The organism is Geomonas terrae (genome assembly GCF_004791675.1).
In the GTDB taxonomy this organism is placed as follows: domain Bacteria; phylum Desulfobacterota; class Desulfuromonadia; order Geobacterales; family Geobacteraceae; genus Geomonas; species Geomonas edaphica.
In genome coordinates, this window is record NZ_SRSC01000001.1 from 1 (window position 1) to 115,343 (window position 115,343).

A 115,343-nucleotide genomic window follows, 5' to 3' on the forward strand; every position below is an offset into this window, starting at 1 on the left:
CCATCGGTGCCAGGTCTTGAAATGTAAGCTTTTACTGCTACTATTCCGACACCATGGCACGTCCTCTTCGCATCGAGTTCCCGTTCGCGATTTATCACGTCACCTCACGCGGCAACGCACGTGACGATATTTTTATCGACGATAGCGATCGTCGAACCTTTCTCGGCACCCTTCAATCGGTCCTACTCAGATACAACTGGCTTTGCCACGCCTACTGCCTGATGAGTAACCACTACCACCTCATCATTGAAACTCCAGATGCAAATCTCTCCCATGGAATGCGCCAACTAAACGGCACCGGCCATCGGTGCCCCATCGGTGCCAGGTCTTGAAATGTAAGCTTTTACTGCTACTATTCCGACACCATGGCACGTCCTCTTCGCATCGAGTTCCCGTTCGCGATTTATCACGTCACCTCACGCGGCAACGCACGTGACGATATTTTTATCGACGATAGCGATCGTCGAACCTTTCTCGGCACCCTTCAATCGGTCCTACTCAGATACAACTGGCTTTGCCACGCCTACTGCCTGATGAGTAACCACTACCACCTCATCATTGAAACTCCAGATGCAAATCTCTCCCATGGAATGCGCCAACTAAACGGCACCTACACGCAGTCCTTTAACAAACGACACGGCCGGGTGGGCCACATTTTTCAGGGTCGCTTCAAGGCAATTATAGTAGAGAAGGACTCGCACCTACTGGAACTGTCTCGCTACGTGGTCCTCAACCCCGTTCGGGCTGGCATAGTCGCGAAACCTGAAGAATGGCAATGGAGCAGTTATCGCTCCACCCAAGGCCTAGCCAGTGATCCCGTCCTCAACTACCAGTGGATCCTCAGCCAGTTTGGGACCACAACATCAGAGGCTCGAAGAAAGTACAAAGAGTTCGTTCTGGAAGGTGTCCGGCAGGACGTGTCCCCTTGGGACAGGCTGAAAGGACAGTTGATTTTCGGAACTGAAGCCTTTGCATCAGCCATACATGATTTGATAGGAGGCCGGGAGGAAATCCCGGAGATTCCTAAGGTCCAACGCCATGTCGGACGTCCCAAGCTTGAGGACCTTTTCACGCAGCAGGCAACCACTTCAAAGGACGATAGAAACGCGCTGATCGGGAAGGCACATCTGCAGTATGGCTATGAACTGAAGGAGATTGCGGATCATTTAGGAGTGCACTACACGTCGGTCAGTAAGATCGTAAAGCGATGCCTCGCTAAAGAGTGATTTTTCAAGACCTGGCACCGGTTCTTGCACCGGTTCTTTACAGTCATCCTCCTATCCCCCCCTCACGAGCAAACCAGTCCCTCTTACCCTCGATGCCGTCCTCACAAGACAGCCGGTCATCACTCGCCGCAACATCCAGTTGCCGAAGTTGACGTTCGCGGCTGAATTGGTATTTTCTAACACCCAACAGCAACGCACGCATAAAAATGGAGAATGCAAATGACCCCACTTCGGCTCGCGAGCACCGGTCCAAAGGTAATGCAGTTGCAGAATCTACTCAACAAGCATCTACCCTACCCTTACTCGCTAAAAGTTGACGGTATATTGGGGCCACACACAGAAGCAGCGATAAGAAAATTTCAAGAATCAACCGGGATATCCATAGACGGGACTGTCGGGACGGAAACCTGGAAAGCGCTCAAACAAGGTGTAACCGTCACATCGGACACAACCCTACCTTCTACCAACGCCCATAATGCTCCTTGGCTAAAAATCGCTGCCGCAGAAATCGGACAAAGGGAGATTCCTCGAGTCCCAGCTAACACGAGGATTTTGATGTACCATGCCACCACCTCGCTCCGAGCAACGAGCGATGAAGTCCCTTGGTGTTCAGCATTTGTTAATTGGTGCCTAAAACAAGTGGGTATTACCGGGACCAATTCAGCTGCAGCGACGAGTTGGCTACACTGGGGGCAAATAACAGGCCCATGTCCCGGGGCAATTGCTGTGGTCAGACGAGTTACGGGTGCAAATCATGTCGCCTTCTACATCGCTGAGACCAAAGACTACTATAAGCTATTAGGTGGGAATCAAGGTGATCAAGTGAGGCCATCGAGGTACTATAAATCACACTGGATGGTGCAAAGTTATCGTTGGCCAAACATACGGCAGCAATAGGAGGAGAGATGCTACGACGAGTCGCAGCCATCGGACTGTTGTTCTTGCTTGCCACCACAGGTATTGCCGTAGCAGATAGTGACGTGCAGTCATTTTGGAACACGTTTAGGGAAGCAGCATTAAGGGGTGATAGCGCCAGAGTGGCAGCAATGACAAAGTTGCCTTTATGGGTCCGCGGCCCTGATGATAGCGATCAGGTTGTGCACTATGGTCGGAAAGACTTCGACAAAATCTTAAAAAAGCTACTGAATCAGGAAGTCTTGGTGGTGAAGGACGAAAAGGTCCTGACGACAAACATGCTGAAAATAATCAATGATAAACGCAGTATAACTGCGCGTGATTTGAAAACACCGGATCTGTTTTCCGTGGAGCTGTTTACCTTCGAGAAAAAGAACGGGAATTGGCTCTTCACGCGAGGCTATCTGGAAGATGCTCCACCATAGAGAGATCAAAACAGGTCCTAGCAGTGCGCGTGCTCCTGGCCGGTATGGTCTCCTTAACGGCCGTCGCTGAAGAGCGGTACACTCGCGCCCAGGCCGTGAACAACGCTGGTGAAGGCGTTACGGTTCTCGAGCTTCTCGCTGCCGAAACGATCTTCGAAGAGGCGCCGGATCATGGGTATGCGCGAGGTGCCCCCGGTGAGGAACACGGTGTCGATCTGGTCGTTTCGGACTCCCGACCTGCTGATAACTTCGTCAACGGTGCCGGAGATCCGGCTTAGGTTCTCCCGGTTGATCGCTTCGAACTCTTCCCTGGTTATCCCCTCTTCGATGGTCAGGCCGCGCTCCTTGAAGCTGACCTGCGCGAACTCTTGTTGCGACAGCTCGCACTTCGCCTTCTCGATGCACTGGAACAGGAAAAAACCATAGTTGTCACTGATGAGGTGCTCGAGGTTCTCGATGGCCTGCCGGTCCGTAGCGGCATTTTTGATGAGACGGATCTGCTCCCTGGTCTTTCTCCCCCTCAGGAGCGGAATCCTGTGCCACTGGCACAGCGTGTAGATGATGCTGTGCGGGATATCGAAGAGCTCGTCCTTCCCCATCCCCTTGTATCTGACCCCGCGACCGAAATACTTGGCGATCTTTTCCCACATGATCTGGGAGTCGAATTTGTCGCCCGCCGTATAGACCCCTCCGATGGAGAGGACGTCGGAGCGCCGGTCGGCCCGGTCGAAGGCGCCCCCTTTCACCTTGATGACGGTGAAGTCGGAGGTCCCGCCGCCGAAGTCACCTATGAAGACGAGCTTTTCGGCACCTGCGGGGAGCGTCTCTTCGTACGCGAGGGCGGCGGCTACCGGTTCGAACTGGAAATGGATATGGCGAAACCCCGCTTTGCGCGCCGCCTTCTCGAGTCGGAGCTGCGCCAGGGCATCCTTTTCCGCATCTTCCGAGAAAACGACGGGGCGGCCGAGGACGACGCTGTCCACGGGTGCCCCGACGTACGCTTCCCCCTTCGCCTTGATGTTCCGCAAGATAATGGCAACCAGGTCGTCGATGCCGTACTTCTTGCCGAACACCTCGGTTCCCTCGAAACTCCTGTTGGGGAGGAAGGTTTTTATGGACTGCATGAAACGCCCCGCCGCTCCGTCGCTGACGTACTGGCTGATGGCCTCCTGGCCGGTGAAGATCTCGTTCTCCTCGTTGAAGTAGAGAACCGAGCGCATCAGGGAGCGGTTGGCGCTTGACTCGTCGATGTCGATTATTTCGACCTTGCCGTCTCGGTAGACGGAAAGCGCGGAATTGGTGGTCCCGAAATCCAGACCGAATACTACCTTCATGCAGACTCCCGAAAAAACCAGGGCGGGTTCCAAGGAACCCGCCCTGAGAAATAAACAGGTGGATGTTGTAGCAGAAAGATGAGGATGGTGGCAAGTTGTAAACGTCCTGCTGGCATCAAGCTCAGAAACCGGTATTTTCCCGGAGCGCTGATGCGAAATCTCCCACAGGTGTAAGCTTTACGAACTCATAAACGAACATATAATTGATGCAAATTTGTGCTCAGAAATAAGCATTTCCCTGAAAGGCCGAACCCTTTGCAAGGAGGGGGCGGAAAGCAACGGGTCTTCGTTTGAAGGTAGCCGGGCTGCCACGGATAATCCATTGGCATGCCCGGCTTTTCATTGTCAGAAGGACAAACGAAAGGAGGCAGCAACCATGAAACAGTTGATGTCGAGAAACACTTTCCGGATGCTACTGACAGGTACGCTCACCCTCGCCTCCCTCTCGTTGCCACCGGCATACTGCCAGGGAATTCCCGATGATGCCGGCCATCACAACCGGCAGGGGATGGAGTACTTTAACAAGGGCTTTTATGAGCATACTCCCAGGCACCAGGATGCCGAAGCAGCACGGAGTTATGGATTGGCCGTGAAAGAATTCACGGCTGCAATTAAAAAAGACTCTAACTCAGCCGAAGCACACAGGAACCTGGCTCGTGTGTACTATGTTCAGAAAAACTTTGCCGGCGCAGCAGAAGAGTACCGGCGGGTTACCGAACTTGCACCGGGCGATCTCGACGCCTACGTGAACGCCTCTCTTGCCTGTATCGAACTGAAGAGGTTCGATGAGGCCATTCAACTCCTTCAAGGCGCAAAAAGCCAAACCTCTGACCCGAAAGTTCTGGAGACACTCGATTCGTACATTGTGAAAACAACTGACCAGCAGGCGAAGGGGGTGAAAAAATGATACGCCATTTCATCATTTCCATCATTCTCCTGATCGGGTGCGCTTTTCCCGTTTCAGCCGCTGATCCACATTCGGCATATTACAGTCCCGACACCGACAAGCTGATCTGGTTCATCCATGCTTCCGGCACACATATCGGGACGTCAGGATCCACGGATGCAACGAATCTGCAGTGGCTGACAGGTCAGGCAAAGAGTGTCATCAATCCGAGCTTCATCGTGGTTACGGGTGACCTGACCGATTCGACGAACGGAAACATCTTCGGTTATCCCAACGGCCCCTATCAGGCCGAATGGGACCAGTATAAGAGCATCCTGAGTGCAAACGGCGTGGATGCAAGCAGCTACTTTGACATTCCCGGCAACCACGACGCCTACAGTGATCAATATTTCAGCTATTACCTGAACAACTCAGTACAAGGGCGGGCGACTGGAAGAACACAGGCGTCCTGGACAAGGACCGGGCCGTGGGGAAAATACCAATTTCTGGGCGTCAACACCCCGGACAACACCGGGAAGCCGTTCAGCATAATCTGGCCGTACGGTGACAATGCCGGGCTGGACACCACTGAACTCTCTTTCATCAGTTCCGAGATGAATGCCAACTCTGATGCAAAGTTGACTCTGGTCTTCGGGCACCATCCCCTTGTCGCAACAGACAGCAGCAGCGACACCTACCTGTTCTATGGAAAAGATGATTTCGTCAATCTGATGAACGGCTACGGCGCATCGATGTACGGGTACGGGCATACCCATGCCTCGTCCGAGAAGTTCTTTACCCAGAACATGACCGACGGGCTGTTCTACTTCAACGTGTCGTCCATCGGCAAGGACAGTCCCAACCAGTACACGGTGACGGCGATCGACTGCAACGGCATCTCCTCCGTCACTCAGACCAAAGGTACGTGGCCGGTGGTGCTTATCACCGCGCCTGTTGACCGGCGACTGGGAGGCGTTGTCAACCCCTATGCGTACAACGTAACCAATTCAGCAACGAATCCGGTACGTGCTCTTGTTTTTGATCCGGCAACGGTCACACAGGTCCAGTTCAGGGTGAATGGAGGCTCCTGGCAACCGATGCAGAACGTGTCCGGCAACCCCGCGCTCTGGCAGGGGAACTGGAATGCAGCGACGCTGGCCGCAAGCGAGTATGCGTTGGAGGTTCAAGCGACAACAGGTTCGGGAGTGAGGTCTGATGCCATAACCGCGTACGTCGAATCCCCATTGCCGACCGCCCCGTCGAACCTTACGGCAACGGCTGCCTCCGGCAGCCAGATCAATCTTGCCTGGACGGACAACTCCACAAACGAGCAGGGCTTCAAAATCGAGCGGTGTGCCGGCGCGGGATGCAGCAATTTCAGTCAAATAACAACTCTCGGCGCCAACGTAACAACCTGGTCCGACACCGGGCTGGCTGCCTCCACCAGTTACAGTTACCGCGTACGCGCCTACAACGTGGCGGGCGATTCGGGATATTCTCCTGCTGCCAGTGCAACGACCTTCGCTGCGTCAGCATTGCCTTCCGCACCGACGGGCCTGGCCGCCACAGCCGTCTCCAAAAGCCAGATCAACCTTGCCTGGACGGACAATGCGAATAACGAAACCCAATTTCTGATTGAGCGCTGCAAAGGATCGACCTGCACCAACTTCACCCAGGTAGCCACCGTTGGTGCGAATGTAACGAGCTATTCGAATACCAAGCTCACCGCCAATACCGTTTATCGCTACCGCGTTCGCGCAAGGAACACTGCCGGCTCGTCGGGGTATTCCAACATCGCTTCAGCAACGACACCGAAGCGATGACTACCGCGGCACCGGTTTAAACAGGGGATTCTGGTTTCAACTTGAGGACGCGCAAAGAAAAAGGGTTTAGGTCGAAAGACCTAAACCCTTGATTTATTCTTGGAGCGGGAAACGGGATTCGAACCCGCGACCTTCAGCTTGGGAAGCTGACACTCTACCACTGAGTTATTCCCGCCTAAGTGAGAAGAACCTTTTACCTTATCCGAAACTCGTTGTCAACGATTTTCCCGAAGCGACGATGTTCTTCCGCCAGGCCGGTTCTACTTCCTGGTGCCCGGGGGACGGGCACGTTTGGGGGCCGAAGCCCTCACCCTCCCCTCTCCCGGAGGGAGATGGTGCATGGACACCGGTAGCGGCAGACGCCGGGAATGGATTTTACTTCATGACGAGCTTGGAAAGCATCTTCTGGGCGAGATCCTGGCTGGATACCTCGTAGTTGCCACTCTTGATCTGCGAACGCAACTCTTCTACCTTTTCCACCCGGATGTCTTCCCTCCTCTGCTTCGAGGTGGGAACCACGGGCATGTAGCTCGACAGCTCGACCTTGTCGGTCGCCGCCTGCTGCCTGGTCGCGGTCTCGGCGTGTGCGTCGCCCGTCTCGGGCTTATCGTTACGCACCACGGCAAGATGGGTTGCGGCCGGGTTGGTATTGAGCTCTTCAAGTTTCATCTGATTACGCCCCCAGTAGGTTGGTTGTAGATCTACTTCCGTTTCGACACACGAACGAATAACTTTAGCTAATTTTCAACAGACATCATTTTTTCTTGTCGATGAAGGGAAGCTGCAACAGCGAGGGGAAGTCCCCGACCCGGTAGCTCGCGCCCTCCAGTTCGCTCATCTCGCCGTAGCCGTAGCTGCACCCGACGGTACATACACCTGCCCCGCCTCCCGCGGCTATGTCGTTGATGCTGTCCCCCACCATGACGCACTCGGCGGCGGGGACCCCGAACCCCTTCAGGACGGCCAGAACGGGCTCGGGAGAGGGTTTCCGGTACGGAAAGGAATCGGCGCCGAAGATGTCGGTGAAGTGCCGCTCAAGGCCCAGTTTCCCGAGCACCTCGCGGCAAAGGGCCACGTTCTTGTTGGAGAGGACCACCATCGGGATGCCAAGACCGGAGAGATCGGAGAGCGTCTCGGGAACACCGGGATACGGCCGGGTCTTGTCGGCTATGTGCGCCAGGTTGAATTCGAGGAAGACTTCGGTGGCGCGGTCCAGCTCCTCCGGCCCCACCCCGGGCAGGGCCCGCTCCACTAGGTTGCGCACCCCGCGCCCGACGAGTTTGCGCACGTCGCTGATGCCGATCCGGGGCAGCCCGTATCGCTCGCGGATCAGGTTGGTGGCATCGGCCAGGTCGGGCAGCGAGTCGATGAGCGTGCCGTCCAGGTCGAAGATGAGCAGCCGGATTGGACCCATTTTTCACTCTCCAGATACGAAAGAACCGCGGTGACCGGCCTTGCCGGCGGTCACCGCGGTGTATTTGTGCAAAAAGCGGACCTCAGGGGATGAGGCCGGCCCGGTTTATTCCCACTCGATGGTTGCGGGGGGCTTCTGGCTGATGTCGTAAACCACGCGGTTGACACCCTTCACTTCGTTTATGATACGGGAGGATATGCTCCCCAAAAGCTCGTACGGGAGCTTGACCCAGTCGGCGGTCATGCCGTCCAGGGAGTTCACCGCGCGGAGGGCGACGGTGTACTCGTAGGTGCGGGCGTCACCCATTACGCCGACGGTTTTCACCGGCAGCAGCACGGCAAATGACTGCCAGATGTCGCGATATAACCCAGCCTTGCGGATTTCTTCGATGACGATGGCGTCAGCTTCGCGCAGGATGTCGAGCTTCTCGCCGGAGAGTTCGCCAATGCAGCGGATGGCGAGGCCCGGTCCCGGGAAGGGCTGACGGTACACCACCTCGTCGGGCATGCCAAGTTCCTTGCCGAGAAGCCGCACCTCGTCTTTGAAGAGCTCGCGCACCGGCTCGAGGAGCTTCAGGTTCATCTTCTCGGGGAGCCCACCCACGTTGTGATGGCTCTTGATAACGGCGGAAGGTCCCTTGGTGGAGACGGATTCGATGACATCGGGGTAGAGGGTTCCCTGGGCCAGGTAGTCCACCTGCCCGAGCTTCTTGGCCTCCTCCTCGAAGAGGTAGATGAACTCGTTGCCGATGATCTTTCTCTTCTTCTCGGGGTCGGAAACGCCGGAGAGGACGCCCAAGAAGCGGTCGGCGGCATCGACGTAGTCGAGGTTGATCTTGAAGTGCTTGGTGAAGAGGTTCACCACCTTCTCGGCCTCCCCTTTCCTCAAGAGTCCGTTGTTGACGAAGACGCACTGGAGCTGGTCGCCGATCGCCTTGTGGATGAGGACCGCGACGACGGAGGAGTCGACCCCGCCGGAGAGGGCGCAGAGCACTTTGCCGGTGCCGACCTTCCTGCGGATGTCCTCGATCTCGGTCTCGATGAAGTTGGCCATGGTCCAGGTCGGCTGGGAACCGCAGACGTTGAACAGGAAGTTGCCGATCATCTCGTCGCCGCGCGGGGTGTGCACCACCTCGGGGTGGAACTGCACCCCGTAGAAGCGGCGCTTGTCGTCCTTCATGGCGGCAACCGGGCAGGTCTGGGTGTGGGCCATCTTGACGAAGCCGGCAGGGATCTCCTCGATGCGGTCGCCGTGGGACATCCAGACCTCGGCGCCGCCGTCGAAGCCGGCGAAGATTTCGCTCGCGCCGTCGAGGGAGAGGGTGGCGCGGCCGAACTCGCGTTTGTCGCAGCGCTCGACGCGCCCGCCCAACTGCTGGGTCATGAGCTGCATGCCGTAGCAAATCCCTAGGATCGGGATGCCCAGGTCATAGATGCCGAGGTCGGAGTGCGGCGCATCCTTGTCGTAGACGCTGGAGGGGCCGCCGGAGAGGATGATCCCCTTCGGTGCGAACGCCTTTATCTTCTCGAGCGCCATGTTGTAGGGGTGGATCTCGCAGTAGACGCTCTGCTCCCTCACGCGGCGCGCGATGAGCTGGGTCACCTGGGAGCCGAAGTCGAGGATCAGCACCTTCTCTGAGTGGATATCTACGGTCATTTTGAGGTTCCTTATCTATTGAAAGTCAAAGGCTGTAACGCAAAGACGCAAAGTCGCAAAGCCGCGGGGTAAAAGAGAGGCCAGAAGAAAAGGATTTCTTTGGCGTCTCCGCGCCTCCGCGGCTTTGCGTTAACGGGTTAAAGGTTATTTCTCAACGCGGTAGTTCGGGGCCTCTTTGGTGATCATGACGTCATGGACGTGGGATTCCTTGAGACCTGCGCCGGTGATCCTGACGAAGCGGCCGTTTTCCTGGAGGTCGACGATGCTGCGGCTGCCGGTGTAGCCCATGCCGGCCCTAAGTCCACCCATCAACTGGTGCACGTTGGCAGAGAGCGGTCCCCTGAGCGGCACCATACCCTCGATCCCTTCCGGGACGAGCTTCACGTCGGAATCGACGTCGCTCTGGAAGTAGCGGTCCTTGCTCCCCTCTTTCATGGCGCCGATGGAGCCCATGCCGCGGTAGCTCTTGTAGGCGCGCCCCTGGTACAGGATGGTGTCGCCCGGGGACTCCTCGGTACCGGCGAAGAGGGAGCCGATCATGACGACGTCGGCGCCGGCGGCGATGGCCTTGGTGAGATCGCCCGAGTACTTGATGCCGCCGTCGGCGATGAGCGGGATGTTGTATTTCTTGGCGACGCGGGAGCACTCGGCGATGGCGGTGATCTGCGGTACGCCGATACCGGCGACGACGCGGGTGGTGCAGATGGAGCCCGGTCCGATGCCGACCTTAATGGCGTCGACGCCGACCTTGATGAGCGCCTCGGCGGCGGCCGCGGTGGCGATGTTGCCGGCGATGAGCTCAAGGCCCGGGTAGGTCTTCTTGATGCGCGCGATGGCGTCGATGACCCCCTGGGAGTGGCCGTGGGCGGTGTCGATGACGACGACGTCGACACCGGCCTTCATGAGCGCTTCGATGCGCTGGTCCACGTCCGGGGTGGGGCCAACGGCTGCGCCGACCCGAAGGCGACCGAGGGAGTCCTTGCAGGCGTTCGGGTACTTCTTGATCTTCTCGATGTCCTTGATGGTGATGAGCCCCTTAAGGTTCTTCTCCTCGTCGACGACGAGAAGCTTCTCGACCCTGGTGTGCTTCAGGTGCTCTTTCGCCTGTTCCAGGGTGGTCCCGACCGCCACGGTGACCAGGTTGCGCTTGGTCATCCTGGCGGAGATGGGGAGATCGAGGTCGGTCTCGAAACGGAGGTCCCTGTTGGTTAGAATGCCGACCAGCTTCCCGTTGGCCTTCGTGATCGGCACCCCGGAGATGCGGTACTTGGCCATCATCTCGAGCGCTTCCCGGATGCGCTGGTTCGGGCGCATGGTGATCGGGTCGACGATCATCCCGGACTCACTCTTTTTCACCTTGTCCACCTCCATCGCCTGCTCGGCGACGGTGAGGTTCTTGTGGATGAAACCGATGCCCCCTTCCCGGGCCATGCAGATCGCGGCCCTGGACTCGGTGACGGTGTCCATGGCGGCGCTCACCAGCGGGATGTTCAGCTGGATGTTGTTGGTCAGACGGGTGGAAAGGTCGGTATCGCGGGGGAGGATAAGCGAGTGGGCTGGGAGAAGCAGGACGTCGTCAAACGTGAGACCTTCGGGAAGGCTGCTTTCTAACATTAGGGGGCTCCTTTTGTTGTTTGGGCGCAGGTTTTAACCGGAAAACCTATTACAAGGGGGAAGGCAAGTCAACTAAAATTAGGCTAATGACAAAGGGAAAAGCATAGGATTTCCCAACCTTAGCGTCTACACTACCGCTGCTAATGGGTACGGGGAAATCCCGGTGCGGCGCATCCGCTCCGCGCGGCGGCGTGGCTGCACTGCAGGAGCGCCGCCGTCTGCCGCGCTACGAAAAACCCCCTCGCGTTTTTGCCGCGAGGGGGTTTTTTCTCACATCGGGATGAAGGCGTCCCGCTTACCCATCTTCGAGAGGGAGGCGACGATCAGGTCGACCGCGTGGTCCAGGTCGGAGAGGGACATGGTCTCGACCGGGGTGTGCATGTAACGCAGCGGAAGCTTGACGAGTGCGGTCGCGACGCCGCCGCGCGAGATCTGCATCGGGTTCGCGTCGGTGCCGGTGGCCCGGGCGATGCCGGTGTACTGCACGGCGATGCCGTTATCCCGCGCGGTGTCGGAGAGGAGATCGAAGAGCACCGGGTTTATGTTCGCGCCGCGCGGCAGGATCGGCCCCTTGCCGAGCCCCACCTCGCCGTTGTGCTTTTTGTCCACGTCGGGCTGGTCGGTGGCGAAGTCCACCTCGACGCAGATGCCCACGTCGGGGTTCACCGAGTAAGAGCTCGTGGTGCCGCCCCTGAGACCGACCTCTTCCTGAACCGAGGAGACGCCGTAGAGATCGACCGGGAGCCCGTCCGGCAGTTCGGAGACGCGGCGCAGCACCTCTGCGACCACAAAGCTTCCCGCCTTGTCGTCGAGGCCGCGCGAGCTCACGCGGTCCCCGAAGAGACGCTCGAGGTTGCTTGCAAAGGTGATCGGGTCGCCGACCCGGACCCACTCGAGGGCCTCCTTCTTGCTGGCGGCGCCGATATCGATGTACTGGGCGTCCAGCTTGATCACCTGGTCGCGCTCCTTGGGCTCGATCAGGTGGATGGGACGCTTCCCGATGACGCCGTTTATCGCGCCGCGGGAGGTGTGCACGTGCACGCGCATCCCCGGTGTGATGTGCGGGTCGACGCCGCCGACTGCCGAGAAGTAGATGAAGCCGTTGTCGTCCAGGTAGCGCACCTGCAGGCCGATCTCGTCGGAGTGCCCCACCACCATGACGCGCGGACGGTCCTTCCCCTCGCCCTGGATCATGCCGAACACGTTGCCCATGACGTCGGTGGCGACCTGGCAGAAAGGTTCTATGTAGGAGCGGAAAACGCGCTGGGCCGGCTGCTCATACCCCGAGGGGCTGGGCGCGGCCAGAAGCTGCTGCAGAAATTGGAATGATGCGTCGCGCATGTCTTTCCTCCGGATTGACGCTGTAGTTAATTAAGAAAGGGCAGGGCCCACCCTCACCCTACCCTTTATGACTTCTTTTTTCAATACGGTGCGGGACGCCACCGGCCACGGCATGTCCCTCTTCGTTAGGACGGCGCCCTCACACCGGCACCGTTGCATCTTTCTCAGCGCTAGGCGACGCCCTCACCCCGACCCTCTCCCGGGGGGAGAGGGGGCATGGACGCCGCGACGGCAAAGGACGGTAGGGCTACATGGGGTATTTGCCCATGGCGGAGGGGTCCATGTGGTCCAGGAAGTCGACGAAGCGGCGGGCGTTGTTTTCGCGGGCGAACCCCTCTTCGTTCATGTCGAGCTTCGACGCCTGGGCCAGCACCTCATCGCTCACCCACACAGGAAGACGGTATTTCAGGGAAAAGAGCATCGCTTCGGCCACGTGAACCTCGAGCCGGATCTCTTTGGCCGCGCCGTCCACTACCCGCACCGAGGCAATGAAGACGCCGTCGCGCAGGCTCTCGACATAGATGCCGACAACCGTCATGCCGAGGTGCTCGATCAGCGCAGTGAAAACGTCACGCCGGGCGTTGCGGGCGCTCATCTCCCGCCCCACGAACTGCGCGGCGAAAGAAACCGACTCGGAGGCGTTGATCCAGACCGGCACGGCTAACTTCTCATCGGGATCCTTCAGGATGATGACCGGCATCTGTGCGATGGCGTCCATGGCGAAGCCGAATACCTTCATCTCGACGTACATCGGTTCCTCCTCCCCCTTCTCAGGCATGCACGACCTCCCCTTTGAGCAGGGTCTGCAGCCCTTCGGTGATGCGCACCTCGACGATACGTCCGGCCAGGGCCAGGTCTCCATGCAGGACCGTCCCCCTATTGCCGCCGGTTCTGCCGAAGAGGGAGTCGCCGCTGCTGCTCGCCCCCTCCACCAGCACCCGCTGCACGCTCCCCACCAGGCTCTGGTTCCGCTCCAGGGTGATCCGCTTTTGCGCAGCCTGCAGGAGCTCCAGGCGTCCCTGTTTCTCTTTCCTGGTCACCTCGTCGGGAAAACCTGCGGCCTTCGTGCCCGGACGGGGGGAATAGATGAAGGAGAAGAGGTCGGCGTAGCGCACCTCCTCGATGAGCGCCATGGTCTCCCGGAAGGCCGCTTCGTCCTCGCCGGGAAAGCCGACGATCATGTCGCCGGTGATCTGGATCCCGGGGCAGGCCTCTTCTAGCGCGCGCACCTTGGCGAGGTAGTCGGCGCGGGTGTAGCCGCGGTTCATCCTCTTCAGCACCTCGTCGCTGCCGGACTGGGCCGGGAGGTGGATGTGCGGGGCGAGTTTCGGAATCTGCGCGAAGCAGTCGATGAGCCTTGCCGAGATGTCTTTGGGATGCGAGGTGGTGAAGCGAAGCCTTTCGATGCCGTCCACCTCGGCCACCCGGAAGAGGAGCTCGGCGAAGTCAGGCGCCGCATCCTCCTTGAAACCGTAAGAGTTTACGTTCTGCCCGAGCAGGGTCACCTCGGTGACGCCTGCCGCGGCAAGTGCCGCCACCTCCTCGACCACCTTGTCGGCGCTTCTGCTGATTTCGCGCCCACGCACGTGCGGCACGATGCAGTAGGCGCAGAAGTTGTCGCACCCCTGCATGACGGTGACGAAACGGGTGACGCCCCCCTCGGTCTCGGCGTGGGGAAAGAGGTCGAAGCGCTTTTCGTCGTCGAGAAAGTCGGTGGCGACGCTTTTTTTACCCGCCTCGGCCCCGGCGACCATCTTCTGCAGCAGGTGCAGGTTGTGCGTGCCGAAAACAAGGTCGACGAAGGGGGCCTTTTTCAGGAGCTCCTCCCCTTCCTGCTGGGCGACGCACCCGCCGACGCCGATGATGAGTTCAGGCCGCTTCTTCTTCATCGACTTGAACTTGCCGAGATGTCCGTACATGCGCTGCTCGGCGGTAGCCCGGATGCTGCAGGTGTTGAGAAGAACCAGGTCGGCCTCCCCGGGTTCCTGCGTCTGCCCGTAGCCCATCCCCTTCATCAGGGTCACGATCTTTTCGGAATCGCTCACGTTCATCTGGCAACCGAACGTTTCCAGGTAAAGCTTTTTTGCCTTAATCACGCCCACATCCTGTCAGTTAAATTGGTGAATAGTACGAGAATTCGCGGCTTGCCGTCAACCCCTATTAGCGCCCCCCATCACGTCCGCCGTCCCGTCAACGAATACATTATTAACGTATATAAACCATGGACCTAGCGATATATTCGAGAAAAAATATATTGACATATCACGCGAGCTGGATTTATAAGACTCATTAGGAGTCCCGGCAAGCGCCCCGCTCCAAAATCCCACTTACGCACAACCCTTCCAATCCAGATTCTGTTAATGACTGGATGACTCTGGAACCATTATAAATCTCCAAAATTACACATTTCCCCTAAATCTACCGGTCAATGCGCCGATTAGGGCAGTAGCGTCCAGCGTTTAATGAGTTACCTCGGCACGGCGACGTGCATCTGCAATATTCTCTGAAGAAAGTTGGTTCAACACCAACGAAAAGAAAAAGGAGAAGTACATGAAAAAACTGGAAAAGCTGTTGGTAGGCGCAGCCCTCTGCGCACTGGCTGTTCCGGCGGCCGCGCAGGCGGACGACCAGGAAATGCAGAAGAAGATCGACGACCTCACCAAGAAAGTGCAGAAGCTCGAAGAGCAGCAGAAGGGTTCCGACGAGAAGAAGATCGCCGACCTCACCAAGAAGGTCGACAAGATCGAGGAAAAATCCCTCGGCAAGTGGCTCACCATCGGCGGCGACTACCGCTTCAGGGTCGACAACCTGAACGGCCGCACCGTCGCCTACCGCGACGCAAATACAACCTTCAGCAATGCCGCATCTAAGCTGCAGCAAGATTTCTTCAGCAACCCTTCAACTGCCGCCGGAAGCTCCGCCTACTTCGGTGGTGCTCCTTTCTCCATGTCGACAGCCGGAGCGTTGGGTGCTCTCATGCAGTTCCAAAACGGGATGAACGCCGTAAGGACCTACAACGATGCCCACTCCTTCGTTACCAATCCGATGAACGGAGGCCTTATTGGAGGCTTGGGTATGATCCCGGGTCCCGGTATGATCCCCGCCTATAAGCCGAACAACGACACCCTCTACACCAACCGCCTGGGCCTTAACCTGCACGCCAAGGCGACCAAGGACGTGACCGTTAACGTCCGCCTGCTCGCTTACAAGGTGTTCGGCGCCCAGGACGACAACGCTGTGACCAACTCCGGCGGCACCCCGTTCTTCGCGGACCGCGTCGGCACCTTCGATGGCACCACCGGCCACGTCCCCTCCTCCAGCTTTCTTAACGTAGACCGCGCCTACGCCACCTGGAGCAACATCGCCGACCAGCCGATCTGGTTCTCCGTGGGTCGCCGTCCCTCCACCGAAGGGGCTCCGAGCAACCTGCGCCTGAACAACGAGCGCCCGGGCAACGGCGGCACCCCGGCCCTTCTCGTCGACTACGCCTTTGACGGCATGACCATCGGCTGGGCACCGGACATCGAAGGTCTTCCCGGCGCTTACGCCAAGATCTGTTACGGCCGCGGCTTCGAAGGCGGTTTTGAGACGACCACGAACAACCTGAAAGACACCGACATGCTCGGTCTGGCCATCATCCCGGTCGACACCGATCCGCTGCGCGTCTGGCTGCAGTACAACCGCGGCTTCAACATCTTCGACTTCCCGGCGATGAAGGACACCGCGTTCGGCAACACTTACCCGTCCACCGACCTCGGCGCCATCGACTGGTACGGTGCGGGCGCGATGAGCACCCTCAAGAACATCGGCCCGGGCAACCTGAACTTCTTCGCCGACGCAGGTCTCAGCGTCACCCACCCGAACGAAAACGTCTCCGCTCAGGCCGGCTTCCAGGGCCTCATGACCGGCGGCTTCTTCGATCCCGAAAAACCGACCAGCAAGACCGGCTGGGCCGCATATGCCGGTGCCCGCTACGACTACACCCCGACAAAGACCAAGGTCGGCGTCGAGTACAACCACGGCTCCAAGAACTGGATCACCTTCGCTCCTGCAGCTGACGACATGTGGACCACCAAGCTCGGGACCCGCGGTAACGTCTACGAAGGCTACCTGATCCAGGAGATCAACTCCAAGCCGGTTTCCTCCTACCTCTCCAAGGCCTTCTTCAGGGTCGGCTTCCAGTGGTACGACTTCGACTACACCGGGAGCAACAACTGGGTAGGCGCTCCGGTGAAGATTTCCGAAGTGAACAACAGGATGATGATGCTGACCCCGGTAAAATACGCTCGTGACATCTACGCTACCTTCGAGGTCAAGTTCTAGGACGTAGCAGCACCAGATGAAGCACCATGCACAGGGGCGGCGACTGAGTCGCCGCCCCCATAAAAGGAGAACGAAGATGAAAAAAGCAGTTTCGGTAATGGTCCTGGTAGCAGTTGCAGCGCTCAGCATCCTATGCTTCGGCAGCGTGGCAAGCGCAGGTGAGGAAATCAAGATGGTAGGCGTGATCACCAAGATCGAGATCGCCGGCGCCGACGCAAAAACCGCCACCGCCACCTTGAAGGACAACAAAACCGAGCAGCCCGTGGTCATCACCGTGAACGACGACCTTACCCTGGACAAGTTCAAGGACCACAGGATCGTCGAAGGGGACGAGATCCGCTGCAAGTACGAGGTTATCGACGGCAAGAACGTCTCCAAACTGTTCAGGAAAACAGCCGGCTGTTAGTCCGACCGGGTTCCTCGTAGACGGCGCTGTAGTTTTCGAATTGCAGCGCTTCTTTTTGGCCAAATGTATATAAAATTTAATATATATAAGGCCTTAGATAGTGTTTTTGGCGGCGCCTAGCCGCTTCATCACGGGAGGTTATATGAAAGGTATTCTGGGAATTCTGGCGGGGATCGCGATGCTTGCGGCAGCCGCCCAAGGGATGGCGGCGGTCGACCATTCTGAGTTCGTTAAGGGGCCGTTCAAAAGCGGCATCGAGGTAACCAAGGTCTGCCTTGAGTGCCACGAACAGCAGGCAGCTGACTTCATGAAAACTACCCACTGGACCTGGGCCGGAACCCCGAACATGGTCAAGGGGATGGAGAAGAGCACCAAGAAGTACGGCAAGTCCAACATGATCAACTCCTTCTGCACCTCGATCCAGGGGGGCAAGGAAGGGGTGGTTCACGAGTCCTGCGGCAAGTGCCACGCAGGTTACGGCTGGACCCGTACCAACTTCGACTTCACCGACAAGACCAAGGTCGACTGTCTCATCTGCCACGCGCAGAAAGGTAACTACACCAGGGCCACCGTCGGCTGCGACATCGACAACAAGAGCATCGACAAGAAGAGCATGGACCTGAACGTTGCGGCACAGAGCGTCGGCCTTCCTGGCCGTAAGAACTGCGGCGCCTGCCACTTCTACGGCGGCGGCGGTGACGCGGTGAAAAACGCGGGGCTCGATTCCACCCTCGAAAAACCGAAGAAGTCCCAGGATGTCCACATGGGCACCAAGGAAAGCGGCGGCCAGGACATGGCGTGCCAGGCATGCCACGTCGCCAAGCAGCATAAGATCAGCGGCGCCTCCAGCATGATGGCGCACTACGATGCCCGCGTGAACTGCGAGCAGTGTCACTCCGGCGCTAAGGCACCGCACAAGAAGGCCAAAAACGGCGCGATCATCAACAAGCACCTCGCGACCGTCGCCTGCCAGACCTGCCATATCCCGTTCTTCGCAAAAGGCCAGGCAACCAAAATGGCATGGCACTGGTCCGATGTGGGCAAGAACATCACCGCCGAAGAGCAATTCGACAAGGAAACCTTCGCCAAGCACAAGGGAACCTTCATCTGGGGCATGAACGTGAAGCCGGTCTACGCCTGGAGCAACGGCATGGTTGAGCGCTACATGGTGGGTGACAAGGTCAAGGATCCGAAGAAGCCGGTGATGATGATGCGCCCGGTTGGCGACATCAAGGACCAGAAGGCCAAGATCTACCCCTACAAGCTCTACAAGGGCGACCAGCCGATGGACGCGAAGTACAAGAACCTGATCATCTTCCAGCAGTACAAGTCCCTGTGGGTCGACTACAACTGGGATAAGGCGTGCCGTCTGGGCGCCGAAGGTTCCGGCCTCCCCTACAGTGGGAAGTACCAGTTCGTCAACACCGAGGCATACATCGCGGCACAGCACGAGGTGTCCCCCAAGGAAGAGGCGCTGCAGTGCGGTGAGTGCCACATGGGCGGCAACCGCCTCGACTGGAAGGCGCTCGGATACAAGGCCGACCCGATGCAGACCGGCGGCAGGTTCGCCAAGGCTGCAAAGAAGGTAGCGAAGAAGTAGTCAAAAAGAGCAGATACGATGTAACAGGGGGCGGAGCAATCCGCCCCTTTTTCCGTTGGGACTGCGTATCGCTCCGGTGCTGCCTCTCGCATTGACTGACAGAAGGGGGATCAAAGCCCCTTTGTCACAAAGCAGGCGGGAAATAGTGTCAGCGGAAGTCTCGACATACCTCGGAAGAATACTAAACTATTAGCGCCATCTGCCGATAACATCACTGATTGCGATCAAACACACGAGGAGGGCCTTTATGAGTAAGAAAAGCGTGACGGCGGTCGTGCTATGTCTTGCCTTGGCAGCGACGGCTGCCCTGGCAGCAAGCGAACATCCCGGGAAAGAATCCATCGAGAAGAACGGCTACAAGGGGCCCGAGACCTGCGAGGAGTGCCACCCCGGCACCGCCAAGGCCTTTCTGGACACGGTGCACTGGAAGCATGCATCCAAGGTGACCAACGTGGACAACCTCAACCCGAAGCTTGAGTACGGGATGAAAAACCGCATCTACGTCATGTGCAACGGAAACGACATCGTCAACAACCTGAAAGAGATCCCGAAGAGCCCGACCACCGGCAAGAGCAAGTTCTCCGGGTGCAACACCTGTCATCCCGGCAACCACCTCTCGGACGTCGGCAGCACCGGCCCCGCCGCGGCGGCCGCCGTCGACTGCCTCGTGTGCCACTCCACGGACTACGACTTCCGGCAGAGAAAGCCGTTCAAGAACGAAAAGGGGGAAGTGGTCATGGGGCAGGATCGCAGCGTCAAGGCGGCCCTTGCGATCGGCAAGCCCACCGTCAAGAACTGCATGGTCTGTCATGAGGCGGCAGGGGGCGGGGTCATCGTGAAGCGCGGCTTCACCTTCACCAAGGACACCGATGCCCACGCCGCTAAAGGTATGGTCTGCGTGGACTGCCACAAGGCGAAGAACCACAAGATGCCAAGCGGTCACGATCCCAACAACTGGGCAAACGACGGGGTGTTCGTCTCTTGCGCCGACACCGCATGCCATGGCGTGAAACCGCACAAGGATGCCGACCTTAACCGCCACAGCGCGAAGATCGCCTGCCAGGCCTGCCATATCCCCCGCACCGGCGGAGCCTTCGCCAAGGACTTCACCGTGTGGGAACAGACCCCTGACAAGTTCTACGAGCCGACCACGCTGAAGAAAGAGGCAAACGAGACGACCCCTGTGTACGCCTGGTACAACGGCACGGTGAAAAACACGCCGCATTTCATCGGGCCCAAGGGGAGCAGGAAGGACGGTAAGAGCAAGATCACCCCGTTCAAGATTTTCCAAGGTAGGGCCTACTACAACAAGCAGACCGGCCAGCTTCTTTCCATGGACTTCGCGCAGCCGATGTCGAGCGGCGACACCCGCGCCGGAGTCCTCTCCGCCGCGAAGACCCTCGGCCTCAAGAACCCGGAGAAGATAGCCAAGGAGGCGGTGCCGGGCTGGCAGACCGTCTACTTCGGCAGCAACCACCTGGTCACCAAGACAAAGGCGCTTTACTGTGCGAACTGCCACGCTCCCAACGGCGTGCTCAACTTCAAGGATCTCGGCTACAGCGACAAGGAGGTCGTGAAGCTGACAAGCCCCGAGCTCTACATGGAGAAGGTTGCCAAGAAACAGAAGGAAGAGTGGTAGGCATTCTCTCCGCAGTAACGAATGAAAAAGGCCCTCCTGAAAAGGAGGGTCTTTTTTAGTTCCTGGTTATGAGCGCGCGGGCCCTCAGCGTGTAGATAAGCAGGCTATTTGCGTCCCAGGCAGAGCAGCACCGGATAGGGGACTACCGCTCCGTTTTCACGTTTTTTGTCTACCGTGGTGGCGGTCACCACCCGGACGTCGGTAAGGCCGCATCGAGAGAATGCCTCGGCGAGAAACTCCCTGGAGAAACCGTGGTGCAGCACTCCCTTCGGGTCGTCGTGAAAGGTGCCGTCCTCGCTCTCGAGATCGGCCAGGGCGAGCCACCCGCCAGGGTTTAGGGATTGGGCGAGAGAGTTGATCAGGCTCGCCACGTCCTGCACGTGGTGCAGTGTCATGCTGCTCACGATCAGATCGTAGCTTTCCCCCAGTTCCTGGTGTTCCAGGTCCAGCAGCATGGTGGAAACGTTGGAGAGCCCCCGCTCTTTGATCTTCCGCTGCAGAACCTCCAGCATACCCTTGGAGCTGTCGGCGCCGGTGATCCGGCCTACCGAGGGCTGCAGCCCCAGCGTGACCAGCCCGCTGCCGCAACCGTAGTCAAGGGCTTGCATGGAGGAAGTGAGGGGAAGTTCCCGGCGCATGGCCGCCACCACCTCTTGGGCGAGCTTCAGACGGCGGGGTTCCTCGTCCCATTTTTCAGCTACGGCATCGAAATCCCGCTTGTTGTCGTTTTGCATGGCTTTGCCTCCGGGGTCGTTGGTTCTTTGGCTGACGCAGCATAGTATTCAAGAAGATGAATGTCAAGTGGAGGTGGGCTCGCAGCGAACATGGTGGCGCTGCGGGTTGCGGGCTGCGGGCTGCGGGAATCGGAAGGAATGGGAAGGATGGGGGTGCAACAAAATGTTGCTATCGGTTCTTTTTGCTGGCGTTGCAGCTGAAACAATGGTAGTGTGCCCTGTTCGCGCTGAGGATCTTTTTTCCCACAGCGGGCGGTTTTGTGCTTGACACACTGCGCCCTCGGTGCTATAAAACTCCTCTTTCCAAAAACCAAAAAGCTACATTTTTTAAAATACTGGAGGTGCAGTTTGGCAAATCATAAATCGGCAATCAAGAGGATCAAGCAGACGGCTAAGAGGACCGAGCGCAACAAGCACGAGCGTTCTACTCTCCGTACTTTCATAAAGCGCGTCCGCGAAGCGGTTGCTACCAAGGATCAGGATGCGGCAAAGGCTGCTCTGGCTGCGGCTATCCCGGTCATCGACGGCGCTGCAACCAAGGGGATCATCCACTCCTCCAACGCTTCCAGGAACGTCTCCCGTCTCACCAAACTGGTCAACACCTTGGCCTAACCGGTAACGGATCGATAAAAGCAAAAAGGGAATGCCCACTCGGGTATTCCCTTTTCTAGTTTGTACCACCGGCGGCGACGGGCCCTCCGGCTCTACCTCTACTAGATCACCACACCAAGGGTCCGGTTAGACTTCCCCCTCCCCAGCCCTCCCCCTCCAGGGGAGGGAGTTAAAACGCCTCTGCCTTCATCTGCGCCTGCCTTCTTTACAACAGCCTTCTTAGCGCCTGCCTTCCGGCCGCCGGCATGCTTCCATTACGAAGCGCTCGAAGAGCGGCTCTTCCAGTCCGCCTGACTTGAAGGCTACATCCAGCTCCAACATCTGCTCGAAGATCCGCTTCAGCTCAGCGGCCGTGTAGTTCTTCGCCTGCGCGGTCACCTTGCCGAGAAAATACGGGTTGATCCCGGAGGCCTTGGCCAGCTCGGACTGCGGCACCCTCCGGTCCATGAGCTCGCGTACCTGCCAGAGCTGGCGGTAATGCCGTGCAACGGCACCCAGGACGCGCAACGGCGCCTCGCCATCCTGGAACAGGGAGGTCAGCAGCTTGAGCGCACGGGGAAGCTCCTTGGAGCCCAGCGCGTCGGTGAACTCGAAGACGCTCTCGACCTTGGTGTCCGAGACGATGGTTCTCACATCGGCAATGGTCACCGTCTCGTTCTTGCCGCAGTAGATGCAGAGCTTCTCGATCTGGGAGACAAGTTCCTGCAGGTTGTTTCCTACGAGGTAGGCGAGAAGTTCGGCGGCTGCGGACTCGATCTTCTTGCCGGCGGCACGCACCTCGTCGCGCACGTAGGGGCCCAGCTGGTTCTCGTAGGGGCGCTTGAATTCCACAGCCTCACCGCGCTTCTTGAACTCGGCGTAGAACTTCTTGCGGCCGTCGACCTTCTCAGCCTGCAGGATGAGACAGGTGCCGGGTGACGGGTCCTGCAAATAGGGGAGCAGGACCTCCATGGCGGCGGCGGAGAGATCTCCCCCCTTCTTCACCAGGACGACGCGTCGTTCGGCGAACATCGGGAGGGTCTGTGCCGCGCTGAACACCTCATCCCCCTTGCATTCGTTGCCGTAGAAGACGTTCAGGTTGAAGTCGCGGAACCCAGGATCTACGGCGCGATCCATGAGTTTCTTCACGGCACGCTCGACCAGGTACGGCTCGTCGCCGTACAAAAGGTACAGGGAAGCGAGCTCCCCTTTCTCCACGGCCCTGTTGAACTCTTCCGGTTTCATGAACACCTCATGCGAAAAAAGCCGCCCACCAGCCTTATGCTGAATGGGCGGCGTTGTGGTTTGCGAACCGCGCTGAACGGACTAGAAACGCTGGCTGATCTGCTGCCACACCCGCTCGGAGAGACGACGGCACACCTTTTCTATCGCGGCATCCTCGGCATTTTGCTGCAGTGCGATGTCCGCGTTCACCGGGTAGACCTGCTGTTCGGAGAGATCCCCCTTCCAGAGCACCTTTTGCGAGCGTTGCTCACGCAGCACGACCTGCACGGTAAGGACCGCCCGATACTCCTTTATCGCGTCCGCCGCGGTGTAGGAGACGGGCGTCGTGCCGTAGGAGACTACGGTGCCGCTGAGCTCGAAATCGGCACGGTCGGCGGGGAGGACGCGTCCGCCGGTACGAAGCGCGAATTCATCGATCATTTGACGACCAAGAACCGCTTCCACACCGGCACGGTAGCTCTTGTTGGCGAAGAGGACGACGTTGACGCCGCCCCCCTGCGCCAGCGGGCCGTGTTGGACAACGGGGCGGTAGCCGCAGCCGCTGAGGGCAGCGACCACGAGAAGCGCCGCGCCGATGCGGCAAAGTAGTCTGCGCGATGACATGGTACTTTTCCCCGCGCCCTAGGCGACCACCACGCTGACCAGCTTGCCCGGAACGTAGACGACTTTCTTGATCTCCTTCCCTTCCAGGTACGGTTTGATCTTCTCGTCGGCGAGGGCGGCGGTGCGCACGTCCTCTTCCTTGGCGTCCGGGGCGACGGTCAGCTTGCTTCTTAGCTTGCCGTTCACCTGGACGACGACGGTGATCTCCTCGTCCACCACGGCGTCGGCGTCATAGCTTGGCCAGCCGGACGCTTCGAGCCCGACCTCGTGGCCGAGTTCAGCCCAGAGTTCTTCAGCGAAATGCGGCACAAAGGGGGCGAGCAGACGGATAACCGACTCGGCTGCCTCGCGCACCACGGCGACGTTCTCCGGGGCGTCTTTGGCGGCGAAGCCCTGGATGGAGTTCACCAGCTCCATGACCGCAGCGATGGCGGTGTTGAAGTGGAAACGCTCCTCGATGTCCTCGGAGACCTTCTTGATGGTCTTGTGCACCGCACGGCGCAGCTTCTTCCCTTCCGCGGAAAGTGCGTCTGCCTTGACGGCACCGGCCCCTTTGATCGCCGGCAGGACGTCGAAGACCAGGCGCCAGACGCGGTTCAGGAAGCGGTAGCTGCCGTCGACACCCTGGTCGCTCCAGTCGAGGTCCTTCTCCGGCGGTGCCGCGAAGAGAGAGAAGAGGCGCGCCGTGTCGGCCCCGTAGCGCTCGATGAGGGCGTTAGGGTCGACGACGTTCCCTTTGGATTTGGACATCTTGGCGCCGTCCTTGATCACCATCCCCTGGGTCAAAAGGTTGGAGAACGGCTCGTCCACGTTGCAGTAGCCAAGGTCCCTCAGCACCTTGGTGAAGAAGCGGGCGTAGAGCAGGTGCAAAACGGCGTGCTCGATGCCGCCGATGTACTGGTCCACCGGCATCCAGTGCTCGACCTTCTCGCGGTCCAGCGGACCTGCGGTGAATTTCGGCGAGCAGTAACGCAGGAAGTACCAGGAGGACTGCACGAAGGTGTCCATGGTGTCGGTTTCGCGGCGGGCCGCCTCGCCGCACTGCGGGCAGGTGCAGTTGGTGAAGCTGTCGACGCGCGCGAGCGGGTTCCCCCCCTCGCCGGTGAACTCGGCGTCCATCGGGAGCACGACCGGCAGGTCCGTCTCCGGGACCGGCACCACGCCGCAGAGGTCGCAGTTGATCACCGGGATCGGGTTCCCCCAGTAACGCTGGCGGGAGATGCCCCAGTCGCGCAGGCGGTAGTTGACCGTCTTCTTGCCGATACTTTCCTTTTCGAGGAAGTCGGCGATGGCCTCCTTGGCGTCGCCGTTGCCCATGCCGTCGAAGCGCCCCGAGTTGACCATGGTCCCCTCGTCGGTGTACGCCTCGGTCATGGTCGCGGCGTCCAGGGTCTCCCCTTCCGGCTGGATCACCACCTTGAGCGGCAGGTCGTATTTCTTGGCGAACTCGAAGTCGCGCTGGTCGTGGGTAGGCACCGCCATGACCGCGCCGGTACCGTAGCCCATGAGGACGAAGTTGGCGAGGTAGATCGGCATCTTCACGTTGGTGAGCGGATTCACGCAGTAAGATCCGGTGAAGACGCCTTCCTTCTCCTGGTCCTCGTCGGAGCGCTTGATGCGGTCGATCTTCTTCACCTTGTCGATGAAGGCCTCGACTGCGGAACGCTGCGCGTCGCTTGTGAGCTCAAGCGCCATAGGGTGCTCGGCGGCAAGCGACATGAAGGTGGCACCGAAGAGGGTGTCCGGCCTGGTGGTGAAGACCTTGATCTTGGAGAGCCCGTTCTCCAGCGGGAACTCGATCTCGCAGCCTACCGAGCGGCCGATCCAGTTCCTCTGCATGGTGAGGACGCGCTCGGGCCAGCCGGTCAGCTTGTAGGTATCGTCCAGAAGTTCCTGGGCGTAGTTGGTGATCCTGAAGGACCACTGCTCCAGTTCCTTCTGCTCGACCAGCGAGTCGCAGCGCCAGCAGCAGCCGTCCTCGACCTGCTCGTTGGCGAGCACGGTCTCGCATTTAGGGCACCAGTTGACGGCGGAGGACTTCTTGTAGGCGAGCCCCTTCTTGTACATCGCGAGGAAGATCTTCTGCTCCCACTTGTAGTAGTCGAGGTCGCAGGTCGCGAGCTCGCGCTCCCAGTCGTAGGAGAGCCCCAAGCGCTTCAGCTGCCCGCGCATGTAGGCGATGTTCTCGTAGGTCCACTTGGCGGGATGGCTCTTGTTCTGGATGGCCGCGTTCTCGGCCGGCATGCCGAAGGCATCCCAACCCATCGGGTGCAGCACGTTGTAACCCTGCATGCGCTTGAAGCGCGCGATGACGTCGCCGATGGAGTAGTTCCTCACGTGACCCATGTGGATCTTACCGGAGGGATAAGGGAACATCTCCAGGAGGTAGTACTTCTTGCGGTTCGCGTCTTCGGTCGCCTCGAAGCTGTTGTGCGTTGCCCAGAACTGCTGCCATTTGCCCTCGACCGCCGAGGGGACGTATTTCTCTTCCATTTGAAGCCCACCTTCCAGCGCCCCCCTCAAGGGGACGCGCAATTTATTTGGTATGCAGCGATGATGGCTGCGGGGAATTTTGAAAAAAGGAGCCTTTAAGGCTCATGGGGACCATGGTAGGACTCATGGGAACCATGGGAATAATGGGAGTCCTTGGAATCATGGAACCCGAGGCCTGCGAAACCTATAGGACGACCGGCACGGGGCACGCCTCTCCGGACGCCCCCCGGTTCGAGCACTTCCTAGACGATCCTGAGCAGCCCCTTGGCGACGTCGAGGATCTTCGTCGGCTGGATCGGCTTGGTGATGTAGTCGTTCGCACCGAGGGCCAGGGCGCGCTCGCGGTCTTCCTGGGCCCCTTCGGTGGTGATGACTACGATCGGGATCGCCTTGTAGTTGGCGTCGTTACGCACCAGGCTCACCAGCTTCAGCCCGTCCATGATGGGCATGTTGATGTCGGTGAGAATCAGGTCGAAACGCTCCGAGGAAAGCTTCTTCAGACCGTCGACCCCGTCGTTGGCCTCGACGATGCGCACCCCCCTGATACGCTTCAGCGCAAAAGCGATCAGCTGCCTCATGGTGGGTGAATCTTCGACTATCAATACGTTGTAATCTGACATCTGAACTTTATCCCCCATTACAACATCTGTTATTTCGTCAAGAGATCAATGAACCCCTGAATGGTCGACAACTTCCGCTCCGAGTCGTTGTAAAGACGCGAACTGAAGATCGCGGTCGCGGCATGCCCGGCGAGCAGCGTGAAGAGCTCGTAATCGACCGCGGCGAACTCCGTTTTCTGCATCAACAGCTTGTAGATCGCAAGAACGCCGATGACGTGCTCCTTGATCTTGAGCGGTATGCAGACCATCGGGGCGTTGAAGTCGCGCTCGTAGGCGTCGCAGTCGGCGGCGAAGTGACTCTCACCGGACTGCGCCACCCCCCCGATGATCCCCTTGCCCAGGCGCACCACCGGGATTTCGCTCCGGTCCACCCCCTCGGTGGAGACCGCCTGCAGTTCGTCGCTCTTCTCGTCCAGAAGAAGGATGGCGAACTCCTCGGCACCGATCAGGTTGATGATGATCTCGGTGATGATCTGGAGCACTTCCTTGAAGTCGAGCGTGGAGTGGAGCTGGTAGCTCGCGATGTAGAGGTTGGCGAGGTTGTTGTTCTCGTCCTCTATCTCGATGTAGCGCGCGGCGAAGTCCTGGTTCTCCTCCTCGACCTGCTTGATCCGGTCCAGGATCTCCTGCTTCTCCCTTTCCAGGTCCGCGATCCGCTCGCTCAGCTTGGTGAGCTCGGCAGCCGGCGCGGCTTCGCCCGAAGGCTGGCCATTCTCCAGCTCCAGCAGCCGGAACCTCAGGCGCTCGTTCTCCCGGAGCAGATCCTGGGTGAACTCCGCTCCCTTCTTGAAAACCTGCAGGAACTCTTCGCCCCTGCTATGAACCAAACGTTCATCGTCCTTTTGCATGCGCACCCCGGCTTACATCGTCTTTTGATCAACCAAATCGCGGCACGAGGCCGCAACGAAGCACTATCTCCCGCACCATGGCATCCATGGGCACCACCCTGTCCACGACTCCCGTCGCTATCGCCTCACGCGGCATGCCGAAGACCACGGCGGACTCCTCGGATTCCGCGATGACCTGGGCGCCCGCCTTCTTGGCCTCGCGCACCCCGGCGGCGCCGTCGTTCCCCATCCCGGTCAGCACGACGGCGAGCATCCGGTTGAGGTAGAGTTCGGCACAGGAGCGGAACATCACGTCCACCGACGGTACGTACCTGTCCTTGAGCCCGGGAGGAACGACCCTGGCGACGATCTTGTCCCCAGACCTCTCGAAAATGAGGTTTCTCCCGCCCGGCGCGATGAGCGCACGCCCGGGGAGCACCTCGTCGCCATCCTTCGCCTCGCGCACATCGAAGCCGCTGCTGCGGTTCAGTCTCTCGGCGAAGGCGGTGGTGAAACCGGCCGGCATGTGCTGGGAGACGACCATGGCGAAGGGAGGCGCCTCCCTGAACGAGGCGAAGATGCGCTGCAGCGCCGGCGGACCTCCGGTGGAGGAGCCGATGGCAACGATATCCACGCTGCTGTTCGCCCCGGCGGCTACCGCGGGAACGGTTACCTCGGGAGCGGGAGGGGCCGGTTCGACCCGCTTCTGCACCCGTGCCATGTTCAGCTTGAAGACCGCCTGGACCTTCTGGTGCAGGTCCTGCTGGATCTTCAAAAGTTCGTCCGAGATGACACTGGTCGGCTTGGCGATGAAATCCACGGCGCCAAGCTCGAGCGCCTTGAAGACCTTCTCGTCACCGGAGGTGGAACTGATCACGATCACCGGGACCGGCGTACTCGCCATAAGGATGCGGAGCATGGTGAAACCGTCCATGCGCGGCATCTCGAGGTCCAGCGTCACCAGGTCCGGGGTGAGGTCGATGACCCTGCGAATCCCCTCCTCGCCGTTTGTGGCGTATCCCACCACCTGGACGCCCGGGAGTTCCTCCAGCATCCTGGTGATGGCGCGGCGATTATAGGCCGAATCGTCGACGACTACTACACGTATCTTTTTCACGAGGCCACTCCGACGCTGTTCGTATCCGTCTTCTGATAGACCATGTCATTTTTCAAGTGCTTCAGTGCGAATGCGGTCGATATGTTCATGAGCGACTCCGAGTGCCCCAGCAGGAGGTACCCGCCGCCGCGCAACGTATTGTAGAAAGATTCGATCACCCGTTTCTTGGAACTCTGGTCGAAGTAGATGATCACGTTACGACAGAAGATCACGTCCATCTTCCCCAGAAGCGCCAGACGGTTGGCGTCGAAGAGGTTCATCTGGCTGATGGTGACCAGCTCCCGGACCTCGTCACAGATGCGGTACCCCTCGTCGGTCTCCGTGAAGAAGCGCTTCAGGTAGTGCTCCTCGGTCGCACGGAACGAGGACTTCGTGTAGACTCCCTTGCGGGCCTGCTGCACCACGCGGTGGCTTATGTCCGAGCCGACGATCTCGATGCGCCACCCATGAAGCCCCATCTCGAGGAGGAGCATCGCGATGGTGTAGGGTTCCTCCCCGGTGGAGCAGCCGGCACTCCAGATGCGCAAAGTGCGCTCGCGCTGCTTCAGCTTCAAAAGCTCAGGCACGATCTCGTCGGTGAAGGCGCTTAGCTGGAAGGCCTCACGGAAGAAGTAGGTCTCGTTCGTGGTGAGGAGATCCATGATGTCGGCGATCTCATCTTCCTTCCTGCGATCGTACTTCAGGAACTGGTAGTACTCGCGGAAGCCGGACAGGTTGTGATGGAACACCCTCTGCGACAGACGACGGTCGAGCAGGTACTTGCTGTCGTCGTCGAAAAAGAGGCCGCAGTGGTTGTAGATCAGGTCCCTGATCAGGCGGAATTCCTCTTCCGTCAGTTGCAGTTCCGGTTCGAAATATGGCATTAGCGCAGCCTGTCGATGAGTTCGGCGATCTCGCTCTTCACCAGCGGGTCCGATTCACGGGCAAGCGCCTGATCCAGAACGGCCAGGGACTCAGCCCCCTTAAGCTGCGCCACGGCGCGCACGAAGGAGCGCCGCACCATCCAGTGCGGGTGCCCCAAGAGCTCCTCGCGATGCTCGCCTATCCACTCGGTGCCGAAGCCGGAGAGGATCCCGATGGCGGCCTCGACCACTTCCTCGTCGCTGTGACTGAGCGCCTTTTGCACCGGGGCGAGCGCCTTGGCTCCGCCTAGTACCGCAACCGTGTTGAGCGCCGCGATCAACACCTGCCCCTGGGCCTTATCCAAAAGCGCCATGACGCCGGGAAGCGCCTCGGCGTCCCCAAGCCCGGCAAGCCCCTTGAGCGCCGCGGTCTGCACCCAGGGGTCCGGGTCGTTCAGCGCAAGGCAAAGGGGTGCCAGAACGTCGCGGCCGCCGCGTTCCGCAAGGGCCTGGGCGGCAGCGATGCGCACCTCCGGTTCCTCATCAGAGAGAGAAAGGACAAGCGCCGCAGGCGCCTGTGGCGATTCCACCCGCGCAAGCGAGGCAACCGCGGCGCGGCGCACCGTGGCGTCCTCGTCCTTCACGAGCAGGGCGAGCCGCTCACCATCGGAGAGCGCGCCGAGGATGACCGCGGCGTCCCGCCTTTTGCGCTCGTCGCGGCTGCGCAGAAGCTTGGAGCAGATGGCGCAGACCCCGTCGCGGTCGGCGGCGGCCAGACGCTGTACCGCATCGAGCGCACCCTCCCGCACCTGTGGGTCGTCATCGTCAAGAAGCGCTGCCACGCGCGGTGCCGCGCCCGCAGGCGCGAGACGTCCCACGGCGAGGGCGGCGCAGCGACGGACCTCCGCGCCTTCGTCCTCGAGGGCGGAGAGGAGCAGTTCGTCGCTACCGTGATGCTCCGTTTCCGCGATCAGTTGCACGATCACCGCCCGTTCGTTGGAGCCGGCAACCGGGAAGTGCTCGAGAAGCAGCGGCAGCACCGGTTCCCCTATGCAGCGCAGTGCCTCCAGGCACCCAGCGCGCAGCCTCTCGGCACGGGCGGCCCGCACCAGGGGAAGCGCCGCGCGCTCGTCGCGCATGATGCCGCAAAGCTGCGCCAGCAGGGCGATCAGCACCGGGTCCTCGCCGTGCAGCGAGTCGATGAGCTTTTTCGCCGCCAGGGTGCCGGCAAGCTCCCTGAGTTGCAGGTCGATCAGCGTCTCCCGCTCCTGAACCGGCAGGCGCCCCCTGATCCGCATGAGGGCTACGGCGGCCGCATCGCGGGCGTTCTTCGCCTTCTCGTGCATCCCCTGCAAAAGCAGCGGGACGCATTTCGCGTCGCCGATCACGGCAAGACAGTCGTAGGTCGCCCGCCGCAAGAGACCTTCCTGCAAAAGCGGCTCGAGCTTCGCGAGCGGCACCGGGATACCTATCGAGGAAAGCGCATCGAGAACGGTGAACTTGAACCAGATCTCGCCGCCGTCAAGCACCTTGAGGAGGTGCGGCAGGGCGCTCCGGTCGCCGATCTTGCCGAGGTTCTCGGCGGCGGCAACCCTGACGTTCATGTCCTCGTCGTCCAGCGCCCGCACCAGAAGCGGCACGCAGGCAGCGCAGCGGATGTTGCCGAGGATATCGATGATAAACTTGCGCAGGTCGTGGTCCGGGTCCTCAAGGTGAGCACAGAGCTTTTCAACAGCGGGCTCCCCGATCCGCTCCAGCGACTCCACCGCCGAGTTGCGCAACCCCGCGTTGTCCGAGGCCCGCAAGAGGTCTATGAGAGCCTCGAGCGCCCCGGCGGAAAGAGGTTGTGCCTGCAGCACCACGCTCACCGCCTCCTTGCGCACACGCCAGCTGTCGTCCGCCATGGCGCGGAACAGCAGTTCCATCGCCTCCGGGAAGGGACACCCGCGCAGTGCCATGACGGCAAACCGTCTTTGCTCCTCGTCAGGGGCTGCGAGTCTCTCGTTGATTTCTTGCAGATCGGTAGACAGGGTGATCTCCTAGACGTTCAGTTCGGCTCGTTTTTTCGCGATCAGTTCCTCGAAGGCGTCCTTCAGGAAGCTGGTGGTGTCACGCACCTGTTGGGAAACACGCTGCTGGTACAGGTACTCCCCTTCGCGGATGTCGTCGGCTAAAAGCTCGTAAAAGCTCCCTTCGCGCACCCCCTGCTCCACCTTCGCCTGGTTGTAGAGGACGATATCGGAGACGATGATCCTCGCCAGACGCCGCGCCTTCACCTGCTCCTCCGGCAGTTGCTGCGCCGGGGCCGGGGAAGCTGCGGGTGCCGCGGGAGCAACCGGGGGCGCCGGCACTTCACGGGTAGCTTCGAGCACAGGCGCTTCTACGGGAGCCGGCACCTCGACCGGCACGGGGATCTCGTCCGGTTGAGGTACCTCGACCGGCGTGGGGACCTCAACCGGGGCAGGTACTTCCACCGGAATCGGTGCTGCCTCGGGAGCCGGGACTTCCTCGGGAGCGGGGGCCGGGGCCGCTTCGGAAGCGGGCGGCACGGCCATGGAGGTCGCCTCGACCTCACACTGCCTGATCTCGCTGCGGCTTTGCTCCTGCGCAGCAAGTTCGCTCTCGGTCGGACGCACCACGGGAGGCATCCCGCTGGAGGTGAGCCGGTAGATCATGGAGACCAGCGAGTCCGGGATATGGTGCTTCTCGATGTAGTCGTCGGCGCCGTAAAGGGAGTTCGGCGAACGCTTGTAGCGGGTCTTGTCGTAAATCGAGGCGATGAGCACGATCTTCACGCCGGAAAGTGCGGGGTCCTGGCGCACACGCTCGCAGACCTCGAATCCGAACATGGTGGGAAGCGCCACGTCGAGAAGAAGCACCGCCGGTTTCTCCCGCTGCACCGTCTCCAGCGCCTCCTTGCCGTCAGTGCAGAGAAAGAGCTTGAAAGGCTCGGCGGCCAGGACCTTCTCGACCGCCTTGCAGAAGGCGGCGCTTTCGTTTGCCACCACCACCTTCAGCCCGGCCGTCGGCGGTGCAGCACTCCGCTCACCCTTGCGCACCAGGCGAAACACCGCCTTGCAACTGGAGCAGCGTAGCTTCTTCGCCTCTTCCGGACCGGTAACGGTAACGTCGAATCTCTTCTTGCAGTTTGGGCAGACTATCAGCATGCTTGGCTCTTTTTCGTCGTAGAAGTGGTCCCCGCCTGGGGGGTGAAGCAGCCCAGTTGGGCCTTCTCCTGGAAGGTGAGCAGGGCGTCTATGTTCAAGAGCATCACCGGCACTTCCTGCACCAGGCAAAGCCCCACCATGTACTCGCTCCCCACGATCCTCACGCCGCGCGGCGGCGCCTTCAGCTCCCGCATCGGGATGGTGATCATCTCGGTGACCTCATCCACCATAAGGGCCAGCGGCTGCCCGGAGATGGAGAGGATCAAAAGACGCGCGGTCTCATTGCTTTCCGCGGGGGGAAGTCCGAAGCGCTTCCTCAGATCGACGACCGGGATCACCGAACCGCGCAGGTTGATCACCCCCTCTACGAACGGGAGCGCCCTCGGCAGCGGCGCGAGCTTCGGAACCCTGATGATCTCCCTGATGCGCATGATGTCGACGGCGTAGAGCCCGTCGTCCATGCGCAGGCAGGCGACCTGGATTTCCTGCAGTTCCTCAGTCATCGCCCCTCCTTCTCCTGCTGGTTGCCGAGCAGTTCCTCGATCACCTCGAGCACCTTGATCGATTTGAAAGGCTTGGTGATGTAGGCGTTGGCGCCGACCTGCTTGCCGTGCTCCAGGTCGCGGCTGCTCTTTTTGGCGGTCAGCATCACCACCGGGATGGCGCGCGTCGCCTCGTTTTCCTTTATGTGCCGGCAGACCTCGAAGCCGTCCATGTCCGGGAGCATGAGGTCCAGGACGATGATGTCCGGCGCCTGCTCCGCGATCGAGGCCAGGGCCTCCTTGCCGCCGCGCACGCCGGTCACCTGATATCCCTTGGAGGTGAAGAGGATGCTCTCAAGCTTCAGCAGACTCTCTTCATCCTCGACCACGAGGATCCTGTTCTTCTCCATGCTTCCCCCCTGCCGCCCCGTGGCTCTTACAAAAGCCCTACGTCCAGTACCTTTTCCATGTCGAGCAGGATGAGCATCCTGCCGCTCACCCGGCCAATGCCGAGCACGAACTCGCGGTCGATCCCCTCGAGGACCACCGGCGGAGGTTCGATACCACCTTCGGCGATGCGCACGACCTGCACCACCTCGTCCACGAGGACGCCGGCGTAGCCGTTTTCCCGCTTCACCACCACGATGCGCTCGCGCTCGGAGACCGCACCGTCGGCGAGGCCGAGGCGCGCCTTTATGTCGAAGACGGGTATGATGTTGCCGCGCAGGGAGAGGATGCCACGGACGAAACTCGGTACCCTGGGGACCTCGGTCACCTCGCGCGGTTTGATGATCTCCTTTATGTCCATGATGCTGATGGCGTACTCCTCGCTTGCCACCCTGAAGCAGAGAAGCTCCACGCTGGCCGCGTCCAGTACCTCCTGCTGCGAGACCTCGAGTTCGAAGGAGGCCGACTCCCGCCCCTTAAGGATCACCGCGGCCGGGTCGAAGACCTCGAGCTCTTCCTCGAAGGCGTCGAAAGCCTGCGTCTCCGCCTGCCATGGGCGGGACGCCAGCGGCAGCGGATCGGGGTCGACGGCGGCCGGTTCGAAATCGAGTTCGTCGAACGCGTCCGCCTCGCGCTCCGCCGGAGCATCCTGCGCCGGAGCATCCTGCGCCGGTTGCGGCGCGGGCTCAGCCTGAGGCGCCGCCCATTCCTGAGCCGTCCTCGGCACCTCCCCGCGGGAAGCCTTTTTTCTGATCTCTGCAAGATTCATAGGACCTCGACAACCGTTCTACGTTCTACCTCGACAACCGTTCTACGTTCTAAGTTCTACGTTCTAAGTTACAATGCACGCCCCTCGTCCCGTCCCGCGCCTTACCGCCGTTGCGGTCAACGTAGAACATAGAACGTAGAACTTAGAACCGCCGTTTAAGCAAGCAGCTCCGCCGCGGTCTCTTCGATGATCGCGGCGTCGATCCAGGCGGCATCCCTGCCGTAGCCGATCAAGAGCGCGTTGGTGGCGACGGCGTTGATGCGCCGCGGCACCCCGCCGGAAAGCTCGTAGATCCTCTGCACCGCATCGGGCGAGAAAAGCCCGGGCTCCCCGCCGGCCGCCACGACCCTGAAATCCAGGTACTCGAGCGTCTCCTCGAGCCCAAGCGGCGCCAGGTGGAAAGTGAGCGATATGCGCTGACGAAACGGCTCGTAGACCGGCGAGGCGAGCATCTCGCGCAGCTCGGGCTGCCCCATGATGATCACGCTCAAAAGGTTCCGGTCGTCGAGCTGGAAATTGGTAAGCAGGCGCAGCTCGTCGAAAAGGTCCCGGTCCGGAATCATCTGCGCCTCGTCGATCACCACCACCGGGATGCGCCCTTCCCCGTGCAGACGGTAGAGCGCCGTGGTGATCTCCTTCAGGAGCTGGTCCTTCTGCGAGGATGGCGCATCCACCTGCAGGCCGGAGGCGATCACGCGCAAAAGCTCGTCCGCGGTAAGGCGCGGGTTGAAGACGAACAGGAAGTGGTACCTGTCCCCCATGCGGTCCATGAGCGCCCGCGAGATCGTGGTCTTGCCGCAGCCGATGTCGCCGGTCAGAAGGGCGATCTCGGTCTCCTCCACCGCGTACTCGAGCCGCGCCAGGGCCTCCTGATGGCCGGAACTCATGTAAAGGAACCGGGGATCAGGGGTCTTGCTGAAAGGCTTCTCGATGAGACCGTAAAACTCCTTGTACATCAGGCGCTCCCCCGGGTGGCCTCGCTGATCACGCCCCCGACGTCAAGCACCAGGATGGTGCGCTGATCTCCAAGGTCCGCCGCACCGGAGATGCCGCGGAAGCCGGCAAAGGTCTCGCCGATGGACTTGATGACGATGTCCTGCTGCCCCAAAAGATCGTCGACCACGAGCCCGAGTCTTTTCTCGGCGACCCCCACCACGACCACGTAGCAGCTCTCCGGCGCCGGTGTTCCCCCTTTGAGCTCGAAGAACTCGGAGAGGCGCAAAAGCGGCAGCGTCGTCTCGCGCAGCTGGATCACCTCCTTGCGCTCCACGGTCCTGATCTCCTTCTGTTCAACGATGATGCTTTCGAGAACCGAGGTGATGGGGAGGGCGTAGGTGCGTCCCGCGGTGGAGATGATGAGCGCCTTGATGATGGCGAGGGTGATGGGGAGGGTGATCACGAAACGGGCCCCCTGCCCCGGGAAGTTCTCCACGTCGATCAGCCCGGAGAGGGCGGCGATGTTGGTGCGCACCACGTCCATGCCGACGCCGCGACCGGAGATCTCGCTCACCGTGTCGGTGGTGGAGAAACCGGGGCGGAAGATGAAGTCGAGCGCCTCGCGGTCGTTCACCTCGTCCATGCGGTCGATGATGCCGAGCGCGATTGCCTTCTTCTTCACCCGTGACACATCGATGCCGCCGCCGTCGTCATCGACCTGGATCACGACGTGGTTCCCCTTCTGGTAGGAGGATAGGGTGATGGTTCCCTTTTCGTCCTTCCCCGCGGCGAGCCGTTCTTCGGGGGTCTCGATGCCGTGGTCGATGGAGTTTCTCACGATGTGCATGACCGGGTCGGAGATGTCCTCGATGATGAGCTTGTCGAGCTCGGTGTCCGCGCCGTAGAGCTTCAGGTCGACCTTCTTCCCCTGCTCGCGGGAGATCTTCCTGATGATGCGGGACATCTTGTCGAAGAGCTGCCCCACCGGGATCATCCTGATCTCCATGACCCCCTTCTGCAGCTCGGAGAGCTTCTTCTCGAGCCCCTTGGCGGCCTTGTTGAGATCCTGCGAAGGGACGATGAGTCCGTCGCGGCGCATGCGGGCGGCGACGTCGGCGATCATGGAGTGGGAGAGGACCAGTTCGCCCACGATGTTCATGAGCAGGTCGAGCTTCCCGATGTCGACGCGCACGGTGCGGCTCATGCTCTTCGCGCTGAGCGCCGTCTCCGCCGGCACCGGAGGCTGGAACTCCCCTTCCTCGTGCCCAGGTGCTGCTTCCGTCTCGACCTCGGCCTCGGCTTCCGCAAGGGTCTGCGCGCGGCGCGGGGCCTGGCTTTTGCCCGCGTCACCGAAGACGGTGATGCTCAGGTGCTCGCGGTCGATGAGCGGGGTGAGTGCGTCGGCGGAGAGCTCCGAGCCGAAGAGGATCTCGAAGTCGATGCCTGAGTCGAGCCCGCTGGAGGCGGAGGGGAGCGTACTGATGACCTCGCCCGCCTGCTTCAGCGTCTCGGTGAGCTCCATGAGCTCGGAGTCGAAGGACGCAAGAAGGAGCGACACCCGGATCGAGTAGATGTTGCGTCCCTTCTTCACGTTCTCCAGGAGCCGGTGTTCCTCGTACTCGGTCATCGAGGAGAGGACCCGCTCGGGGATGTTGAGACGGGCAAGCGGCGAATCCTGGTTACCCTTCGGGCCGCGGGTGAGGCAGTCGTTGATGCGCTTCATCGCCCCCGAGAGGTCGGCCCCCTCGCCACCCGACTCGCCGGCGCCGCGCACGAGCTGCGCCAAAAGTTCGGTCGACTCGAAGAGGGTGCTCACCACCGCCTGGTCCAGGTCCACCTTGCCGAGCCTCAGGGCGTCGAGGAGGTTTTCCAGGTGGTGTCCCAGTTCCGCGATGTCCGAGAGGCCGAACATCCCCGCGAGCCCCTTCAGGGAGTGCGCGCCGCGGAACACCGAGTTCACCAGGTCCGGATTGCAGTCGCCGGTATCCGCGCAGTCGCTCAGCGAAACCAGGTCGAGACTCAACTGGTCGAGGATCTCCTCAGCCTCCGCGAGAAAATCCTTCAAAGCCTTCCCTATGTTGTCCTCAACGCTCATAGCATCTCTTTTCTGACAGATGTTCTACGTTCTATGTTCTAAGTTAAACCCCAATCTTGACCCTTTGACCTCTTCCAGGCACCCGTTCCTGTTCGACGTATGCTTCTCAACGTAGAACGTAGAACATAGAACGTAGAACCTGTTTCTGGACCTGTTTCACCCAAGGTACTTCTGCACCAGTTCCTGCAGCTTCACCGGGTCGAACGGCTTCACCAGGTACTCGTTCGCCCCGAGCGCGCGCCCCTTCTCCAGGTCCTTCTCGCCGCTTTCGGTGGAGACGATGAAGAGCGGGATGGACTGGTAGTTCGGGTTGTTGCGCACGTAGCTGATCAGCTCCAGCCCGTTGATGTCGGGCATGTTGATGTCGGTGATGATCAGGTCCACCTGCTCGCGCGGCAAAAGCCGCAACGCCTCGAACCCGCTCGCCGCCTCGACGATGGTGTATTTCTCGAGTTCGTCTATGGTGGAGACCAGCATGGAACGCATGGTATTGGAATCTTCCGCTATGAGTATCCTCTTCACGTCACATTTCTCCTCGTCCCTGTTCCTGCAGCCTGCGCTGCAGGAGGGCCTTCTCCATCGCTATGCCCGCCTGACTCAGGAATATCTCCAGCGAGTCAGTGTCGCCAACGGGCTTGTCCTCCGGCAGATTGTCGCCGTAGAGGACCGCTACGACCTTCCCTTCACTCACGATCGGCCCCACGAAATACTCCGCAGGGCGCCCGCCTCCGAGCTGTTCAAGGAAGTGATGGCTCCAGACGGAGGCGTCCACTCCCCCTTTCACGGGGAAACGGGTCTCGAGCACCTGGGTAAAGAGGGACTGCTCCCCCCTCGGTATGGAAAGTGACCTGACCCTGGCGTCGGCGCTCCCGTCCCTGTCCTGCAGGCCGAACTGCCCGAGCCCCTGGATGGTCTCCTTCTTGACCAGAAGCACCACGGCGCGGTTCACGAACTCCGCCGCGAAACGAAGCACGAGCAGGATGATCCCGCCGCCGAGCTGCGGGTTGTTGAGCTCCTCGAGCATGCCCCGCAACTGCGAGATGCCGGTGCTCTGGCTCACCTGCGGCGCAGAAAGCGCCGGCTCCTCCCCCATCTCGAGCCTCAGCTCGTCGCCGATGTTGACGCTGGTGAAGGCGGCATCCTCCCCGGCGGCCAGACTTTCCAGCGCCTTTTGCAGCCTGGGCGCGAAGATGTCCAGCGCGTCGTCAAGGTCGCCCTTCGACGGCTTCATAAGCAGCGGGATGCCGAGGGTGCGCATCTTGCGCTGCGCCTCGTCGTTGGGGAAGTCGGAGAATCCCAGAAGCGGCAGCTCCGGGAAGTTGTTGCGCACGAGCTCCAAAAGCTCCAGCCCGCCCAGGATGCCGGTGCCGTCCATGCGGGGCATGATCAGGTCCACGAGCACCGTCGGGCGCACGCCGTCACGGTACAGCGAGTCGACACGGATGAGGGCATCCTCGCCCCGGTCCATCCCCTCCACCCGGAACCCCTGTGCGGTGAGCAGGTCGGTGAGCGCGGCGAGAGTCGCAGGGTCGTCGTCCACGAGCACGAGCGGCTTTCCCGCCGTGGTGGCGGTTATTTGCTCGCGGGGTGCCGCGTGAATAGGCGCTGCGGGCGGTTCCTCTTGGAAGGCGGGTACGTCAGGGGGGAATAAAGGGGACGCGGGGGGGCTCGGTTCGGGCTCCTGGAGCAGGTCGAAGGCGAAGTCCACCGACTCGTCGTGCGCCACGGCCTCATCGTGCTCCTCGCCGGACTCGCCGCGGTGGCGCTGCTCGTCGATGATGCGCGACCCTTCCATGGCGAGGTATTGCGGGTTGAGCCCCTGCTGCAGCATGAACTGCACCGGGTCGAGCCGGGCACTGTCCCCCTCGCCGATCTCCTGCAGTTCGAACTCGAAGGTCCCCTCGGCCCACGCGAAGAGCGAATAGACCACGTTCTCGATCTGCTCGCGCACCACCGTCTCGATGGCGTCCGCGCTGACGTTGAAGCGGTCCACCATGATGGCGCCGAGCAGTTGCGTGTATCCCTCGTCGGCCTGGATGCTGAGCGCGCGCTTCAAGGTGCCGAGGTCGATTACCCCCTGCTGGATCAGCACCTCGCCAATGTTCTGCTGAAAGGTCGACGAGATGGCGCGGATAACCTGCCCGCTGCGGAAAAGCACCCGGGCTTCCCGTCCCCTGCTTTGCAGGGTGAGAACGCCGGACCTTCTGCTCAGGCTGACTATCTGCAGGATCTCGCCAAGTCCGAGATCTTCCAAATTGCCGACTAGACTCATTGATGCCGCTCGCTGTGCGTGGGAAGTAGATTAAAAATAGGCATCATACTAAACCATCGTATCGGCCAAGTAAAGAATGATTTAGGTATCTTTCTTGTCTCTGCCACGGAAAATGAGTTTCAATGGAGTCCCGTCGAAACAGAAAGCCTCTCTAAAACGGTTCATGATGTACCGCTCATAGGAAAAATGAATCCCCTCCGGGCGGTTGGTGAAGATGACAAAGGAAGGAGGTTTCACCCCTACCTGGGTCGCATAGTAAAACTTCACCCTTCTGCCGCCGTCGAGCGGTGCGTGATTCTCGTCCACGGCCTGGTTGAAGATCCGGTTCAGCTCGCCGGTCGGGACCCTCTTGCAGTACTGCTCCATGACCCGGTCCACCTCGGTGATGATCTTGCCGGTACGCTGACCGGTTTCCGCCGAGATGAAAAGGATCGGTGCGAAGGGTAGATACTTGAAATGACGGCGGATGTCGTCTGTGAACTTCCCGATGCTGGAGTTGTCCTTTTGCAGGGTGTCCCACTTGTTGACGACGAAGATGCAGCCGCGTCCCGCCTCGTAGGCATAACCGGCGATCTTCGTGTCCTGCTCGGTGACCCCTTCCTCGGCGTTCAGCACGATGAGCACCACGTCCGCCCGCTCGATGGAGCGCAAGGCGTCCATGACCGAGTACTTCTCCACCTTCTCGACCGTCTTCCCCTTGCGGCGGATGCCGGCGGTGTCGATCAAGAGGTACGGCTTCTTGTTCACGGTGAAGCGGGTGTCGACCGCGTCCCTCGTGGTGCCGGCGGTGGGGTTCGCCACCACGCGCTCGTATCCCAGGAGACGATTCACCAGGGTGGACTTCCCGACGTTCGGGCGCCCCACCACGGCGATCCTCGTGATCTCCTCGTCCTCATCCTGCTCCCGGTTGTAGGGGAGAGCGGCCAGCACCTCGTCCATCAGGTCGCCTACGCCGCGGTTGTGTTCGGCGGAGATGGTGTGGACGTGGTCGACGCCGAGGGAGTAGAAGTCGCCTGCGTTCGCCTCCTGCTTCTCGCCGTCCACCTTGTTGATGATGTGGAAGACCGGCTTGTTGATGCGCCGCAGCATGTCCACGACGTCCCGGTCCGCGGGGGTGAGTCCGTCGCGGGCGTCCATAATGAAGAGGATCAGGTCCGCCTCTTCCATGGCGAAGCGGGACTGCTCCCGCATCTGCTGCAAAAGCTTGTCAGAGGTCTCCGGCTCGAAACCGCCGGTGTCGACCAGTATGAAGGGGATGTCGAAGCGGTTCACTTCGGCGTAGTTACGATCCCGGGTAACCCCGGGCATGTCGTCGACCATCGCCTTACGGCGCCCGACCAGCCTGTTGAAGAGGGTGGACTTCCCGACGTTCGGGCGTCCGACGATGGCAATAATAGGTTTCATGTTTTTCCAGCGGAAAGCGGCCAATGCGTAAGGTGCTAAAAAAACGCGCGCTTTCGGTTTTAATGGTATTAAACAGCTAGCCGGTATGTTTAACATTTTGCCGACCAATAAGCAACATATACAATTTAGGCCCAAAAGGCCGTCGGCAACGGGCTTACGCAGCGAACGGCACACCCCACTGCGGGGGCATATCCCTTGACCGCCATATCTCAAAAGGATATCATCGCAATGATCATCTCCTTCAAGGACAAGGAAACGGAAAGGCTCTTCAATGGGAAGTTTTCCACAAGGTTGCCGCAGGACATCCAGCGAACGGCTGCCATGAAACTCGCCATGCTGAACGCGGCAACCATGCTGGAAACTTTGAGGGTCCCCCCGTCCAACAACCTGGAGTCCCTACGCGGCGACCGCCAAGGGCAACACAGTATCAGGATCAACCGGCAATGGCGCATATGCTTTAAATGGGATGACGGCAACGCAGTTGGTGTGGAGATCGTCGACTACCACTGAGGAGGTTTAGCGATGAACACGAGAGATTTCCCCCCGATACACCCCGGCGAGATCCTTCTTGCCGAGTTCTTGCAACCGATGGGGATCACCCAGTACCGGCTTGCCAAGGACATCGGCGTTACCCCTCGCCGCATCAATGAAATAGTTCATGGGCGGCGCGCAGTCACTGCGGACACCGCGCTGCGTCTCGGCCGCTTCTTCGGAATGGAAGCCCAGTTCTGGCTCAACCTGCAGAACAACTACGACATGGAAGTCGCGCTGGAGGCATTGCAGGGGCGACTGGAGACCGAGGTGCGCCCTTTCTCCCGAGCCGCCTGACACAGGGACCCTCATTGTTAGAGTATGGGCCAGCAAGAGACAACTCTAAATGGGTACGACGCCTCCTCCGATACAGTCCGCAAAGGCTCTTTTCCCTCGCGCGAGAATTGACATTGCAAGCGGAATCTGCTAGGTTGGCGATCCGCCTGCAGCAGGACTGAACCCCGTTGTGTCGGTCGTTCACGCCCTACCCCCGCCCTCCCGCCGCACGCTGCCGGCAAGATCTCTAAAACTTCAGGAACGGAGCCCTACATGCACAAGAAGCTGTATATCCCCGGACCGATCGAGGTGAGCCCGGAGATCCTCCAGGCCATGGCAACCCCGATGATCGGCCACCGCATGCCGGAGTACGCCCGCCTGCACAAGGGCGTCACCGATAAGCTGAAGCGGCTCATGTCCACCTCCGACAAAGTGTTCCTCTCCACCTCGAGCGCCTTCGGCGCCATGGAAGGTGCGGTACGCAACCTCGTCGGCAAGCGCTGCGCGAACTTCTGCAACGGCGCCTTCTCCGACAAGTGGCACAAGGTCACCCTTTCCTGCGGCAAGGAGGCGGACGCCTTCAAGGCCGAGTGGGGACAGCCGATCACCCCCGAGATGGTCGACGCAGCACTTGCCACCGGCAAGTACGACGCCATCACCCTCATCCACAACGAAACGTCCACCGGTACCATGAGCCCGCTCTTCGAGATCGGCGAGGTGCTCAAGAAGTACCCGGACGTCGTCTCCATCGTCGACACGGTATCCTCGATGAGCGCACTCAACATCCCCATCGACGAGATCGGGATCGACTGCTGCGTCTTCGGGGTGCAAAAGGCCTTCGCCCTGCCGCCGGGCCTCGCCGTCTTCACCGCAAGCGAGAAGGCGCTGGAGCGCGCGAAGAACGTCCCGGGGCGCGGCTACTACTTCGACTTCCTGGAATTCCTCGCCGCCGACGAGAAGGACAACACCCCGTCCACCCCGTGCATCTCGCTCATTTACGCCATGGACCTGCAGCTGGAGAGGATCTTCGCCGAAGGACTGGAGAAACGCTGGCAGCGTCACCAGGATATGGCCGACTTCATGCGCGCCTGGGTCGGGGAGAAGGGCTTCGGCATCCTTCCAGCCGAAGGGTACCGCTCCGTCACCCTCACCTGCGCGACCAACGACCGCGGCGTGGACCTGGGCCTTGTGAAGAAACAGTTGGGTGAGCGCGGCATTGCGTTCGACGACGGCTACGGGAAACTGAAAGGGAAGACCTTCCGCGTGGCCCACATGGGCGACATGCAGCTGGAAGATCTCAAACAGATTACAACCGAATTGGAGGGGATCCTGCAGGGTCTCTAACAGACGAAGGGGGGGAGCAGTTCAGCTCCCCCCCTTTTTAAATGCTTTACTCAGGCTCGAAGGCCTCCTTACCGACGCCGCAGATGGGACAGACCCAGTCGTCCGGCAGGTCCGCGAAGGGTGTTCCCGGCGGCACGCCGTTGTCGGGGTCGCCGACGTAAGGGTCATAGACATACTGGCATACGGTGCAGATGTAAGGCTCCATTAAACACCCCCTCGGTATCTGTTCTGGGACCGCAAAAGTCTAACAGACCGCCTCAGCCTGTCAATTGGGGCGCCGAGCCGTTTAGAACTTGCTTTCATTGTACGCTGTGTTACAGTGCGATAATTAAAACTACAAAACAAGGAGGTGAGAAGACAGACGTTCGATGCAGCAAAGGCATAAGGTTCCCCGGCAATAACGGGCGACTCGCAGCAGCAAGGCACAGTGAAGAAGACGGAAGAACAAGACACAGGGCGAGGACTCACTGCAACATCCCCCGCACCAGAGGTCCCTGCAATCCCGCAGTTCTCAGTCATCACAGTCCCGAAAATCGAACGCAGTAAAAACATCAAACAGCAGACCGACCGGAAATTCCGGCAGCGGATACGTTTGCACCCCGCCGTCTCCTCTCGGTCTTCCGCCACTTAGGCGAAGGAGGGTGACCCATGGAAACGATGATCAGCAACACCCAAGAGACATTAGCGTCACGTGTTATCGCGTCGAAATACCCAAAGGAGGGAATAGGCATGAGTTACGAAGTAAAGAACAAGCAACTGCTGGCCTGGGTGAAGGAAGTGGCAGAGATGTGCCAGCCGGACCAGATCCACTGGTGTGACGGCAGCGAGGCGGAGTACGACAGCCTCTGCGAGCAGCTCGTCAAGGGGGGCACCTTCAAGAAGCTGAACCCGGAGAAGCGTCCGAACAGCTACCTCGCTTGGTCCGACCCCGGCGACGTCGCACGCGTCGAAGACCGCACCTTCATCTGCTCCATCGCGAAACAGGACGCAGGCCCGACCAACAACTGGACGCCCCCGAAAGAGATGAAGAAGACCCTGACCGGCCTCTTCACCGGCTGCATGAAGGGTCGCACCATGTACGTCATCCCCTTCTCCATGGGTCCCTTGGGCTCCAACATCGCCAAGATCGGCGTTGAGATCTCCGACTCCGCCTACGTCGCGGTCAACATGAAGATCATGACCCGCATGGGCAAGAAGGTCATCGACATCCTGGGTGAGAACGGCGAGTTCGTCCCCTGCCTCCACTCCGTCGGCGCACCGCTCGCCGCGGGGCAGAAAGACGTACCCTGGCCGTGCAACAAGGAGAAGTACATCGTTCACTTCCCGGAGGAGCGCTCCATCTGGTCCTTCGGTTCCGGCTACGGCGGCAACGCCCTTCTCGGCAAGAAATGCCTTGCCCTGAGGATCGCCTCCAAGATCGCCAAGGACGAAGGGTGGCTCGCAGAGCACATGCTGATCCTCGGTATCGAGACCCCGGAAGGGGAGAAGACCTACCTGGGCGCCGCCTTCCCGAGCGCCTGCGGCAAGACCAACCTCTCCATGCTGGTCCCGCCCGACCACTTCAAGCAGAGCGGCTACAAGATCTCCACCGTCGGCGACGACATCGCCTGGATCAAGCCCGGCCCCGACGGCCAGCTCTACGCCATCAACCCGGAAGCGGGCTTCTTCGGTGTGGCCCCGGGCACCTCGTTCAAGTCCAACCCGAACGCGATGCACTCCTGCGCGAAGAACACCATCTTCACCAACGTCGCACTCACCGAAGACGGCGACGTCTGGTGGGAAGGTATGACCGACGAGGCGCCCGCGAAGCTCACCGACTGGCAGGGCAACGCGTGGACCGCAGGGTGCGGCAGAAACGCCGCGCACCCGAACTCCCGCTTCACCTCCCCGGCCTCCCAGTGCCCCTCCATCGACCCCGCCTGGGAAGACCCGAAGGGCGTGCCGATGAAGGCGTTCGTGTTCGGCGGCCGCCGCAACAACGTGATCCCGCTCGTGTACCAGGCCTTCAACTGGAGCTACGGCGTGTACTTGGCCGCCACCATGGGTAGCGAGACCACCGCTGCCGCGGTCGGCGCCATCGGCAACGTGCGCCGCGACCCGTTCGCTATGCTGCCGTTCACCGGCTACCACGTGGCGGACTACTTCAACCACTGGCTGCAGGTCGGCCGCACCACCCCGAACCCGCCGCGCATTTTCTCCGTCAACTGGTTCAGAAAAGACGCCAACGGCAAGTTCCTCTGGCCGGGCTTCGGCGAGAACATGCGCGTTCTGAAGTGGATCGCCGACCGCGCCAACGGCCGCGGCGCCTCCGTTGAGAGCCCGCTCGGCTGGATGCCGCGCTACGAGGACATCGACTGGACCGGCCTGAACGACGTCTCCCGCGAGCAGTACCACGAGCTCATGTCCATCGACCGTGACGTCTGGAAGGAGGAGATCCTCTCCCACGAGGAGCTCTTCGTCAAGATGTACGACCGCCTCCCGAAGGAGTTCCTCCACATCCGCGAGATGATCCTTTCCGGCCTGTGGCGCTCCCCGGAGCACTGGGAGCAGTTCAACCCGCTGACCCCGGAGGAAGGCTTCAACGACTAACGCGTTGAAAAACCGATGCAACAACGGAGGGCCCCGGTCGAAAGACCGGGGCCCTTTCTCATTGCCGCCCAGGTTGCAAACAGACCTGCCCCTGTTATCTTTTAATCTTGTCGCAGATCCAATGAGAAGGAGGGAGCAGTGAGATTAAACGACATAACCAGAGGCAATGGACTGGAAGAACACGGCATCACCAACGCGAACCTCATCTACTGGACCTCCCCCACCTCAGTTCTCTACGAACAGGTGGTCCGGCGCGGCGAGGGACTCATCTCCCACTTGGGAGCCCTCACCGTAAAGACCGGCCACTACACCGGGCGCGCGGCTAACGACAAGTTCATCGTCGAGGAGCCATCGAGCAGCCACCTCGTCAACTGGGGCAAGGTGAACCGCCCCTTTGAAGCGGGACGCTTCGATGCACTCTACAAGAAGATGTGCAACTACATGCAGGGGCGCGACCTCTTCGTGCAGGACTGCTTCGCCGGCGCAAGCCCCGCGCACCGCATCCCGGTGCGCATCATAAGCGAGCGCGCCTGGCACTCGCTGTTCGCACGCAACATGTTCCTGCGCGCCACCCAGGAAGAGCTTCTCACCCACAGATCCGAGTTCACCGTCATCGACCTTCCCGCCTTCCACGCCCAACCAAAGATCGACGGCACGAACTCCGAGGCCTTCATCATCATCAACTTCGCGAGGAAGCTCGTCATCATCGGCGGCACGAGCTACGCAGGGGAGATCAAGAAATCGATCTTCACCGTGCTCAATTACCTGTTGCCGCAAAAGAACGTGATGTCGATGCACTGCTCGGCCAACACCGGCCCGCAGGGGGACGTCGCCGTCTTCTTCGGTCTCTCCGGCACCGGCAAGACGACGCTCTCCGCGGCACCGAACCGGCTCTTGATCGGCGACGACGAACACGGCTGGGACGAGAACGGCGTCTTCAACTTCGAGGGGGGGTGTTACGCCAAGGTGATCAACCTCTCCGCCGAGAGCGAGCCTGAGATCTACCAGTGCACCAGGCGGTTCGGCACCATCCTCGAGAACGTCGCCATCGACACCATCTCGCGCCGTATCGACCTGGACGACGCCTCCTTCACCGAGAACACCCGGGCCTCCTATCCCATCACCCACATCCCCAACATCGTCCCCACCGGGGCGGGAGGGCACCCGAACAACATCATCATGCTCACCTGCGACGCCTTCGGGGTACTTCCGCCGATCGCGAAGCTCACCGCAGAGCAGGCGATGTACCACTTCCTCTCCGGCTACACGGCAAAGGTCGCCGGCACCGAGGCGGGGATCACCGAACCGCAGGCAACCTTCTCCGCCTGCTTCGGCGCTCCCTTCATGGCGCTCAAGCCCTCGCTCTACGCCGACCTCTTGGGCAAGAAGATCGCCTCGAGGAAGGTGGACTGCTGGCTCGTCAACACGGGCTGGAGCGGCGGCGGTCCCGGCGTCGGGGGCAGGATGAAGATCGCCTACTCCCGCGCCCTCGTGAACGCGGCGCTCGACGGCACGCTCGCCAAGGGGAGCTTCGTGAAGGACCCCGTCTTCGGGCTCGACATCCCCGTCTCCTGCCCCGGGTTGCCCAACGAGATCCTGAACCCGAGAAACGCATGGAGCGACAAGGCGGCCTACGACGCGATGGCACAAAAGCTCGTCGAGATGTTCCGTCACAACTTCGAGCAGTTCAAGGAAACCGCAGCACCGGAGGTTGCCGCAGTTCTCTAGTTGCATCGCGCTTCGACGTTGCTATCATTAGAACAACGACTCAGGAGGCTACCATGAAACGGGTACATTCGGAGATTTGTGATACCACGGAAAGAAAGGAGCAGCGGGTGCAGGTGCGTAACAAGAAGACCGGCGAGACCGGTCTGAGCTACGGCTGCACCATCGAGGGGGACACTGTCCAGGTGGAACTTTCCGACGGCAGCCTCGACAGCTGGCCTGAAGACGACTGCGAAATGGTTTCGTAACCCATTGTCACGGGGGCGACCGGCAGCAACGCGAGCTTTCGCGCCTCCGGCCGCCCTCGTGGCAGCAAGCATAGATAGCAAAAAGGCCGTCCTCACGGGGCGGCCTTTTTGCGTAGTCGAAACAACTCGTCGGATGGCCACAGAGAGAAAGTTTGAAGGGAAAGAAAAATGCCGGTATGCTATGCGCATAACCGATGCGCAGGAGGCATTCATGCAAGTAAACCTCTTCGACCCTGACGCCCCCAAAAAGGCGGCCAATCTGAGTATCAACAGCGACCTGTTGCGCCTAGCAAAAGAGCGGCGCATTAATTTGTCGCAGGCCCTGGAAGCACGTCTTACCGAGATGCTGAGGGAAGACTTCTACCTGCACTGGAACGAGGAGAACAAAGAGGCGGTCGATGATTACAATTGTCGTATTGAAGCGGAGGGAACCTTCGGGGACGGGCGGAGGCTGTTCTGATGGCGCAATTCGACGTGTATGAGAACACCGACCAAGTTTCCAGAACATCGGTACCGTATCTCATGGACGTGCAGGCCGACTTGTTAAACAAGCTGACTACTCGTGTCGTAGTCCCGCTTGTTACCGTCGCAGCAATGGGCCATTCAATCCGTCCTCTCAACCCGCAGTTCGAAGTGAAAGGGACCAACGTTATCATGTCAACGGCGGAACTGTCTGGCGTCCACGTCCGTGAGCTTGGCGCAAAGGTAGGCACTCTCAAAGATTCACGTGCTGAGATCGTCGCCGCTTTGGACTTCCTGTTCCTAGGGTTTTGAAGTAAGTTCACCGTGGCTTTGTACAGCATAAAGAAAAAGGGCCGCCTCATAAGGGCGGCCTTTTTCTTTGCAAGCGAAGAGAGCTGCGGCTAGGAGAGGCGGAACCTCCCTATGACGCGGTTCAGGCCGTCGGAGCGATCTTTCATGCCGCGCGCCAGTTGCGAAGAGTCCCTGAGGCTCCTCGCCCCCCCCTGCAGCCCCTCGTTCACCTGCTGCACGTTGGCCGCGATCTCGCCGGTCGCGGCGCTCTGTTCTTCTGCTGCGGTGGCGATCTGGTTCACCTGCCCCGCGACACGGTCCACCTGGTCGAGTATCTCCTTCAGCGCGGTTCCGGAACGGGCGGCCTCTTCGCTGCCGATCTCCACCTCGCGCACCCCCGCCTCCATGACGGCAACGGCCGCCTTTGTCTCGGACTGGATCCCCTTGATCATCTCGCCGATCTCGCGGGTGGCCCGGGCGGTACGCTCGGCCAGGGCACGCACCTCGTCGGCGACGACCGCGAAACCGCGCCCCTGCTCGCCGGCACGTGCCGCCTCGATGGCCGCATTCAGCGCCAAGAGGTTCGTCTGATCGGCGATATCCTCGATGGTGCTGATGATGGCACCGATCTGGTCGGAGCGGGCCCCCAGTCCCTCCACCGTCTGCGCCGATGCGGTCACCTGCTCGGCAAGCCTGCGCATCGAGTCCAGGGTCTTGTCCAAGATGGATGAGCCGGCCGTCGCCTTGTCGCTTGCAAGCTTCGCCCCTTCGGCCGCACTGATGCAGTTGGCGGCGATGTCGTTGGTGGTGGCCGCCATCTGCTCGCTTGCGGTCGCCACCGAGGCGGACTTCGCGGCGAGTTCGTCGATGTCCGCCGCGATGCCGTTCGAGATGCCGGAGAGACGCTCGCTCGAGTTGCCGACCTCGCGGCTTTCCGAGACCACCTCCTGCATGATCATCTGTATTTTCTCGATGAACAGGTTGAACGCCTCGGAGAGTTTTCCCACCTCGTCCTGCGCCTGGACCGGCAGCCTCCTGGTCAGATCCCCCTCCCCCTGGGCCAGTTCCCGGGCCATATCGACGATGCTCCGTAACGGCTTAAGCGCAAGCCCCACGCCGAAGCCGAGCATGGCAACGCTCAGGACGAGCACCAAGGCGGCCGTCCCCAGCATCCAGGAGAACTGCAGGTTCGCGTGTGCGATACCCTGCTCCCTCACCTTTGCCGCCTCCGCTTCGAGATCATCCGTGTACACACCGGTGCCGACCTCCCAGTCCCATGGAGCGAAGTGGCCGATGTAGGTCAGCTTCGGCAACGGCGGGCCGTCCGGTGTCTTCGGGAAGGAGTACTCCACGAAACCGCCGCCGGCGCGCGCTGCCTTGACGAACTCGCGCACGAACATCTTGTCCTTCTTGTCCTTCAGGTCGGTGATGTCCTTACCCTCAAGCTCGGGCTTCACCGGAACCATGATGGCCCGGCTGCGCTCCCCTTCCAACTGGTGCAGCATGAAGTAGCCGCTCCTGTTCTCGAAGAACCTGACCGGACGCAACAGCTCCATGGCGTGCTTCTTGGCGGCCTCCATGTCGCCCCCGGTGGCCTGGGCCTCTTTGTACACCGCATCTATGACACCAAGCGCCACCGCAATCTCACTCTTCAGCTCCTGCTTGCGCGACTCGATGGCTTTAGCCTTGAGTGTCTCGTACCCCGTCTCGTTGGTGCTCAGGATGGCGTGCCGCGCGATGCCGATCAATACCACTGCCAGCAACATGACGACGAGTGACGCCCCGCCCAGAACCTTCACCTTTATGCTGAACCCGCTGCTGTTCATAGCCTGCTCCTCCTGCTATCATTTGGCTGCTGCATTTCACTCACAGACGCAATACTGCCAGGTCAATAACTGGACTTTCGGCACAAGTTGAGATCTACTTGAGGACAATACACAATCAGCAGGTAGGGTAAAAAGAAAGCCCGCTGCTCCAGGAGACTACAATGCCTAAAGCTATATGCTTTGAACAGTTCGGAGGTCCTGAGGTAATGAAGTGGATGGATATCGAGGTGCCGGAGCCGGGACCGGGAGAGGCGCGCATCCGCCACAAGGCCGTTGGGGTGAACTTCGTGGACGTCTACCAGCGCAGCGGGCTTTACAAGGTGCCTCTGCCGTCCATAGCCGGCAACGAAGGCGCCGGCATCGTCGAGGCCGTCGGGGCCGGGGTGACGCTCGTCAAACCCGGTGACCGCGTCGCCTACGCAGGCGTTATGGGGGCGTACTGCGAGGTGCGCAACATCAAGGCTGAGCGGCTTTGCCTCCTTCCCGACGATATCTCCTTCGCGCAGGCGGCAGCCATGATGCTGAAGGGGCTCACCGTCCAGTACCTGATCCGCAGGACCTACCGGGTGGAGGCCGGCGACACGGTGGTATTCCACGCGGCAGCAGGCGGCGTCGGGACCATCGCCTGCCAGTGGCTGAGGATGCTGGGGGCGAAGGTGATCGGTACGGCGGGGTCAGAAGCGAAGTGCAAGCTCGCGCGGCAAAACGGCGCCGATTTCTGCGTCGACTACCGGAGAGAAAACATCCTCGAGCGCGTGCAGGAGATCACGGGCGGCGCAGGCGCCGCGGTCGTGTACGACTCCGTCGGCAAGGACACCTTCGAGACCTCGCTCAAGTCGCTGAGCCCCCGCGGGCTGATGGTCTCTTTCGGCAACGCCTCGGGGCCGGTCCCCCCGCTCGACCTGCTGCTGCTCTCCCAGTTGGGCTCACTCTACGTCACCCGTCCCACCCTCGCCACCTACATCGCGCAGCGCTCGGACCTCGAAGAAGCCGCCGCCGAGCTCTTCGGCGTGGTCGCCTCCGGCGCCGTGAAGATCGAGATCAACCAGCAGTACCCCCTGCAGGACGCACCCAAGGCACACCAGGACCTGGAGGGCCGCAAAACCACAGGCTCCACGATACTGCTCACGGACTGATCCGGCATTCCGAGGACGCCGCGCCCTTGACGCCACGAGCGAGCGGCGCGGCGTCTTTCAGCTCTTCACCCGTCTTCGGAGCGGCCGACGCCCCTCCAGATGACAGTATTGTAATGTTGATGTCATTTTCAGGTAATACACATTTTCCTATATTGGCATGCGCTCGGGATTGCCATGAGGGGTCACCGAGATCGACCGCATCCCTGGAGTTGTGCCCCATGCAGAATCCGATTGACTTCGTGACCCGCCCCGACGCGTCGCGCCGCCGTGACATCCTGATACTTGCCCTTCTCTTTGGTGTACTTTTCCTGCAGTTGCTCGGCCAATACCCGCTCATCGACCCCGACGAAACCCGCTACGCGGAGATTCCGCGCGAGATGCTGGAGCGCGGCGACCTGATCACCCCACTGCTGAACTACGTCCTGTACTTCGAAAAGCCCGTGCTTCTCTACTGGCTGAACGCACTCTCCTTCACCTTGTTCGGCATCAACGAGTTTGCCGCCCGTCTCGCCTGCGCCCTGTGTGGACTCGGCACGGTGCTCTTCAGCTACCATCTGGGGCGCGAACTCTTCGGACGCCGTGTCGGGCTGCTAAGCGCCCTCGTCCTCGGAGGCTGCACCGGTTTCCTGATTCAGAGCAGGATGAACCTGACCGACATCCCCCTCACCTTCACCATGACCGTGGCCCTTGGAAGCTACATCCTTGCCGCCAGGGACGCCGACCGCCCAAGGCCCGGCTACTATTACCTCTTCTACCTTTTCGCCGCTCTCGCGGTCCTCGCCAAGGGGTTGATCGGCATCGTCCTCCCCGGCGCGGTTATCTTCTGGCACATCGCGCTGACCCGGCGCTGGCGCATCCTGAAGGAGATGCGTCTTCCCACCGGGATCATACTTTTTCTCGCGGTCGCCGCCCCATGGTTTGTGATGGTGTGCCAGCGCAACCCGGATTTCTTCAATTTCTTCTTCATCCACGAGCATTTCGAGCGCTTCCTGACCAAAGTGCACCACCGCTATCAGCCGTTTTGGTACTTCGTACCGATCCTTTGCGGCTTCATGATCCCATGGTCCTTCTTCATTCCGGCGGCGCTGCGCGGCTTCTGGCGCGAGCGCTCCGTTCACGGCGGAGAGTCCCGCCTCTACCTTGCACTCTGGGCCATAATCATCTTCCTGTTCTTTTCCAAGTCGAACTCGAAGTTGCCCGCCTACATCCTGCCGGTCTACCCGGCGCTCGCCATACTGATCGCCGTGCTGTTCGACAAGGCGCTGAACGGTGACTTCCGCCCCCTGCGCCGCCCGGCGCTCGCCTTCGGCTGGCTCCTCGTCCTTTTAGGCTGCGGTTCGATGATTTACCCGCTGGTCGCCCACAGGCCGCTCGTCGCCCCGATCGGCGGACTCGTCGTAGGCTCGATACTGCTCGTGCAGGGGGCCTTTTCCGTCGGGTCCGCCATTCGTCAGGACCCGCGCGGACTCTTCACGGGGATGCTGCTCGGCTCGGTCCTGTTATTCCTGGTCGCACCACACTTCATCTATCCGCTCTTCGTGGAGCGTAAATCGTATCGGGAGCCGGGTGAGATCGTGAAAAAGCTGGCCGGCCCCGACGCGGTGCTCGTAAGCCAAGGCCTGCGCCAGGGGCTCTCCTTCTACTCGGGGCGCCGCGTGGCGATCTTCGGCGGCACCGGCGAAATCGAATTCGGCAGCAAGATCGGCGACCAGTCCGCCTGGTTCCTCGACCGGACGCGCTTCCTCGCGCTCTGGGACGGACCGAGGCCCGTGTACGCGATGATACTGCGCAAGTACCTGCCCGAACTTTCCCGCGACGGCAAGGCCTCACCGCGCATCCTCTGGCAAAGTTCCAAGCACTACCTCGTAACCAACAGATAAACCTGCAGGCGGCCTCGCATGCCGCCTAAGCCTCATCTGCAGCAAAGGAGAAAGATATGAAAGTACTGATCCTCGGAGTGAACGGCTTCATCGGCAACGCCCTCACCCACCGTATTCTCACCACCACGGACTGGGAGGTCTACGGCCTCGACATGGCCTGCGACAAACTGGAGCGCTCCATGGGGCATCCGCGTTTTCACTTCCTTGAAGGCGACATCACCATCAACAAGGAGTGGATCGAGTACAACATCAAGAAGTGCGACGTGGTGCTGCCGCTGGTCGCCATCGCCACCCCCGTCACCTACGTGAAGGACCCGCTGCGGGTCTTCGAACTCGACTTCGAGGAGAACCTCAAGGTGATCCGCCAGTGCGCGAAGTACAACAAGCGCATCATCTTCCCCTCCACCTCGGAGGTCTACGGCATGAGCCCGGACCGCGAGTTCGACGAGGAAACTTCCCCGCTCATGCTGGGGCCGATCAACAAGGAACGCTGGATCTACTCCTGCGCGAAACAGATGCTCGACCGCGTCATCTACGCCTACGGCGCCCATGAGGGGTTGCGCTACACCCTGTTCCGTCCCTTCAACTGGATAGGCCCGAAGCTCGACTCGATCAGCACCGCGAAGGAAGGGAGCTCCCGCGTCCTGACCCAGTTCCTCTACAACATCCTGGCCGGCGAGTCGATCCAGCTCGTTGACGGCGGCGAACAGCGCCGCTCCTTCACCTACATCGAGGACGGGATCGACTGCCTCATGCGCATCATCGAAAACCGCGACGGCTGCGCCGAAGCCGGCATCTTCAACATCGGTAACCCTGACAACGACCTCTCCGTCAAGGAGCTGGCCGAAAAGCTGCTCGAACTGGTAAGGCAGTATCCCGGTTACGAGGAGAGGGCGAATGCGTGCCGCATCATCGAGGTGACCTCCGCCGAGTTCTACGGCAAGGGATACCAGGACATGCTGAACAGGGTCCCCTCGGTGAAGAACGCGAAACAGCGCCTTGGATGGGAGCCGTCCACCTCCGTGGAAGACGCCTTGAGGCAGACCCTCGACTTCTACCTGATCGAGCAGCGGGAAACCATCCAGCACCTTTTGTAATTCCGGAGGCCACGTGCGCAGCGAGTTTCTGCCCTTTTCCACTCCGACCATCGACGACGCAGAGATCGCCGAGGTGGTCGACTCTCTAAAATCCGGCTGGATCACCACTGGCCCGAAAGTAAAACGCTTCGAGGAGCAGTTCCGCTCCTATGTCGGCGCGCCGTTCGCGGTCCCCCTCTCGTCTGCCACGGCGGGGCTTCACCTCGCCCTGCTGGCACTCAAGTTCCAGGAGGGGGACGAGGTGATCACGACGCCGATGACCTTCGCCTCCACGGTGAGCATCTGCGTGCTGTGCGGTCTGAAGCCGGTCCTCGTGGACATCGAGCCTGGGACCCTCAACCTGGACGTGACAAAGGTGCGCGAGAAGATCACCTCCCGCACCAGGGCCATCATCCCGGTGCACTTCGCCGGGCAGCCCTGCGACATGGACCCGATCTTCGAGCTCGCCCGCGAGTTCGATCTCACCGTCATCGAGGACGCGGCCCACGCCGCCGGGACCGAGTACAAGGGGCGCAGGATCGGCTCCCTGGACAGCATCTCCATCTTCTCCTTCCACCCGAACAAGAACATCACCACCGGCGAAGGCGGCATGGTCTGCACGCCTGACGAGGCTCTTGCCGAAGAGGTGTCGCTGCTCAAGTTCCACGGCATGAGCCGCGAGGCGTGGAAGCGTTTCGCCGCGAGCGGGACGCCGAACTACGACATCGTGCTCCCGGGCTTCAAGTACAACATGATGGACATCCAGGCCGCCATCGGCATCCACCAGCTTCCCAAGCTCGACGGCTTCATCGACCGGCGCACCGAGATCGCCCATTTCTACAACGCGGCCTTCGCCGACGTGGCCGAGCTTTGCCTTCCGGCGTACGCCCCGTATCATCAGCGCCATGCCTGGCATCTCTACACGCCGCTCGTCAAGATCGAGCACCTGTCCATCGACCGCGACGGCTTCATGGCGAAACTGAAGGAGCTCAACATCGGCAGCGGGCTGCACTACAAGGCGGTACACCAGCATACCTGGTACCAGGCCAACCTGCCCCAGCCGGAAGGTTCACTCCCGAACGCCGACTACGCCTCGGACCGCATCCTGTCGCTGCCGCTCTTCCCGAAGATGACCGACGCGGACGCAAGCGACGTGGTCGAGGCGGTGAAGACCGTGATAGCAAGGAACCGCAAATGATCCCGTACCTCTCCATAGTGGTTCCCGTCTACAACGAGGAAGGGAACCTGGAAAACCTGATGGGGCGCCTCTACCCCGTGCTCAAGGGAATGGGACGTCCTTTCGAGATCATCTTCACCGACGACGGCAGCCGTGACCGTTCCCTTGAGATACTGAAGCGCCTGGCGGGGAACCATCCCGAGGTGCGCGTGGTCGAGTTCAACGGCAACTTCGGTCAGCACATGGCCATCCTCGCGGCCTTCGAGATCAGCCGCGGCGAGATCGTGGTCACCCTGGACGCCGACCTGCAGAACCCGCCGGAAGAGATCCCCAAGCTCGTGGCCGAGATGGAAAAAGGGCACGACGTGGTGGGAACCATCCGGATGAAGCGCCAGGACACCTTCTTCCGCAAAGGCGCTTCGCGCCTGGTCAACATGACCACGCGCAAGATGACCGGCATGAAGATGACCGACTACGGCTGCATGCTGAGGGCCTACCACCGTAACGTGGTGGACAACATCAACCGCTGCGGCGAGGCGAGCACCTTCATCCCCGCCCTCGCCCAGACCTTCGCCTCCAGCCCGAGCGAGATCACCGTGGCGCACGCGGAACGCAGCGAAGGGGAAAGCAAGTACTCGCTCTACAAGCTGGTCCGTCTTAACTTCGACCTCATGACCGGGTTCTCGGTGGTGCCGCTGCAGCTCTTCGCCCTCACCGGGATCATCACCTCGCTCGGCGCCGTCGCCTTTGCCGTCTTCCTCATCGTCAGGCGCTTCGTGGTCGGCGCGGAGGTCGAAGGTGTCTTCACCCTTTTCGCCATCCTCTTCTTCTTCCTGGGCATCACCATCTTCGGCATCGGCATCGTCGGGGAGTACGTGGGGAGGATCTACCAGGAGGTTCGGCGCAGGCCGCGCTACGTCGTGCGCAGGATCCACGGAGGAAGCGATGAAGGATAAGGTCGTCGTCTGCGCCTACCACAACGTGGGCTACCGCTGCCTCGAGGAGCTGATCCGGCAGGGAGCCGACGTCCGTCTCGTCTTCAGCCACGAGGACTCGGCGAACGAAGAGATCTGGTTTGACAGCGTGCGGGAACTCGCGGCGCGCCACGGCATCCCCTGTGTTACCGGCAGCATCAACGCTGCCGAGAACCGCGAGAGGGTCGCGGCACTCGCCCCCGACTTCCTGCTTTCCTTCTACTACCGCAACATGATCGAGCCGGAGGTGCTCGCCCTTGCGCGGCGCGGCGCCCTCAACCTGCACGGCTCCTACCTCCCGAAGTACCGCGGGCGCGTACCGATCAACTGGGCCGTGATAAACGGCGAGAAGCAAACCGGTGCCACCCTGCATTACATGGTGGAGAAGCCCGACGCAGGCGAGATCGTCGACCAGGAAGCGGTGGAGATTGCCTTCGAGGATACCGCCTTCGACGTCTTCAAAAAGGTCACCGAGGCCGCGGTAACCGTGCTGCGCCGGACGTGGCCGCAGCTTGTCGCCGGGACCGCGCCCCGCATCCCCATGGATCTCAAGGCGGGGAACTACTGCGGCGGCCGCCGTCCCGAAGACGGCCGCATAGACTGGCACCTCGGCGCGGAACGCATCTACAACCTGGTACGCGGCGTAACACACCCGTATCCCGGCGCCTTCACCACGTTATCCGGACGCAGGGTCTTCATCTGGCAGGCGCTTCCGGTGGAAGGGGCGGCTGAACCGGGGCGCGTGGTCTCTACAGAGCCGCTGCGTGTCGGCACCGGCGCGGGGCTGCTGGAAATTCAGCGCCTGCAGGTGGAAGGAGAGGCTGAACTTTCCGCCGAAGCGTTCGTCGAAAAGACCCCCTGCTTGGGCGAGCTCCTTGCCTGATCACGCTAACGGAGACGACATGCCTGAAAACAGCAACGAAACTGTTGCCCTGAAAGTCGACGTCGATACCTTTTGCGGCACCCGCGACGGCATTCCGAACCTGCTGCGCATCCTGGACGAGTTCGGGGTGCGCGCCACCTTCTATTTCTCCTTCGGCCCCGACAACTCCGGCAAGGCAGTGCGTCGCCTGCTGCACAAGGGTTTTCTCGCCAAAATGCTGCGGACCAAGGCGCCCGCCACGTACGGGGTGAAGACCATGCTCTACGGCACCCTGCTCCCCGCCCCGATGATCGGCCAAGGACTGCCGGACGTCATCAGGAGCGTAAGGGATGCGGGACACGAGGTGGGAATCCACTGCTGGGACCACGTCGACTGGCACGATCATCTGCACCGCTTCACACCGGAGCAGGTTGAAGCAGCTCTGGAACGCGCCGCGTCCACCTTCGAGACGATCTTTAGCTGCCGCGCCCGGACCTGTGCCGCGCCAGGGTGGACGGTAAGTTCCGCGTCCCTGGAGGTTCAGGATGCCATGGGCTTCGCCTATTGCAGCGATACGAGGGGAGACGCCCCCTTCTATCCAGTGCTCGCCGGAAAGCGGTTTCGGACGCTGCAGATCCCTTCAACCTGGCCCACCATGGACGAACTCATCGGAGAAAACGGCGTCACCGCCGCGACGGTGAACGACGTTTACCTTGCCCGCCTGCGTCCCGGGCTCAACGTTCACACCATCCACGCAGAACTCGAGGGTAACGCCATGATCGACACCTTCCGGGATCTCCTCACGGCGCTTTCGAAGCGACGGGTGCGTTTCATAACGCTGCGGGAGGCTGCCAACGAGTACGGAGCAAGCGCCCCCCCATGCAACGTCGAGATGGGGACCATCGCCGGAAGGGCCATGCCGGTCGCCCTGCAAACGTCCACCCCCCTAACCTGACTCCGGTTGTGATTGCTTTTGCGGGGTGCTTTGATCTAGGATAGGCATCCCATTTCACAACCCTTTAAGCGAGCCTTCCCCATGACAACGCCACACAACGAACCGACCTCCACCGACAAGGCCATGGCAAAGGTATGCGAGCTCTGCCCGGTATGTCTGCATGCACGTTACCACCAGAAGGGCATGGTCTACGACTTCGTGACCAAGGTGGAAGAGGACATCTGCCCCTTCTGCCGCGCCTATGAGCGGGTGCACGGCCAAAAGGCGCACGAGAAGAGAAGGTAGCAAAACGTCCGCCTACATGTAAAAAACGACCTCCGGACACCCCGGAGCAGGTCCTACGACCAGCGCAGCCGACCTCGCCTGCACCACATTTCCGCACCCGCCCCCTGAGCTTCTGAACGCCTCTCAAATCACGCCCGAACTCCATAAGCCGCCCCCATCGGAAACCGAGTTACCAGATGCCGGCGCTGATAGCAGCCGATCGTATTTTCTGCAGGAAAGAGCTTGCATAACCTTCGTCAGCATATATTTTTATGGGGGCGCTCAGGATTATTAGAAAAAACCAACAGCAGTACATCTGTCATTCGCGCACGCGGATGAAGGGAGGTACACATGGTAAGTCACCGAATACAGCGGAACTACAGGAACCTCGGGCCAACGAAGTTTCATGTGACCAACCAGAGGGTGAAGACAGCGATCACAAAACCAGGTTCAGCGACGCGTTCTGGGGGGGGATTCTCGCGATAGTCACGTCGTATGTCGAAGCATCGGACAAGCACGATGCGGTATATCACGAGTCCATGCTCGGCAGCAGGCTGGTGATAGCCGAGCGCGATATGCTCCAGCAGCAACTCGTCGAGTACCTGGACCAGATCGCTTCATTCCTGGAGATGGCCGCGGTGCGTACCCCGGAGATTCTCCTCGCTTCTGGATTCGATTTCACCAGGGACAGAAGGGGTCGTCCCAAGGCAAGCGCAGCAAACTACGCGGCGCCCGCCAAGGACGATGAAGGCGAACCGGCTTGATCTCGAAAAAGCAGAGGGGGTGCCTGCAGACACCCCCTCACTTTTCTCCATCTTCCCTCCCACAGGCTGTTACCCATTCCCATAGCTACGATCCTCCCCGGTATAAAAGTCATCGACCGCGATACACGTGTTATCTATTGCGATAAACGTGTTATCCGGCGCGTTAGATTAATCATCCATCGTGGTACACGACTTTTCCATCGCGTTAGATTGATCATACATCGCGATAGACGACTTTTCCATCGCGCTAGATCAATCATCCATCGCGATACATGACTTTTCCATCGCGTTAGATTAATCATCCATCGCGGTACACGACTTTTCCATCGCGTTAGATTAATCATCGATCGCGGTACACGACTTTTCCATCGCGTTAGATTAATCATCCATCGCGGTACACGACTTTTCCATCGCGTTAGATTAATCATCCATCGCGGTGCACGACTCTTCCATCGCGTTAGATTAATCATCCATCGCAGTACACGACTTATCCAGCGTGTTAGATTAATCATCCATCGCGGTACACGACTTATCCATCGCGTTAGATTAATCATCCGTCGCAGTGCATGACTTTTCCATTGCTGGAGAGAGGCTCCCTCCCTTCTCCCGAAGCGTCCGCGTCTTACATTGACACTTATAACATCCATGATATATCCTGACCATGCGCTACCGTCTCTTCTACTACAACGAGGAAGTTGAGGAGGAATTCGACGCGTGGCCCGTAGGTTTGCGGGCCAGGTTTCGGGCTTTGACCATCCGAATTGAGATCCACGGACCGAACCTGGGCATGCCGCATACCCGCGCGTTAGGCAACGGGCTTTTCGAGATACGTGCTAAGGGTGAAGAAGGAATCGGTCGAGCTTTTTTTTGCACCTTAGTCGGGCGCAAAATCGTCATCTTGCATGGGTTCATCAAGAAGACAGAGAAGACACCAAAGCAGGAAATAGAGAAGGCACGCGTACGACAAAAGGAGGTCCAGGGAAATGAGCTATAAGCCGGTTTCTTATAACCCTGAAAAGACGTTGGCAAAAGAACTTGAGGCTCCCGAGTTCAAAGAGGCTTGGGATGCGTTGGAGGATGAGTTTGCAACTTTGGATGCGCTTTTAGCGGCTCGAAAGCAGGCGGGATTAACTCAGGAAGAAGTGGCGACGAGAATGGGGATTTCGCAGCCATCGCTGGCCAGAGTAGAAGGTTCTCTCGGCTCTCACCGCCATTCCCCCTCTCTGGAGATGCTCCGCAAATATGCTGCCGCCGTGGACTGCAAGCTGGAAATCAGGCTTGTGCCCAATCATTCCTAATGGGCACATCGAGTACGGGGATCCTCTTGGGAAGGTATGGAAAGCGTGGTCCTACCGGTAGGCGCGTCAGGCATCTTCCTGCATTTTAAAAGCCGGTCCACCTCAAGGTGGCCGGCTTTAGGTTTTATATGCGGGGTGCCGCGGCTAGATGATCTTGTTGAGTGAATATTCGACTATCCCTTCCGCGCCGAGCTTGATGAGCTCGGGGACGATGCGGCGCACTTCCTGTTCGGGCATGATGCTCTCGATGGAAACCCAGTCGGAATTGTAGTGATTGGCGACGGTCGGGCTCTTCAGACTCGGGATGACGGCGGTGATGGCGGCTACCTTGTCCTGGGGGGCGTTCATCTTGAGACCGACCATCCCTTCGGCTCTTAGCGCGGACTGCAACAGGGTCGCGATCTGCTGGATCTTCTCACGCTTCCACGGGTCCTCCCAGGAGGCCTTGTTGGCAACCATGACGGGGACGGATTCCATGAGCTCGGTGACGATCCTAAGCCCGTTGGCCTTGATGGTGGAGCCGGTCTCGGTGACTTCGACGATGGCGTCGCACAGCCCCTCGACTACCTTGGCTTCGGTGGCGCCCCAAGAGAACTCGACGTTGACGGAGATGTTACGCTCGGCGAAGTAGCGCTTGGTGAAGCCGACGAGCTCGGTGGAGATGGTGGCGCCGTTCAGGTCTTCGGGTCCCTTGATCTTGGAGTCGCCGTTCACGACGAGCACCCAGCGGGCGGGACGGCGCGAGACCTTGGAGTAGACCATCTCGCAGACTTCCACTACGTCGGAGTCGTTCTCGCGGATCCAGTCACGACCGGCGATGCCGACGTCGATGGTGCCGCGCTCGACGTATTTCCCCATCTCTTGCGGACGGATCAGGGAGCACTTGATCTCCTTGTCGTCGATGCCGGGGAAGTAACTGCGCGATGAAATCGATATCTGCCAACCGGCTTTCTTGAACAGCTCTACGGTGGCATTCTCCAGGCTCCCTTTGGGGACGCCGAGCTTCAGTAGGTTTTCCATTTTCCCACCTCCTTGAATGAAATTGAATTGAATAAAGATCAAATCCCCCCTGTCCCCCCTTCGCCAAGGCTGCGGGGGGCAGGCTCCCCCTTCGCAAAGGGGGGGACGCTGGGGCTCATGCAACGCTTCGTGGAGAGCTGTATTGAATGCTTCCCTGCTCCCCGTGGACATTAAAAAAGCCACCAAGCGGGGACTTGGTGGCTTCAAAATTTCCTATTTCTTGTAAACCGTGTTGGGATCGAAGAGCGGGTTGGAGTGCTCGACCCAGGTACCGTTTTCGTACTTCACGTAGAAGCAGCTCCGGTTCCCGGTGTGGCAGGCGGCGGGACCGTTCTGCTTCACCTTGATCACTACGGTGTCGGCGTCGCAGTCGGTGAGCACCTCGATCACTTCCTGGGTATTGCCGGACTCTTCGCCCTTCATCCAGTACTTGTTCCTGGTACGGCTGAAGAACCAGGTCTTGCCCGTCTCCAGGGTCAGGTTCAGGGTCTTCTCGTCCATGAACGCAACCATCAACACTTCGCCACTTTCGTTGTCCTGAATTACGGCAGGAATCAGGCCGCCCATCTTCTCAAAATCGATCTTTATCATGGCTTCTCTCAGTCCCTCTCCGACGTATTTTGGGTAAAAAAGTATCTTTTAATACACCGCAGGGGCGAGATGTGTCAATCATTATGTAGACGGGACAACACCCCAATACAGAGGCATTAACGCAAAGACGCCAAGGCGCGGAGACGCAAAGGCCCGGCGGAACGATATCCGCCGGGCCTCATTTTTTGCTGCCGTTGCGCTGTCTCTAGTCTTCGGCGAGCAGGGTCCTGTCGTTCTCGAAGGTCTTGTGACGCAGTTCGTGGAACTTCTGGATCAGCTTTTCCACGGTGAGCGCCTTCTTCTCTTCCCCCTCGATGTCGAAGATGATCTCGCCGCCGTCCATCATGAGCAGGCGGTTGCCGAATTCGATGGCGTGGCTCATGTTGTGGGTGATCATCATGGCGGTGAGGTTGTACTCGCTGATGAACTTGTTGGTCAGTTCCAGCACGATCTCGGCGTTCTTCGGGTCGAGCGCCGCGGTGTGCTCGTCTAGAAGAATCAGGCTCGGCTTGGAGAGGACCATCATGAGCAGGGTGAGCGCCTGGCGCTGCCCGCCGGAGAACATAACCAGGTTCTCTTTCATGCGGTGCTCAAGGCCCATCCGCAGTTGCACCAGTTCCTTCCTGAAAAGCTCGCGGGTCTTGTTGTTCAGACTGCGGCGCAGCCACTTCATCCCCTTTTTATGGGTGATGGTCATATTGTCTTCCAGGCTCATGTTCCCGGCGGTGCCGAGAAGCGGATTCTGGAAGATCCTGCCGATGTACTTCGCCCTCTTGTACTCGGGATCCCTGGTCACGTTCCTGCCGTTCGCCAAGATCTGGCCGTCGGTGGGGGTGTAGGTCCCGGCTATGGTGTTGAAAAGGGTCGACTTGCCGGCGCCGTTGGAGCCGATGATGGTGATGAAGTCGCCCTCTTTCACCTTCAGATTGATGTTGTTCAGGGCCTTGTTTTCGTTGACGGTCCCCTGCCCGAATACGATGGAAACGTTTTTGAGCTCTATCATTTTGCCACCTTGAACGGGACCTTCAGTTTCTTCGCCTGGGTCATGATCAGCAGGATGATGATCAGCACGCCCTTGATGAGGTTCAGGTCGCTCGGGGTCATGTGGATCAGGTAACCGTAGAAGCGCCCGACGTACATGACGGCGTAGAAGCAGACGGAACCGGCGAGGGCGCAGAGGGTGAGGACGCCGATCCTGTTGCTCTTCAGCACGAGGAACTCACCGATCATGACCGAGGCGAGGCCGGAGACGATGATCCCCTGGCCGAGGCCGACGTCGGCAAAGCCCAGGTACTGCGCCGCGAAGGCGCCGGAGACCGCGACGAGGCCGTTGGAGAGGCCGACACCGATGGTCTTCAGGGTCTTCGGGTTCACGCCCTGCGAGATGACCATCTGCTCGTTGTTCCCCATGGCGCCGAGCGTCATGCCGAGGTCGGTGCGGAAGAAGAGGTCGAGGAGCACCTTCACCACCAGGGCGACGATCAGGAAGAAGACGAGCAGTATGTACTCGTCCGGGATGATACCGGTGAACTTCTCGGTCACCTGGGTGAGGATGGTCGGCTGGTTCAGCACGGGGACGTTGGCGCGGTTGCCCAGGATCCGGATGTTGACCGAGTAGAGCATGGTCATGGTGAGGATACCGGCCAAGAGGTTCGGCACCCGCAGGTGGTTGTGGATGAGCGCGGTGACGACGCCGGCCAGGACGCCGCCGGCGAAGGCGACGAGAAGTGCAAGCCACCCGTTCATGCCGAGAAGGAGGCACTGCACCATGAGCGCCGCGCCAAGGGGAAAGGACCCGTCAACCGTCAGGTCCGGAAAATCAAGAATCCTGAACGAGATGAACACGCCCAGGACCATGATGCCATAGATCAGCCCTTCGACAAAAATACCTTCGATCATAGTGAACCGTTTACCCTTCTGCTTGATTAAAAACTCCCCCCTCCGTTTATACGAAGGGGGGAGAGGCGTTTGCCGTTACTTCTTGGTCACCTTGCCGTTCTGACGCACGGTCTTCGCGGCCTTCACGATGTCGGCCGGGACGGTCAGGCCGAGCTTCTTCGCAACGTCGAGGTTGATGAGGAGGTCGACGTCGGAGGCCTTGGTCATGAAGCGGGTAGGCATCTGCTCCGGCTTCTTCCCTTTGAGGATCTCGATGATCATCTTGCCGGTGGCGCGCCCCATCTTGTAGTAGTCGAAGCCCCAGGCGGCGAGGACGTCGTAGGTCTCGGAGGAGCTCGGGTCGGCGGACATGACCGGGATCTTCGCCTTGGCGGCGACGTCGGCGACGGCGCTCATGGCGGAGACGACGGTGTTGTCGGTGGAGATGTAGATGGCGTCGACGCGGTTGGCGATGGTCTGGGCGGCCTGCTTAACCTCGGCGGACTTGGTGACGGTGGTCTCTACGAACTCGAGGTGCTTCTCCTTGCAGACCTGCTTGACCATGCCGGCAAGCACCACTGCGTTCTCTTCGGAGCTCGTGTAGATGTGGCCGATGCGCTTGGTCTTCGGCTTGATCTTGAGGAGCATCTCGATCTGCTGCTTCACCGGGGTCATATCGGAAACGCCGGTTACGTTCTTGCCGCCCTTGGTGAGGGAGGGGACGAGACCCGCCTTGACCGGATCGGTGACTGCGGAGTAGACGATCGGGATACCTTTGAGGGTGTTGACCAGCGCCTGGGCGGTCGGGGTGGCGACGCCTACGGCGAGGTTCACCTTCTCGCTCTGGAACTTGTTGGCGATCGAGGCCGCGGTGTTGATGTCGCCGTTGGCGTTTTGCACGTCAAAGGTGACCTTCATCTTCGAGGCGTTCAACTCGTCCTGGATGCCTTTGACAACCGCATCCAGTGCCGGGTGGGAAACGATCTTGGAGATACCGATCGTAACCTGCTTGGCAGGGGCCGCCGCGAAGGCGGTTGCCGCACACATCAGGGATACCGCGAGAACCAACAGAATACTGATCTTCTTGCTCACCAGACACCTCCAGTTACATTGAAATAGATTTCACCTGCGACTGCTTCAGGGGGAAACTGGGACTAATGGAGTTGCATCTACGATCGGAACACCGGAAGGCGGTACCTGCGAAGAGGTCGGACCTTTTTCCGGTCGCCGAGCATACCACTCGGAAAGAGCCATCGTCAACGCCATAGTGGCCTAAACATGCCGACTTCACCGGGAAAATGCTAAAAAAACGTCCCCGTACCGGCTCCGGAGGAGAAAAATTAGATTTATCTATTCAAAAACACCCATCGTTGTTGACACCGCAAACGCAAAAAGGGTAAAGTACGGCAGCTTGTCGGTTTTGTCATAGGTGCCAGGCATCAAAGCCCGCCCGCATACCTCCCCAGCAGCCGCCAGAACCAGACTCCGATGATCACAGCTTCAAAGATCCCACGCCGGCAGGGCCGTTCCATGTCCGGCTGGACCAACATAAAGGAGAAGATTCGACGTATGCACCTCTACCCCACCAACCGCCCCGCCCTTTTGATGATCGCCATGCTGGCGCTGCCGCTGGCACTGGCGGGATGCAAGGACAACAAGCCGACGGCCTCCACGGCTGCGGCCCAGACGGTACCGCAGGGACAGCCTTCCTCGGCTAAGGCCGCACCGGCTACGACACAGACAACCGAAGCGCCCGCTGCCGCCGCGCAGCCCACGTCTCCCGCCTTCGATGCGCACTCGAGCGCCAAGAAAGCCAAGGGAGCAAAGGGAAAGGCCGCGGCCGCTCCGAAGACGTCCTACCGCGCCGGTGAGGACCCGGACTTCGCCGCTGCCAAGGGATGGCCGGTCAAGTATCCGGCGCCGCTTCCCGGCTCGATCCTGCCGCAGAAGAGGATCGTCGCCTACTACGGCAACCCGCTTTCCAAGAGGATGGGGGCGCTGGGGGAATACCAGAAGGACGACATGCTGCAGCGGCTTAAGCGCGAGGTGGGCAAGTGGCAGGCGGCCGACCCGTCGCACCCGGTACAACCGGCGCTGCACCTGATCGCGGTGGTCGCCCAGGGGGACCCGGGCAAGGCGGGGCTTTACCGCATGATCATGCCGGACAAGATCATCAATGACGTCTACAGCTGGGCCAAGTCGATCAACGCCATCATGTTCATCGACATCCAGACCGGCCATGACAACATCCGCAACGTGCTGCCGCGCTTCGAGTGGATCCTGAAGAACCCCGACGTGCACCTGGGCATCGATCCGGAATTCAACCTGATCAAGAGCGGCAAGAAGCCGGGGACCAAGATCGGCACCTACGACGCGGCGGATATAAACTACGCCTCGGGGTACCTGAAGGAGCTGGTGAAGAAGTACAACATCCCCCCGAAGGTGTTCATCGTGCACCGCTTCACCAGAAACGGCGTGACCAACGCGAAGAACATCCAGCTGCGCCCGGAGGTGCAGATCGTGATGAACATGGACGGCTGGGGCGCCCCTTGGCTGAAGCGCGACTCCTACAAGGATTACGTCGTGGCTGAGCCGGTCCAGTTCACCGGGTTCAAGCTCTTCTACCACAACGACACCAAGAAGGGGGACGCCCTGCTCACCCCGAAAGAGGTGCTCTTGCTGCAGCCGAAACCACTCTACATCCAGTACCAGTAGGTCCTGTTACCTGCCTTTGCCCCCTCTTCCCTTTCCGGGAGGGGGGGGCTTTAAGGCAAATCCCCCCTGTCCCCCCTTCGCAAAGGGGGGGACGTCAGGGCTAGTGCAGCGTTTACATGGCAGCTGCGCTCACCCTTCCCCGGTATGCTCTAAAGCACCGTCCTAAAGGGAGAAACGTCGGCATCAAGACAGTTCCCCTCCTAACAACACCCCTCTCACCAACTGAATTCCGCCTGTTTCTCCTGCACCGCGCCACCCTCGAAACTCCGCTCGATGAAGGTCGCCTTCCCCTCGTGATCCACCAGTAAGACGGTCGAACAGCGGGTGCCGTACTCCGCACTCTTGATGAAGACCGGGGAGAGAAGCCGCTCGAGGTCGATCCCCACGCCGGTGTCGGGAAGCTCTGCGTCGGAAGGATGGGTATCGTCGGCAAGCAGCGCGAAAAGGTCCTCGGGGACGACACTCTTCCCGGCGAGGATGCGGGCGAGCCCGTCCTTGCCGCAGCGCACCTTCGGCCACGGGGTGTCCAGGAGATGGTTGGAAAGCCCGTGGATGCCGGGCTCGATACGGATCGTCTGGTCGCTTTTGTTGGAGTAACAGAGGAGGTCTTCGCCGTCACACAAAAGAAGGTTGTAACCGCCGTAGGCGACGCCGGAGGCGCGCAGGCTGGCCACGTAGGCTTCGGCCGCGGCATCCTCCTCGAGAAAGCCGCTCACGAGCCTGCCGCGGGAGGGGCCGTGGCGGTGCAGGTCGCTCGGATCGCGGTAGTTGGTGAGCGCGGCGATGCGTCCGGTGGTGGTGACGCCGAGCCAGGTGCCGCCATGGACCAGGTCGCGGCCGGCATAGATGTGCGGCGCGTCCTTCCAGAACTGCGCCGCCGCAGTGGGACGACGGTAGTATTCGTCACGGTTGGCGGCGATGACGAGCCGGTACTGCGGGTGGGCCTGGTAGGCAAGTAGCAGCGTGCACATGTGGAGTTCCGGTCAGGGGGTGATGATACGGGTGAGTTCGGTTCGCTGCATCTCGGTGAGCGTCTCGAACTGCAGCCCCGCTCCCGGGACGCAGCGCCCCTCTCCCCAGTGCTGGGTCCAGCGCACGGTTGCGGCGATGGGAGTCGGGTCGATATCGAGAAGGCGCAGCCAGACCGTTGCGCCGCACGCAAGCTCTTCCATGGTGTGGAGAAAGAGGCCGCCCATGCTGAGGTTCACCGCAAAGGAGCGGTGCGTCGCAGCGTCGGGGAAGGAGGGATCGCTACTGTACCAGAGGTTCAGATGGATCGGTTTGCGGGTGTGCCGGCGCAGCGAACGGGCCGGGAAGAGCCTGCAGCGGCTTTCGATGAAAAAGCGCAGCGCGGCGTCGCTGTCGGGTGAGAAAGTCTGTTCGAGCGGGCTCAGCTTTATCTTCTTTCCGCGCGGGTCCCACTTCACCCGCAATACCGGGAAGAGGTTGATGCTCTCATAGGCGATGACCTTCGCCTCCTTGCTGCAACGCACCAGGGTGAGGATGTCGATCAGGAAACCGTTGTAAGAGCGCTCCTTGGCCATCTCGGCCATCTGTTCAAAGGAGTGTGCCAGCTCTCCCTGCGCCCCCGCTCTGGCAATGGCATCAAGGTACGCGCTTCCAGCATCAGGATCATTGGCAACTATGAGTATTCTGGGATCGTGCATCCGGCGGTGTTTTCCTTTTAGTAGCAATGAGGACGCATGCGGTCTTTAAGCCACAATGTGACGCGGTGTCGGAAAAGTTAAAACAGGGATGGGTAAATTGCAACTCTTTCCTCTCATGTTTTTCCTGCTTCTCCCGAAATGTCTAACTGTACCGGTCGCTTCCTTAAGAAGCGCAACGGGCGTGCAGAAACCAAGACTGGAGAGGTCCTCATGAAACTTGCAGCTGCATTGGCGCGCCGCGTCCGGCTCATCGTGCTCACGGCCCTGACGGCGGCCCTGTTGCCCTGCGCAGGCGCCGACGCCGCGGTGGTATTCAACAACTGGTCGAGCAACGGGCCGGCCCCTATCCCCAACAAGGGTACGCTCACCGCCCTCGCGGTGGCCCCAACGACTCCGGCCACGGTTTACGTCGGCGCCGACGGCGGCGGCGTGTACGGCATGAGCGACGGGGGGAGCAGCTGGTCGGCGCTGAACGGAGGTCTCTCCAACCGGCGTGTGGCGGCACTGGCCGTGCACCCGGTGGACCCGAAGGTGATCTTCGCGGCCACGGCACAGGGTATCTTCAAGAGCGCCAACGGCGGCCTCTCCTGGAACGACTCCTCGACGGGTGCTTCCGGGGTGCCGGTGCGCGCCCTCGCCATCGATCCACTCTCCCCCGCAACCGTTTACGCGGCAACCGGCTCCGGCGTGTACAAAAGCACGACTGGGGGCTCGTCATGGAGCACCGCGAACACAGGTCTTGTGAGCCTGGACGTACGCGCACTCTTAGTCGATCCGTCGACACCCGGCGTGCTCTACGCGGCGACCGCTGGCGGGGTCTACAAAAGCGCGGACGGCGCCGCCACCTGGAACGCGGCGAACACCTCGCTAGCCGACACCGACGTCCTCTCCCTCGCCTACGCCGCGACGACCCCGGCCACGCTCTTCGCGGGAACGGCCACCGGGATGTACCTCTCCACCGACGGCGCGGCGACCTGGACGCAGGACGGCGCCGCCTCTCTGGGCAGCCAGGCGGTTGCCAGCATCCTCGTCGACAACCCCTCGGCACCGACGGTGCTCTACGCCGGAACCGCGAACGGGGTTTACCGCCAGAGCTACACCTCGGGTAACTGGGGGAACTGGAGCGCCTTCGCCTCCGGGCTCACCCCGGGTGCGACGGTGCGCGCGCTCGCCAACATCCCGACGAGCCGCACCACGCTCTACGCGGCGACCACCCTGGGCGCCTTCAAAAGCACCGGTGCTGCCTGGTCCTCTCTCTCCTCGGGCCTGCGACAGGGGCGGGCGGTGACCGTGAAGCCTACCGATCCGACCGTCGTGGTGGCGGGGTTCGCCGGCGGCGGGATCTATCGTTCCACCGACAGCGGAAGCAGCTGGAGCGCGACCATCGACGACGCGGCCGGAGGGATGTTCGCCACAGCGCTTCTCTACGACGCGACCGGAACGGCGCTTTACGCCGCTTCCGGCAACGGCGTCTTCAGGTCGACGAACGACGGCGGCGGTTGGACCGACATCAGCGCCACCCTCCCTACCAGCGACGTCCGCGCCCTCGCCCTCGACGCAGGCGCCACGCTCCACGCGGCCACCTCGCTCGGGGTCTTCGTCTGGAACGGCGTCGACACCTGGAGCGCCTACGGAGCCGGGCAGCCATCCAACAGCGACGTCACCACGCTCACCTTCAAGGGGGGCTACCTCTTCGCCGGCACCAACGGCGGCGGGGTGTTCCGCTCGGACGGGACGAGCTGGACCCAGGTGAACTCAGGGCTCACCAACACCGTGGTGTACGCGGTCGCCTCGGACGGCGTAAGCCTCTACCTCGGGACCGGTGCGGGACTCTTCAAGTCCGGCGACAACGGGACGACCTGGGTGGCAAGCAGCAGCGGTCTCACCAATGTCGTGGTGAAGTCGATCGCCCTCTCCGGCGGGGTGCCGAACTTCATCACCGCCGGGACCGCCGGCGGCGGGGTCTTCTTCTCGACCAACGGCGGCGACATCTGGACCGCGATGAACACCGGCCTCACCGACAAGAACGTGAACGCCCTGAGCGCAAACGCGGCGACGAAGAAGGTGTACGCCGCCACCGCGACCGGCAGGGTCTTCAACCTGAACCTGAGCGCGGTCTCCGCGGTCACCCCCGCCGCGCCGCTTGCATCCGCCCCGTACAGCTTCGGCCAGGTGAACATAGGGGACACCAAACAGGTGAGCTTCTCCCTACAGAACACGGGAACGCTGCAGCTTAAGATCTCGTCGCTCTCGCTTGCCGGGACCGACGCCGCGCTCTACGGCATCACCCAGGGGGGCGCGCGCGAGTGCAACCTCGCCCTGCTCCCGAACCTGACCGTGGAGGCCGGGGACTACTGCACCGTCACCGTCGGCTTTCTCCCGGTCGCCCCCGGCAACAAGACCGCCTCGCTCACCGTGCACTCCGACGCGGTGAACCAGCCGGTGACCACGTTCCTCATCGGCACCGGGGGGTATCCCCCCCAGGCGACCATCACCTCCCCGGTGAGCGGCGATACGAGGAAGAGCCCGGTGCTGATCGCGGGGAGCGCCATCGACCGTAACCAAAGCGACGGTTCCGCCGGCACCGGTGCAACCCTCGCCAAGGTGGAGGTCTCCACCGACGGCGGCACCACCTGGCAGAGCGCCACCAAGAGCCCGACCCTCAACTCGTGGACCCAGTGGAGCTACAGCTGGACAGCCTCGCCGCTGCCGCCCAACGGCCCCTACGTGATCAAGGCGCGCGCCACCGACACGAACGGTTTCGTGCAGAGCGCCCTCTCCAGCATCAACCTGACCCTGGACAACACGCCGCCGGTCACCACCATCACGTCCTTCCCGCCGCTTCTGGACAGCACCGCGTCGGGCTCCTTCGGCTTCACCGTCGACAAGGCGGGCTCCACCTCGGTCTGCCGGATCGACAGCGGGATCAGCAACGCCTGCACCTCCCCCTTCTCCTTCGCGGCGCTTCCCGACGGCAGCCACACCTTCAGCGTCCTCTCCACCGACACGGTGGGGAACGTGGAGACCACCGCCAAGACCTACACCTGGACCATAGACACGACCCCGCCCGCGACCACCATCACGGCAGTACCGGCGGCCTACACCCAACTGACCTCGGCGAGCTTCACCTTCTCGGCCAACGAAACGTCGACCTTCGCCTGCAGCCTGGACGGCGTGACCACCTCCTGCACCAGCCCCAAAAGCTACACGGGACTTGCCGACGGCCCACACCTCTTCACGGTCCAGGGGACCGACCTCGCCGGCAACACCAGCACGGGCGCTCCGACCACGAGGAGCTACGGCTGGATCGTGGACGCGAACAACAAGCCGACCTCCAGCGTGAACGTCCCGCTCGCCCCGCTCTCCGGGATCAGCTACCAGATCACCGGCAGCGCGGCCGACACCGTCTCGGGCGTGAGCGGCGTGAGCATCTCCGTGAACGGCGGCGGCGCGAACGCGGCCACCGACACGAGCGTCGCACCGGCTGCTCCCTGGTCGAGCTGGGGGTACCTCTGGAGCCTGCCGGTGAACGGCACCTACACGGTGCAGGCCCAGGCGGTGGACAACGCAGGCAACGTGCAGGCCGCGACGACCGGGAGCAGCTTCATCGTCAACAACCCGCTTCCCGAAGTCGCCCTCGGGGGACCTACCGATGGCGCGCTCCTCGGGAGCGGCTCCCCGCATCTCATCACCGGCACGGCGCAGGCCGCAACCGGCGGGCTTCCGCTGCAAAAGGTCCAGGTGGCCATCTTCCCGAGCGCGGCACCTCCCGCAACCGTCTCCTGGCAGGATGCCGCCGGCTCCACCGCCTGGAGCTACAACTGGCAGTTCCCGGCGGACGGGAACTACACCATCCAGGCGCGCGCCCTCGACGTGGCCCCGAACCTGGCCGGCGCCGTCACCGGCAACCCGTCCCAGGTGGTCAGCCGGAGCGTGACCATCGACACCACCCCGCCCACCTCGACCATCACGCCGCTTGTGACCCCCTACCTGACCGGGCAGCAGATCACGGTGAGCGGCACCGCCGACGACCCGGCCCCGGGAACCGGCGTGAAGCAGATCACCATCGCCATCGTCAACGCCCTCGGCCAGTCGGTGACCGGCACCCCCTTCTACAACAGCGGCAACAAGAGCTGGAGCTACACAAGCGGCGCCCTCCCCGACGGCAGCTACACGGTGCAGGCGACGGTAACCGACAACGCCGGGAACCAGCAGTCGCCCCCCGCCTCGGTGAACGTGGTGATCGACAACGTCGCGCCGGCAACCACCATAACGGCGAAGCCGTCGCTGCTGTCGAACCTCTCCAGTGCGACCTTCAGCTTCAGCGCCAACGAGCCCGCCACCTTCATCTGCAGCCTGGACGGGGTCTCCGCCCCCTGCAACTGCAGCGCGTCGACGACAACCTCCTGCACGGTGAGCTACAGCGCACTTTCGACGGCGCAGCACACCTTCGCGGTGTCGGCAAAGGACGTCGCAGGCAACGTTGAGACACCGGCCAAGGCATATTCCTGGACCGTCGACCTGGTCCCCCCCGTGGTAAGCTCCACCACCCCCGCAGACGGCGCCGTGCGGCTCTCGGTCGCCACCCACACGGTGAGCGTCGTTTTCAGCAAGGACGTCGATCCGGCCACGGTAAACGGCAACACCTTCTACCTGACCCCGGCGGTTCCCGGGACGGTCAGCTACGACCAGGCGACCCACACCGCCACCCTCACCCTTAGCGCCCCGCTCGCCTACGCCACCACCTACACGGCGACCCTGACCGGTGCCATCACGGACCCGGCGGGAAACCGCCTGCTGCAAAACTACACCTGGAGCTTCGCCACCGACCCGGACGGCGACATGAACCAGGACGGCAAGGTCGACCTCGCCGATGCCCAGCTCTGCCTGAAGGCCGCGGTCGGCAAGATCACGCCTACGGCGCAGCAGTTGCGCCATGCCGACCTCGCCCCGTTCAGAAACGGCAAGCCGCTCCCCGACGGGAGACTCGACGCAAGCGACGCGCTCATCATCCTCGCCAGGATGGTCGGCGCGGTGACATGGTAACCATCAAACTTTCATAAGGGAACGGACATGCGTACAACTCTTCTACTTGCCAAAATCTTCGCCCTCTTCGCCCTCATCGCCGGATGCGGCGGAGGGGGGAGCACCTCCGGGACAGGCCCGAGCGGCCCTCCCCATACCACCGTGTCCGGCGTGGTTTCCAAGGGCCCCATCCAGGGAGAGGTGAAGCTCTACACACCGGGGGCGAACGGGGACACGGCAACCAAGATCTTCCTCACCAGCGCCTCAACCGACAGCACCGGCTACTACACGGCCGATCTCGGTTCCTACAAGGGGATCGTCATCGTCGAGGCGACCGGCAGCTACACCGACGAAGCGACCGGCGCGACGCTCGCCATCGGCACCTCCGCGCCGCTGCGTGCCGTGGCCGTGATCGCCAACGCGGGCAACACGGTGCAGGCAAGCGTCACCCCGCTCACCGAGCTCGCCACGAGGAAGGCACTCGCCGCCGGAAGCGGCAGCGTCCTCACCGAGACTGCCATCGCCTCGGCGAACGCCCTGCTCTCGAACCTCTTCCCGTTCGACATCCTCGCCACCCGCCCGGTGGCGCCGACCGTGATCGCGATGAGCGGCGCGACCCAGCAGCAGCGGGACTACACCATCGCGCTCGCCGCCCTCTCCAAGCTCTCGGCGGCCTCCTCGCTCTCGACCGTTCTCAACAGCTTTGCCGCTGACCTCACCCTGAACGGCCGGCTCTCAGCCGCGACGGTCGCCAACTTCGAGACGGCGGCCGGCGCCTTTCTCGCCGACGGCACCCACAACAGGACCGGGGTGACCACGATCTCGGCGGGGATCGCGGCGGTCGGGTACTACACCGGCACCCTCTACCTCGCCACGACGGGAACCGCCTCCGCGCCGGTCACCTCGATCCAGATGACGCTCAAGCTTCCCGCCGGCGTGACGCTTAAGACCGGAAACAACGGCGAAGCGCTCGTCTCGCTCTACGGGGTCGCCGGGCAGGCGGCCGCGCCGGGGATCAATTACATCGCGCCGGACACCCTCATCCTCGCCATCATCAGCTCACCCGGCTTCGCGGTGGGAGAGTTCGCCGCCGTCACGTACGTGGCCGAGCCCGGCGTGATCCCGGTCGCCTCCAGCTTCACCGTTCCGTACAGCAGGGTGACCGGCTTCGACGGGACGAGCGACTTCGAGCTCCCGCTGTCGGTGGTGCCGCTGCTCCACTAGCGTCCCCCCCGCGGGGGAAGGTCCAGTAAAACGCAAAGAGGGGATGCGCCAAGGCGCATCCCCTCTTCTTTTTTATCCGATCCGGCTCCCGGTCAGTACAGGTACTTGAAGCCCAGACTCACCGTGGTCCCGCCGAGGTCCCAGCTCGAGCTTTTCTTCACGTTCTGGGCATCGGTGAGCTCCAGGTCCGGTTTCACCGAGAACCATTTGAAATCTGCCCCGAGCCGGAAGTTCTCGCTGAGCTTCAGATCCCCCCCCGCCACCAGGTGGTAACCCAGGGCGCTGCCGTGGCTGCTCTCGTCCACCGGCGCGATGCCTCCGTTGGTGAAGGAGAGCTTCTGGTCGATGAAGGTGAAGTAGTACCCGGCACCGGCACCGGCGAAGAGTTCCAACTTTTCCAGCTCGAGAATCGCCTTGGCGGTCAGGGTGACCGGGACGCCGTAGAGGGTCTTCTCGCTGCGGGCCACGGAATCGGTCACCGTACCCGATGCGCTGTAGACCCCGGTGCCGAGCTCGAGCGCCGCGTACGACTCGGGGCGGTAGCCGAAGGCAACCTCCGCCGCGTACCCGGTATCGAAACTCTTCAGACTGTTGGCGGTGCCGTGCTCCTTGCCGCTGGGCAGAAACGCCCCCCCCTTGACCGAAAAATAGGCGCTGTCGGCAGCGGCGGTCGATACCGCCAGCAGGGTGATCACCCCCGACAAGGCCATGCGCATTCCAGCACTTCGCATAGTTTCTCCGTTTCTTTTTGAGTTGTACCGACTATCGATTCGAGGTGACCCAGAGAAGGGACCTCACGTTGCTGTCCATCGGCAGGACGTAGTCATCGGCGGCGATGGCCGTGTTGTCCTTCATCCCCACCAGCTTCACCGTGATGTACACCCGCCCGTTGGCAATGGCGTAAGTCCCGACGAGGACCGCCTGGGCCTGGTGCGTCAGGGTGATGTCCTTGATCTCGCGGGAAAGGAGCAGCTCCCCCTGCGACTGCTTGACGAAGATGCTGTCACGCATCTTCAGTTCCACCACCTGGTAGCCGTTCTGGGTCAGGCGGGTGGCGAGCTGCTCGGAAAGCATCCTGCCGAGGCGCGAGCTGTTCAGGTCGTCGATGTTCACGAGCGACGCGACCACGATCGGCCTGCGCTTGTTGAGCGTCTGGCCCACGGCGGGCGCCTGCAGCATCCGGTCGACGGCCCGGTAATTGGACCGCACGATGGGATCGGTGAAGTCTTCCACGCGCGTCTGGAAGAGGGCACAACCGGCGCAAAGAAGCGCAAGGCAAAGGAGAAAGAGTCTTGTCATCGTCCCACCACCCCCAGTTGCTTGACCGGTCCCTCGGAAACCTCGGCGAAGAGGTCCACGTCATCGTCCTCGATGTAGTAGATGTCCGTCTTCCTGAAGAGGTACCTGGACTGGTCCATGATGGTCGTGGTGACCACCAGCTCGGTATGCGTGGCCTCCCCCGCGTAGAGCCCGAGGGCGTAGTCGGCAAGCCCGGCGATCCCGATGGTGGCGGGAATGGCCGAGGAGGCGTCCCCCGCGATGTCCCGCACCACCCAGATCCCGGCGGTGAGCGCGGTCAGGGTGCCGGGAACGTGGGTATAGCGGCTGCTTTCGTGCCGCACCAGCTGGGTCTCGTAGCTCACCCCTTTCCCCTTGGCCGCGTCGGAGGTGACCGCGACACCCCGGTTCACGAGCCGGGTGATGAGGAAGTTTCTGAAGGCGTGGTCGAAGGCGGTCTTTCCACCGGGCTGGATGTAGAGCTCCTGGTCCTTCAGAGCGTTTCCGGGACGGGAGACGGCGACCTGGGTCTGGCGCGCGATGTCGTCGGCTAAGACATCCCAGTGATGGGCGGCCTTGGCCTTTTTCTGGGTGGTCAGCGGATGGTTGACCGCGACGGGAACCCGCGAGGCGCAGCCTGCCATGAGCACCACGGTTAACAACAACACCACTCGCAACATATCTGAAGACCTCCATGTCAAATTAGGCGCCGGACGCGGCTTGAGTGTCAAAATTCCGACCTGCTTTACGAACCGTCGCACCGCACCGCGCCACGTGATATCGGCCGGTTACAGACCGCACCAGCGCCGCGGGTTCCATGCCCGGTTTACACCGCTTCGTTGTGCAATGTTTCGGCCAAAAGGAAGATCGGTCGATATTTTCACTCTTCGGCGCGGGGCCCCTCTTCTTGAGCCTTTACGGAACTGCGTGGGAGAAATGCGGTCACGGCAGCCGCCGGGGTGCCGGTGCGCAGCAGGGGATGGCAAGGAAAGAAACGGGAGGGAACCGGGGGGGGGAAAAGCAGCGGCGCTCCGCATCAGGGAGCGCCGCGGGGACTACTGCGGTCTTTTCGAGGCGATGGCGGTTATCGTCACGGTGAGGTCTCCGGCCGGGCGCCTGATCAGCACCTCGTCGTCGACCTTCCTGCCGAGCAGCGCCTTACCCACGGGGGAGTCCACGCTGATCTTTCCCAAGCTCACGTCGAACTCGTCCGGTCCCACGAGCTGGTAGCTGCGCGCCTCCCCCTCCTCGTCCTCGTAGGTCACCCAGCAGCCGAAACTGACCGAGGCGGGGTTCAAAGGGGGGTAGACCACCTTCAGCACCTTGAGACGGTCCCCCAGGTGTCTAAGCTCGCGGTCGATCTCGCGCAGCCTTTTCTTCGAGTAGATGTATTCCGCGTTCTCGGAGCGGTCCCCTTCGGCCGCCGCGTCCGCCATGTTCTTCACCATGCGAGGGCGCTCGGTCTCCCAGAGGAAATCGTAACGGTCCTGAAGTCTCTTGCGCCCTTCGGCGCTGATCATGTTGGTCATGCTGATCCCCTCGTTGAACGGCAGTTGGCAAAGGGGGGCATCATAATAGACTTTCCGCCCCAAGGCAATACGGTACCGGAGGTTTCAGGGGTTGTCGAGGTGGCGGTACTTCCGGATCGACTGTTCGTAGGTCTTCTCGATCTGGTTGTCGGAGGGAGCCTTGCTGTAGGCTATGAGATAGCGGGCCGCGGCCCAGAGAAGGATGAGGAAGAGAAGCGTCCAGCCGCACCGGGCGATGATCTGGCGCCTGCCGAGCGGGGCGCGCGGCGTATCGGGGATTTCGTCCATCTCCCGTTTGTCGGCGACCTTGCGCATATGGGCGATCTGGACGGCGGAGATCTGCTTGAAGATGAGGTCGCGGTCGCGCTCGTCCAGAAAGAGGAACTGCATGCCGACGTCGTAGCGGGAGGAGCCGTCGCGCAGGGTCATGGGGGGCTTCACGTGGACCACCTGTCCCACGGCATGCACGAGCCGGGGCGGATCGAGGGGGAGGTGCAGTTCCAGGTTCAAAAGCTGGTCGGGACGCGCGGTCACCGGCATGCGCAGGCAGACCCCGCCGCCTCCCAGGTTCAACTGGGCCCGGAGCAGGTCGCACCAGTTGATCGGCTTGGCCGGCGCGAAGCGCGCCATGTGGGCGGCGATGACGAACTCGTCGTACCCCTGGAACTTCATCTGCTCCCGTTCCTTGCGCACCTCCCAGTCCCGCTCCACTTCCTTGCGGCCCGACTCGTCGGCGATGTCGTAGCGCACCCTGAGCGCCATCTCGGTCCTGAAAAACTGGCGCCGCTCGCGCAGGGTGAAGCTGCCGAAGAGCCGGATCTGCAGCACCCTCGCGCCAAGCTTGTCGGTGACGATGCCGTTGCAGGTGTAGCTGTCCTTGCCGCGCCAGACGCAAACGTCGAGGATGAAACCGATGTCGACCCGCACGTTGGCCGGCAGGACATCGCGGGATATCTGCACGAGGAGCATGTCACCGCCGGACTCGCTGATGACGCCCCAGTCCCGGAATACGCCTCCGCCGGAGAGCGGTATGCCGATCTCGATACGCATGCCGGACGCGAGCGCGTCCCGGTATTCGGCGTATTCGTCGTTCATGATGACCCTTTTTAATAAGAAAAAAACTAGTCCATCACATTAAACTGCAACTATGCCAAAATGCAAGGGGACAACCGGCCACACCTTGCGTTTGCAACCTATCGGTAACAGAGCCGTCTTGACATCGCGGTGGGGTGTGTTATCAACTTAAGGGCTTTTTTTACTAATGAACGAAGGGAGAACTATGAAAAAGATAACGATGATGGCGGCAGCCCTGGTGGTTGTCATGGCGGCGGCACAGGCGATGGCGGTACCGGCGGGCAAGAGTGTGGAGTGGAACACGGCGATGGGGAAAGTAACCTTCAAGGGTGACGACCATGCCGGCAAGGGGCTCAAGTGCAACGAGTGCCACAGCAAGATCTTCAAGATGAAGAAGGGTGCCGCCCAGATGAAGATGGCGGACATCAACGCGGGCAAGTACTGCGGCGAGTGCCACAACGGCAAGAAGGCGTTCAAGCCGGCCGGCAACTGCGCAAAATGTCACAAGAAGTAACCCTTCCCACTCTGCGCGTCCCCGGCCTGCCGGGGCGCGCACCCGTTTCATCCCCCTCGTGAATTTGAATAAAGACAAATCCCCCCTGTCCCCCCTTCGCAAAGGGGGAGACGTTAGGCCCCATACTGCGCTTCGTAGCACGTTGACTATCTTTCCCGGAACCATCACCTTCGCGGTGGACAGAAGAGGACCGGCACCTGCGGAGCCAGCCCCCGAGTGAGGCACATGAACAGCTTTTGTGTTGATCTGCAGCCGCAAAACACATAAAAAGGGACAGCCAGTTTCCGAAGCCGTTTCACCCCCAGGAGAAAAGAGATGAGCGTTGTTACCAAGAGATCGGTCTGCCCCTTCGACTGTCCCGACACCTGCGGCATGCTGGTGCAGGTGGAAAACGGCCGCGCGGTCGCGGTGAAGGGGGATCCGGAACATCCCTTCAGTCGCGGCACCCTCTGCCCGAAGATGCGCCACTACGAAAAGACGGTCCACTCGCCGCTGAGGCTCACCACGCCGCTCAAGCGGACCGGCGCGAAGGGAAGCGGCAGCTTCGCCCCCATCTCGTGGGAAGAGGCGATCGCGGAGGTGACCGAGCGCTGGCAAGGGATCATCAAGGAGCACGGGGCGGAGGCGCTTCTCCCCTACTCCTACGCCGGGACCATGGGGATCGTGCAGAGAAACTCCGGGCATCCCTTCTTCCACCGCATGGGGGCCTCCCGCCTCGACCGCACCATCTGCTCTCCCGCAAAGGGGGAGGGATGGAAGGCGGTCATGGGACAGACGGCGACGCCGCCGCCGGAGAGCGCGGGGAAGAGCGATCTCCTCATCCTCTGGGGGATCAACGCCGCGGCGACCAGCATCCACTTCCTGAACCAGGCGGGCGAGGTGCGCCGAAGCGGCGGCGAGGTCTGGCTCATCGACACCTACGAGACCCCCACCGCCTCGGCCGCCGACCGCACCTTCCTGGTCCGCCCCGGAAGCGACGGTGCGCTCGCCCTCGGCATGATGCACGTGATCGCACGCGACGGGCTCACCGATGCCTCTTTCATCGCGGAGCACGTGCTCGGCTTCGAGGAACTCGCGGCCCAGGTGCTCCCCGAATTCACCCCGGAGCGCGCCGCGGCACTTACCGGGCTCGCCGCCGAAGACATCGTTGCCATGGCGCACCGCTACGCAAAGGCAAAGGCCCCCTTCATCAGGCTCGGGAGCGCGCTTTCGCGCTACGGCAACGGCGCCATGACGGTGCGCTGCGTCTGCTGCCTCCCCGCGCTCGTCGGGGCCTACGGCAAGGAGGGGGGAGGATGCTTCCCGGACACCTCCACCGGCGCCGCCTTCCCGATGGAGCTCTTGACCCGCGAGGACCTGATCCCCGGGACGACGAGGCTCGTCAACATGAACCGGCTCGGGCACGCCCTGAACGAACTCGACGCCCCCCGCATCATGGGGCTCTACGTGTACCACTCGAACCCGGCCGCCGTCACGCCGGACCAGAACCAGGTCTTGAAGGGGCTCTCCCGCGATGACCTCTTCACCGTGGTGCACGAACGCTTCATGACCGACACGGCGCGCTACGCGGACATCGTCCTTCCGGCGACCTCGTCGCTCGAGCACAGCGACGTCTACCGCTCCTACGGCACCTACTGCATCCAGCGGGCGCAGGCTGCGGTCGCCCCGGTGGGAGAAAGCAAGTCGAACTGGGAGGTGTTCTCCCTGCTCGCGAAAGGCATGGGCTTCACCGAGGAGATCTTCACCCTGAGCGCGGATGAGATGATCGACCGGCTCCTCGCCGTCCCGAGACCGCTCCGGGAGGGGATCGACGAGGAGGCGCTCGCCCAGGGACGTCCGGTGACCCTCGCCGCGCGGAAGGGGGGGATCCTCACCCCGTCCGGGCGGATCGAGATCCTGAACGAGCGGCTCGAGGAGAAGCTGCCGCGCTACCTGCCGACGCACGAGGAAGCGGCACGCCTCCCCTTCCGGCTCATGACCGCACCGACGCCGTACGCGCTGAACGCGAGTTTCTACGAGCAGGAGGAGTTGCGCGGGAAGCAGGGGGGGATGCGCCTCAAGATGAACCCCGAGGACGCGGCCGGCAAGGGGCTCGCCGACGGGGAGCAGGTCGTCGCATGGAACGAGCTCGGGGAGGTCACCTTCACACTCGAGGTGACGCCGAAGGTGCCGTCCGGTGTCGTGGTCGCCGAGGGGGTCTTCTGGCTCGCCTTCGCGCCGGGCAGCCGTTCGGTGAACGCCCTCACCTCGCAGCGCCTCACCGACCAGGGCGGGGGGAGCACCTTCTACGACAACCGTGTCGATGTGCGCAGAGGCAATTGACGATTGATGATTGACGATTAACAACGGGACGGGGTGCCTTGCGGGGATTGCCGAGCATTTAGTGCAGATTTGCCTCATGCTTTGGCGCGTGCTGCCGATGTAGTCAGGAAAAGCGGCACGAAATAAGCGGGGGGCGTATGGAACCGAACAGCAAGATACTTCTGGAAAGCGGCACCAACGAGCTGGAAATAGTCGAGTTCAGGATCGATGAGATGGACGCCAAGGGGAACGTCATTCCCTGCTACTTCGGCGTCAACGTGGCGAAGGTACGCGAGATCATCCGCCTCCCGGAAATCCGCAGGGTGGTGAACGCGAACGCCTCGGTAAGCGGCATGATCAAGCTGCGCGACCAGGTGATCACCCTGATCGACCTGTCCCGCGCGCTCAACAAGAATACCGAGGGGATCCCGGCGGACCGGGTCATCGTCCTCGAGTTCAACCGGATCGTGGTGGGCATCCAGGTGCATTCGGTCTCCCGCATCTACCGCATCTCGTGGGAGAACGTGGAGCCCCCGGTCAAGGCGATCCACGATGCGAACATAACGGGCGTCGTGAAGATGGAGGACCGCATCATCCTGATCCTCGACTTCGAGAAGATCATAGGGGAGCTCTCCTCGACCATGGCGCTCGCCGCCCCGGGAGAGGACCTGATGCTCGCGCACTCGACCGCGAACCGCGGCGCGAAGACCATCCTGGTCGCCGACGACTCGGCCTTCATCAGAAGGACCATGTGCGGCTCGCTCAGGGAGGCGGGTTACCGGGTGGTGGAAGCGGAGAACGGCGAGGAGGCGTGGGAGCACGTGCAGGCGGTACGGGAGAAATGCAAGGCGAGCGGGGAGCCCTTCAGCAACCAGTTGAGCCTCGTCATCACGGACATCGAGATGCCCCGCATGGACGGTCTGCACCTGACGGCGCTGATCCGCAAGGAGGCGGACCTTGAGTATCTGCCGGTGGTCATCTTCTCGTCGCTTGCCAGCGAGGACAACAAGATGAAATGGCGCAACCTGGGTGCGAGCGACATCCTCACCAAACCGGACCTGCCGAACCTGGTGCAAAAGGCGGACACCCTTGTCCTTTGAGCCGTGCCCCGAGCTGTCGGTCGTCGTGCCGTTTTACAACGAGGCGGGGAACGTGACCCCCTTCCTCACGGCGCTCTCCCGGCAGCAGGGGGTACGCCTGGAGGTGATCCTTTCGGATGGCGCCTCCGGCGACCGCGGCAGGAATGAGGCGGAGCGGTTATCGGGCAAGCTTCCCTTCCCGGTCAGGGTGATCGGGGGGGAGAAGGGGCGCGCGGGACAGTTGAACCGCGGCGCCCTCGCGGCACGGGGGGCGACGCTCCTCTTCCTGCACATCGATTCTCACTTCGAGGACCCGCTCGCCCTGCGCAGCGGGCTCGATGCGCTTACAGCGGCGGGAGCGGCGCATGTTGCCGGCCGCTTCTCCCTCAGCTTCGACTTCGGTGGGCCGACCCCGCTCCCCTACCGTTTCTACGGACAAAAAGCGACCCTGGACCGCCCGGGATGCACCCACGGCGACCAGGGTTTTCTTATCGGCCGCGCCTTCTTCGAGGAGGCGGGCCCCTTCGACGCTGACCTGCCGCTCATGGAAGACACCTTTTTCGCCGAGCGCGTGCGAAAGATGGGGCGCTGGCTCCTCTTGCCGCCCCGCATCAGCACCTCGCCGCGCCGCTTCTTAGCCGAGGGGCTCCTCCCCCGGCAGTCGCTGAACGCGGTCCTGATGAGCCTCGCCCACACCGGCCATCTGCAGTTGATCCGCGACCTGAAGAGAAGTTACCGCAGCCAGGACACGACGGGGAAGCTGAGACTCAGGCCGGTTCTCGCGCCGCTCGCCGAGGCGATCCGCGCGCTGCCGCGTGCCGAGAGGCGCCGCCTGTGGCGCGAAACCGGCGCCTACGTGAGGGGGAACGCCTGGCAGCTCGCTCTTTTCCTGGACGTTCTCACCGGTGACGTGGAGGCGGGCAAGGGGGGAAGGTTTCTGCTTCTTTACGACCGCATCGTGGCGCGGTTCATCGCCAACCGCGCCGGGGACCTGGGTGCGGCACTGCTCACCAGGCTCTGGTTCCGACTCACCCTCACGGCCCTACCCTAGCGGATCCCCTCAACGAACCCCTTCAGCTCGTCGGCCTGCCACTGCTCCAGTTCGAGCAGTTCCACACCGAACCCCGCAGGAAGCCCCTTGTGTACCCGGCTCCCCTCCTCGTTCACCCAGGCCACCCGTCCCTGCACTTCTAAGAGAGGGAGCCGCTCCGTCTCCAGGTAGAAGGCGAGGCGCAGCTTCTGGTGCAGAAGGACCGTTTCGCGGCTCGCCACGAAGAGTCCGCCGTCGCCGATGTCGAGGGCGTGGGCGCCGACCGGGGTGCCGTCCAGGAGGAAAAGAAGCGGAACCTGGCAAGGGACCCTCTGCTCGCGTCGCTCAACGCCGGCGGTGTACTTGTGGGCCATCTCGAGGAAGAGACGACGGTCGACCGGCTTGGTGAGGAAGTCGTCGCAGCCGGCCTGGGCGGCGCGCGCCCGGTCCTGCTCGTTGCCCGCGGTGGTCAGCATGACGACGGGGACGCCGCAGAGGAAGGGATCGGCCTTGAGAAGGGCACAGCAGGAGATGCCGTCCATGACCGGCATGTTGAAGTCCATGAAGACCAGGTCGGGGGGATCCTTGCGGATCAACTCGAGCGCCTCCAGGCCGTTGCCGGCCGTGACGACGTCCACGTGGGAACACTTGAGGAAGCTCTTCTCCAGCTCCAGGATCAGCTTCGTGTCGTCAACCAGCATGATCTTCGCTTTGGTACTCACGCCTATTCCCTCCCGGTCAGTTCATATCAGCGGGAGCCGATGCAGCCGGCCACCCGTTCATTAATCAATATCATGGCAGGTTTGTCAAGATGACAACAGTTATTAGACCACGAGACGTACAAGTTCCGGAATGGTCCGGATGGTAAGCGGTGTCGGGCAGACGTAATCGCCGTCCAACTGTACCGCCTTCGCCCCGGAGAGTTCGAGCTGCACCGCGCTGAAAGAGGTGACGTTCCGGCTGTAGACGGCCGTGCCGTTTAAAAGCCCCATGGCGAGCCCCAAGTAGGCGAGGCGCCCCCCGCTGATGCAGAGCACCTGGAAGCCCGGGGTGAAGAGGTCCGCCTCGGGGGCGAGGAGAAAGTCCCCGCCGTACTTCGCGGCGTTGCAGACGATGACGCCGTGACAGGTGACGCTTTTTCCTCCCCCGGTGACGGTGAGCTGCGAGGCGTCCCAGTCCCTCAAGTTGCGCAGGGCGGAGAGAAGGTAGGCCCCCTTGCCGATGGCGCGTTTCTCGGAGAGGCGCACGTCGCGCACCACGGCGCCGTCGAAACCGGCGCCCGCCATGAGCACGAAGCGCCTCTTTTCGCCGTCGCGCTCAACCTCTCCCACGGAGATGGGGCGCGACTCGCCGCGCCCCAGGCGATCGAGGGCTTCGTCGATGGAGGAGATGTCGAGTTCGCGCGCGAGCACGTTCGAGGTGCCGAGCGGGATAACGCCGAGGGTCGCCGCCCCCGGGACGAGCCCGTTCAGGACGCCGTTGATGGTGCCGTCCCCCCCTGCCACCACGATGAGCGGTTCGCTCTCCTCGGTGCAGATGCGGGAGGCGAAGAGGACCGGATCGGCGGCGCTTTGCGTCGGCATGAGTGTGGGCTCGAGCCCGCGCCCCTTGAGCCCGGCCATGATCAGGTCGACCTTTTGCTGCGAAAAGGTCCCCGAGGTGGGGTTTACGATGAGGAAGCAGCGTCTGGACAAAAAAACACCTCCACGAAAAAGGGGCCGCAGTAGCGGCCCCCGGAAGGTAGCAAAAACAGTGTCTGATTACAAGGGGTTTGCAGGGGCTTACCGTTACGGATGCTCCGGCTCTTTGACCTGCTCGGGAAGTCGCGCCGGCTCGTCCTTTTCCCTTTCGGGCTGCTGGAACTTGCGCATGTTCTCGAGCATGGTCTTAAGCCTCTTCTGCACCAGGAAGTTGACGCTCCCCTCGGGGTAGCTGCCGTCCTCGGCGGGCCTGCCGGCAGGAACGCCGGTGAGGATCTCGATCCCCTCCTCGACCTCGGAAACGCTCCAGACGTGGAACATGCCGTCGGCCACCGCCTGCACGACCTCGTCGCTCAGCATCAGGTTCTGCTCGTTGATCTTCGGGATAACGACCCCCTGCTCGCCGGTCAGCCCCTTCGCCTTGCAGACGTTGAAGAACCCCTCGATCTTGTAGTTCACCCCGCCGATGGGCTGGATCTGCCCGTGCTGGTTGACGCTCCCGGTGACCGCGATCCCCTGCTTGACCGGCAGCCCCGAGAAGGCGGAGAGAAGGCCGTAGAGTTCGGCCGAGGAGGCGCTGTCACCCTCGATCCCCTCGTAGGACTGCTCGAAGCAGATGTGCGCCGAGAAGGAGAGCGGCTGTTCCTGCCCGAACTTCCCGGCCAGGTAGCCGGTGAGGATCAGCACCCCCTTGTCGTGGATCGGGCCGGAAAGCTTCACCTCGCGCTCGATGTTCACCATCCCGGCGCGCCCCTGGGAGACGCGTATGGTGAGGCGCGAGGGACGCCCGAAGGTGTAGTCTCCCATGGTGATCACGGAGAGTCCGTTCACCTGCCCGACGACGCTCCCCTTGGTGTCGCAAAGGATCACCCCCTGGGCGAGGAGTTCCTGGATGCGCTCCTCGATCCGGTTCGACCGGTAAGTGCTCTCCTGGATCGCCCGCTTCACCCAGCTGCGGTCAACGACCTGGGCGCCGTCGCGCTTTGCCCAATAGCTCGACTCCCGTATCAGGTCGGAGAGCTCCATGAAGTGGGAGGAAAGGCGCGTCTGGTCCTCGACCATGCGCGAGGCGTGCTCCAGGAGGGCGGCGACGCCGGTCGGGTCGAAGGGGAGGAGCCCTTCGTTGCAGCAGTGAGCCGCGACGAAGAGGGCGTAGTCCTGCATGACGTCCGGGGTGCGGCTGATGCGGCTGTCGAAATCGGCCTTCACCTTGAAGAACTTCCGGTAGTCCGGCTCGAGGTAGAAGAGGAGGTAGTAGACCCAGAGCGACCCGATCATGATGATCTTCGCATCCAACGGGATCGGCTCGGGTTTCAGGGACACCACGGTCATGAAGCGGTACTGCTCGAGGACGTCCTCGATCTTTATCTCCATGTTCCTGATGCAGCGCTTGAGCGACTCCCAGGCGAAGGGGTTGATGAGCACCTCGCGCGCGTCGAGGACGAGGTAGCCGCCGTTGGCGCGGTGCAGGGCGCCCGGCTTGATGAGGGTGAAGTTGGTGGTCGCCACACCTCCCATCTGCATGACGTTCTCGATGCGCCCGAAGAGGTTGTTGTAGGTCGGGTTCGACTCGAAGACCACGGGGGCGCCGAGGTCCGGGTTGTTCTCGACGAGGACGTTCACCTCGTAGCGCTCGAAGGTCGGCTCCTGTTTGGGAAGCTTCAAGCCCGGGATCTGCGGCGGCGCCGCCTGGGGCTTGAAATCCTCCAGGTTCAAAAGGAGGTCCTCCTGCACGCTCTCCAGGTACTCCTGGACCTTGGCGAACCCCTGGTACTTCTCCTTGAGCGGGTTCAGGTGATGCCCGACCGCGGCGAGCCCGAGCTCGCGGTCCAAAAGCGCCAGGGCGTCGCGCAGCGCCTTCTCGTTCTCGCGCACCTGGCGCAGGGCGTCGTTCAGCTTCTCGGTCAGCTCGCGCCCCACGGTGTCGAGCTTCTCCCGCTCGTCCTTCTCGAGCGCCTCGTACTCCTCCTGGGTGAAGTTGCGCCCCTCTTTTTGCGGCACGATGACGAGCCCGGAGACGGTGCGCTGCAGCGCGAAGCCCCGCTCGCCCGCCTCCGCCTCGAGCTCGGAGAAGATCTCGCCGTTTCGCTCCTGGAACTGCTCTATGATGCCGACCCGGTTGGTCTCGTACTCCTTGCTCTCGAGCGCGGTCGGGACGTTGGCGCGCATGTAGTCGAGGAGTTCGCGCATGTCGGCGGCGAAGCCACGTCCCATTCCCGCCGGAAGGGCGATGGCTATGGGCGCGTCCGGGGTGTGGAAGTTGTTCACGTAGCACCAGTCGCTTGGGGGGCAGGTGTCCTTGACGAACTTCTTCAACATCTGCCGGATGGTGGAGGTCCGTCCCGTGCCGGGCTCGCCGGCCAAGAAGATGTTGAAGCCGTTGCTGGGCATGCCCAGACCGAACTCGATGGCGGCAATGGCGCGGTCCTGGCTGATGTTGCGTTCGATGTTCGCGATCTCTTCGGTGGTCTTGAAATTGAAAAGGGCGGGGTCGCATACCCAGCGTAGCTTCTCTACGGGGACTCTGTTAGCGGTTTCGGACATGTGAGCCTCCTTGCAAGCGTTCGTGTGGGATTACAGGGACGGCAGGTGCGTGTTCAAAAGCGTCTCGAAGCGGGCAGTCGCGAGTCTCTTGAGCTCCCCTACCGCCACGGTCTCCCCGCATTCCAGGGATATGGAGGTGATGCGGCAGTCGCGCATACCGCAGGGGTTGATGCTTTTAAAAGGAGAGATGTCGGGGGCAACGTTCAGGCAGAAGCCGTGCATGGATACCCAGCGCCGGACGCCGACGCCGATGGCGGCGATCTTCCCCCCCGCGGTCCAGACCCCGGTCTTCCCCGGGATGGTGAAACCCGCGACGCCAAAATCGCCGCACATCCCGATGAGAAAGAGCTCGAGGAAACGGAGGTAGCGGTGCAGGTCGCGCCCGCGCCGCCCGAGATCCAGGATGGGATAACCGACCAGTTGGCCGGGGCCGTGGTAGGTGACGTCGCCACCCCGGTTGACCCGGTGCGCCGTTATGGCGGGATCAAGCAGGTTTCCGCTGTCGCCTCCCGCGCCGATGGTGTAGACGGGGGTGTGTTCGAGAAGGATGAGCGCCTCCTCCCCCCCCTGCTGCACCTCGCCGACCAGGCGCTCCTGCAAGGCGAGAGCCTCCGGGTAACCGATCACCGCCGCGTCGTGAACGACCATGTCAGCCGTGGATGGCGCGCTTGTCGAGGTCGAGCGCCGCCTCCTTCATCGCCTCGGAGAGGGTGGGATGGCCGTGCACGGTGAGGGCGATGTCCTCGCCGCTGCCGCCGAAACTCATCACGGTGACTGCCTCGGCGATCATGTCCGAGGCGCGGGGACCGAGGATATGCACGCCGAGAAGCCTCCCCCCCTTCTCCTCGGTGAGGAGCTTCACGAACCCTTCGGTCTCGTCCATGCATTTGGCGCGGCCGTTGGCCATGAAGTTGAACTTGCCCACCTTGTAGGCGATACCCTCTTCCTTGAGCGCCTCTTCGGTCTTGCCGACCGAGGCCGCCTCGGGCCAGGTGTAGCAGACGCCGGGGATGCAGCCGTAATCGACCTGGCTCGGCTCGCCTTGCATCCGCTCGACGCAGACCGCGCCCTCCTCCATGGCCTTGTGGGCGAGCATGGGACCGGCGATCAGGTCGCCGATGGCGTAGATCCCGGCGACGTTCGTGGCGTAGTCGGCGTCGACCTTGATGCGGCTGCCGTCCATCGCGACGCCGAGCCCCTCCAGGTTCAGCCCGCCGGTAAGCGGCCTGCGCCCGACCGCTACGAGGACCTTGTCGCAGAGGATCTCCTGCGTCTCTCCCTCACCCTCGATGCGCGCGGCGAGGCGTCCGTCCTTCTTCTCGACGCCGGCCACCTTGGCACCCAGCATGAACTGCATCCCCTGCTTCTTGAGCGAGCGCAGGAGCGCCTCGGCCACCTGACCGTCGCTCCCCGCGACGAGACGCGGCAACAGCTCAACCACGGTCACCTTGGCGCCGAGCCTAAGCCACACCGAGCCGAGCTCGAGGCCGATGTACCCTCCGCCCACGACGAGCAGGTGCTCCGGCACCGAGGTGAAACTGAGCGCCTCGCGGGCGGAGACGACACCGTCACCGTCAAAGGGGAGCGACGGGAGTTGCACCGCGTCGCTGCCGGTGGCGATGATCACCTTCTTGCCGGAGATGACGGTGTTCTGCTCCCCCTTCACCTCAACCCGGTGCGTGCCGTTTTCGGGCGAAAGCATGGTCGCCGTGCCGAGAAAGCTCGTGATGCCGTTCTTCTTGAAGAGATAGGCGATGCCGTCGGTGAGCTTCTTCACGACGTCTTCCTTGCGCGCCATCATGCGGGAGAGGTTTAGGGTGGGGGGCTGCACCTCGATGCCGTGGCCTGCGAAGCGGTGCAGCGCCAGGTGGTAGAGTTCGCTCGAGTCGAGGAGCGCCTTGCTCGGGATGCATCCCTCGTTCAGGCAGACGCCCCCCATGGAGCCGCGTTTCTCGACGACGGCGACCTTCATGCCGAACTGGGCGCCCCTGATGGCGGCAACGTAACCACCGGGGCCGGCGCCGATTACTATAAGATCGAAGGTTTCTTCGGACATGGTTTCCCTCCAGCTTGTAACGATTTCAGTTCCAGGTTGACTCTCATTTTCCTAGCACTCCAGCAGCATCTCCTCCGGGTCCTCGATGTACTCCTTGACCAGCTTCAGGAAGCCGACCGCCCCCTTGCCGTCCACGATCCGGTGGTCGTAGGAGAGGGCCAGGTACATCATGGGGCGCACGACGATCTGTCCGTCCACCACCACGGCGCGCTCCTGGATGTTGTGCATCCCGAGCACTCCTGACTGGGGCGGGTTCAGGATCGGGGTGGAAAGCATGGAGCCGTAGATGCCGCCGTTGGAGATGGTGAAGGTCCCCCCCTCGAGGTCGGAAAGGGCGATGCGGTTGGTGCGTACCTTTTCGGCGAACTCGGCGATGGCGAGCTCGATCTGGGCGAGCCCCATCTTCTCCGCATCTCTCAGCACCGGCACCACCAGGCCGCGTTCACCGCCGACCGCCACGCCGATGTCGCAGAAGTTATGGTAGACGATGTCGTCCCCCTCGATGCTCGCGTTCACGTCAGGGAACTCGGCAAGCGCGGCGCAGCAGGCACGCACGAAGAGCGACATGAAGCCGAGCTTCACGCCGTGGCGCTTCTGGAAGTGCTCGCCGTGCTTCTTGCGCAGCCTGATCACCTCGGTCATGTCCGCCTCGTTGAAGGTGGTGAGCATGGCGGTGTGCTGGCGCACGGAGACGAGGCGTTCGGCGATGCGCTTCCTGATCTGGGTCATCGGCTTGCGCACGATGCGCCCCTCTTCGGCCGCCTCCTTGGGGGCGGTTTTCGGTTGCGGAGGAGCAGGTGCCGCAGGGGGGGGCGTAACGGGCTGGCTGGGGGTAGCCGGCGGCGGCTGGACCGGGGCGGGCTTAACCGCGGCCGGCTTAGCCGCCTCGCCCTTCGTCGCCTGCGCCTTCATCAGGTCGTCGTTGGTGACCCGGCCGCCCCGGCCGCTTCCCTGGACCTCGCCCGGCTCTACGCCGAGCTCGCGGGCGAGCTTGCGACCCGAGGGGGACATAGGGGGGGCGGCGCCTTGTGCTGCAGCTTTCTGCGGGGCCTGCGCGGCCGCGGGTTTGGATGCCCCCTCCGTCTGCGCTGCGCGTGCGTCGATCGTCGCGATCACCGCTCCTATCTTCACCGTCTCCCCTTCGCCGGAGAGTACCGTCAGGACGCCGTCCGCGTCGCTGGTCACCTCCAGGGTCACCTTGTCCGTCTCGATCTCGCACAGCGGCTCGTCCTTGGCCACCACGTCGCCCGTCTTCTTGAGCCACCTGGCGATGACCGCCTCATAAACCGACTCGCCGACTGCCGGAACCTTGATATCCATGTGCATCTCCCTTTAACTGCCGTTCTACGTTCTACGTTCTAGGTTCTACGTTACAGGCTTCCGAGTTCAAAACGGTTGCCCCTGCAGGCGCAAACCACCCGTCCCGATGTCGGCCGAATTAATGTCTTAAGGGGTAACGTAGAACGCAGAACATAGAACGTAGAACGTTTCTAGATTTTCAACGCTTCGTCAACGATGCGCTCCTGCTCGACACGATCCAGCCGGTGCGAGCCGGAGGCGGGGGCGGCCGCGTCGGGGCGCCCTACGTACCTGGGAACGCTTCCCAAAAGCTCGCTCAGCGGCTCGTGGATGAAGCGCCAGGCTCCCATGTTACGCGGCTCTTCCTGAACCCAGGTATAACGGACGCCGGCGGGGAAACGCTGCAACTCGTCGCGCAACTGCTCGATGGGGAGCGGATAGAGCTGCTCGATGCGCAGAAGGGCACTCCCCTGCAACTGCTCTTTCCTGATGCGTCCCAAAAGGTCGTAGTAGATCTTGCCGCTGCAGATGATCACCTGGCACACCGCTTCACCGGCCGCGGGCTCGGCAATCACCTCGCGGAAACCGCCGGAACTCAGTTCCTCGAGCCTGGAGACGCAATCGGGGTGGCGCAGCAGACTCTTCGGGGTGAAGAGGATGAGCGGCTTTCTGAAAGGCTGCAGCATCTGCCGGCGCAGGACGTGGAAAAGCTGGGCCGGTGTGGTGGGATATACCGCCTGGATGTTGCCGGCGGCGGCAAGCTCGAGGAAGCGCTCGATGCGGGCGCTGGAATGCTCCGCCCCCTGCCCTTCATAGCCGTGCGGGAGCATGAGGACGAGGCCGCTGGAGCGCTCCCATTTCGCCTCGCCGCTCACGAGGAACTGGTCGATGATCACCTGGGCACCGTTGACGAAGTCGCCGTACTGGGCCTCCCATATGGTGAGGGCCTCGGGAGCCTCGAGGGAATAGCCATACTCGAAACCTAGCACCGAGAACTCGGCCAGCATGCTGTCGAAGGCGCAGAAGTGGGTCCCCTCCGGGACTACCGCGCAGAGCGGCAGGTAGGTGGCGCCGCTTTCCTGGTCGAAGAGGGTGCTGTGGCGGTGGCTGAAGGTGCCACGCCGCACGTCCTGGCCCGACAGGCGCACGGAGACGCCCGAGGAGACGAGCGAGGCATAGGCAAGGGTCTCGACGTTGCCCCAATCGAGCGGTCCCCCCTTCACCACGGCATCCCTGCGCTTTTGCAGCACCGCGGCTACCTTGGGATGGGGGGTGAAACCGTCGGGGATGCGTGCGAGCCGCTCGGAAAGCTCAAGGAGCGTGGCGGAGGGAACCGAGGTCGGCACGGCAACTTTGGCGACGCCCGGTTTCATCCCGCTCCAGTGGGCGAGGAAGGCCGACTCCACCGGGGCCGCCTGGCGTTCGCCGGCCTGGGTCAGCCGCTGCACCACCTCGGTCTCGATCTCTTTAAGCACATCTTCTTCAAATCCCTCGGCCAAAAGCTCCATCTCGTAAAGCGAGTGCAACTGGGGGCGGAGCTTGATCTGCTGGTACATGAGCGGCTGGGTGAAGTAGGGCTCGTCACCTTCGTTGTGGCCATGCCTTCTGTAGCAGATCACCTCGACCACCACGTCCTTGCGGTAACGGTCGCGATAGGCTACGGCGAGCTCGGTCACGTGCACCACTGCCTCGGCGTCGTCGCCGTAGACGTGAAACACCGGAGCCTGCACCATCTTCGCGACGTCGGTCGCGTAGTGGCTGGAGCGCGCATCTACTGCGCTCGTCGTGAAGCCGATCTGGTTGTTGAGGACGATGTGGAGGGTGCCGCCGGTGCGATAGCCGGCAAGCTGGGAGAGATTCAGCGTCTCGGCCACCACCCCCTGCCCGGAGAAGGCGGCGTCGCCGTGGATCAAAAGCGGGAGCACGCGGGTTTCCCCGTCGCTGCCGATGCGGTCCTGGCGCGCGCGGCATTTCCCCTGCACCACCGGGTCGATCGCCTCGAGGTGGCTCGGGTTGGAGGTGAGGGTCAGGTGGACGGTACCGCCGTCGGCACCCGGGACGTTCACCGAGAACCCCTTGTGGTATTTAACGTCCCCTTCACCGACCACGCCGTACTCGAAGTTGTCGGCGAACTCGGCGAACATGTTCTCGTAGGGCATGCCGAAGATGTTGCAGAGCACGTTCAGGCGGCCGCGGTGCGGCATGCCGAAGACGACGTCGGTGACGCCCATAGAGGCCGCCTTGGTGACGGCGGCGTCCAGCATCGGGATGAGGACGTCTCCCCCCTCAAGGGAAAAGCGTGTCTGGCCGGGGAACCTCTTGTGCAGCTCGCGCTCGAAGAGGGCGGCTTCCTTGAGCTTTTTCAGCAAGAGGAGCCGCTTTTCCCTGGTGAAAACGCCGCGGTTGCCCACCGGTTCCATCCGGTCGATGAGCCACTGCCGCTCGTCCGGGTCCTGAAGGTGCATGAACTCGACGCCGACCGACCCGCAGTAGGTGCTGCGCAGCACCTGCAGGATATCCTTCAGCGTGGCGCTTTTTTTCATGAAGCGCCTAGTGTGGAAGGTCTTGTTAAGGTCGGACGGGTCCAGCCCGAAGGTTGAGAGCGAGAGGAGAGGATGCTCTATCCGGCAGGGTGAAAGGGGATCGGTGCACGCCAGCAGGTGACCGATGTCGCGGTAGCGGTAGATGAGGGACTGTACCGAGGACTGTTTCAGAGCCTCTTCGGATCCCGGCGCCGGGGGTGTGCCAGGCGCCGGGGCGGCGGCCCCCAGGTCAAAGCCGGTGAAGAATGCCCGCCATTCCTCGGAAAGCTGCTCGGGCTCACGTTTCCAAAGTTCGTACTGGTTCTCAATCCACTGGGGGGTCAGGTTGTCTAATATACCCATCGATCTGCTCCTTTTCATGAACACGGAGAGTGTAGCAGATGAGGGTTTCGTTTCAAGCGGAGCGTTTTTTCGCGTACCTCCAAACTTGAACTTTTTCAAGGGTGATCATGCCGCCGTCCATCATCTCCTCCACGGCGGGAAGGATCGCCTCGACGCGCGCCCGCTCGTCGACCACCTCGATCACCATGGGGAGATCGGTGGACAGACGCAGCAGTCGATCGGTGTGGTACATGCTGTGCGCGCCGAAGCCGGCCACGCCGCGCAGCACGGTGGCACCGGCGAATCCCTCTTTGCGGAACAGTTCGACGAGTGCCTCGTAGAGCGGGATGTGCTTGTACTTGTCGCGCTCCCCGATGTAGATCCTCAGGAGAACCTGCTCGCCGAGCATCCCCGTCCTGTCACTTTCCAGGCTCATGTCCCTCACCTTCATAGGCACGCTTCCCTCCATGTGTATTTATAGATGCAAAGGCGCAGGCCGCCGGTGGCGGCAGGCGCGGGGCTACAGCCAGCGGGCCGTTTGTATCCCGAGCCAGGTGCAGGCAAGGCAGGCGATTACGCTGATCAAGATATTGGTAAAGGCAAGGAGCAGCGCTCCCTCCTCGACGAGGCGGAAAGTTTCCAGGCTGAATGTGGAAAAGGTGGTGACCCCCCCCAGAAAGCCGATGGTGATGGCAAAGCGCAGGGTAGGCGGGATGAGCGCGCTCCTGATGGAGAACTCCATGACTAGGCCGATCAGAAACGCCCCGATGATGTTGACCGCAAGGGTGCCGTAGGGGAAGCCGGTACCGCAGATCCGGTACACGAAGCCGGAAAGGAAATACCGGGTCAGACAGCCGGCTGCCCCGAGAAGGGCTATGAGAAAAACCTGCTCCATGAAAAAACCAGCCGTTTTTAAAAGTTCCAGCCGAGCCTCAGGCCGAAGCTGTCGGAAGAGGAGTCGGGCTGGAAGTAGTAGGTGCCCTGCACCCCCTTCAGGTTGGACCGGGCGAAACGCAGGGCGTCAAAAACGAGCGACGCCCGGAAGTTGCCGTAACCGGCACCCAGTTCGGCAAAGCCGCTCATCCTTCCCTTGGGATGAAAGGTGGTCTTGCCGCTGCCGCTGAAGTCGATGGTGTTCCCCACGTAGAAGGGGTACTTGGCACCCGCCTCGGCAGATACCTTCACCCGCCCCAGCGGAGCGTCAGCGCGTGCACCGAACCGTGCGTAACCGACCTGCCACCCCTCGGTGTAGCCGGAGACGCGGGTCCCGTCGGAGGCGGTCGAGTCCTGCAGGTCCCGGAACCATCCCTGGTACCCGACGCCGGCAAATGGCTCCAGACGCGCGGGGCCGGTCTCGAGCCGGTAGCCCAGGTCCAACTCCCCTTTTCCACCGAAGTAGCTTACGCGGGTGTCAACCGGCACCGATTCGGGCGCCTGGGTCTGCCCCTCGTAGGAGACTTCGCCGCCAAACAGTTCGGCCCTGGCCCGGACGGCAATCGAGGAGGAAGTCACCGAGCCAAGGCGCACACCGGCGCAGAAAAGCGGGCCGTGCTCCTTAAGCAGGGTCTTACCACCGTTGCGCTCCTTCCAGGTGAAGTACTGGGGACCGAAGTACGGGGTGAGCTCTTCCAGGCCTGCCGCAGCCGAGGGAGCGGCGCAGCAAAGGAATAAGGCTGCAACCGCGAGGTATTTCATCATCTCATCCCCCGCGCCGTCAGACGGCCGTCTCGTCTTTTTTCTTGCGCGGCGCGCGAGGCTTCTTCGGTTTCTCCTCGGACGCGGCAGCGGGCTCTGCGGCCTCAGCGGCGCTGCGCTTCGCGGGGACCTTGGCCTTTGCGGCGGGCGCCTTTTCGGGGGCAGGCTCTGCGTTGGCTGCCTTGGCAGGCTTCGCAGGCTTTGCTGCCTTGGCCGGCTTCGCTGCCTTGTCGGACTTGTCGGACTGCTCAGACGGGGCGGACGGGACCGCCTTCTTGGTCTTCGCGGCTTTCACCGGCTTGGCGGGCTTTGCCTGCTCGACCACCGCGGCTTCGGCGGCGGTGGCGGCCGGGGCCACGGCGGTGGGCTCGGCAACCTTGGCCTTCCTTGGACGGGCCGGCTTCTTCTTTGCGGCGACCTCGGCCTTGCCGGCTTCGGCGGCGGGTGCTGCCGCCGGCTCCACCGCTTTGTTTTGCGGGGCAGGGGCCGGTGCCGGGCTCTGGGCTGCAGGTGCGGCGGCCTCGACGGCTGCAGCTCCTTCTGCGACAGCAGCCTTCGGCTTACGCGCGGGGCGGGCCTTCTTGGCCGGTTTCTCGGGCACGGCGGCGGGCTCGGCTACCGGGGCAGGTGCACCGGACTCGGCAACCGGGACCGCTACACCGGCTACCACGGCTTCAAGGACGGCCTCGACGGCTCCACCCTTGCCGCGGCTTCTCTTCTTGCGTGCAGGCTTCTTCTCCGCAGACGCTTCGCTCGGGGCAGCGGCCTCGACGACGGGCACCGCTTCGGCGGCCACCGGTGCGGCGGTTTCTGACTCCCCGCCGGCTACCTGCTGCACTTCACCCGCTGCAACGGCGTCATGACCGCCCTTACCGCGCCGTCTCTTGCGGCGGCGCTTCTTCTTGACCTCTTCAGCAGGCTCGCCCGATGCCGGATGCTCGGCCTCGGCCTCCTCGGCCTGCTCGGAAGCGGCACCACCCGCGGCAAGCTCCCCGGCGTCGCCGGGCAACTCGACCTCGGCCTCGGCCGGATGGGCGGCCGCATCGGCGCCTCCCCCCTTGCCCCGCTTGCGCTTTCTGCGCCGCTTCTTCTTGTGTTCCTCCGGCTCGCCATCTACGGTCACCACGAGCTCCGCACCGGACGGCTCCTCGACCACAGCGACCGGCACCGCCTCGGCATGCACCTCGGGCTCGGCCTTCTTCCCCTTTTTCTTCTTCTTGCGCCCATCGGCGGCGACCTCGGCGGGCGCCTCCTCTTTGGCGACGGGACGCGCCTGCTGCACCTTCTCCTGGGGCTGTTCCTCGACCTTCTCCCGCTTGACGAGCTCCAGGTCCATCTGGTTCAAGAGATAAGAGGGTTTCCCCTTGACGGTCACCTCTATGTCGTAGTCGTTCTCGATCCGGGAGAGTTCGTGACGCTTGCGGTTCAGAAGGTAGTAGGCGATCTCGAGGGGCAGGCTTCCCACCACCTCGCCGATGGTCCCCTTGGCGGCCGCCGCGTGCACCTTCCTCAGGAAGGAGAGCGCCATGGCCTCGACCGACTTCACCTTGCCGCGCCCGTCACAGTGCGGGCACTCGAGGGTGCTCGCCTGGTTCAGGGTCTGGCGGATACGCTGCCGGGACATCTCCAGAAGGCCGAACTCGGAGATGCGGGAGACGTTCACGCGCGCCTTGTCCGCCTTGAGCGCGCTCTTGAGGGTCTTCTCGACCTCGGCGTTGTGCTTTCTGTCACGCATGTCGATGAAGTCGATGACGATCAGCCCGCCCAGGTCGCGCAGCCTCAGCTGGCGCGCCGCCTCCTCGGCAGCCTCCATGTTGGTCTTGAACGCGGTGTCCTCGACCCCCTTCTCGCCGGTGGACTTGCCGGAGTTGACGTCGATGGAGACGAGCGCCTCGGTCGGCTCGATGAAGATGGAGCCCCCCGACTTGAGCGGCACCTTCTTCTCGTAGATAAGGTCGATCTGCTCTTCGAGCTGGTAGCGCGAGAAGAGGGGACGCTTTTCCTGGTGCATCTTCACGAGCTTCTCGAAGGTGGGATCGATCTCCTTGAGCGCCTCGCGCACGTCCTGATAGACGTCCTTGCTGTCGACAAGCACCTCGTCCATGTCGGCGGAGAAGTAATCGCGGATGGTCCTTATGATCAGGGCGGACTCCTGGTAGATCATCCCCGCGCCTTTCATGGACATCCCTTTTTCGCGGATCCCCTGGTACAGCGCCACCAGGCTGTCGAAGTCCTTCTGCAGCTCCTCACGGGTGCGCCCCATCGCCTCGGTGCGGATGATGTAGCCGTACCCCTCGGGGATGGTCATATCGGCGATCATCTCCTTGAGCTTCTTGCGCTCCCCCTCGCTCTCCACCTTGCGGGAGATCCCGGCGGAGTCGCTCCCAGGCATCACCACCATGTAGCGGCCCGGCAGTGAAACGTACGTGGTGAGGGCGGCCCCCTTGTTGTCGCGCTCCCCCTTTTCCACCTGGACGATCAGCTCCTGCCCTCTTCTCAGCACCTCCTGGATGCGGGGACGACGGTGGCGCTGGTCCTCGGCGATATCGTCACGCCACTTCCAGTTCTCCGGGTGCAACTCCCCCATCTGCAGAAAGCCGAGCTTATTGAGGCCGATGTCGACGAAGGCGGCCTGCAGCCCCTGCTCGACACGGACCACGACCCCCTTGTAGATGTTGCCGCGCGTCTGCTCGTTGCCGGCGATCTCGACATCGAGATCCACCAGACGTCCATCCTCCACGATTGCCACGCGCGCCTCTTCCGAGTGCAGCGCATTGATCAGCATTTTTTTTGCCATAGATTGCTTGTTCCCTTTCCTTTTGGGGCCGCGGGCTCCCGGCGGTGGTACCGGCCGGTGCCTCTCGCGCCCTGGTTTGTTGTCTCGCCGGCAGTGCCGGCCGATTTCTACTCATATATGCAGCCCCGATGAAGATTCAGGGCGGGCAAGGTTAATGAAAACCGAGTGATTATAGCAGAGTTTCTTTCTCACGCACTATAAAAAAACGGAGTGTCCACGCGGCATTAAGGCATTCAAAGCAGCGTTTGCATCGCCGGGGATGCTCCACATGAGGGACGGCAGGATGAGATCCACATGAATATGGCTGCAAATTCAGCAGCTTACCAGGAGCCCCCATGCAAGCCTGCCCCCGGCGCCCCCTGCCATTAAATTAGCTGTTTATGGCGCCCCGGAAGTATGCTATTGGATTTCGTCAAACCACGCCCGAAGGTGCGCCATGCCCGGTATCAAAATAGACACCACGCCGCTTAACCCGATCTACCTGGAAATGGGGGCGGCGGTCCAGGACTGCCAGAGGATCGAGCTTTATATCTCGTTCATCGTGACGCTCCTCATCGAACTCTCCGACGGAGCGCTCACCGAGGAGGAATTCAGCGGGTCGATGGAGATCCTCGGTTCCCAGACCATGGGACGGCTGATGGAGGAGATCAAGGAGAAGGTCGGCTTCAACGACCAGGCGGTGCACGCGCTGCGTCTGGCACTTAAGGCGAGGAACTTCCTGATCCACCGCTTCTACAACGAGCGTTCCGACCTGCTGTTGACCGGCGAGGGGCGCGAAAAGGCACTGCGTGAGGTTCGTTCCAAAAGGGCGACGCTGAACGCGGCAAACGCGGTGCTCGATTCGGTCATGAAGGACTTGGTGCGCCTGAAAGGGATCGACCTGGAACAGTTCAAGACGGAGCTGGAAGAAAGATTCGAGTCCTGAAGAGGACCCAAGGAGAAAAGCTGCATGCTGCGAGATTCACAGACCATAGGCACCATGGCCCACGTCATACAGCTTTCGGTCGCCCCGGTCTTCCTTTTGACCGCCATAGGGACCATGCTGAGCGTCATGATCAACCGGCTCGGACGCATCATCGACCGCGCCCGCTACCACGAGGGGAGGCTCGAGACCGTCTCCCCCGACGGGCTGCCGAAACTGCACGCCGCGCTCGCCACCCTCAAACGCCGCGCCGACCTGATCGGTCACGCCATCTTCCTGTGTACGGCCACCGCGGTCCTCGTCTGCACCGTGATCGCGCTGCTCTTCATCGGCGATTACCTGCGCTACGACGTCTCGGTCCCGGTCGCGGTGCTCTTCATCGTCGCCATGCTGCTCATGGTGGCTGGACTCATCAACTTCCTGCGCGAGATCTTCATCGCCAAGGAAAGCCTGCAGATCGGCCCGCACACGGTAGTCAAATGATCCGGCGCCCCGAACGGGGCCCGCAGGAGGCACTTTATGGATCTACGCGACCTTGCCTTCCCCGTCTTCGACAGCCATTTCCACATCATCGACCGCCGTTTCCCACTCGTTGAAAACCAGGGTTTTCTCCCTGACGATTTCACCTGCCGCGATTACCTCGAGCGGTGCTCCGGCATGAACCTGGCCGGTGGCGCCATCGTCTCCGGGTCGTTCCAGGCCCTGGACCAGTCCTACCTGGAGGACGCGCTCGCCACCCTGGGGCCGCGCTTCGTGGGGGTGACGCAGCTCCCCGCCTCGGTCAGCGACGAGGAGGTCTTGCGCCTCAACCGGCTCGGGGTGCGCGCCTTACGCTTCAACATAAAGCGGGGCGGCTCCGAAAATGTGGCGCACCTGGAAGCGATGGCCCGGCGGGTTCACGAACTGGCAGGGTGGCACGTGGAGCTCTACGTCGACTCCCGCGAGCTCCCCCCACTCAAGAGCACCCTCCTCCGACTCCCCGCGGTCAGCATTGACCACCTGGGACTTTCCCGCGAGGGTCTGCCGATTCTCCTTGCGCTCGCCGAGCGCGGGGTGCGGGTAAAAGCAACCGGCTTCGGACGCGTCGATTTCGACGTGCCGGCCGCCCTGCGCGACTTCTGCAGCGCCAACCCCGACGCCCTCATGTTCGGCACCGACCTCCCTTCCACGCGCGCCCCGCGCCCCTACCGCGACGACGACCTGCGGCTCGTCGTAGAAACGCTCTCCCCCGAATTATCCCAGAAGGTTCTCTGTCAAAACGCGCTCAACTTCTATCGCCCAATGGCTGTATAGTCAAAGCGTTTACTCAATGAAAGAAATCAAGATTAATTATTTTAAAATAATTTGACTTTATTCCATTTTATATTAAAAACATAGGTCACTTCTGCGAACAGGTATAGGCTTTTCTCAGGATTTTTACTTACAATAGTCCCTGAGACTATTCTTACGAAAGCAGGTAAGATGGCAGAGATCTTTTTCATAGCCAGTGACGAACGAGCACTCGATCTTGTGGAGAGCTTGCGCATTCAGTCGCCTAGAAGTCTTACTTTCGAGACTGACTTGGCTAGCGCAGTGAAGAGACTTCACAAAGAGAATCCGCGTTTCGTGTTCATCCAGTCCAGCCTGGATGGTATTCCGTGCGACGAGATAGCCACACAGGCCAGGATGCTCGTGGACAACGCGACCCTGCAGCTCATCCTGCTGGGGGATGACGACGCGCCCCCCGGCTTCCCGCCGCCAGGCTTCGCCGCTTCACTCAACCTCGCCCTACCTACCGCGCAATTGACGTCCGACGTGCTGCAGCTCCTTTCCGAGGATATTGCCCAGACCACCGCAGCGCCGTCAGCATTGATCCTCGATGATCTCCCGGACTTTGAAATCCCCAGCTTTGACAGCATCGTAGAGCCGCACCCGGCACCACAGTGGCCGTCCGAACCTCCCGAGCCGCTGGTTTTCGACGCCGAAGCGTTGCAGGCGCCGCCGGCAGAAAAGGCCCCGGAGATCACGGGTTCCGACGAGATCGTCTTCTTCGTCGCCGCCCAGCCCCCGCAACAGGAGCCCACGGAAGAGCCGGCCGAACCCGCGGTGCAGGCCGCAGTACAGGCTGCCGCACCCCAGCGCAAGGAAAAGGGGCATGGCACCCAGCCGAAGTCCTTGTACCCGAGTCCGAACCAGATCTACCGCAAGCCCCCGGAGCTGTGCGGCGTACCGGAGGAAGGGGACGAACCGGCGGTTGCCGAAGGACCGGAACCCCCACGCCTGACACGCCCGCTTTACGTCGGCATCGCCCTGCTCTTCGCAGGCCTGCTCTTCTGGCGTCTTTTTGCACACCAGCCCGAGCCTCAGTCGTCACAGAAACCTGCAACAGTTCCGGCCGCTCCGCCCGGCAAGACTGTCGCTCAACCTGTACAAACACCGGCAGCATCCGGTGAGCAGCAGGCGTTGCCCCTGTTCATCCCGAGGGTCCCCGCCGACGCGGCCTATGCCGCGGCCCATCCCGGTTGGGAGCGCTACGAGAATGAGAAGGTTGAGTTCCGGGTCTTCCGCGAAGGGGGGCGGATCATCGCGATCCAGGCCCTTCCCACGGGTGACGCCGGGATCGGCGAACGCCAGGTGCCGGCCTGGTTCCGGGAAGCGGTGGGTGCCGAGATGCCCGCAAAGGGGAAGATCAAAGAGGCTGACGGCGTCAAGGTCGAAACAAGGCGCGTCCCCGGCGGCGCCGAGATCGCCATCTACCGCAGTCCGCAAAGCCGCATCCTGGGTGTGGTGCTTCAGCTCGCCGCCCCGCGGCCAAAATAGACGCCAATCCAGGGTGACGCTCCCGCAGCAGCAGTCAGCCTTCGTGTAGCGCAGCAGCCAATCTTTTTCAGGGAGTTTGCATGCCGGTTCAACTCGAAACGAAGCACCTGGGCCTAGCCCTTATGTTACTAGCCGCCTTCCCGCTGACCTCTTACAGCATCGAAAAGAAGTTCGAGTTGGAACCTGCCACCTTGGCACGGAAATACCCCATGCCCGCCCCGGCCGCCAAGGCCAAGCAGCCCGCGCCGCAGAAGGCAACGGGAACGCAGACCTACAAGGTCAAGCGCGGCGACTTCATCTACAAGGTGCTGGCCCGGGAGTACGGGCTCACCGGCGAGCGCGCCGTGGCGGTCGCACGCAGGGTGAAAAGCGCCAACCACCTCTCCGACATCAAGAGGCTCAAGGTCGGCTCTACCCTCGTAATCCCTATTGATCCCCCCGCACACGGTACGGCCAAGGTCAGGTCGCACCGCGCCGCAAAGGTCGCAGCGGCGAAAGCACCGCGCGGCGGCGCGAACACGATGATGGTCCTGCAGGCCCCGTCAGGGCAACAGGCACCGTCGCGTGCTTCACTGGTCGGTACAGACGCGGTCCAGCAAGCCTCCCACGTCTGGCCGCAGTTGATTCCCAATGCACCTTCGGTGAAGGCACAGCTCGACTACCTCTCCGGCGCCTTCTCCCTCTCGCTTGATCCTGAGAAGTACCCATTACTGGCGACCCAGGACGGCGGTGCCATCCTCGTCGACGCCGACGGAACACTCCCGCCGCTCGTCAAAAACCTGCTGCAGGAGAAGAACCCGCATCTCTCCATCGTCTCCGAGCGTGCCGACAACCCGCGCGCCTTCTACCGCGCCCTTTTGGGAGCGGCGCGCTTCTACTCTTTCGAGGAGGACTTCCTGGTCGACTTCGGCTCCGAGTGCAAGGTGACGGTGCAGGCTGACTTCAAGATCGAGAAGAGCCAGGACAGCCTGCTGCACCAGGACATCACCCTTTTAAAAATCCCCGGGAAACGCCCCGCAACGCCGCAGGCGCTGGTCCGCCTCCTCGCGGCCAACGGCTTCAAGCTGGTGGAGACGCCCTCCAGCGCCCCGATCATCACGGGGAGGCCCGACGACAACGTGCTGTACCAGATCCCGGAGAAGGACCCGAGAACCATAGCCGATGCGCTGCTTGGCGCCCTCGGCATCAGGTACCAGGCCGACAAGAACATCGACCTCTACGCCGGCGACAACAACGGCGTCCGCCTGGAGATCCCGGCGTACCGCTACTTCGAGAAGAACGGCAACCGCTACGTGCTTGCGCGTTTCCAGGGGGACCCGATGGGTGACTCGCTGACGAACCTCCTGGAGGCGAAGGGATACCGGGTGATCCAGATGCAGGACCAGGACGACCTGGAAAGCCTCTCGGACAAGCTTTTGAACCGGCTTGACATCTCCGGCCGCTACGGCGAACAGGACCTGTGGTCGGTATGGGAGCAGGGGTACGGGGTGAGGATGCCGGGCGTCATGATCAACGACCCGCGTGGGGGAAGGATTTTCATCACGGATCGCAAGGTCGATCCGCTGGTGCAGGAACTGGCCAAACTGAACGGCTACCGGCAGGAGGTCCGGTAACCGCTCAGGAAGTCCTTGAAGTCTATTTGCCGAACTGCTGGTAGGCGTTTTGAAGCAGTTCCATCTGGTCCCGGTTCATGATGGCCAGGAACCACTTCTGGTAGGACTCGGTAAACTGGACCACCCTCTCCATCGAGATGGCGTCGAGCATCTGTTCGAGTTCCATCGCCAATTCGAGAGCCTCCCGCACCGCAGGGGGCTCTTCTTTTACCTTCTTCTCCAACTCGCGCACCTTCTTAAGGATTTTCTCGGCCTGTGCCAGATCGAGCAGCGCCGCCTCGACCACATCGTCCAGCCTTAGTTTCCCGACAAGGGCGAAAAGCCTGGCGCGGTTTTCCCGCTCGAGGGCGCTTTTAAGCCAGATGTAGAAGATCTCGCGCTCCTCCTTGAACAGGTTCGCAAAATAGTGGTAGATATCGGCGCACGCGAACTCCGTTTTCTCACAGACGGTCAAGACCTGGGCCACCGCGATATCCATTTTGTACGCCATTTTTCCCTCCGTCAGCAGGCTTCTCTGGGGACTGGCTCCGCCGGTGCCCGTCCCACTATTTAACTTTTGAAACTTCTCTAATTCGAAAAACCAAATAACTACATATTCTTACACCACAATTTACCCTTATCCGTCCAAAGCCGCAACTGTGACGGCAGGCTTCTCCCCTAAAACTGGTGCGATCCGGCGACTGTTTCTTTGGCTGTGGCGGGTGGAAAAGGCGGCTGGTTACTCCCCGGACAAGTGCAGGTAGCAGTCCGCGCGGTAGAGGGAGGCGTCCGCGGCGAACGAGGAACGGGGGAAGGTGCGTAAAAACTTGGTGAATCCGTTCAGCGCATCGCGGTAGTCGTGCGCCAGGTAGGCGCGCTCGGCGCGCTGGAAGAGCTCGCGCTCGCCGGACTTGACCTGTCCCTCGGATGCGGGCGCAGACGCCTGCTTCTTCGCGACGGCGGAGGCCGGACGCCGGGAGGCGCGGCTCTTGACGCTCTTTCCGGGACGCACCGGAACCAGCAGCTTGTCGCCTGGATGGATCAGGTCAGGGTTTCTTATGCTGTTGAAGACCAGCATCTGCGGGAAGTAGTCGGCCACCCCGATGTGCTTTCTCGACAGCTTGGAGAGCGTGTCCCCCCGCTTGACGGTGACGGTGCGTACGAGAACCCCGTCCCTTGGCGAGGCAGGCGCCACACCCGAGGTCTCCGGCTTCGGGGTGTACAGAAGCATCTCGTCGGCATGGCCTACGGTGATGCCGGCGCCGAGCAGGATGAGACTGCCGATGGTGACGAGGGTCTGTTTTGCCATCTCAGTACCTGTTGCCGAGGAGATCCTGGTAATTGAGCGAGTTCTTCATCTGCACGCTGGTGCCGACGGCCACGCCCGGCTTCACGCGATAGGTTACCTTGATGCTGCGTCTCTCGCCAGCGCCGAGTTCGTCGAGGCGCCAGAGGTAGACGCCGTTGTCGTACCTGCTGAAGGCGGGCTCGGCTGCCACCAGTTCGAGCTGGGCAGGCAGGGCGCTCTGCAGGATCACCTGTTTTGCCAGACTTGATCCGCGGTTCACGCAGTTCAGGTCAAGCGAGGAGACTTCGCCGGGCTTCAGCTTGCCACCCCTTGCCGCCAAGGTGAGTTCCACGATGGGGCGGGAGTAGGTGAGCTGGAGATTGACCGCAGCGGCGCGGTCCGCAGCCTCGGGTTCGAAGCGCACCGATGCGGCGGCAACGGCACCGTCGAGGGCGCTCGCGGGCGTTTCCATTTCCATGATGACGTACGCCTCTTCCTTCGGGGAGAGAGGGCCTACGTGGTTGATGATCGGCTCGCTGTTCTGGCGTTTGCCGTCGCGGTTCACGTCGTCGTAGAAGGTGTATGTCGCGTTCGCCGGTACGCTGGCCTTGATGGCGAACACCTCGCGCACGTTGCCGGTGTTGGTGACGACGAGCGGCACGGAAACTGTCTGGCCGGGGATCGCGACGAGTTTACCCGCACCGGTGCGCGCCGTAACGCCGCTCACCCGCTGCACGAAGCTCGTGGCGGAGACGAAGGATTCCTTCTTGCCCAGCGAGCCGTTGGCGATGTCGGCCCTGACGATGAGTTCCTGGTCGGCGAGCGCTTCGTCCTTCAAGCGGAAGGTGAGGTTGTGGTCCTGGCTCTCTCCGGACTTAAGCCGCATACCATCGAGCACGATGGCGCCGTTCTCCTTCTTGAAGCCGGCAGGCGTACCGGAAGGCTCGTACTGGGGCGGATAGCTGACCCTGAGGGTGACGTCCCGGGCCGCCGCGCTGCCGATGTTGAGCAGGGAAACGCGGTAGGAGACCTTCTCGCCGGGGAGAAGCTTCGTCCTGTCGCTCTTCACCACTGCCCTCAAAAGCGGCGCCGAGGTGCGCAGCGCGATCTCTTTGGTCTGGGAAGCCTCCCTGGCGAAAGCGGAGACCACCTTAACGGGATAGCTGCTCTTCTGGCCGTCTATGTTGCCGCGCGGAATGGTCCCGACGGCCACCCCCCTGAACTTCTCCCCCACCTCGAGGGTCGGGGTGCTCTTGATGGCGACGTCCGGAGTGTCGGCCGCGGCGAAATGGAAGTCGTACTCAGGCGGGAAGCCCGAGTCGAGCAGGAAGCTGTCGCTGCCGTTGCCGGAGTTGACGATGTCCATCGGGATCACGAAACGTTTCCCCGCCTCCTGGGTCTCACCGGCGGCCCCGAGCCTGACGTCGAGATCGGCGTACTGGGCCACCTCGATGTTGAAGACCTGGGTCACTTCCCCCTGCGGCGCGGCCGCCCCACCCTTCTTCACGGTCGGGTATTCGATCCCCATCTGCAGGAGCTTAGCCGAGGCGTTGGCGGCGGCGGGAGTGCCGGGGTAGCGGTCGATCACGTCCTTGTAACCGGCGATCGCCTTTTTCCGCAGCGCGGAGGATTTCCCCTTTTCCTTGCCGTGCTTGGCGACGCTGACCTTTTTCTCTTTCACGTCCCGGGGGGCGGCAGCTTTCTCGGCGGCAGCTTTCTCGGCGGCAGCCTTCTCAACTGCAGCCTTCTCGGCGGCGGCTTTCTGCGCGGCAGCGGCCCTTTCCGCAGCGGCATCGATGGCAGCCTTGTCGGCGGCAGCTTTCTCAGCGGCTACCTTTTCGGCAGAAGCCTTGACTGCGGCGGCCCTTTCTGCGGCTGCACGCTCGGCAGCGGCCTTTTCCGCGACTGCCACGCCAGGAGCCGGCTGTGCTGCGGTTTTCGGCGTGGCGGGAATGGCCTCACCCTTCTCGTAGCGCTCGGCGAGCTGGATGAGTTCGTCCTCGACCGTCGCCTTGAGCGGGCTCTCCGGGTAGTCCCGGAGGAACTGCGCCATGTATTTACCCGCCTCCTGGTTGTTGCCGACCTTGTAGTTGGCCCGCGCCAGCCAGAAAACGGCCATGTCTTTCAAAGGAGTGTCCGGGTACTTTTTGAGGAGGGTGGACATGCTCTCAACCGCGGCAGGGTAATCTTTTTTCTGGTAGGAATTGAACCCGGAAATAAAGATCTGCGAATCTTCGGAATCGAGAGAGAAAGCAGGCGCGGGAACTAGAAGCGCAACAAGGAGCAAGACTGTCAGGATTTTCAAGAATGAGGCACGGAAAATCTTATAAAGATGCACGTGATGAACCTTTCCGGGCTTAAGGTATAAGGCGTTGAACCTGTCGGAAAGTATCACTATAGACAACTATTGTCAACGCAGAATGGGGTTATATGGATGAGTCGCGAGCCCTGTGTTTGCGCGCCTTTCCGTCATGTCTTGCCCCCTCACAAGCCCGCGGTCAAACGAGTGCCTAAATGTGATGTTCCCGGTGAGGAAAGCATCGTTTTCGCTTTACCTCAAATGACTTTTCAGTTACAGAGATTTAGCCGTCGCGACAGGCACATCCATCACGCAGAAGGTAGCAATGACTCGTCTGATTCTCCTCGGCACATGCTCCGCCCTTTTCTTCAGCAGCACCTTCGTCCTCAACCGCGCCATGAGTCTGCAGGGGGGGCACTGGATCTGGACCGCGAGCCTGCGCTACTTCTACATGTTCTTCATGCTGGGGCTGTGGCTCGCCCTCACCGGCAAGTCGCGCCTCCTGAAGGACGTCTTCACGGCCTTTCGCAGCAACTGGTGTTTCTGGACCGTGGCGGGAAGCACCGGCTTCGGCGTCTTCTACGCTCTGCTCACCTTCAGTGCCTCCTTCGCGCCCGGCTGGGTCGTAGCGACCACGTGGCAGTCGACCATCCTCGCCACGCCGCTCGTGCTCCTTCTCTTCGGCAAACGCGTGCCGATGCGCGGCGTCTTCTACACCGTCCTCATCTTCATCGGCATCGTCCTGGTCACCCTGGAACAAGCCGCGGCGGCCTCACTGCGGGAAACCGTGCTGGGCATACTCCCCGTTCTCGTTGCGGCTTTCGCGTACCCCCTCGGCAACCAGTTGATCTGGGAGGCGCGTCACGGCAAGATCGTCAGGATTCCCGAGGCAAGCACCGCGGTGCTCGACGACAGCGCGGCACGCGTACTCATCATGGTGTTAGGCTCGCTCCCGCTTTGGGCCGTGCTGATCCTCTTCGTGCACCCTCCCCCCCCGTCGGCGGGGCAGCTCGTCAACACCGCGATGGTGGCGGTCTTCTCGGGAGTGCTTGCCACCACGCTCTTTTACAAGGCGCGCCACCTAGCGAAGACGCCGTTCGAGCTCTCGGCCGTGGACGCCACCCAGTCCATGGAGGTGGTCTTCTCCCTGCTAGGAGAGATCGCGTTCCTTGGGGGCGCCTGGCCCGGTGCGGCGGGAGGTGTCGGCATCGTGCTCTCGCTGCTAGGCCTCGTACTCTACGTGAGGTCGCAGACCCTCGCAGAGTGAGTTATTAATATGCGGCCCAGCGCCGCCCCACCCAAAAAACCGGAGGTCGACATGGCAATCAAGGAAGGCTGGCGCGGCAGGTTCTTCGAGGATTTCGAGGTAGGCGACGTCTACCCCCACCCGCTGGGACGCACCATCACGAAGACCGACAACATCTGGTTCACCCTCCTCACCCAGAACACGGCGCCGGTCCACTTCGACGCGCACTACTCCGCCCAGACCGAGTTCGGAAAGCCACTGGTCGACTCGACCCTCACCCTCGCCATCGTCACAGGGCAGAGCGTCACCGACATCTCGCAGAACGTCTTCGCGAACCTTGGGTGGGACGAGGTCACCCTCCCGAACCCGCTTTTCGAGGGGGACACCCTCTACTCGCAGTCCGAGGTGCTCGCGAAACGCGAATCGAAGTCACGCCCGAACCTCGGCATCGTGACAGTGAAGACCACCGGCTTCACCCAAAACGGCGACATCGTCATCAACTTCAAGAGAACCCTGATGGTGTACAAAAAGGGGCACGAGCCGAAGATCGCCCGTCTGGAGCCGAAGGGTTAGCCAATTGACATCGTTAGCGTTTTTGGCTACGATCCCTGCCTGACAAAAACAAGAGGGAGGCACTTTTTATGAGCAGCGCACCGACCAGGGAAGCAACCTGGAAACTGATCGAGGAATACCTGCCGAGCGACCAGATGAGAAGACACTCCCTCGCTGTGGAAGCGGTGATGCGCCACATGGCGCGCAAGTACGGTGAAGACGAGGAGATGTGGGGCATCATCGGCCTTGCCCACGACATCGACTACGAGCGCCACCCGGAAGAGCACTGCCACAAGGCGCCTGAGATCCTGCGTAGCGCCGGCTGGCCCGAGGATTACATCCGCGCCGTGGTATCGCACGGCTGGGGGATCTGCAGCGATGTGGAACCGGTCACGAGGCTGGAAAAGACCCTGTTCACCATCGACGAACTGACCGGGCTCGTCTCTGCGAGCACGCTCGTGCGCCCCTCGAAGAGCATCCTCGACCTGCCGGTTAAGAGCGTCACCAAGAAGTGGAAGGACAAGGCGTTTGCCGCCGGTGCGGACCGTTCCGTCATCGAGAAGGGCGCCGCCATGATGGGAGTCGAGCTGAATGAACTGATCGCGGACACCATCGAGGGGATGAAGCCTGCGGCCGAGGCGATCGGTCTCAAGGGGAACCTATAAGCATAAGCAGCATGGACCGCAGCCCTAAAGTCCCCTCTCCCGGAGGGGGAGGGACAGGGAGGGGGCGCGCAGCGTCCAGTTTAGACTTCCCCCCTCCCGACCTCCCCCCTCCGGGGGAAGGAGTGGTTCACCAACAGGCAAAGGAGGCCAATCCATGTCCCCATCGTTTCGCCCGCGTGGCCCGAAGAACGTCCCTCCGAAGAGCGCCGAGGAGATCGACGAACTGGTGCGCAAGCTGAGAGGTGAGCAGCAGCGCCCGGAAAACTACCGGGAGAAATCGCTGAAACTGCACGGCTGGATCTGCGCCAAGTGCGGCCGCGAATTCGAGCTCTCCAACCTGCACCTGCTCACCGTGCACCACAAGGACGGCAACCACAACTACAACCCACCCGACGGTAGCAACTGGGAAAACCTCTGCGTCTACTGCCACGACGACGAGCACAGCCGTACCATCCTCGCCGACTACCTCGCGGAGAAGGACAAGAAATAAAAACAAGGCGTTTAACAGGGATGAAGGGGATAAAAGGGATAACTGCAAAGGCAAAAACAAGAACCTTTATTTGGTTTAAAAGCCTTTATTCGCTTTATCCCCTTTATCCCCTTCATCCCTGTTAGTTTGCCTTTTGCTTTTGACAAACTCCCGCCGCTTTACCTACAATGTCCCGTTGTTCCGGGCTCCCCGGCCTCAATAGTCCCCCAGGAAGGAAACCTCCATGCTGCACCTGAAGAAACTCTCCAAGGATTTCGCGGGAAAACCGCTTTTCGTAGACATCAGCTGGCATCTGAAAAAAGGCGAGCGTGTCGGCCTCGTCGGCGAGAACGGCGCCGGCAAGTCGACCCTCATGCGCATCATCGCGGGCGAGGTGGAAAGCACTAGCGGCGACATCCAGATCACCCGCGGCGGCACGGTAGGCTACCTCCCGCAGGACGGCATCGTCGCGAAAGGCCAGCCGCTCTTCGCGGAGGTGATGACGGCGCTCTCCGAACTGCAGGAGATCGAGCGTGAAATCGCACAACTGACCGCGCGCCTGGAGCACGAGCCGCACGACGCGCCGGGACACGACCAGCTCCTGGACCGTTTCGGCCACCTCCAGGAGGAGTTCCGCCTGAAGGGCGGCTACGCCATGGAGAGCGAGGTGGGGAACGTCCTCACCGGTTTAGGTTTCTCCCCCGCCGACTGGGAAAAGGAGTGCGGTGAGTTCTCCGGCGGCTGGCAGATGCGCATCGCACTCGCGAAGCTCCTCCTCAAGAAGCCGAACGTCCTCCTTTTGGACGAGCCGACCAACCACCTCGACATCGAGGCGCGTAACTGGCTCGAGGGTTACCTGCAAAACTACCCCTACTCCGTGATGCTGGTCTCGCACGACCGCTTCTTCCTGGACCAGGTCTGTTCGAGGATCGCCGAGGTCTGGAACCACGCCATCACCGATTACCACTGCAACTACAGTAATTATCTCGTGCAGCGCGAGGAGCGGGTCTCCGCCCTCCGGGAGGCCAAGAAGCGCCAGGACGAGGAGGTGGAGAAGATGGAAGACTTCATCTCCCGCTTCCGCTACAAGGCGGACAAGGCCGCCATGGTGCAGTCGCGCATCAAGCAGCTCGAGAAGATCGAGCGCATCGTCCTCCCCCCCGAGCGCAGGAAGATCCACTTCCGCTTCCCGACCCCTCCAAAGAGCGGCAAGACCGTCGTCGAGCTGACCGGGGTCACCAAGGCCTACGGCAGCAACGTGGTGCTCGAAAACGTTGATCTCACCGTGGAAAGCGGTGAGCGGGTCGCGCTGGTCGGCCACAACGGCGCCGGTAAATCGACCCTGATGCGGGTGCTCGCAAACGCCGACGTCACCTCCGGGACGGTGAAGGACGGCCACAACGTCATCAAGGACTACTTCGCCCAGGACCAGGCGCAGGAGCTGGACGCCACGCGCAGCGTCTACGACGAGATCCTCGCCGAGTCCCCCTACGACATGGTGCCGCAACTGCGCGACATCCTCGGGGCCTTCCTCTTCTCCGGCGACGACATCCATAAGAAAGTAGGGGTGCTCTCCGGCGGCGAAAGAAACCGTCTCGCCCTCGCAAAGCTTCTTTTGCGCCCCGCCAACCTGCTCCTCATGGACGAGCCGACGAACCACCTGGACCTCTTCAGCAAGGACGTACTCCTGGAGGCCCTCAAACACTTCGGCGGCACCGTCGTCTTCGTCTCCCACGACCGCCACTTCATCGACGGTCTCGCCACCCGCGTCGTCGAGGTCGGTGGCGGCAAACTCGAGAACTTCTACGGCGACTACGAGTACTACCTGGAAAAGACCGCCGGCACCGCCGTTGCGGCTCCCGGCCAGGACGGCCTAGGGCGCCTCACCCCGGTCAAGGGGGAGGAAAATACCGCGGACGCCGAGGAGTCCTCCGATCCGCGCCTGTCGCGCCAGCAACAGCGCGAACTGGACAAGCAGCGCCAGAAGGAGGAGCGGGCACGGGAGCGGAAACTCTCGGAAATCGAGGACAAGATCGGCGTGAAGGAAGGTGAGCTCGCAAAACTCGAGGAGGAGATGGCGCAGCCCGATTTCTTCAACGACCACGAGGCCGCCCGTATCGCCGGGGAGCGGCACGCTTCGCTCTCCTCCGAAATCGCCGCCCTGTACGAGGCATGGGAGGCGATCTAAACGGCGGTTCCAGTTGACAGGGGGAGCTTCTCCAGTACTCTTTTACAGTTCGCGCCCCCCAACCAAGTATCTGGAAATACTGCCATGACAGAAAACATCACCATAAACATGCCGGAGATCGTCCCGCTGTATCCGTTGCGGGAGATCATTGCCTTCCCTTACATGGTCTTCACCATCTTCCTGAAGCAGGAAGATATGCCCCCCTTTGAGGAGGCGGTGCTCTTCAACAACCTCGTGGCACTGGTGAAGCTGAGACAGGAGCCGGAAGGTGAACTACTTCCAGCCCTGCACGAGATCGGCACCCTTTGTAAGGTGGTGCAGCTCAATAAGCTAGCCGGAGGCGGCGCCAAGGTGGTCCTCGAAGGGGTGATCCGGGTCAGGCTGCTCGCCATCGTGCAGCAGACCCCGGTGGCGCTCTCCCGACTGGAGCCGGTGCGCGAGTTCGCCGAGAAGTCGATGGTCTCCGAAGCGCTGGTGGGAAGCCTGAACGCGCTTTTGAAGATCGCCCTCTCTTACGGCCGCCCCCTCCCCGACGACGTCATGAAGATGATCGACTTCATCGACAACCCCGCGCGCCTCTCCGACCTCGTCGCGCTCTACCTGAACCTCCCCATCGATGAACTGCAGAAGCTTCTTGAGACCCTCGATCCCTTGGAGCGTCTCAAGAAGGTCTACATGCACCTGACGACTGAGGTGCAGCGGCTGCAGATCAAGGGAGAGGTCCAGGCCGAGGTCACCAAGAAGGTCGGCAAGAGCCAGAAGGAATTCCTACTGCGCGAGCAGATGAAGCAGATCCAGGAGGAGCTCGGCGAGGAAGATTCCCGCATGGGCGAGACCAACGAGCTAAGAAGCAAGATCGAAAGCGCGAAGATGCCAGACGACGTCCGCAAGATCGCGGAAAAGGAGATGAGGCGGCTCGAGCGCATCAACCCCGCCTCCCCCGAGTACACCGTCTCGCGCACCTACCTCGACTACCTGACCACGATCCCGTGGCAGACGAGCACCCCGGACAACAAGGACATCAACCAGGCCGAGGTAATCCTCAACGAGGACCACTACGACCTCAAGAAGGTGAAGGAAAGGATCCTCGAGTACCTGGCGGTCCGGACGCTTAAGGACAAGATGAAGGGCCCGATCCTCTGCTTCGTCGGCCCCCCGGGGGTCGGCAAGACGAGCCTCGGCAAGTCGATCGCCCGGACGCTCGGCCGCAAGTTCATCAGGATCTCCCTGGGGGGGATGCGCGACGAGGCGGAGATCCGCGGCCACCGCAGCACCTACATCGGCGCCCTGCCCGGCCGGATCATCCAGGAGATCAACCGCGCCGGCTCCAACAACCCGGTCTTCATGCTGGACGAGGTGGACAAGATCGGCGCCGACTTCCGCGGTGACCCGGCGAGCGCACTTTTGGAGGTGCTCGATCCGGAGCAGAACTTCTCCTTCACCGACCATTACCTCGACGTGCCGTTCGACCTGACCAACGTGATGTTCATCACAACGGCGAACCAGCTCGACCCGATCCCGGCGCCCCTGAAGGACCGCATGGAGGTGATCACCCTCTCCGGCTACACCGACGAGGAGAAGCTGAACATCGCCAAGAAGTACCTGATCGCGCGGGAAGTGGAGGAAAACGGCCTCAGCAGCATGGTCCCGAAGTTCACCGACGAGGCGGTCTACCGCATCACCCACGACTACACCCGCGAGGCAGGGGTCAGGAACCTGCAAAGGAGCATCGCCTCGGTCTGCCGCAAGATCGCGAAAGAGGTGGCACAGGAGAAACCGCTGCGCACCCTGGTCGACCCGGAAACGGTGGCGGAGCTTCTGGGGCCGCCCAGGTTCTTCGACGAGGTTGCCTCCGAGAAGGACCGGATCGGCGTCGCCACCGGGCTTGCCTGGACTGAAAGCGGCGGCGACATCATCTTCGTCGAGGCGACCAAGATGAAGGGTAAGGAGGACCTGATCCTCACCGGGTCACTGGGCGAGGTGATGAAGGAATCGGCCCGCGCCGCACTCTCCTTCGTCAAGGCGAACTGCTCCGAGCTCGGCATCGAAAAGAAGGCCTTCGACGACACGACGCTGCACATCCACGTGCCGGCGGGGAGCATACCGAAGGACGGCCCCTCCGCCGGGATCACCATGGCCACCACCATCGTCTCCCTCTTCTCGGGGCGGCCCGCGAAGAGGGACGTCGCCATGACCGGCGAGATGAGCCTGACCGGCCGCGTACTCGCCATCGGCGGCCTGAAGGAAAAGGTGCTCGCGGCCCGTCGCGCCGGAGTGAAGAAGGTGCTGGCACCCGCGAAGAACAAGAAAGATCTCGAGGATATCCCGGAAAACGTCAGGGAGGAGCTCGAATTCATCTTCGTCGACGACATCCGCGAGGTCTTGTCCCAGGCCCTCAAGTAGCCCTGCAAGCAACGCCTCCATCACGATCCACTCAATCCCGCAGGAGCGCATCTCCTGCGGGATTTTCCTGTCTTTTAACCCCTTGCGCTTCAAAAGGACAAATGTTATCTTTTTTC

102 protein-coding genes, 1 tRNA gene and 1 riboswitch are annotated in these 115,343 nt (G+C 61.7%); of the genes, 48 read left to right on the forward strand and 55 right to left on the reverse strand.

Annotation, left to right across the window (positions count from 1 at the left end; translation table 11 throughout):
* Positions 1–53 precede the first annotated feature (53 nt).
* The 4 genes from E4633_RS00005 to E4633_RS00020 all read left to right on the forward strand — a co-directional run bounded on the left by E4633_RS00005 (position 54) and on the right by E4633_RS00020 (position 2,566).
* On the forward strand, positions 54–332 hold the full coding sequence (locus tag E4633_RS00005; RefSeq protein ID WP_135868241.1) for a transposase: 279 nt from the start codon (positions 54–56) through the stop codon (positions 330–332).
* Positions 333–365: 33 nt separating this feature from the next.
* Positions 366–1,226 carry an REP-associated tyrosine transposase gene (locus tag E4633_RS00010; protein WP_135868242.1) on the forward strand — a complete coding sequence of 287 codons (861 nt, stop codon included), beginning with the start codon at positions 366–368 and terminating at the stop codon, positions 1,224–1,226.
* Positions 1,227–1,445: 219 nt separating this feature from the next.
* A complete protein-coding gene (locus E4633_RS20960; RefSeq protein WP_407925443.1) occupies positions 1,446–2,123 on the forward strand; it encodes an NlpC/P60 family protein in 678 nt (225 codons plus the stop codon).
* Between the two features lie 8 nt (positions 2,124–2,131).
* Entirely contained in the window at positions 2,132–2,566 is a 435-nt protein-coding gene (locus tag E4633_RS00020) for a hypothetical protein (RefSeq protein WP_135868244.1), read from the forward strand.
* 53 nt (positions 2,567–2,619) lie between these two features.
* Here E4633_RS00020 and E4633_RS00025 read toward each other — a convergent pair whose 3' ends face one another.
* Positions 2,620–3,900 (reverse strand): Hsp70 family protein, encoded by a 1,281-nt coding sequence (locus tag E4633_RS00025; RefSeq protein WP_135868245.1) that lies wholly within the window; start codon positions 3,898–3,900, stop codon positions 2,620–2,622.
* 235 nt (positions 3,901–4,135) lie between these two features.
* A riboswitch (cyclic di-GMP riboswitch) is annotated at positions 4,136–4,213 on the forward strand.
* Between the two features lie 63 nt (positions 4,214–4,276).
* Here E4633_RS00025 and E4633_RS00030 point away from each other — a divergent pair.
* Positions 4,277–4,807, forward strand: coding sequence for a tetratricopeptide repeat protein (locus E4633_RS00030; protein ID WP_135868246.1), 531 nt, complete (start codon positions 4,277–4,279; stop codon positions 4,805–4,807).
* A complete protein-coding gene (locus tag E4633_RS00035; RefSeq protein WP_135868247.1) occupies positions 4,804–6,609 on the forward strand; it encodes a fibronectin type III domain-containing protein in 1,806 nt (601 codons plus the stop codon). Before E4633_RS00030 ends, E4633_RS00035 begins: the two co-directional genes overlap by 4 nt.
* 100 nt (positions 6,610–6,709) lie before the next feature.
* Here E4633_RS00035 and E4633_RS00040 read toward each other — a convergent pair.
* The 8 genes from E4633_RS00040 to miaB all read right to left on the reverse strand — a co-directional run bounded on the left by E4633_RS00040 (position 6,710) and on the right by miaB (position 14,730).
* Positions 6,710–6,784, reverse strand: a tRNA-Gly gene (locus E4633_RS00040).
* 200 nt (positions 6,785–6,984) lie between these two features.
* Positions 6,985–7,278 (reverse strand): flagellar biosynthesis anti-sigma factor FlgM, encoded by a 294-nt coding sequence (gene flgM, locus E4633_RS00045; RefSeq protein ID WP_135868248.1) that lies wholly within the window; start codon positions 7,276–7,278, stop codon positions 6,985–6,987.
* 85 nt (positions 7,279–7,363) lie between these two features.
* Positions 7,364–8,023 carry an HAD family hydrolase gene (locus E4633_RS00050; protein ID WP_135868249.1) on the reverse strand — a complete coding sequence of 220 codons (660 nt, stop codon included), beginning with the start codon at positions 8,021–8,023 and terminating at the stop codon, positions 7,364–7,366.
* A 105-nt stretch (positions 8,024–8,128) separates the two neighbouring features.
* Positions 8,129–9,679, reverse strand: a complete 1,551-nt coding sequence (guaA, locus tag E4633_RS00055; RefSeq protein ID WP_135868250.1) for a glutamine-hydrolyzing GMP synthase — start codon at positions 9,677–9,679, stop codon at positions 8,129–8,131.
* 144 nt (positions 9,680–9,823) lie between these two features.
* Complete coding sequence (gene guaB / locus E4633_RS00060; protein WP_135868251.1) at positions 9,824–11,293, reverse strand: IMP dehydrogenase; 1,470 nt, start codon at positions 11,291–11,293, stop codon at positions 9,824–9,826.
* Between the two features lie 270 nt (positions 11,294–11,563).
* The gene (locus E4633_RS00065) at positions 11,564–12,634 is read right to left on the reverse strand and encodes a M42 family metallopeptidase (protein WP_135868252.1); all 1,071 of its coding nucleotides are present in this window, start codon (positions 12,632–12,634) and stop codon (positions 11,564–11,566) included.
* Positions 12,635–12,881: 247 nt separating this feature from the next.
* A complete protein-coding gene (locus tag E4633_RS00070; RefSeq protein WP_135868253.1) occupies positions 12,882–13,412 on the reverse strand; it encodes a bifunctional nuclease family protein in 531 nt (176 codons plus the stop codon).
* The gene (gene miaB / locus E4633_RS00075) at positions 13,405–14,730 is read right to left on the reverse strand and encodes a tRNA (N6-isopentenyl adenosine(37)-C2)-methylthiotransferase MiaB (protein ID WP_135868254.1); all 1,326 of its coding nucleotides are present in this window, start codon (positions 14,728–14,730) and stop codon (positions 13,405–13,407) included. Before miaB ends, E4633_RS00070 begins: the two co-directional genes overlap by 8 nt.
* Before the next feature lie 454 nt (positions 14,731–15,184).
* On the opposite strand from miaB, the gene E4633_RS00080 reads away from it, so the two are divergent.
* The 4 genes from E4633_RS00080 to E4633_RS00095 all read left to right on the forward strand — a co-directional run bounded on the left by E4633_RS00080 (position 15,185) and on the right by E4633_RS00095 (position 20,602).
* Complete coding sequence (locus E4633_RS00080; protein ID WP_135868255.1) at positions 15,185–16,957, forward strand: DUF3373 domain-containing protein; 1,773 nt, start codon at positions 15,185–15,187, stop codon at positions 16,955–16,957.
* Positions 16,958–17,033: 76 nt separating this feature from the next.
* On the forward strand, positions 17,034–17,363 hold the full coding sequence (locus E4633_RS00085; protein WP_135868256.1) for a hypothetical protein: 330 nt from the start codon (positions 17,034–17,036) through the stop codon (positions 17,361–17,363).
* A gap of 142 nt (positions 17,364–17,505) precedes the next feature.
* On the forward strand, positions 17,506–18,963 hold the full coding sequence (locus E4633_RS00090) for a tetrathionate reductase family octaheme c-type cytochrome (RefSeq protein ID WP_135868257.1): 1,458 nt from the start codon (positions 17,506–17,508) through the stop codon (positions 18,961–18,963).
* 247 nt (positions 18,964–19,210) lie between these two features.
* Entirely contained in the window at positions 19,211–20,602 is a 1,392-nt protein-coding gene (locus E4633_RS00095) for a cytochrome C (protein WP_135868258.1), read from the forward strand.
* Positions 20,603–20,706: 104 nt separating this feature from the next.
* Here E4633_RS00095 and E4633_RS00100 read toward each other — a convergent pair whose 3' ends face one another.
* A complete protein-coding gene (locus E4633_RS00100; protein ID WP_135868259.1) occupies positions 20,707–21,336 on the reverse strand; it encodes a class I SAM-dependent DNA methyltransferase in 630 nt (209 codons plus the stop codon).
* Between the two features lie 348 nt (positions 21,337–21,684).
* Between E4633_RS00100 and rpsT the strand changes: the two genes are divergently transcribed.
* Positions 21,685–21,948 (forward strand): 30S ribosomal protein S20, encoded by a 264-nt coding sequence (rpsT, locus tag E4633_RS00105; RefSeq protein ID WP_135868260.1) that lies wholly within the window; start codon positions 21,685–21,687, stop codon positions 21,946–21,948.
* A 219-nt stretch (positions 21,949–22,167) separates the two neighbouring features.
* Here rpsT and holA read toward each other — a convergent pair whose 3' ends face one another.
* The 17 genes from holA to der all read right to left on the reverse strand — a co-directional run bounded on the left by holA (position 22,168) and on the right by der (position 41,246).
* Positions 22,168–23,172, reverse strand: a complete 1,005-nt coding sequence (gene holA / locus E4633_RS00110) for a DNA polymerase III subunit delta (RefSeq protein WP_135868261.1) — start codon at positions 23,170–23,172, stop codon at positions 22,168–22,170.
* An 81-nt stretch (positions 23,173–23,253) separates the two neighbouring features.
* Positions 23,254–23,775 (reverse strand): LptE family protein, encoded by a 522-nt coding sequence (gene lptE / locus E4633_RS00115; RefSeq protein ID WP_135868262.1) that lies wholly within the window; start codon positions 23,773–23,775, stop codon positions 23,254–23,256.
* 18 nt (positions 23,776–23,793) lie between these two features.
* Positions 23,794–26,268: a leucine--tRNA ligase gene (leuS, locus tag E4633_RS00120; protein ID WP_135868263.1), complete on the reverse strand. Its 2,475-nt coding sequence runs from the start codon at positions 26,266–26,268 to the stop codon at positions 23,794–23,796.
* Between the two features lie 242 nt (positions 26,269–26,510).
* Positions 26,511–26,888, reverse strand: coding sequence for a response regulator (locus E4633_RS00125; RefSeq protein WP_129127110.1), 378 nt, complete (start codon positions 26,886–26,888; stop codon positions 26,511–26,513).
* Positions 26,889–26,917: 29 nt separating this feature from the next.
* Positions 26,918–27,736, reverse strand: a complete 819-nt coding sequence (locus tag E4633_RS00130) for a GAF domain-containing protein (RefSeq protein WP_135868264.1) — start codon at positions 27,734–27,736, stop codon at positions 26,918–26,920.
* A 28-nt stretch (positions 27,737–27,764) separates the two neighbouring features.
* Positions 27,765–28,832: a protein-glutamate methylesterase/protein-glutamine glutaminase gene (locus E4633_RS00135; RefSeq protein WP_135868265.1), complete on the reverse strand. Its 1,068-nt coding sequence runs from the start codon at positions 28,830–28,832 to the stop codon at positions 27,765–27,767.
* Entirely contained in the window at positions 28,829–29,695 is an 867-nt protein-coding gene (locus E4633_RS00140) for a CheR family methyltransferase (RefSeq protein ID WP_135868266.1), read from the reverse strand. Before E4633_RS00140 ends, E4633_RS00135 begins: the two co-directional genes overlap by 4 nt.
* Positions 29,695–31,632 (reverse strand): HEAT repeat domain-containing protein, encoded by a 1,938-nt coding sequence (locus E4633_RS00145; protein WP_135868267.1) that lies wholly within the window; start codon positions 31,630–31,632, stop codon positions 29,695–29,697. Before E4633_RS00145 ends, E4633_RS00140 begins: the two co-directional genes overlap by 1 nt.
* 81 nt (positions 31,633–31,713) lie before the next feature.
* A complete protein-coding gene (locus tag E4633_RS00150) occupies positions 31,714–32,841 on the reverse strand; it encodes a response regulator (RefSeq protein WP_135868268.1) in 1,128 nt (375 codons plus the stop codon).
* The gene (locus E4633_RS00155) at positions 32,835–33,344 is read right to left on the reverse strand and encodes a chemotaxis protein CheW (RefSeq protein WP_135868269.1); all 510 of its coding nucleotides are present in this window, start codon (positions 33,342–33,344) and stop codon (positions 32,835–32,837) included. The genes E4633_RS00150 and E4633_RS00155 overlap by 7 nt, the downstream gene beginning before the upstream one ends.
* Complete coding sequence (locus tag E4633_RS00160) at positions 33,341–33,733, reverse strand: response regulator transcription factor (protein WP_135868270.1); 393 nt, start codon at positions 33,731–33,733, stop codon at positions 33,341–33,343. Before E4633_RS00160 ends, E4633_RS00155 begins: the two co-directional genes overlap by 4 nt.
* A 26-nt stretch (positions 33,734–33,759) precedes the next feature.
* The gene (locus tag E4633_RS20850) at positions 33,760–34,539 is read right to left on the reverse strand and encodes a chemotaxis protein CheW (RefSeq protein ID WP_135868271.1); all 780 of its coding nucleotides are present in this window, start codon (positions 34,537–34,539) and stop codon (positions 33,760–33,762) included.
* Between the two features lie 155 nt (positions 34,540–34,694).
* Entirely contained in the window at positions 34,695–35,495 is an 801-nt protein-coding gene (locus E4633_RS00170) for an ExeA family protein (protein WP_135868272.1), read from the reverse strand.
* Positions 35,495–37,570, reverse strand: coding sequence for a chemotaxis protein CheA (locus E4633_RS00175; RefSeq protein WP_135868273.1), 2,076 nt, complete (start codon positions 37,568–37,570; stop codon positions 35,495–35,497). Before E4633_RS00175 ends, E4633_RS00170 begins: the two co-directional genes overlap by 1 nt.
* Before the next feature lie 156 nt (positions 37,571–37,726).
* Complete coding sequence (locus tag E4633_RS00180) at positions 37,727–38,092, reverse strand: response regulator (RefSeq protein ID WP_129127121.1); 366 nt, start codon at positions 38,090–38,092, stop codon at positions 37,727–37,729.
* A gap of 1 nt (position 38,093) precedes the next feature.
* Entirely contained in the window at positions 38,094–39,842 is a 1,749-nt protein-coding gene (locus E4633_RS00185; protein WP_135868274.1) for a response regulator, read from the reverse strand.
* A gap of 81 nt (positions 39,843–39,923) precedes the next feature.
* Positions 39,924–41,246, reverse strand: coding sequence for a ribosome biogenesis GTPase Der (der, locus tag E4633_RS00190; protein WP_135868275.1), 1,323 nt, complete (start codon positions 41,244–41,246; stop codon positions 39,924–39,926).
* 228 nt (positions 41,247–41,474) lie between these two features.
* Between der and E4633_RS00195 the strand changes: the two genes are divergently transcribed.
* From E4633_RS00195 to E4633_RS00205, 3 genes are all read left to right on the forward strand, one after another.
* The gene (locus tag E4633_RS00195) at positions 41,475–41,756 is read left to right on the forward strand and encodes a type II toxin-antitoxin system RelE/ParE family toxin (RefSeq protein WP_135868276.1); all 282 of its coding nucleotides are present in this window, start codon (positions 41,475–41,477) and stop codon (positions 41,754–41,756) included.
* Positions 41,757–41,768: 12 nt separating this feature from the next.
* Positions 41,769–42,074, forward strand: coding sequence for a HigA family addiction module antitoxin (locus E4633_RS00200; protein ID WP_135868277.1), 306 nt, complete (start codon positions 41,769–41,771; stop codon positions 42,072–42,074).
* Positions 42,075–42,326: 252 nt separating this feature from the next.
* The gene (locus tag E4633_RS00205; protein ID WP_135868278.1) at positions 42,327–43,397 is read left to right on the forward strand and encodes a pyridoxal-phosphate-dependent aminotransferase family protein; all 1,071 of its coding nucleotides are present in this window, start codon (positions 42,327–42,329) and stop codon (positions 43,395–43,397) included.
* A gap of 46 nt (positions 43,398–43,443) precedes the next feature.
* Here the strand turns inward: E4633_RS00205 and rd are convergent, their stop codons facing one another.
* Entirely contained in the window at positions 43,444–43,602 is a 159-nt protein-coding gene (gene rd / locus E4633_RS00210) for a rubredoxin (RefSeq protein ID WP_129127127.1), read from the reverse strand.
* 443 nt (positions 43,603–44,045) lie between these two features.
* On the opposite strand from rd, the gene E4633_RS00215 reads away from it, so the two are divergent.
* From E4633_RS00215 to E4633_RS00235, 5 genes are all read left to right on the forward strand, one after another.
* A complete protein-coding gene (locus tag E4633_RS00215; protein ID WP_281276106.1) occupies positions 44,046–45,986 on the forward strand; it encodes a phosphoenolpyruvate carboxykinase (GTP) in 1,941 nt (646 codons plus the stop codon).
* 138 nt (positions 45,987–46,124) lie between these two features.
* Positions 46,125–47,714, forward strand: coding sequence for a phosphoenolpyruvate carboxykinase (ATP) (pckA, locus tag E4633_RS00220; RefSeq protein ID WP_135868280.1), 1,590 nt, complete (start codon positions 46,125–46,127; stop codon positions 47,712–47,714).
* A gap of 53 nt (positions 47,715–47,767) precedes the next feature.
* Positions 47,768–47,959 carry a hypothetical protein gene (locus tag E4633_RS00225; RefSeq protein WP_135868281.1) on the forward strand — a complete coding sequence of 64 codons (192 nt, stop codon included), beginning with the start codon at positions 47,768–47,770 and terminating at the stop codon, positions 47,957–47,959.
* Between the two features lie 211 nt (positions 47,960–48,170).
* The gene (locus E4633_RS00230) at positions 48,171–48,419 is read left to right on the forward strand and encodes a type II toxin-antitoxin system CcdA family antitoxin (RefSeq protein WP_135868282.1); all 249 of its coding nucleotides are present in this window, start codon (positions 48,171–48,173) and stop codon (positions 48,417–48,419) included.
* Positions 48,419–48,733, forward strand: coding sequence for a CcdB family protein (locus E4633_RS00235; protein WP_135868283.1), 315 nt, complete (start codon positions 48,419–48,421; stop codon positions 48,731–48,733). The genes E4633_RS00230 and E4633_RS00235 overlap by 1 nt, the downstream gene beginning before the upstream one ends.
* Positions 48,734–48,822: 89 nt before the next feature.
* Here E4633_RS00235 and E4633_RS00240 read toward each other — a convergent pair whose 3' ends face one another.
* A complete protein-coding gene (locus E4633_RS00240; protein ID WP_135868284.1) occupies positions 48,823–50,538 on the reverse strand; it encodes a methyl-accepting chemotaxis protein in 1,716 nt (571 codons plus the stop codon).
* 161 nt (positions 50,539–50,699) lie between these two features.
* On the opposite strand from E4633_RS00240, the gene E4633_RS00245 reads away from it, so the two are divergent.
* From E4633_RS00245 to E4633_RS00295, 11 genes are all read left to right on the forward strand, one after another.
* Positions 50,700–51,674, forward strand: a complete 975-nt coding sequence (locus E4633_RS00245) for a quinone oxidoreductase family protein (protein ID WP_135868285.1) — start codon at positions 50,700–50,702, stop codon at positions 51,672–51,674.
* Between the two features lie 218 nt (positions 51,675–51,892).
* Complete coding sequence (locus tag E4633_RS00250; protein WP_135868286.1) at positions 51,893–53,554, forward strand: phospholipid carrier-dependent glycosyltransferase; 1,662 nt, start codon at positions 51,893–51,895, stop codon at positions 53,552–53,554.
* A gap of 56 nt (positions 53,555–53,610) precedes the next feature.
* On the forward strand, positions 53,611–54,651 hold the full coding sequence (locus tag E4633_RS00255) for a bifunctional UDP-4-keto-pentose/UDP-xylose synthase (protein ID WP_135868287.1): 1,041 nt from the start codon (positions 53,611–53,613) through the stop codon (positions 54,649–54,651).
* Positions 54,652–54,664: 13 nt separating this feature from the next.
* Positions 54,665–55,828, forward strand: a complete 1,164-nt coding sequence (locus E4633_RS00260) for a DegT/DnrJ/EryC1/StrS family aminotransferase (protein WP_135868288.1) — start codon at positions 54,665–54,667, stop codon at positions 55,826–55,828.
* A complete protein-coding gene (locus E4633_RS00265; protein ID WP_135868289.1) occupies positions 55,825–56,763 on the forward strand; it encodes a glycosyltransferase in 939 nt (312 codons plus the stop codon). Before E4633_RS00260 ends, E4633_RS00265 begins: the two co-directional genes overlap by 4 nt.
* Entirely contained in the window at positions 56,753–57,664 is a 912-nt protein-coding gene (locus E4633_RS00270) for a formyltransferase (RefSeq protein ID WP_135868290.1), read from the forward strand. The genes E4633_RS00265 and E4633_RS00270 overlap by 11 nt, the downstream gene beginning before the upstream one ends.
* A gap of 19 nt (positions 57,665–57,683) precedes the next feature.
* The gene (locus E4633_RS00275) at positions 57,684–58,598 is read left to right on the forward strand and encodes a polysaccharide deacetylase family protein (RefSeq protein ID WP_135868291.1); all 915 of its coding nucleotides are present in this window, start codon (positions 57,684–57,686) and stop codon (positions 58,596–58,598) included.
* An 81-nt stretch (positions 58,599–58,679) separates the two neighbouring features.
* On the forward strand, positions 58,680–58,883 hold the full coding sequence (locus E4633_RS00280) for a hypothetical protein (RefSeq protein ID WP_135868292.1): 204 nt from the start codon (positions 58,680–58,682) through the stop codon (positions 58,881–58,883).
* A 518-nt stretch (positions 58,884–59,401) separates the two neighbouring features.
* A complete protein-coding gene (locus E4633_RS20695; RefSeq protein ID WP_246037846.1) occupies positions 59,402–59,626 on the forward strand; it encodes a hypothetical protein in 225 nt (74 codons plus the stop codon).
* A 661-nt stretch (positions 59,627–60,287) separates the two neighbouring features.
* Positions 60,288–60,620, forward strand: coding sequence for a type II toxin-antitoxin system RelE/ParE family toxin (locus E4633_RS00290; protein ID WP_135868293.1), 333 nt, complete (start codon positions 60,288–60,290; stop codon positions 60,618–60,620).
* Positions 60,610–60,924: a helix-turn-helix domain-containing protein gene (locus tag E4633_RS00295; protein WP_135868294.1), complete on the forward strand. Its 315-nt coding sequence runs from the start codon at positions 60,610–60,612 to the stop codon at positions 60,922–60,924. The genes E4633_RS00290 and E4633_RS00295 overlap by 11 nt, the downstream gene beginning before the upstream one ends.
* A 144-nt stretch (positions 60,925–61,068) precedes the next feature.
* Here E4633_RS00295 and hisG read toward each other — a convergent pair whose 3' ends face one another.
* From hisG to E4633_RS00320, 5 genes are all read right to left on the reverse strand, one after another.
* Positions 61,069–61,944 carry an ATP phosphoribosyltransferase gene (gene hisG / locus E4633_RS00300; protein ID WP_135868295.1) on the reverse strand — a complete coding sequence of 292 codons (876 nt, stop codon included), beginning with the start codon at positions 61,942–61,944 and terminating at the stop codon, positions 61,069–61,071.
* 213 nt (positions 61,945–62,157) lie between these two features.
* Positions 62,158–62,535, reverse strand: coding sequence for a phosphoribosyl-AMP cyclohydrolase (gene hisI / locus E4633_RS00305; RefSeq protein WP_135868296.1), 378 nt, complete (start codon positions 62,533–62,535; stop codon positions 62,158–62,160).
* Between the two features lie 205 nt (positions 62,536–62,740).
* Entirely contained in the window at positions 62,741–63,538 is a 798-nt protein-coding gene (locus E4633_RS00310; RefSeq protein ID WP_135868297.1) for an ABC transporter ATP-binding protein, read from the reverse strand.
* Positions 63,535–64,434, reverse strand: coding sequence for an ABC transporter permease (locus E4633_RS00315; RefSeq protein ID WP_135868298.1), 900 nt, complete (start codon positions 64,432–64,434; stop codon positions 63,535–63,537). Before E4633_RS00315 ends, E4633_RS00310 begins: the two co-directional genes overlap by 4 nt.
* Before the next feature lie 75 nt (positions 64,435–64,509).
* Positions 64,510–65,505 (reverse strand): ABC transporter substrate-binding protein, encoded by a 996-nt coding sequence (locus E4633_RS00320; protein WP_162604914.1) that lies wholly within the window; start codon positions 65,503–65,505, stop codon positions 64,510–64,512.
* A gap of 477 nt (positions 65,506–65,982) precedes the next feature.
* On the opposite strand from E4633_RS00320, the gene E4633_RS00325 reads away from it, so the two are divergent.
* Entirely contained in the window at positions 65,983–67,128 is a 1,146-nt protein-coding gene (locus E4633_RS00325; RefSeq protein ID WP_135869542.1) for a hypothetical protein, read from the forward strand.
* Positions 67,129–67,343: 215 nt separating this feature from the next.
* Here the strand turns inward: E4633_RS00325 and E4633_RS00330 are convergent, their stop codons facing one another.
* Together E4633_RS00330 and E4633_RS00335 are read right to left on the reverse strand one after the other, a co-directional pair.
* Positions 67,344–68,099 carry an NRDE family protein gene (locus E4633_RS00330; protein ID WP_135868299.1) on the reverse strand — a complete coding sequence of 252 codons (756 nt, stop codon included), beginning with the start codon at positions 68,097–68,099 and terminating at the stop codon, positions 67,344–67,346.
* Between the two features lie 12 nt (positions 68,100–68,111).
* Positions 68,112–68,795, reverse strand: coding sequence for a PilZ domain-containing protein (locus tag E4633_RS00335; RefSeq protein ID WP_135868300.1), 684 nt, complete (start codon positions 68,793–68,795; stop codon positions 68,112–68,114).
* A 210-nt stretch (positions 68,796–69,005) separates the two neighbouring features.
* On the opposite strand from E4633_RS00335, the gene E4633_RS00340 reads away from it, so the two are divergent.
* Positions 69,006–73,841, forward strand: a complete 4,836-nt coding sequence (locus tag E4633_RS00340) for an Ig-like domain-containing protein (RefSeq protein ID WP_162604915.1) — start codon at positions 69,006–69,008, stop codon at positions 73,839–73,841.
* A gap of 27 nt (positions 73,842–73,868) precedes the next feature.
* A complete protein-coding gene (locus E4633_RS00345) occupies positions 73,869–75,044 on the forward strand; it encodes a hypothetical protein (protein WP_135868302.1) in 1,176 nt (391 codons plus the stop codon).
* Between the two features lie 92 nt (positions 75,045–75,136).
* Here E4633_RS00345 and E4633_RS00350 read toward each other — a convergent pair whose 3' ends face one another.
* The 5 genes from E4633_RS00350 to E4633_RS00370 all read right to left on the reverse strand — a co-directional run bounded on the left by E4633_RS00350 (position 75,137) and on the right by E4633_RS00370 (position 78,946).
* On the reverse strand, positions 75,137–75,775 hold the full coding sequence (locus tag E4633_RS00350; protein WP_135868303.1) for an outer membrane beta-barrel protein: 639 nt from the start codon (positions 75,773–75,775) through the stop codon (positions 75,137–75,139).
* Between the two features lie 31 nt (positions 75,776–75,806).
* Complete coding sequence (locus E4633_RS00355; RefSeq protein ID WP_135868304.1) at positions 75,807–76,343, reverse strand: FlgO family outer membrane protein; 537 nt, start codon at positions 76,341–76,343, stop codon at positions 75,807–75,809.
* Entirely contained in the window at positions 76,340–77,002 is a 663-nt protein-coding gene (locus E4633_RS00360; protein ID WP_135868305.1) for a hypothetical protein, read from the reverse strand. The genes E4633_RS00355 and E4633_RS00360 overlap by 4 nt, the downstream gene beginning before the upstream one ends.
* A 375-nt stretch (positions 77,003–77,377) precedes the next feature.
* Positions 77,378–77,851: a GreA/GreB family elongation factor gene (locus tag E4633_RS00365; protein ID WP_135868306.1), complete on the reverse strand. Its 474-nt coding sequence runs from the start codon at positions 77,849–77,851 to the stop codon at positions 77,378–77,380.
* An 84-nt stretch (positions 77,852–77,935) separates the two neighbouring features.
* A complete protein-coding gene (locus tag E4633_RS00370; RefSeq protein ID WP_135868307.1) occupies positions 77,936–78,946 on the reverse strand; it encodes a PilZ-like domain-containing protein in 1,011 nt (336 codons plus the stop codon).
* A gap of 184 nt (positions 78,947–79,130) precedes the next feature.
* On the opposite strand from E4633_RS00370, the gene E4633_RS00375 reads away from it, so the two are divergent.
* The 4 genes from E4633_RS00375 to E4633_RS00390 all read left to right on the forward strand — a co-directional run bounded on the left by E4633_RS00375 (position 79,131) and on the right by E4633_RS00390 (position 83,870).
* Positions 79,131–79,439 carry a cytochrome c3 family protein gene (locus E4633_RS00375; RefSeq protein ID WP_129127160.1) on the forward strand — a complete coding sequence of 103 codons (309 nt, stop codon included), beginning with the start codon at positions 79,131–79,133 and terminating at the stop codon, positions 79,437–79,439.
* 315 nt (positions 79,440–79,754) lie between these two features.
* Positions 79,755–81,761, forward strand: a complete 2,007-nt coding sequence (locus E4633_RS00380) for a molybdopterin oxidoreductase family protein (RefSeq protein WP_135868308.1) — start codon at positions 79,755–79,757, stop codon at positions 81,759–81,761.
* Between the two features lie 137 nt (positions 81,762–81,898).
* Positions 81,899–82,840, forward strand: coding sequence for a chemotaxis protein CheV (locus E4633_RS00385; RefSeq protein WP_135868309.1), 942 nt, complete (start codon positions 81,899–81,901; stop codon positions 82,838–82,840).
* Entirely contained in the window at positions 82,830–83,870 is a 1,041-nt protein-coding gene (locus E4633_RS00390) for a TIGR04283 family arsenosugar biosynthesis glycosyltransferase (RefSeq protein ID WP_135868310.1), read from the forward strand. Before E4633_RS00385 ends, E4633_RS00390 begins: the two co-directional genes overlap by 11 nt.
* On the opposite strand, the gene E4633_RS00395 is transcribed toward E4633_RS00390, so the two are convergent.
* The 11 genes from E4633_RS00395 to E4633_RS00445 form a co-directional block, all read right to left on the reverse strand.
* A complete protein-coding gene (locus E4633_RS00395) occupies positions 83,867–84,571 on the reverse strand; it encodes a response regulator (RefSeq protein WP_246037848.1) in 705 nt (234 codons plus the stop codon). The genes E4633_RS00390 and E4633_RS00395 overlap by 4 nt on opposite strands.
* Before the next feature lie 102 nt (positions 84,572–84,673).
* Positions 84,674–85,543 (reverse strand): diacylglycerol/lipid kinase family protein, encoded by an 870-nt coding sequence (locus E4633_RS00400; protein WP_135868311.1) that lies wholly within the window; start codon positions 85,541–85,543, stop codon positions 84,674–84,676.
* A gap of 93 nt (positions 85,544–85,636) precedes the next feature.
* A complete protein-coding gene (locus tag E4633_RS00405; RefSeq protein ID WP_135868312.1) occupies positions 85,637–88,093 on the reverse strand; it encodes a Lon protease family protein in 2,457 nt (818 codons plus the stop codon).
* A 30-nt stretch (positions 88,094–88,123) separates the two neighbouring features.
* Positions 88,124–88,741, reverse strand: coding sequence for a lipoyl(octanoyl) transferase LipB (lipB, locus tag E4633_RS00410; protein WP_135868313.1), 618 nt, complete (start codon positions 88,739–88,741; stop codon positions 88,124–88,126).
* Between the two features lies 1 nt (position 88,742).
* Positions 88,743–90,149, reverse strand: a complete 1,407-nt coding sequence (gene lpdA, locus E4633_RS00415) for a dihydrolipoyl dehydrogenase (protein ID WP_135868314.1) — start codon at positions 90,147–90,149, stop codon at positions 88,743–88,745.
* Between the two features lie 51 nt (positions 90,150–90,200).
* Complete coding sequence (odhB, locus tag E4633_RS00420; protein ID WP_135868315.1) at positions 90,201–91,469, reverse strand: 2-oxoglutarate dehydrogenase complex dihydrolipoyllysine-residue succinyltransferase; 1,269 nt, start codon at positions 91,467–91,469, stop codon at positions 90,201–90,203.
* A 170-nt stretch (positions 91,470–91,639) separates the two neighbouring features.
* Positions 91,640–94,333 (reverse strand): 2-oxoglutarate dehydrogenase E1 component, encoded by a 2,694-nt coding sequence (locus E4633_RS00425; protein ID WP_135868316.1) that lies wholly within the window; start codon positions 94,331–94,333, stop codon positions 91,640–91,642.
* Between the two features lie 52 nt (positions 94,334–94,385).
* On the reverse strand, positions 94,386–94,763 hold the full coding sequence (locus tag E4633_RS00430; RefSeq protein WP_135869544.1) for a DUF190 domain-containing protein: 378 nt from the start codon (positions 94,761–94,763) through the stop codon (positions 94,386–94,388).
* A 69-nt stretch (positions 94,764–94,832) separates the two neighbouring features.
* Entirely contained in the window at positions 94,833–95,207 is a 375-nt protein-coding gene (crcB, locus tag E4633_RS00435) for a fluoride efflux transporter CrcB (protein ID WP_135868317.1), read from the reverse strand.
* A 17-nt stretch (positions 95,208–95,224) separates the two neighbouring features.
* Positions 95,225–96,010: a hypothetical protein gene (locus E4633_RS00440; protein ID WP_135868318.1), complete on the reverse strand. Its 786-nt coding sequence runs from the start codon at positions 96,008–96,010 to the stop codon at positions 95,225–95,227.
* A gap of 16 nt (positions 96,011–96,026) precedes the next feature.
* The gene (locus E4633_RS00445; RefSeq protein ID WP_135868319.1) at positions 96,027–98,804 is read right to left on the reverse strand and encodes an Rne/Rng family ribonuclease; all 2,778 of its coding nucleotides are present in this window, start codon (positions 98,802–98,804) and stop codon (positions 96,027–96,029) included.
* Between the two features lie 436 nt (positions 98,805–99,240).
* Here E4633_RS00445 and E4633_RS00450 point away from each other — a divergent pair, with 436 nt between their 5' ends.
* The 5 genes from E4633_RS00450 (at position 99,241) to E4633_RS00470 (ending at position 104,138) form a co-directional block, all read left to right on the forward strand.
* Positions 99,241–99,729: a hypothetical protein gene (locus tag E4633_RS00450; protein ID WP_135868320.1), complete on the forward strand. Its 489-nt coding sequence runs from the start codon at positions 99,241–99,243 to the stop codon at positions 99,727–99,729.
* A gap of 24 nt (positions 99,730–99,753) precedes the next feature.
* Positions 99,754–100,209, forward strand: coding sequence for a DUF2721 domain-containing protein (locus E4633_RS00455; protein ID WP_135868321.1), 456 nt, complete (start codon positions 99,754–99,756; stop codon positions 100,207–100,209).
* 36 nt (positions 100,210–100,245) lie between these two features.
* Entirely contained in the window at positions 100,246–101,019 is a 774-nt protein-coding gene (locus E4633_RS00460) for an amidohydrolase family protein (RefSeq protein ID WP_135868322.1), read from the forward strand.
* A gap of 267 nt (positions 101,020–101,286) precedes the next feature.
* Entirely contained in the window at positions 101,287–102,525 is a 1,239-nt protein-coding gene (locus tag E4633_RS00465) for a hypothetical protein (protein WP_135868323.1), read from the forward strand.
* A gap of 80 nt (positions 102,526–102,605) precedes the next feature.
* Positions 102,606–104,138, forward strand: coding sequence for a LysM peptidoglycan-binding domain-containing protein (locus E4633_RS00470; protein WP_135868324.1), 1,533 nt, complete (start codon positions 102,606–102,608; stop codon positions 104,136–104,138).
* A 22-nt stretch (positions 104,139–104,160) separates the two neighbouring features.
* Here E4633_RS00470 and E4633_RS00475 read toward each other — a convergent pair whose 3' ends face one another.
* From E4633_RS00475 to E4633_RS00485, 3 genes are all read right to left on the reverse strand, one after another.
* The gene (locus E4633_RS00475) at positions 104,161–104,628 is read right to left on the reverse strand and encodes a rubrerythrin (RefSeq protein WP_135868325.1); all 468 of its coding nucleotides are present in this window, start codon (positions 104,626–104,628) and stop codon (positions 104,161–104,163) included.
* A 228-nt stretch (positions 104,629–104,856) separates the two neighbouring features.
* Positions 104,857–105,426: a LysM peptidoglycan-binding domain-containing protein gene (locus E4633_RS00480; RefSeq protein WP_135868326.1), complete on the reverse strand. Its 570-nt coding sequence runs from the start codon at positions 105,424–105,426 to the stop codon at positions 104,857–104,859.
* 1 nt (position 105,427) lies between these two features.
* Positions 105,428–107,800, reverse strand: coding sequence for a tetratricopeptide repeat protein (locus E4633_RS00485; RefSeq protein ID WP_407925448.1), 2,373 nt, complete (start codon positions 107,798–107,800; stop codon positions 105,428–105,430).
* A 229-nt stretch (positions 107,801–108,029) separates the two neighbouring features.
* Between E4633_RS00485 and E4633_RS00490 the strand changes: the two genes are divergently transcribed.
* The 6 genes from E4633_RS00490 (at position 108,030) to lon (ending at position 115,227) form a co-directional block, all read left to right on the forward strand.
* Positions 108,030–108,971 (forward strand): DMT family transporter, encoded by a 942-nt coding sequence (locus E4633_RS00490; protein WP_135868328.1) that lies wholly within the window; start codon positions 108,030–108,032, stop codon positions 108,969–108,971.
* Positions 108,972–109,022: 51 nt separating this feature from the next.
* Positions 109,023–109,523, forward strand: coding sequence for a MaoC family dehydratase (locus E4633_RS00495; RefSeq protein ID WP_135868329.1), 501 nt, complete (start codon positions 109,023–109,025; stop codon positions 109,521–109,523).
* 68 nt (positions 109,524–109,591) lie between these two features.
* Positions 109,592–110,167: an HDIG domain-containing metalloprotein gene (locus E4633_RS00500; RefSeq protein WP_135868330.1), complete on the forward strand. Its 576-nt coding sequence runs from the start codon at positions 109,592–109,594 to the stop codon at positions 110,165–110,167.
* A gap of 154 nt (positions 110,168–110,321) precedes the next feature.
* Entirely contained in the window at positions 110,322–110,657 is a 336-nt protein-coding gene (locus E4633_RS00505) for a YajD family HNH nuclease (protein WP_135868331.1), read from the forward strand.
* A gap of 223 nt (positions 110,658–110,880) precedes the next feature.
* On the forward strand, positions 110,881–112,824 hold the full coding sequence (locus E4633_RS00510) for an ABC-F family ATP-binding cassette domain-containing protein (RefSeq protein WP_135868332.1): 1,944 nt from the start codon (positions 110,881–110,883) through the stop codon (positions 112,822–112,824).
* 84 nt (positions 112,825–112,908) lie between these two features.
* Positions 112,909–115,227 carry an endopeptidase La gene (gene lon / locus E4633_RS00515; RefSeq protein WP_135868333.1) on the forward strand — a complete coding sequence of 773 codons (2,319 nt, stop codon included), beginning with the start codon at positions 112,909–112,911 and terminating at the stop codon, positions 115,225–115,227.
* Positions 115,228–115,343: the final 116 nt, after the last annotated feature.

What these genes read in the sequence shown, in the direction of transcription:
- E4633_RS00245 (WP_135868285.1), top strand. Translation starts at nt 50,700, where the DNA reads ATGCCTAAAGCTATATGCTTTGAACAGTTCGGAGGTCCTGAGGTAATG.
- E4633_RS00330 (WP_135868299.1), bottom strand. Translation starts at nt 68,099, where the DNA reads ATGTGCACGCTGCTACTTGCCTACCAGGCCCACCCGCAGTACCGGCTC.
- hisG (WP_135868295.1), bottom strand. Translation starts at nt 61,944, where the DNA reads ATGGAAAACCTACTGAAGCTCGGCGTCCCCAAAGGGAGCCTGGAGAAT.
- leuS (WP_135868263.1), bottom strand. Translation starts at nt 26,268, where the DNA reads ATGGAAGAGAAATACGTCCCCTCGGCGGTCGAGGGCAAATGGCAGCAG.
- E4633_RS00160 (WP_135868270.1), bottom strand. Translation starts at nt 33,733, where the DNA reads ATGGAGAAGAACAGGATCCTCGTGGTCGAGGATGAAGAGAGTCTGCTG.
- E4633_RS00350 (WP_135868303.1), bottom strand. Translation starts at nt 75,775, where the DNA reads ATGCGAAGTGCTGGAATGCGCATGGCCTTGTCGGGGGTGATCACCCTG.
- E4633_RS00130 (WP_135868264.1), bottom strand. Translation starts at nt 27,736, where the DNA reads ATGCAAAAGGACGATGAACGTTTGGTTCATAGCAGGGGCGAAGAGTTC.
- E4633_RS00475 (WP_135868325.1), bottom strand. Translation starts at nt 104,628, where the DNA reads ATGGCGTACAAAATGGATATCGCGGTGGCCCAGGTCTTGACCGTCTGT.
- E4633_RS00510 (WP_135868332.1), top strand. Translation starts at nt 110,881, where the DNA reads ATGCTGCACCTGAAGAAACTCTCCAAGGATTTCGCGGGAAAACCGCTT.
- E4633_RS00345 (WP_135868302.1), top strand. Translation starts at nt 73,869, where the DNA reads ATGCGTACAACTCTTCTACTTGCCAAAATCTTCGCCCTCTTCGCCCTC.
- E4633_RS00265 (WP_135868289.1), top strand. Translation starts at nt 55,825, where the DNA reads ATGATCCCGTACCTCTCCATAGTGGTTCCCGTCTACAACGAGGAAGGG.
- E4633_RS00010 (WP_135868242.1), top strand. Translation starts at nt 366, where the DNA reads ATGGCACGTCCTCTTCGCATCGAGTTCCCGTTCGCGATTTATCACGTC.
- E4633_RS00255 (WP_135868287.1), top strand. Translation starts at nt 53,611, where the DNA reads ATGAAAGTACTGATCCTCGGAGTGAACGGCTTCATCGGCAACGCCCTC.
- holA (WP_135868261.1), bottom strand. Translation starts at nt 23,172, where the DNA reads ATGAAACCGGAAGAGTTCAACAGGGCCGTGGAGAAAGGGGAGCTCGCT.
- E4633_RS00385 (WP_135868309.1), top strand. Translation starts at nt 81,899, where the DNA reads ATGGAACCGAACAGCAAGATACTTCTGGAAAGCGGCACCAACGAGCTG.
- E4633_RS00250 (WP_135868286.1), top strand. Translation starts at nt 51,893, where the DNA reads ATGCAGAATCCGATTGACTTCGTGACCCGCCCCGACGCGTCGCGCCGC.
- lipB (WP_135868313.1), bottom strand. Translation starts at nt 88,741, where the DNA reads ATGGTCGTTCACGACGCGGCGGTGATCGGTTACCCGGAGGCTCTCGCC.
- E4633_RS00360 (WP_135868305.1), bottom strand. Translation starts at nt 77,002, where the DNA reads ATGTTGCGAGTGGTGTTGTTGTTAACCGTGGTGCTCATGGCAGGCTGC.
- E4633_RS00365 (WP_135868306.1), bottom strand. Translation starts at nt 77,851, where the DNA reads ATGACCAACATGATCAGCGCCGAAGGGCGCAAGAGACTTCAGGACCGT.
- E4633_RS00020 (WP_135868244.1), top strand. Translation starts at nt 2,132, where the DNA reads ATGCTACGACGAGTCGCAGCCATCGGACTGTTGTTCTTGCTTGCCACC.
- lptE (WP_135868262.1), bottom strand. Translation starts at nt 23,775, where the DNA reads ATGTCATCGCGCAGACTACTTTGCCGCATCGGCGCGGCGCTTCTCGTG.
- guaA (WP_135868250.1), bottom strand. Translation starts at nt 9,679, where the DNA reads ATGACCGTAGATATCCACTCAGAGAAGGTGCTGATCCTCGACTTCGGC.
- E4633_RS00505 (WP_135868331.1), top strand. Translation starts at nt 110,322, where the DNA reads ATGTCCCCATCGTTTCGCCCGCGTGGCCCGAAGAACGTCCCTCCGAAG.
- E4633_RS00150 (WP_135868268.1), bottom strand. Translation starts at nt 32,841, where the DNA reads ATGCTGATAGTCTGCCCAAACTGCAAGAAGAGATTCGACGTTACCGTT.
- E4633_RS00230 (WP_135868282.1), top strand. Translation starts at nt 48,171, where the DNA reads ATGCAAGTAAACCTCTTCGACCCTGACGCCCCCAAAAAGGCGGCCAAT.
- E4633_RS00355 (WP_135868304.1), bottom strand. Translation starts at nt 76,343, where the DNA reads ATGACAAGACTCTTTCTCCTTTGCCTTGCGCTTCTTTGCGCCGGTTGT.
- E4633_RS00310 (WP_135868297.1), bottom strand. Translation starts at nt 63,538, where the DNA reads ATGATAGAGCTCAAAAACGTTTCCATCGTATTCGGGCAGGGGACCGTC.
- E4633_RS00335 (WP_135868300.1), bottom strand. Translation starts at nt 68,795, where the DNA reads ATGCACGATCCCAGAATACTCATAGTTGCCAATGATCCTGATGCTGGA.
- E4633_RS00280 (WP_135868292.1), top strand. Translation starts at nt 58,680, where the DNA reads ATGACAACGCCACACAACGAACCGACCTCCACCGACAAGGCCATGGCA.
- E4633_RS00170 (WP_135868272.1), bottom strand. Translation starts at nt 35,495, where the DNA reads ATGTACAAGGAGTTTTACGGTCTCATCGAGAAGCCTTTCAGCAAGACC.
- E4633_RS00050 (WP_135868249.1), bottom strand. Translation starts at nt 8,023, where the DNA reads ATGGGTCCAATCCGGCTGCTCATCTTCGACCTGGACGGCACGCTCATC.
- E4633_RS00295 (WP_135868294.1), top strand. Translation starts at nt 60,610, where the DNA reads ATGAGCTATAAGCCGGTTTCTTATAACCCTGAAAAGACGTTGGCAAAA.
- E4633_RS00025 (WP_135868245.1), bottom strand. Translation starts at nt 3,900, where the DNA reads ATGAAGGTAGTATTCGGTCTGGATTTCGGGACCACCAATTCCGCGCTT.
- E4633_RS00090 (WP_135868257.1), top strand. Translation starts at nt 17,506, where the DNA reads ATGAAAGGTATTCTGGGAATTCTGGCGGGGATCGCGATGCTTGCGGCA.
- crcB (WP_135868317.1), bottom strand. Translation starts at nt 95,207, where the DNA reads ATGGAGCAGGTTTTTCTCATAGCCCTTCTCGGGGCAGCCGGCTGTCTG.
- guaB (WP_135868251.1), bottom strand. Translation starts at nt 11,293, where the DNA reads ATGTTAGAAAGCAGCCTTCCCGAAGGTCTCACGTTTGACGACGTCCTG.
- E4633_RS00125 (WP_129127110.1), bottom strand. Translation starts at nt 26,888, where the DNA reads ATGTCAGATTACAACGTATTGATAGTCGAAGATTCACCCACCATGAGG.
- E4633_RS00315 (WP_135868298.1), bottom strand. Translation starts at nt 64,434, where the DNA reads ATGATCGAAGGTATTTTTGTCGAAGGGCTGATCTATGGCATCATGGTC.
- lpdA (WP_135868314.1), bottom strand. Translation starts at nt 90,149, where the DNA reads ATGTCCGAAGAAACCTTCGATCTTATAGTAATCGGCGCCGGCCCCGGT.
- E4633_RS00085 (WP_135868256.1), top strand. Translation starts at nt 17,034, where the DNA reads ATGAAAAAAGCAGTTTCGGTAATGGTCCTGGTAGCAGTTGCAGCGCTC.
- E4633_RS00430 (WP_135869544.1), bottom strand. Translation starts at nt 94,763, where the DNA reads ATGAAGGTGAGGGACATGAGCCTGGAAAGTGACAGGACGGGGATGCTC.
- E4633_RS20960 (WP_407925443.1), top strand. Translation starts at nt 1,446, where the DNA reads ATGACCCCACTTCGGCTCGCGAGCACCGGTCCAAAGGTAATGCAGTTG.
- E4633_RS00065 (WP_135868252.1), bottom strand. Translation starts at nt 12,634, where the DNA reads ATGCGCGACGCATCATTCCAATTTCTGCAGCAGCTTCTGGCCGCGCCC.
- E4633_RS00080 (WP_135868255.1), top strand. Translation starts at nt 15,185, where the DNA reads ATGAAAAAACTGGAAAAGCTGTTGGTAGGCGCAGCCCTCTGCGCACTG.
- E4633_RS00205 (WP_135868278.1), top strand. Translation starts at nt 42,327, where the DNA reads ATGCACAAGAAGCTGTATATCCCCGGACCGATCGAGGTGAGCCCGGAG.
- E4633_RS00215 (WP_281276106.1), top strand. Translation starts at nt 44,046, where the DNA reads ATGGAAACGATGATCAGCAACACCCAAGAGACATTAGCGTCACGTGTT.
- E4633_RS00195 (WP_135868276.1), top strand. Translation starts at nt 41,475, where the DNA reads ATGATCATCTCCTTCAAGGACAAGGAAACGGAAAGGCTCTTCAATGGG.
- der (WP_135868275.1), bottom strand. Translation starts at nt 41,246, where the DNA reads ATGAAACCTATTATTGCCATCGTCGGACGCCCGAACGTCGGGAAGTCC.
- E4633_RS00440 (WP_135868318.1), bottom strand. Translation starts at nt 96,010, where the DNA reads ATGATGAAATACCTCGCGGTTGCAGCCTTATTCCTTTGCTGCGCCGCT.
- E4633_RS00235 (WP_135868283.1), top strand. Translation starts at nt 48,419, where the DNA reads ATGGCGCAATTCGACGTGTATGAGAACACCGACCAAGTTTCCAGAACA.
- E4633_RS00175 (WP_135868273.1), bottom strand. Translation starts at nt 37,570, where the DNA reads ATGAGCGTTGAGGACAACATAGGGAAGGCTTTGAAGGATTTTCTCGCG.
- E4633_RS00035 (WP_135868247.1), top strand. Translation starts at nt 4,804, where the DNA reads ATGATACGCCATTTCATCATTTCCATCATTCTCCTGATCGGGTGCGCT.
- E4633_RS00095 (WP_135868258.1), top strand. Translation starts at nt 19,211, where the DNA reads ATGAGTAAGAAAAGCGTGACGGCGGTCGTGCTATGTCTTGCCTTGGCA.
- E4633_RS00425 (WP_135868316.1), bottom strand. Translation starts at nt 94,333, where the DNA reads ATGGGTATATTAGACAACCTGACCCCCCAGTGGATTGAGAACCAGTAC.
- odhB (WP_135868315.1), bottom strand. Translation starts at nt 91,469, where the DNA reads ATGGATATCAAGGTTCCGGCAGTCGGCGAGTCGGTTTATGAGGCGGTC.
- E4633_RS00030 (WP_135868246.1), top strand. Translation starts at nt 4,277, where the DNA reads ATGAAACAGTTGATGTCGAGAAACACTTTCCGGATGCTACTGACAGGT.
- E4633_RS00490 (WP_135868328.1), top strand. Translation starts at nt 108,030, where the DNA reads ATGACTCGTCTGATTCTCCTCGGCACATGCTCCGCCCTTTTCTTCAGC.
- E4633_RS00145 (WP_135868267.1), bottom strand. Translation starts at nt 31,632, where the DNA reads ATGGCACTGCGCGGGTGTCCCTTCCCGGAGGCGATGGAACTGCTGTTC.
- E4633_RS00070 (WP_135868253.1), bottom strand. Translation starts at nt 13,412, where the DNA reads ATGCCTGAGAAGGGGGAGGAGGAACCGATGTACGTCGAGATGAAGGTA.
- lon (WP_135868333.1), top strand. Translation starts at nt 112,909, where the DNA reads ATGACAGAAAACATCACCATAAACATGCCGGAGATCGTCCCGCTGTAT.
- E4633_RS00495 (WP_135868329.1), top strand. Translation starts at nt 109,023, where the DNA reads ATGGCAATCAAGGAAGGCTGGCGCGGCAGGTTCTTCGAGGATTTCGAG.
- E4633_RS00185 (WP_135868274.1), bottom strand. Translation starts at nt 39,842, where the DNA reads ATGAGTCTAGTCGGCAATTTGGAAGATCTCGGACTTGGCGAGATCCTG.
- E4633_RS00340 (WP_162604915.1), top strand. Translation starts at nt 69,006, where the DNA reads ATGAAACTTGCAGCTGCATTGGCGCGCCGCGTCCGGCTCATCGTGCTC.
- E4633_RS00155 (WP_135868269.1), bottom strand. Translation starts at nt 33,344, where the DNA reads ATGACTGAGGAACTGCAGGAAATCCAGGTCGCCTGCCTGCGCATGGAC.
- E4633_RS20695 (WP_246037846.1), top strand. Translation starts at nt 59,402, where the DNA reads ATGCTCGGCAGCAGGCTGGTGATAGCCGAGCGCGATATGCTCCAGCAG.
- E4633_RS00470 (WP_135868324.1), top strand. Translation starts at nt 102,606, where the DNA reads ATGCCGGTTCAACTCGAAACGAAGCACCTGGGCCTAGCCCTTATGTTA.
- E4633_RS00140 (WP_135868266.1), bottom strand. Translation starts at nt 29,695, where the DNA reads ATGCCATATTTCGAACCGGAACTGCAACTGACGGAAGAGGAATTCCGC.
- rd (WP_129127127.1), bottom strand. Translation starts at nt 43,602, where the DNA reads ATGGAGCCTTACATCTGCACCGTATGCCAGTATGTCTATGACCCTTAC.
- E4633_RS00445 (WP_135868319.1), bottom strand. Translation starts at nt 98,804, where the DNA reads ATGGCAAAAAAAATGCTGATCAATGCGCTGCACTCGGAAGAGGCGCGC.
- E4633_RS00200 (WP_135868277.1), top strand. Translation starts at nt 41,769, where the DNA reads ATGAACACGAGAGATTTCCCCCCGATACACCCCGGCGAGATCCTTCTT.
- flgM (WP_135868248.1), bottom strand. Translation starts at nt 7,278, where the DNA reads ATGAAACTTGAAGAGCTCAATACCAACCCGGCCGCAACCCATCTTGCC.
- E4633_RS20850 (WP_135868271.1), bottom strand. Translation starts at nt 34,539, where the DNA reads ATGAATCTTGCAGAGATCAGAAAAAAGGCTTCCCGCGGGGAGGTGCCG.
- E4633_RS00455 (WP_135868321.1), top strand. Translation starts at nt 99,754, where the DNA reads ATGCTGCGAGATTCACAGACCATAGGCACCATGGCCCACGTCATACAG.
- E4633_RS00375 (WP_129127160.1), top strand. Translation starts at nt 79,131, where the DNA reads ATGAAAAAGATAACGATGATGGCGGCAGCCCTGGTGGTTGTCATGGCG.
- E4633_RS00290 (WP_135868293.1), top strand. Translation starts at nt 60,288, where the DNA reads ATGCGCTACCGTCTCTTCTACTACAACGAGGAAGTTGAGGAGGAATTC.
- E4633_RS00240 (WP_135868284.1), bottom strand. Translation starts at nt 50,538, where the DNA reads ATGAACAGCAGCGGGTTCAGCATAAAGGTGAAGGTTCTGGGCGGGGCG.
- E4633_RS00325 (WP_135869542.1), top strand. Translation starts at nt 65,983, where the DNA reads ATGCACCTCTACCCCACCAACCGCCCCGCCCTTTTGATGATCGCCATG.
- E4633_RS00405 (WP_135868312.1), bottom strand. Translation starts at nt 88,093, where the DNA reads ATGTCCGAAACCGCTAACAGAGTCCCCGTAGAGAAGCTACGCTGGGTA.
- hisI (WP_135868296.1), bottom strand. Translation starts at nt 62,535, where the DNA reads ATGATAAAGATCGATTTTGAGAAGATGGGCGGCCTGATTCCTGCCGTA.
- E4633_RS00275 (WP_135868291.1), top strand. Translation starts at nt 57,684, where the DNA reads ATGCCTGAAAACAGCAACGAAACTGTTGCCCTGAAAGTCGACGTCGAT.
- E4633_RS00450 (WP_135868320.1), top strand. Translation starts at nt 99,241, where the DNA reads ATGCCCGGTATCAAAATAGACACCACGCCGCTTAACCCGATCTACCTG.
- E4633_RS00370 (WP_135868307.1), bottom strand. Translation starts at nt 78,946, where the DNA reads ATGAACGACGAATACGCCGAATACCGGGACGCGCTCGCGTCCGGCATG.
- E4633_RS00005 (WP_135868241.1), top strand. Translation starts at nt 54, where the DNA reads ATGGCACGTCCTCTTCGCATCGAGTTCCCGTTCGCGATTTATCACGTC.
- E4633_RS00100 (WP_135868259.1), bottom strand. Translation starts at nt 21,336, where the DNA reads ATGCAAAACGACAACAAGCGGGATTTCGATGCCGTAGCTGAAAAATGG.
- E4633_RS00270 (WP_135868290.1), top strand. Translation starts at nt 56,753, where the DNA reads ATGAAGGATAAGGTCGTCGTCTGCGCCTACCACAACGTGGGCTACCGC.
- E4633_RS00460 (WP_135868322.1), top strand. Translation starts at nt 100,246, where the DNA reads ATGGATCTACGCGACCTTGCCTTCCCCGTCTTCGACAGCCATTTCCAC.
- E4633_RS00500 (WP_135868330.1), top strand. Translation starts at nt 109,592, where the DNA reads ATGAGCAGCGCACCGACCAGGGAAGCAACCTGGAAACTGATCGAGGAA.
- E4633_RS00225 (WP_135868281.1), top strand. Translation starts at nt 47,768, where the DNA reads ATGAAACGGGTACATTCGGAGATTTGTGATACCACGGAAAGAAAGGAG.
- E4633_RS00480 (WP_135868326.1), bottom strand. Translation starts at nt 105,426, where the DNA reads ATGGCAAAACAGACCCTCGTCACCATCGGCAGTCTCATCCTGCTCGGC.
- E4633_RS00380 (WP_135868308.1), top strand. Translation starts at nt 79,755, where the DNA reads ATGAGCGTTGTTACCAAGAGATCGGTCTGCCCCTTCGACTGTCCCGAC.